At 67.9% G+C, this 112437-nt stretch carries 103 protein-coding genes and 2 pseudogenes; 60 read left to right on the top strand and 45 right to left on the bottom strand.

Annotation, left to right across the window (positions count from 1 at the left end; genetic code table 11):
* Positions 1–148: 148 nt before the first annotated feature.
* Positions 149–466 (top strand): annotated as a pseudogene (locus tag AC099J_RS28890) (c-type heme family protein); the annotation flags it as partial.
* A complete protein-coding gene (locus AC099J_RS28885; protein WP_479618768.1) occupies positions 452–2800 on the top strand; it encodes a putative bifunctional diguanylate cyclase/phosphodiesterase in 2349 nt (782 codons plus the stop codon). The pseudogene AC099J_RS28890 and the gene AC099J_RS28885, both read left to right, overlap by 15 nt.
* A 62-nt stretch (positions 2801–2862) precedes the next feature.
* Here AC099J_RS28885 and AC099J_RS28880 read toward each other — a convergent pair whose 3' ends face one another.
* Positions 2863–3156, bottom strand: coding sequence for a YkgJ family cysteine cluster protein (locus AC099J_RS28880; protein ID WP_479618765.1), 294 nt, complete (start codon positions 3154–3156; stop codon positions 2863–2865).
* Between the two features lie 74 nt (positions 3157–3230).
* Between AC099J_RS28880 and AC099J_RS28875 the strand changes: the two genes are divergently transcribed.
* From AC099J_RS28875 to AC099J_RS28835, 9 genes are read left to right on the top strand one after another with little or no spacing between them, the layout of a single operon-like run.
* The gene (locus tag AC099J_RS28875; protein WP_479618764.1) at positions 3231–3476 is read left to right on the top strand and encodes a type II toxin-antitoxin system Phd/YefM family antitoxin; all 246 of its coding nucleotides are present in this window, start codon (positions 3231–3233) and stop codon (positions 3474–3476) included.
* Complete coding sequence (locus tag AC099J_RS28870; protein WP_479618763.1) at positions 3476–3898, top strand: type II toxin-antitoxin system VapC family toxin; 423 nt, start codon at positions 3476–3478, stop codon at positions 3896–3898. The genes AC099J_RS28875 and AC099J_RS28870 overlap by 1 nt, the downstream gene beginning before the upstream one ends.
* Positions 3898–5823: a tRNA uridine-5-carboxymethylaminomethyl(34) synthesis enzyme MnmG gene (gene mnmG, locus AC099J_RS28865; RefSeq protein WP_479618762.1), complete on the top strand. Its 1926-nt coding sequence runs from the start codon at positions 3898–3900 to the stop codon at positions 5821–5823. The genes AC099J_RS28870 and mnmG overlap by 1 nt, the downstream gene beginning before the upstream one ends.
* Positions 5820–6464 carry a 16S rRNA (guanine(527)-N(7))-methyltransferase RsmG gene (gene rsmG / locus AC099J_RS28860; protein WP_479618761.1) on the top strand — a complete coding sequence of 215 codons (645 nt, stop codon included), beginning with the start codon at positions 5820–5822 and terminating at the stop codon, positions 6462–6464. The genes mnmG and rsmG overlap by 4 nt, the downstream gene beginning before the upstream one ends.
* A gap of 28 nt (positions 6465–6492) precedes the next feature.
* Complete coding sequence (locus tag AC099J_RS28855; RefSeq protein WP_479618760.1) at positions 6493–7104, top strand: LysE family transporter; 612 nt, start codon at positions 6493–6495, stop codon at positions 7102–7104.
* A gap of 13 nt (positions 7105–7117) precedes the next feature.
* A complete protein-coding gene (locus tag AC099J_RS28850) occupies positions 7118–7879 on the top strand; it encodes a ParA family protein (RefSeq protein WP_479618759.1) in 762 nt (253 codons plus the stop codon).
* Between the two features lie 2 nt (positions 7880–7881).
* A complete protein-coding gene (locus AC099J_RS28845) occupies positions 7882–8436 on the top strand; it encodes an RBBP9/YdeN family alpha/beta hydrolase (RefSeq protein WP_479618758.1) in 555 nt (184 codons plus the stop codon).
* A gap of 14 nt (positions 8437–8450) precedes the next feature.
* A complete protein-coding gene (locus AC099J_RS28840) occupies positions 8451–9377 on the top strand; it encodes a ParB/RepB/Spo0J family partition protein (RefSeq protein ID WP_479618757.1) in 927 nt (308 codons plus the stop codon).
* Between the two features lie 17 nt (positions 9378–9394).
* Positions 9395–10135, top strand: a complete 741-nt coding sequence (locus AC099J_RS28835) for a class I SAM-dependent methyltransferase (protein ID WP_479618756.1) — start codon at positions 9395–9397, stop codon at positions 10133–10135.
* A 46-nt stretch (positions 10136–10181) separates the two neighbouring features.
* On the opposite strand, the gene AC099J_RS28830 is transcribed toward AC099J_RS28835, so the two are convergent.
* The 3 genes from AC099J_RS28830 to AC099J_RS28820 all read right to left on the bottom strand — a co-directional run bounded on the left by AC099J_RS28830 (position 10182) and on the right by AC099J_RS28820 (position 13215).
* Positions 10182–11012: a hypothetical protein gene (locus tag AC099J_RS28830; RefSeq protein ID WP_479618755.1), complete on the bottom strand. Its 831-nt coding sequence runs from the start codon at positions 11010–11012 to the stop codon at positions 10182–10184.
* Between the two features lie 51 nt (positions 11013–11063).
* Positions 11064–11669: a tetratricopeptide repeat protein gene (locus tag AC099J_RS28825; protein WP_479618754.1), complete on the bottom strand. Its 606-nt coding sequence runs from the start codon at positions 11667–11669 to the stop codon at positions 11064–11066.
* Positions 11670–11790: 121 nt separating this feature from the next.
* A complete protein-coding gene (locus AC099J_RS28820; protein WP_479618753.1) occupies positions 11791–13215 on the bottom strand; it encodes an FAD-binding oxidoreductase in 1425 nt (474 codons plus the stop codon).
* 130 nt (positions 13216–13345) lie between these two features.
* Between AC099J_RS28820 and AC099J_RS28815 the strand changes: the two genes are divergently transcribed.
* The 4 genes from AC099J_RS28815 to AC099J_RS28800 are packed head-to-tail and all read left to right on the top strand — an operon-like array spanning position 13346 to position 17295.
* Positions 13346–13756, top strand: coding sequence for a Zn-ribbon domain-containing OB-fold protein (locus tag AC099J_RS28815; RefSeq protein ID WP_479618752.1), 411 nt, complete (start codon positions 13346–13348; stop codon positions 13754–13756).
* Entirely contained in the window at positions 13753–14928 is a 1176-nt protein-coding gene (locus AC099J_RS28810) for a thiolase (RefSeq protein ID WP_479618751.1), read from the top strand. Before AC099J_RS28815 ends, AC099J_RS28810 begins: the two co-directional genes overlap by 4 nt.
* Complete coding sequence (locus AC099J_RS28805; RefSeq protein ID WP_479618750.1) at positions 14925–16343, top strand: MmgE/PrpD family protein; 1419 nt, start codon at positions 14925–14927, stop codon at positions 16341–16343. Before AC099J_RS28810 ends, AC099J_RS28805 begins: the two co-directional genes overlap by 4 nt.
* Before the next feature lie 31 nt (positions 16344–16374).
* Positions 16375–17295: an SDR family NAD(P)-dependent oxidoreductase gene (locus AC099J_RS28800; RefSeq protein WP_479618749.1), complete on the top strand. Its 921-nt coding sequence runs from the start codon at positions 16375–16377 to the stop codon at positions 17293–17295.
* Positions 17296–17323: 28 nt separating this feature from the next.
* Here the strand turns inward: AC099J_RS28800 and AC099J_RS28795 are convergent, their stop codons facing one another.
* Together AC099J_RS28795 and AC099J_RS28790 are read right to left on the bottom strand one after the other, a co-directional pair.
* Positions 17324–18544: a GGDEF domain-containing protein gene (locus AC099J_RS28795; RefSeq protein ID WP_479618748.1), complete on the bottom strand. Its 1221-nt coding sequence runs from the start codon at positions 18542–18544 to the stop codon at positions 17324–17326.
* 308 nt (positions 18545–18852) lie between these two features.
* A complete protein-coding gene (locus tag AC099J_RS28790; protein WP_479618747.1) occupies positions 18853–19758 on the bottom strand; it encodes a LysR substrate-binding domain-containing protein in 906 nt (301 codons plus the stop codon).
* A 165-nt stretch (positions 19759–19923) separates the two neighbouring features.
* On the opposite strand from AC099J_RS28790, the gene AC099J_RS28785 reads away from it, so the two are divergent.
* From AC099J_RS28785 to AC099J_RS28715, 15 genes and pseudogenes are all read left to right on the top strand, one after another.
* Positions 19924–20901: a Bug family tripartite tricarboxylate transporter substrate binding protein gene (locus AC099J_RS28785; RefSeq protein WP_479618746.1), complete on the top strand. Its 978-nt coding sequence runs from the start codon at positions 19924–19926 to the stop codon at positions 20899–20901.
* Between the two features lie 8 nt (positions 20902–20909).
* The gene (locus AC099J_RS28780) at positions 20910–21086 is read left to right on the top strand and encodes a hypothetical protein (RefSeq protein ID WP_479618745.1); all 177 of its coding nucleotides are present in this window, start codon (positions 20910–20912) and stop codon (positions 21084–21086) included.
* A 28-nt stretch (positions 21087–21114) separates the two neighbouring features.
* Positions 21115–22278, top strand: coding sequence for an acyl-CoA dehydrogenase family protein (locus tag AC099J_RS28775; RefSeq protein ID WP_479618744.1), 1164 nt, complete (start codon positions 21115–21117; stop codon positions 22276–22278).
* Positions 22279–22539: 261 nt separating this feature from the next.
* Positions 22540–23679: an ABC transporter substrate-binding protein gene (locus tag AC099J_RS28770; RefSeq protein WP_479618743.1), complete on the top strand. Its 1140-nt coding sequence runs from the start codon at positions 22540–22542 to the stop codon at positions 23677–23679.
* A gap of 18 nt (positions 23680–23697) precedes the next feature.
* Positions 23698–24570, top strand: a complete 873-nt coding sequence (locus tag AC099J_RS28765; protein WP_479618742.1) for a branched-chain amino acid ABC transporter permease — start codon at positions 23698–23700, stop codon at positions 24568–24570.
* Between the two features lie 7 nt (positions 24571–24577).
* Positions 24578–25456, top strand: coding sequence for a branched-chain amino acid ABC transporter permease (locus AC099J_RS28760; RefSeq protein ID WP_479618741.1), 879 nt, complete (start codon positions 24578–24580; stop codon positions 25454–25456).
* Positions 25453–26229: an ABC transporter ATP-binding protein gene (locus AC099J_RS28755; protein ID WP_479618740.1), complete on the top strand. Its 777-nt coding sequence runs from the start codon at positions 25453–25455 to the stop codon at positions 26227–26229. The genes AC099J_RS28760 and AC099J_RS28755 overlap by 4 nt, the downstream gene beginning before the upstream one ends.
* Positions 26226–26954 carry an ABC transporter ATP-binding protein gene (locus AC099J_RS28750; protein WP_479618739.1) on the top strand — a complete coding sequence of 243 codons (729 nt, stop codon included), beginning with the start codon at positions 26226–26228 and terminating at the stop codon, positions 26952–26954. Before AC099J_RS28755 ends, AC099J_RS28750 begins: the two co-directional genes overlap by 4 nt.
* Positions 26955–26956: 2 nt before the next feature.
* Positions 26957–28582: an AMP-binding protein gene (locus tag AC099J_RS28745; protein WP_479618738.1), complete on the top strand. Its 1626-nt coding sequence runs from the start codon at positions 26957–26959 to the stop codon at positions 28580–28582.
* Complete coding sequence (locus AC099J_RS28740) at positions 28579–29043, top strand: MaoC/PaaZ C-terminal domain-containing protein (protein ID WP_479618737.1); 465 nt, start codon at positions 28579–28581, stop codon at positions 29041–29043. The genes AC099J_RS28745 and AC099J_RS28740 overlap by 4 nt, the downstream gene beginning before the upstream one ends.
* A gap of 88 nt (positions 29044–29131) precedes the next feature.
* Positions 29132–29527 carry a RidA family protein gene (locus AC099J_RS28735; RefSeq protein ID WP_479618736.1) on the top strand — a complete coding sequence of 132 codons (396 nt, stop codon included), beginning with the start codon at positions 29132–29134 and terminating at the stop codon, positions 29525–29527.
* A gap of 29 nt (positions 29528–29556) precedes the next feature.
* Positions 29557–29714 (top strand): annotated as a pseudogene (locus AC099J_RS28730) (dihydrofolate reductase family protein); the annotation flags it as partial.
* A gap of 97 nt (positions 29715–29811) precedes the next feature.
* Complete coding sequence (locus AC099J_RS28725) at positions 29812–30510, top strand: hypothetical protein (RefSeq protein ID WP_479618735.1); 699 nt, start codon at positions 29812–29814, stop codon at positions 30508–30510.
* A complete protein-coding gene (locus tag AC099J_RS28720; RefSeq protein ID WP_479618734.1) occupies positions 30507–31052 on the top strand; it encodes a DUF4256 domain-containing protein in 546 nt (181 codons plus the stop codon). The genes AC099J_RS28725 and AC099J_RS28720 overlap by 4 nt, the downstream gene beginning before the upstream one ends.
* An 85-nt stretch (positions 31053–31137) precedes the next feature.
* Positions 31138–31356 carry a DUF433 domain-containing protein gene (locus AC099J_RS28715; protein ID WP_479618733.1) on the top strand — a complete coding sequence of 73 codons (219 nt, stop codon included), beginning with the start codon at positions 31138–31140 and terminating at the stop codon, positions 31354–31356.
* 364 nt (positions 31357–31720) lie between these two features.
* Here AC099J_RS28715 and AC099J_RS28710 read toward each other — a convergent pair whose 3' ends face one another.
* The gene (locus tag AC099J_RS28710; RefSeq protein ID WP_479618732.1) at positions 31721–32071 is read right to left on the bottom strand and encodes an EF-hand domain-containing protein; all 351 of its coding nucleotides are present in this window, start codon (positions 32069–32071) and stop codon (positions 31721–31723) included.
* A 189-nt stretch (positions 32072–32260) separates the two neighbouring features.
* Between AC099J_RS28710 and AC099J_RS28705 the strand changes: the two genes are divergently transcribed.
* The gene (locus AC099J_RS28705; protein ID WP_479618731.1) at positions 32261–32830 is read left to right on the top strand and encodes a cob(I)yrinic acid a,c-diamide adenosyltransferase; all 570 of its coding nucleotides are present in this window, start codon (positions 32261–32263) and stop codon (positions 32828–32830) included.
* 66 nt (positions 32831–32896) lie between these two features.
* Here AC099J_RS28705 and AC099J_RS28700 read toward each other — a convergent pair whose 3' ends face one another.
* Positions 32897–35218, bottom strand: a complete 2322-nt coding sequence (locus tag AC099J_RS28700; RefSeq protein ID WP_479618730.1) for a putative bifunctional diguanylate cyclase/phosphodiesterase — start codon at positions 35216–35218, stop codon at positions 32897–32899.
* Between the two features lie 355 nt (positions 35219–35573).
* On the opposite strand from AC099J_RS28700, the gene AC099J_RS28695 reads away from it, so the two are divergent.
* The 14 genes from AC099J_RS28695 (at position 35574) to AC099J_RS28630 (ending at position 50831) form a co-directional block, all read left to right on the top strand.
* Positions 35574–36488: a LysR family transcriptional regulator gene (locus tag AC099J_RS28695; RefSeq protein ID WP_479618729.1), complete on the top strand. Its 915-nt coding sequence runs from the start codon at positions 35574–35576 to the stop codon at positions 36486–36488.
* Positions 36489–37556: 1068 nt separating this feature from the next.
* Positions 37557–39239: a malonate decarboxylase subunit alpha gene (mdcA, locus tag AC099J_RS28690; protein WP_479618728.1), complete on the top strand. Its 1683-nt coding sequence runs from the start codon at positions 37557–37559 to the stop codon at positions 39237–39239.
* A gap of 33 nt (positions 39240–39272) precedes the next feature.
* The gene (gene mdcC, locus AC099J_RS28685; protein ID WP_479618727.1) at positions 39273–39608 is read left to right on the top strand and encodes a malonate decarboxylase acyl carrier protein; all 336 of its coding nucleotides are present in this window, start codon (positions 39273–39275) and stop codon (positions 39606–39608) included.
* Entirely contained in the window at positions 39605–40501 is an 897-nt protein-coding gene (locus tag AC099J_RS28680; protein ID WP_479618726.1) for a biotin-independent malonate decarboxylase subunit beta, read from the top strand. The genes mdcC and AC099J_RS28680 overlap by 4 nt, the downstream gene beginning before the upstream one ends.
* A 70-nt stretch (positions 40502–40571) precedes the next feature.
* Positions 40572–42908, top strand: a complete 2337-nt coding sequence (locus tag AC099J_RS28675; RefSeq protein WP_479618725.1) for an alpha/beta hydrolase domain-containing protein — start codon at positions 40572–40574, stop codon at positions 42906–42908.
* A gap of 24 nt (positions 42909–42932) precedes the next feature.
* A complete protein-coding gene (locus AC099J_RS28670; protein WP_479618724.1) occupies positions 42933–43922 on the top strand; it encodes a Bug family tripartite tricarboxylate transporter substrate binding protein in 990 nt (329 codons plus the stop codon).
* Positions 43923–44080: 158 nt separating this feature from the next.
* On the top strand, positions 44081–44788 hold the full coding sequence (locus AC099J_RS28665) for a biotin-independent malonate decarboxylase subunit gamma (RefSeq protein WP_479618723.1): 708 nt from the start codon (positions 44081–44083) through the stop codon (positions 44786–44788).
* Between the two features lies 1 nt (position 44789).
* The gene (mdcG, locus tag AC099J_RS28660) at positions 44790–45536 is read left to right on the top strand and encodes a malonate decarboxylase holo-[acyl-carrier-protein] synthase (RefSeq protein ID WP_479618722.1); all 747 of its coding nucleotides are present in this window, start codon (positions 44790–44792) and stop codon (positions 45534–45536) included.
* Complete coding sequence (locus tag AC099J_RS28655; protein ID WP_479618721.1) at positions 45536–46393, top strand: triphosphoribosyl-dephospho-CoA synthase; 858 nt, start codon at positions 45536–45538, stop codon at positions 46391–46393. Before mdcG ends, AC099J_RS28655 begins: the two co-directional genes overlap by 1 nt.
* A gap of 69 nt (positions 46394–46462) precedes the next feature.
* Positions 46463–47395, top strand: coding sequence for an ACP S-malonyltransferase (locus AC099J_RS28650; protein WP_479618720.1), 933 nt, complete (start codon positions 46463–46465; stop codon positions 47393–47395).
* Positions 47396–47546: 151 nt separating this feature from the next.
* On the top strand, positions 47547–48239 hold the full coding sequence (locus AC099J_RS28645) for a DUF1016 N-terminal domain-containing protein (protein ID WP_479618767.1): 693 nt from the start codon (positions 47547–47549) through the stop codon (positions 48237–48239).
* Positions 48149–48577: a PDDEXK nuclease domain-containing protein gene (locus AC099J_RS28640; RefSeq protein WP_479618719.1), complete on the top strand. Its 429-nt coding sequence runs from the start codon at positions 48149–48151 to the stop codon at positions 48575–48577. Before AC099J_RS28645 ends, AC099J_RS28640 begins: the two co-directional genes overlap by 91 nt.
* A gap of 696 nt (positions 48578–49273) precedes the next feature.
* Positions 49274–50131 (top strand): alpha/beta hydrolase, encoded by an 858-nt coding sequence (locus AC099J_RS28635; protein WP_479618718.1) that lies wholly within the window; start codon positions 49274–49276, stop codon positions 50129–50131.
* A gap of 142 nt (positions 50132–50273) precedes the next feature.
* Positions 50274–50831, top strand: coding sequence for a ferritin-like domain-containing protein (locus tag AC099J_RS28630; RefSeq protein ID WP_479618717.1), 558 nt, complete (start codon positions 50274–50276; stop codon positions 50829–50831).
* A 41-nt stretch (positions 50832–50872) separates the two neighbouring features.
* On the opposite strand, the gene AC099J_RS28625 is transcribed toward AC099J_RS28630, so the two are convergent.
* From AC099J_RS28625 to AC099J_RS28615, 3 genes are all read right to left on the bottom strand, one after another.
* Complete coding sequence (locus tag AC099J_RS28625; RefSeq protein WP_479618716.1) at positions 50873–51109, bottom strand: restriction endonuclease; 237 nt, start codon at positions 51107–51109, stop codon at positions 50873–50875.
* Between the two features lie 633 nt (positions 51110–51742).
* Positions 51743–53464: an RNA-binding domain-containing protein gene (locus tag AC099J_RS28620; RefSeq protein ID WP_479618715.1), complete on the bottom strand. Its 1722-nt coding sequence runs from the start codon at positions 53462–53464 to the stop codon at positions 51743–51745.
* Between the two features lie 10 nt (positions 53465–53474).
* Complete coding sequence (locus AC099J_RS28615) at positions 53475–53690, bottom strand: hypothetical protein (protein ID WP_479618714.1); 216 nt, start codon at positions 53688–53690, stop codon at positions 53475–53477.
* 260 nt (positions 53691–53950) lie between these two features.
* Here AC099J_RS28615 and AC099J_RS28610 point away from each other — a divergent pair, with 260 nt between their 5' ends.
* A complete protein-coding gene (locus tag AC099J_RS28610; RefSeq protein WP_479618713.1) occupies positions 53951–54193 on the top strand; it encodes a hypothetical protein in 243 nt (80 codons plus the stop codon).
* A gap of 25 nt (positions 54194–54218) precedes the next feature.
* Here the strand turns inward: AC099J_RS28610 and AC099J_RS28605 are convergent, their stop codons facing one another.
* Together AC099J_RS28605 and AC099J_RS28600 are read right to left on the bottom strand one after the other, a co-directional pair.
* Positions 54219–54515 carry a DUF2007 domain-containing protein gene (locus tag AC099J_RS28605; protein WP_479618712.1) on the bottom strand — a complete coding sequence of 99 codons (297 nt, stop codon included), beginning with the start codon at positions 54513–54515 and terminating at the stop codon, positions 54219–54221.
* A gap of 97 nt (positions 54516–54612) precedes the next feature.
* Positions 54613–55035, bottom strand: coding sequence for a hotdog fold thioesterase (locus AC099J_RS28600; RefSeq protein WP_479618711.1), 423 nt, complete (start codon positions 55033–55035; stop codon positions 54613–54615).
* Positions 55036–55226: 191 nt separating this feature from the next.
* On the opposite strand from AC099J_RS28600, the gene AC099J_RS28595 reads away from it, so the two are divergent.
* The 3 genes from AC099J_RS28595 (at position 55227) to AC099J_RS28585 (ending at position 60150) form a co-directional block, all read left to right on the top strand.
* The gene (locus AC099J_RS28595; protein ID WP_479618710.1) at positions 55227–56513 is read left to right on the top strand and encodes a hypothetical protein; all 1287 of its coding nucleotides are present in this window, start codon (positions 55227–55229) and stop codon (positions 56511–56513) included.
* A gap of 62 nt (positions 56514–56575) precedes the next feature.
* Complete coding sequence (locus AC099J_RS28590) at positions 56576–58618, top strand: acetoacetate--CoA ligase (RefSeq protein ID WP_479618709.1); 2043 nt, start codon at positions 56576–56578, stop codon at positions 58616–58618.
* Positions 58615–60150 (top strand): phospholipase D family protein, encoded by a 1536-nt coding sequence (locus AC099J_RS28585; protein WP_479618708.1) that lies wholly within the window; start codon positions 58615–58617, stop codon positions 60148–60150. The genes AC099J_RS28590 and AC099J_RS28585 overlap by 4 nt, the downstream gene beginning before the upstream one ends.
* Positions 60151–60169: 19 nt before the next feature.
* Here the strand turns inward: AC099J_RS28585 and AC099J_RS28580 are convergent, their stop codons facing one another.
* A complete protein-coding gene (locus AC099J_RS28580; protein ID WP_479618707.1) occupies positions 60170–61546 on the bottom strand; it encodes an esterase/lipase family protein in 1377 nt (458 codons plus the stop codon).
* A gap of 13 nt (positions 61547–61559) precedes the next feature.
* Positions 61560–64007: a hypothetical protein gene (locus tag AC099J_RS28575; RefSeq protein WP_479618706.1), complete on the bottom strand. Its 2448-nt coding sequence runs from the start codon at positions 64005–64007 to the stop codon at positions 61560–61562.
* Positions 64008–64206: 199 nt separating this feature from the next.
* Between AC099J_RS28575 and AC099J_RS28570 the strand changes: the two genes are divergently transcribed.
* Together AC099J_RS28570 and AC099J_RS28565 are read left to right on the top strand one after the other, a co-directional pair.
* The gene (locus tag AC099J_RS28570) at positions 64207–65328 is read left to right on the top strand and encodes a DUF72 domain-containing protein (RefSeq protein WP_479618705.1); all 1122 of its coding nucleotides are present in this window, start codon (positions 64207–64209) and stop codon (positions 65326–65328) included.
* A 43-nt stretch (positions 65329–65371) separates the two neighbouring features.
* Complete coding sequence (locus AC099J_RS28565; protein ID WP_479618704.1) at positions 65372–65572, top strand: heavy-metal-associated domain-containing protein; 201 nt, start codon at positions 65372–65374, stop codon at positions 65570–65572.
* 125 nt (positions 65573–65697) lie between these two features.
* On the opposite strand, the gene AC099J_RS28560 is transcribed toward AC099J_RS28565, so the two are convergent.
* From AC099J_RS28560 to AC099J_RS28540, 5 genes are all read right to left on the bottom strand, one after another.
* Positions 65698–66342: a PEP-CTERM sorting domain-containing protein gene (locus tag AC099J_RS28560; RefSeq protein WP_479618703.1), complete on the bottom strand. Its 645-nt coding sequence runs from the start codon at positions 66340–66342 to the stop codon at positions 65698–65700.
* A 20-nt stretch (positions 66343–66362) separates the two neighbouring features.
* Entirely contained in the window at positions 66363–69197 is a 2835-nt protein-coding gene (locus tag AC099J_RS28555; RefSeq protein ID WP_479618702.1) for an ExeM/NucH family extracellular endonuclease, read from the bottom strand.
* Between the two features lie 494 nt (positions 69198–69691).
* Positions 69692–70006: a helix-turn-helix domain-containing protein gene (locus AC099J_RS28550; protein WP_479618701.1), complete on the bottom strand. Its 315-nt coding sequence runs from the start codon at positions 70004–70006 to the stop codon at positions 69692–69694.
* Positions 69990–70301: a type II toxin-antitoxin system RelE/ParE family toxin gene (locus tag AC099J_RS28545; protein WP_479618700.1), complete on the bottom strand. Its 312-nt coding sequence runs from the start codon at positions 70299–70301 to the stop codon at positions 69990–69992. The genes AC099J_RS28550 and AC099J_RS28545 overlap by 17 nt, the downstream gene beginning before the upstream one ends.
* Complete coding sequence (locus AC099J_RS28540) at positions 70295–70882, bottom strand: GNAT family N-acetyltransferase (RefSeq protein ID WP_479618699.1); 588 nt, start codon at positions 70880–70882, stop codon at positions 70295–70297. Before AC099J_RS28540 ends, AC099J_RS28545 begins: the two co-directional genes overlap by 7 nt.
* On the opposite strand from AC099J_RS28540, the gene AC099J_RS28535 reads away from it, so the two are divergent.
* On the top strand, positions 70881–71414 hold the full coding sequence (locus AC099J_RS28535) for a group II intron maturase-specific domain-containing protein (protein WP_479618698.1): 534 nt from the start codon (positions 70881–70883) through the stop codon (positions 71412–71414). The genes AC099J_RS28540 and AC099J_RS28535 overlap by 2 nt on opposite strands.
* Before the next feature lie 141 nt (positions 71415–71555).
* Here the strand turns inward: AC099J_RS28535 and AC099J_RS28530 are convergent, their stop codons facing one another.
* The 5 genes from AC099J_RS28530 to AC099J_RS28510 all read right to left on the bottom strand — a co-directional run bounded on the left by AC099J_RS28530 (position 71556) and on the right by AC099J_RS28510 (position 75060).
* Positions 71556–71987, bottom strand: coding sequence for a hypothetical protein (locus AC099J_RS28530; protein ID WP_479618697.1), 432 nt, complete (start codon positions 71985–71987; stop codon positions 71556–71558).
* 76 nt (positions 71988–72063) lie between these two features.
* Complete coding sequence (locus AC099J_RS28525) at positions 72064–72333, bottom strand: hypothetical protein (protein ID WP_479618696.1); 270 nt, start codon at positions 72331–72333, stop codon at positions 72064–72066.
* A 569-nt stretch (positions 72334–72902) separates the two neighbouring features.
* Positions 72903–73481 carry an amino acid synthesis family protein gene (locus AC099J_RS28520; RefSeq protein WP_479618695.1) on the bottom strand — a complete coding sequence of 193 codons (579 nt, stop codon included), beginning with the start codon at positions 73479–73481 and terminating at the stop codon, positions 72903–72905.
* Between the two features lie 57 nt (positions 73482–73538).
* Complete coding sequence (locus AC099J_RS28515) at positions 73539–74438, bottom strand: DMT family transporter (RefSeq protein ID WP_479618694.1); 900 nt, start codon at positions 74436–74438, stop codon at positions 73539–73541.
* Positions 74439–74541: 103 nt separating this feature from the next.
* Positions 74542–75060, bottom strand: a complete 519-nt coding sequence (locus tag AC099J_RS28510; RefSeq protein ID WP_479618693.1) for a flavin reductase family protein — start codon at positions 75058–75060, stop codon at positions 74542–74544.
* A 310-nt stretch (positions 75061–75370) separates the two neighbouring features.
* Between AC099J_RS28510 and AC099J_RS28505 the strand changes: the two genes are divergently transcribed.
* Both AC099J_RS28505 and AC099J_RS28500 read left to right on the top strand, forming a co-directional pair.
* Entirely contained in the window at positions 75371–75625 is a 255-nt protein-coding gene (locus AC099J_RS28505) for a hypothetical protein (protein ID WP_479618692.1), read from the top strand.
* 122 nt (positions 75626–75747) lie between these two features.
* Positions 75748–78075, top strand: a complete 2328-nt coding sequence (locus tag AC099J_RS28500; RefSeq protein ID WP_479618691.1) for a xanthine dehydrogenase family protein molybdopterin-binding subunit — start codon at positions 75748–75750, stop codon at positions 78073–78075.
* A 240-nt stretch (positions 78076–78315) separates the two neighbouring features.
* Here AC099J_RS28500 and AC099J_RS28495 read toward each other — a convergent pair whose 3' ends face one another.
* The 4 genes from AC099J_RS28495 to AC099J_RS28480 form a co-directional block, all read right to left on the bottom strand.
* The gene (locus AC099J_RS28495; RefSeq protein WP_479618690.1) at positions 78316–78966 is read right to left on the bottom strand and encodes a DsbA family oxidoreductase; all 651 of its coding nucleotides are present in this window, start codon (positions 78964–78966) and stop codon (positions 78316–78318) included.
* Positions 78967–78985: 19 nt separating this feature from the next.
* Entirely contained in the window at positions 78986–79564 is a 579-nt protein-coding gene (locus AC099J_RS28490; RefSeq protein ID WP_479618689.1) for a DUF2889 domain-containing protein, read from the bottom strand.
* 74 nt (positions 79565–79638) lie between these two features.
* Positions 79639–80859, bottom strand: a complete 1221-nt coding sequence (locus AC099J_RS28485) for an MFS transporter (protein ID WP_479618688.1) — start codon at positions 80857–80859, stop codon at positions 79639–79641.
* Positions 80856–81149: a M20/M25/M40 family metallo-hydrolase gene (locus AC099J_RS28480; protein WP_479618687.1), complete on the bottom strand. Its 294-nt coding sequence runs from the start codon at positions 81147–81149 to the stop codon at positions 80856–80858. Before AC099J_RS28480 ends, AC099J_RS28485 begins: the two co-directional genes overlap by 4 nt.
* 111 nt (positions 81150–81260) lie before the next feature.
* On the opposite strand from AC099J_RS28480, the gene AC099J_RS28475 reads away from it, so the two are divergent.
* Complete coding sequence (locus AC099J_RS28475; RefSeq protein ID WP_479618686.1) at positions 81261–82172, top strand: LysR family transcriptional regulator ArgP; 912 nt, start codon at positions 81261–81263, stop codon at positions 82170–82172.
* Positions 82173–82224: 52 nt separating this feature from the next.
* Here AC099J_RS28475 and AC099J_RS28470 read toward each other — a convergent pair whose 3' ends face one another.
* Positions 82225–83070 (bottom strand): metallophosphoesterase, encoded by an 846-nt coding sequence (locus AC099J_RS28470; RefSeq protein ID WP_479618685.1) that lies wholly within the window; start codon positions 83068–83070, stop codon positions 82225–82227.
* A 119-nt stretch (positions 83071–83189) separates the two neighbouring features.
* Between AC099J_RS28470 and AC099J_RS28465 the strand changes: the two genes are divergently transcribed.
* Positions 83190–83390: a hypothetical protein gene (locus AC099J_RS28465; protein WP_479618684.1), complete on the top strand. Its 201-nt coding sequence runs from the start codon at positions 83190–83192 to the stop codon at positions 83388–83390.
* Positions 83391–83433: 43 nt separating this feature from the next.
* Here AC099J_RS28465 and AC099J_RS28460 read toward each other — a convergent pair whose 3' ends face one another.
* Positions 83434–84390, bottom strand: a complete 957-nt coding sequence (locus AC099J_RS28460; protein WP_479618683.1) for a LysR family transcriptional regulator — start codon at positions 84388–84390, stop codon at positions 83434–83436.
* 151 nt (positions 84391–84541) lie between these two features.
* Between AC099J_RS28460 and AC099J_RS28455 the strand changes: the two genes are divergently transcribed.
* Positions 84542–85261, top strand: coding sequence for a hypothetical protein (locus AC099J_RS28455; protein ID WP_479618682.1), 720 nt, complete (start codon positions 84542–84544; stop codon positions 85259–85261).
* A gap of 117 nt (positions 85262–85378) precedes the next feature.
* Here the strand turns inward: AC099J_RS28455 and AC099J_RS28450 are convergent, their stop codons facing one another.
* The 3 genes from AC099J_RS28450 to AC099J_RS28440 all read right to left on the bottom strand — a co-directional run bounded on the left by AC099J_RS28450 (position 85379) and on the right by AC099J_RS28440 (position 89018).
* The gene (locus AC099J_RS28450) at positions 85379–87259 is read right to left on the bottom strand and encodes a phosphoenolpyruvate carboxykinase (GTP) (protein ID WP_479618681.1); all 1881 of its coding nucleotides are present in this window, start codon (positions 87257–87259) and stop codon (positions 85379–85381) included.
* A gap of 351 nt (positions 87260–87610) precedes the next feature.
* The gene (locus AC099J_RS28445) at positions 87611–87757 is read right to left on the bottom strand and encodes a hypothetical protein (protein ID WP_479618680.1); all 147 of its coding nucleotides are present in this window, start codon (positions 87755–87757) and stop codon (positions 87611–87613) included.
* 55 nt (positions 87758–87812) lie between these two features.
* The gene (locus tag AC099J_RS28440) at positions 87813–89018 is read right to left on the bottom strand and encodes a threonine ammonia-lyase (RefSeq protein ID WP_479618679.1); all 1206 of its coding nucleotides are present in this window, start codon (positions 89016–89018) and stop codon (positions 87813–87815) included.
* Between the two features lie 113 nt (positions 89019–89131).
* Between AC099J_RS28440 and AC099J_RS28435 the strand changes: the two genes are divergently transcribed.
* From AC099J_RS28435 to AC099J_RS28425, 3 genes are all read left to right on the top strand, one after another.
* On the top strand, positions 89132–91444 hold the full coding sequence (locus tag AC099J_RS28435; RefSeq protein WP_479618678.1) for an ATP-binding protein: 2313 nt from the start codon (positions 89132–89134) through the stop codon (positions 91442–91444).
* Positions 91445–91566: 122 nt separating this feature from the next.
* On the top strand, positions 91567–92985 hold the full coding sequence (locus AC099J_RS28430) for an 8-oxoguanine deaminase (RefSeq protein WP_479618677.1): 1419 nt from the start codon (positions 91567–91569) through the stop codon (positions 92983–92985).
* A 106-nt stretch (positions 92986–93091) separates the two neighbouring features.
* A complete protein-coding gene (locus tag AC099J_RS28425; protein ID WP_479618676.1) occupies positions 93092–94306 on the top strand; it encodes an ATP-binding protein in 1215 nt (404 codons plus the stop codon).
* 346 nt (positions 94307–94652) lie between these two features.
* On the opposite strand, the gene AC099J_RS28420 is transcribed toward AC099J_RS28425, so the two are convergent.
* The 11 genes from AC099J_RS28420 to AC099J_RS28370 form a co-directional block, all read right to left on the bottom strand.
* On the bottom strand, positions 94653–95612 hold the full coding sequence (locus AC099J_RS28420; RefSeq protein WP_479618675.1) for an IS5 family transposase: 960 nt from the start codon (positions 95610–95612) through the stop codon (positions 94653–94655).
* Positions 95613–95819: 207 nt separating this feature from the next.
* A complete protein-coding gene (locus tag AC099J_RS28415; RefSeq protein WP_479618674.1) occupies positions 95820–96266 on the bottom strand; it encodes a DUF488 domain-containing protein in 447 nt (148 codons plus the stop codon).
* Between the two features lie 3 nt (positions 96267–96269).
* Positions 96270–96953 (bottom strand): dual OB domain-containing protein, encoded by a 684-nt coding sequence (locus AC099J_RS28410; protein ID WP_479618766.1) that lies wholly within the window; start codon positions 96951–96953, stop codon positions 96270–96272.
* Positions 96954–96976: 23 nt separating this feature from the next.
* Positions 96977–97654: a DUF4326 domain-containing protein gene (locus AC099J_RS28405; protein WP_479618673.1), complete on the bottom strand. Its 678-nt coding sequence runs from the start codon at positions 97652–97654 to the stop codon at positions 96977–96979.
* An 83-nt stretch (positions 97655–97737) separates the two neighbouring features.
* The gene (locus AC099J_RS28400; RefSeq protein WP_479618672.1) at positions 97738–99864 is read right to left on the bottom strand and encodes a three-Cys-motif partner protein TcmP; all 2127 of its coding nucleotides are present in this window, start codon (positions 99862–99864) and stop codon (positions 97738–97740) included.
* Positions 99865–99899: 35 nt separating this feature from the next.
* Positions 99900–100763 carry a DUF5131 family protein gene (locus AC099J_RS28395; protein ID WP_479618671.1) on the bottom strand — a complete coding sequence of 288 codons (864 nt, stop codon included), beginning with the start codon at positions 100761–100763 and terminating at the stop codon, positions 99900–99902.
* A gap of 279 nt (positions 100764–101042) precedes the next feature.
* The gene (locus AC099J_RS28390; RefSeq protein WP_479618670.1) at positions 101043–101846 is read right to left on the bottom strand and encodes an efflux RND transporter periplasmic adaptor subunit; all 804 of its coding nucleotides are present in this window, start codon (positions 101844–101846) and stop codon (positions 101043–101045) included.
* Positions 101843–103813, bottom strand: a complete 1971-nt coding sequence (locus AC099J_RS28385) for a preprotein translocase subunit SecA (protein ID WP_479618669.1) — start codon at positions 103811–103813, stop codon at positions 101843–101845. Before AC099J_RS28385 ends, AC099J_RS28390 begins: the two co-directional genes overlap by 4 nt.
* Positions 103814–104386: 573 nt before the next feature.
* Positions 104387–106546 carry a PqqD family peptide modification chaperone gene (locus tag AC099J_RS28380; protein ID WP_479618668.1) on the bottom strand — a complete coding sequence of 720 codons (2160 nt, stop codon included), beginning with the start codon at positions 106544–106546 and terminating at the stop codon, positions 104387–104389.
* Positions 106547–106562: 16 nt separating this feature from the next.
* The gene (locus tag AC099J_RS28375; protein WP_479618667.1) at positions 106563–108386 is read right to left on the bottom strand and encodes an efflux RND transporter periplasmic adaptor subunit; all 1824 of its coding nucleotides are present in this window, start codon (positions 108384–108386) and stop codon (positions 106563–106565) included.
* 13 nt (positions 108387–108399) lie between these two features.
* Positions 108400–112437: beta strand repeat-containing protein (locus AC099J_RS28370; protein WP_479618666.1), on the bottom strand; the 4038-nt coding region annotated here is incomplete at its 5' end.

Raw genomic sequence — 112437 nt, 5'->3', positions numbered from 1 at the left:
CGTCCACGATCACGCTGAAACAGCGTCCACGATCAGTTTGAAACGGTGTCCACGATCACGCTGAAATCCCGTCCACGATCAGACTGAAATGCCGTCCACGATGGGCTGAAATACGCACTCGGCCCATGCGGACCGGCTCTATGACTACAAGCCGGTCAGCAAATGGAACCTGGAGCCGACCCAGGGCCTGACGGATGACTTCCTGCGGTGGGCCTGGCCGCAGCTGGAGCGCCAGGACCGCGTGCGCCCTGGCGCCCCGATCGACTGGAAGCCGGTGTCGCGCTTCGAGGAGCAAGGCGGGCGGCGGGTGCTGCGTTACTTGTCGGCCGATCCGGCGTCGCACGCCTCCTGCGTGGCGTGCCACAACGCGTATGAGAAGACCCAGGCTGTGCGGGCTCTGAGGGTTGCCGATGGCGCCCAGGGCGAACGGCAGTTTGCCTTACACCAGCTGATGGGCGCCTTGTCGGTCACGATTCCGCTGGACAGATCCGAGGCGATCGCGGGCAACGAGATCACCCAGGCGACGGTTTTTTTCTTTGCCATTCTGTTGTCCAGTTTCCTCGCGCTGATCTGGTTCAGCTGGCGGCTGCGCCAGCGCGACCACAGCCTGCTGCAGACCACTCAGCAGTTGGCCAGCACGGAGGTGCAGGCGCGCACCGCGCAGGCGCAGTTGTCCGCCCAGCACGGGGTGGAGCAGGAATTCTCCGAGCTGCAAAGCTACATGCGCGGCATCGACCAGCATGCCCTGGTGTCGGTTACCGACCGCGGCGGCCGCATCCTGCAGGTCAATGACAAGTTCGTGCAGATCAGCGGCCATGCGCGCGAGACCTTGCTCGGCAAGGACCACCGCATCGTCAACTCCGGCGCCCACGGGCCGGCCTTCTTTGGCCGCATGTGGGAGACGATTGCGCGCGGCGAGATCTGGCGTGACGTGATCTGCAACCGCTCCAAGGAAGATGCGCTGTACTGGGTGGATGCGGCCATCGTGCCGCTGAAGGACGCGGCTGGTCAGGTGGTGCGCTACATCGCGGTCTGCGTCGACGTGACCGAACAGCGCCGGCACGAGGACACGCTGCACTACCAGGCCACGCATGACGGTCTGACCGACCTGCCCAACCGCGTGTTGCTGCTGGACCGCGTGGGCCAGGCCATCGTGCGGGCCACGCGCGAGCGCGCCAGCGTGGTGCTGTACTTCATCGATCTGGACAAGTTCAAGCAGATCAATGACAGCCTGGGCCACAGCGCCGGCGACAAAGTGCTGTGCGAGATGGCGCGCCGGCTGGTGGCCCTGGCCCGGTCCGGCGACACCGTGGCCCGGCTGGGCGGCGACGAATTCATCATGGCCTGCGAGGGCCTGCAATCGGGCGACGTGGCGGCCATGGGCGCGCGCATCCTGGCTGCGTTGAACGCGCCGGTGCACCTGGGCGGCGACCCCCACACGCTGGGCGGCAGCGTGGGCGTGGCCATCTTCCCCGAGCACGGCGCGGACACCGAGACGCTGCTCAAGCGCGCCGACATCGCCATGTACCAGGCCAAGGCCCGCGGCGGTTCGGAGCTGAGCCTGTTCTCGCCCGAAATGCAGCTGGCCATCGACGTGCGTGTGCAGATGGAATCGCGCCTGCGCGAAGGCATCGCGCGTGAGGAGCTGGTGCTGCACTTTCAGCCGCAGGTCGATCTGCAGACGGGCGCGCTGGTCAGCCTGGAGGCGCTGTTGCGCTGGGACTCGCCACACTACGGCTTCCTGATGCCGGGGCAGTTCATCGGGCTGGCCGAAGAGTCCAAGCTGATCGACGCGCTGAACGCCTTCGTGCTGGATGCCGCCTGCCGGCAGATGCAGCGCTGGCAGCTGCAGGGCTTCGGCTGGATCCGCATGGCGGTCAACCTGGCGGCCACCAAGTTCTCGGACCCGAGCTTCAAGGCCGAGCTGCGCCAGGCGATGCAGCGCTACGGCATTCCACAGGGCTACCTGGAGCTGGAGGTAACCGAGAGCCTGTCTATGCGCGACCCAAACGCAGCGCTGGAGCTGATGCGCGAGCTCAAGAGCGAGGGCATTCTGCTGGCGATCGACGACTTTGGCACCGGCTACTCCAACCTGGGCTATCTCAAGCGCTTCCCGGCGGACCGGCTGAAGGTCGACCAGTCGTTCGTGCGCGGGCTGATGAAGAACCCGCAGGACCGGGCCATCGTCGCCGCCGTGATCCAGCTGGCGCACAACCTGGACATGCGGGCCATCGCCGAGGGGGTGGAGAGCGAGGAGGAGGCGATCTTGCTGTACTCACTGGGCGTGGACGAGATCCAGGGTTACTGGATGGCGCGGCCGCAGCCGGCCGAGCAGGTGCAACTGCTGTTCACCCAGTCGACGCTGCTCGACCCGTCCACCTTCATGCAGCACGACGCACTCCCGGTGGTGCTGCTGGTGGAAGACGACGAGGTCGCGCTGTCCATCATGGAGAACCTGCTCGTCTCCTTCGGTGTGAAGGTCGTGAGTGCCTCCAGCGCCGAGCAGGCGATCGAGCTGTTCCACAAGTTCTCGTACGCAGTGGCCATCATCGACCACTGGTTGCCGGGTGCCAACGGCATCCACCTGCTGCGCCAGATCAAGAAGCTGATGCCGCGCACGGTGCGCGTGTTGGTGACCGCCAGCAACGATCCACAAGTGATGCGCGATGCGATCAACATCGGCGGCGCGGCCCATTTCCTGGCCAAACCGATCGACCCGGACGCGGTGCGCGACGTGATCCTGAACGCCTGCTGGAGCACGCTCGCGCGGCACACGACATTCCGGCCATCGACCCATTGACCCGTGGGCGGATGGCGCCGGTGGCTTGAACGCGCTGGCCACTGGCCCGGGCGAGGGCAGGTTCAGGGCCTGGCTGGTGCAGGCCCTGGCGCCGTTTCGCGCTCCAGCTGCGTCAGCCAGGCGAGGGCGGCGCCGGCACTCGGGCCGCACATCTCGGCCGAGGGCGAAAGGCCGGCGCACACGGCTGGTCGGTCCGGGTGGTCGAAGATGCGGCAGCGTTGATCAGCATCGAGTTGCACGCAGCGCATGCCGGCCGGCTTGCCCAGCGGCATGCCGGGAATCGGCGAACTGATTGAAGGGGCGATGCAGCACGCGCCGCAGCCGCTGCGGCAAGAGGGCGGTGCGTACAGGCTCATGCGGGGATTGGAGCATGGTGCCAGCGCCGCCCACGGGGCGCCGGTAGAATGTACAGATTACGGAGATTTGTACAATGCAGACCTTGCCCCTGAGTGAATTCCGCGCAAACGCCTCGGCCATGCTCGATTTGGTCGAGAAGGGCGAGACGGTGCGCATCCTTCGCCATGGCAAGCCAGTGGCCGACCTGGTGCCGGTGCAGGCCGACCCCAAGTCCGTCCCGCACTGGAAGCAGCCGATCACGCCGCGCAAAGTGGTGCGGCCCGACGGCAAGACGATCGCCCAGCTCATCATCGACGAGCGCGAGCAGGCGAGGTATTGATGAAGGTGTTGTTCGATACCTCGGCCATCGCCAAGCGTTACCGCGACGAGCAGGGCCACGACGAGGTGCAGCACTGGCTCGCGCGTGCCGACGGTGTGGTGATGGCTGCCCATACGCGGGTGGAGGTGGCCTCCAGCCTGTGCCGCGACCTGCACGACGGCGTGACGACGCGCGCCGATTTCGATGCCGATCTGGCGATCGTGGCGCGGGACTTTGACGGCTTCGAGATCATGCGGCTGGACGAGCGCATCGAGGCGCTGTCCATTGAGGCCATGGCCGCTTCGCGTTTGCGTGCCATGGACGCGCTGCACATCGCGACGGCCCAGGCCGCGCGCGTGGACATGTTCGTCACCGCCGACAAGCGCCAGGCCCAGGCCGCACAGGCTCTGGCCATTCCTACCTTTCTCGTTCAGGCTGTCTGATGAGCCCCTATACCTATCCCCAAGAATTCGACGTCATCGTCGTCGGCGGCGGTCATGCCGGAACCGAGGCGGCGCTGGCCGCCGCCCGCATGGGCTGCACCACGCTGCTGCTGACGCACAACATCGAGACGCTGGGGCAGATGAGCTGCAACCCCTCGATCGGCGGCATCGGCAAGGGCCACCTGGTCAAAGAGGTGGACGCGCTGGGCGGTGCCATGGCGCTGGCCACGGACGAAGGTGGCATCCAGTTCCGCATCCTCAACTCGAGCAAGGGCCCGGCCGTGCGCGCCACGCGTGCCCAGGCCGACCGCGTGCTCTACAAGGCCGCGATCCGCCGCATGCTGGAGAACCAGCCCAACCTGTGGCTGTTCCAGCAGGCGGTGGACGACCTGATGGTGGAGGGGGACCGCGTGGTCGGTGCCGTCACGCAAGTCGGCATCCGCTTTCGCAGCCGCACCGTGGTGCTGACGGCCGGCACCTTCCTGGACGGCAAGATCCACGTCGGTCTCAACAACTACGCGGCCGGGCGAGCGGGCGATCCGCCGGCGGTCAGCCTGAGTGCGCGGCTTAAGGAACTGAAGCTGCCGCAGGGCCGCCTCAAGACCGGCACGCCGCCACGGTTGGACGGCCGCAGCATCGATTATTCGAAGTGTGCCGAGCAGCCCGGCGACGGCATGCCCGGCGGCGAGCGCGATGTGCTGCCGGTGTTCAGCTTCATGGGCAACCCCGGCATGCACCCACGCCAGATGTCGTGCTGGACGACGCACACGAATGCACGCACGCACGACATCATCCGCTCCGGCTTCGACCGCAGCCCCATGTTCACCGGCAAGATCGAAGGCGTGGGGCCGCGCTACTGCCCCAGCGTGGAAGACAAGATCAACCGCTTCGCCGACAAGGACAGCCACCAGATCTTCCTGGAGCCGGAGGGTTTGAGCACGCACGAGGTCTACCCGAACGGCATCTCCACCAGCCTGCCGTTCGACATTCAATACGAACTGGTGCGGTCCATGGCCGGCCTGGAGAACGCCCACATCCTGCGGCCGGGCTACGCCATCGAGTACGACTACTTCGATCCGCGCGCGCTCAAGAGCAGCTTTGAGACCCAGTCCATCGGCGGCCTGTTCTTTGCCGGCCAGATCAACGGCACGACGGGTTACGAAGAAGCTGCCGCGCAGGGCTTGTTCGCTGGCGCCAATGCGGCGCTGCAATGCCTGGGCCGCGATGCCTGGCTGCCGGGGCGCGACCAGGCCTACCTGGGCGTGCTGGTGGACGATCTCATCACGCAGGGCGTCAGTGAGCCCTACCGCATGTTCACTAGCCGGGCAGAATTTCGCCTGCAGCTGCGTGAAGACAACGCCGACATGCGGCTGACCGAAGTGGGCCGCGAAATGGGCTTGGTGGACGACGCACGGTGGGAGGCATTCAGCCGCAAGCGCGATGCTGTTTCACGTGAAACAGAGCGGCTGCGTTCGCTGTGGATCAGCCCGCGCAACCTGGCTGCAGCCGAGTCCGAGCGTGTCCTGGGCAAGACGATCGAGCATGAATACAGCCTGGCCGACTTGCTGCGCCGGCCGGGCATTCGCTATGCATCGCTGATGTCGCTGGATGGCGGGCGCTTCGCGCAGGACCAGGTGCTTGCAGACGAGGTGGTGGAGCAGATCGAAATCGCGGCGAAGTATTCCGGTTACATCGATCGGCAGAAGGATGAGGTCGAGCGCGCGGCGCACTTCGAGGACATGCGGCTGCCGCCAAACTTCGACTACATGGCCGTGCCGGCCCTGTCGATCGAAGTACGGCAAAAGCTGCAGAAGCAGCGACCGGACACGCTGGGCCAGGCCTCACGCATTTCTGGTGTGACACCGGCCGCCGTGTCGCTGTTGCTCGTGCATTTGAAGAAGCGCGGCCGCGCCATCAGCGCGTGAAGCCCCGGCTGCTGCAAGCCGCGCAGGCGCTGGGGGTCACTTTGGCCGATGCCGAGGCCGACGCGCTGATCGACTACCTCGGCCTGATCGCCAAGTGGAACAAGGTCTACAACCTCACAGCCGTGCGCGATCCGGAGCAGATGCTGACCCAACACGTGGTCGATTGCCTGGCGGCTGTGCCGACCCTGCGGCGGGCGCTGGCAGATCAGGGCGGCAGCACGCAGGCCCTGCTGGATGTCGGCGCCGGCGCTGGCTTACCCGGCGTCGTGTTTGCAATCCTCCATCCACAGTTGCGCGTGCACTGCGTCGACACGGTCGCGAAGAAGGCAGCCTTTGTGCAGCAAGTCGCGGCGGAGCTGGGGCTAGCCAATCTGCGCGGGCTGCACGCGCGCGTGGAGAACCTGACCGAGCGCTATGACATCGTCTGCAGCCGCGCGTTTGCCTCGCTGGCCGACTTCACCGGTTGGTCCAGAGGCGCATTGAAGCCGACCGGCGTCTGGCTCGCCATGAAGGGCAAGCCGCCCACCGACGAGATCGCAGCGCTGCCGCCGTCCGTGGAAGTGTTTCACGTGGAACATCTGCAGGCGCCAGGCCTGAACGCTGAGCGCTGCATTGTCTGGATGCGCGTCGCCGCCGCTTAAACTCGCCCCCTGCTTTGAGGAGTTTCCCGTGTTCGGCATTGCTGACTACGGCGCATTTGTCGCCGCCATCGTCGTCTTCCTGTTGATCCCCGGGCCGGGAAATCTCGCGCTGATTACTTCCACCAGCAAGGGTGGCATCCGCGGTGGTCTGGCGGCCACGGCCGGGGTGATCGTTGGTGATCAGGTGTTGATGTGGCTGGCCGTGGCCGGCGTGGCCGCCGTGCTGGCCGCCAACCCTCGTCTGTTCTCGGCGGTGCAGTGGCTGGGCGCGGCCTACCTGGCTTGGCTGGGTGTGCGCATGCTGTTGGCCAAGCCGGGCGCTGCGCCGGTGCTGAACATCCAGCCCCGCCACTATCTGCGCCAGAGCTTCTTCATCACCCTGCTGAACCCCAAGGCCGTCGTGTTCTACATGGCGTTCTTCCCGCTGTTTGTCGACCCGGCGCTGCACCGGGGTCTGCCCACCTTCGCGGCCATGGCAGTGACGATTGCGTTGCTGACGCTGGCCTACGGCCTGGCCGTGGTGCTGTTGACGCATTTCCTGGCCGAGCGGCTGCGCGCAGACCGGCGCATCGCCATCTGGCTGGAAAAGCTGGCCGGCGTGGTTCTCGTGGGCTTCGGCATCAAGCTGGCCACCCAGTAAACAAGAAAGATCCATGGCCAAAGTTTTCTGCATCGCCAACCAGAAGGGCGGGGTGGGCAAGACCACCACCAGCGTCAACCTGGCCGCCGGGCTGGTGAAGGCAGGGCAGCGCGTGTTGCTCGTCGATCTGGACCCTCAAGGCAATGCCACCATGGGGTCGGGCGTCGACAAGCGTCAGCTGGAGCTGTCGGTCTACGACGTGCTACTCGAATCGGCTTCCGTCGCCGAAACGCGCGTCGCCTCTGAAAAGAGCGGCTACGACGTGCTTGGCGCCAGCCGCGAGCTGGCTGGTGCCGAGGTCGAGATGGTCAGCGTCGAGCGCCGTGAGCGCCGGCTCAAACAGGCGCTCGAGCCGGTGCAGGGCGACTATGACTTCGTGTTGATCGATTGCCCGCCCTCGCTGTCGATGCTCACGTTGAACGGCCTGTGCGCTGCCCACGGCGTCATCGTGCCGATGCAGTGCGAGTATTTCGCGCTGGAAGGGCTGACCGATCTGGTCAACACCATCAAGCAGGTGCACGCCAATCTGAACAAGGATCTGAAGATCATCGGCCTCTTGCGCGTCATGTTCGACCCGCGCATCACGCTGCAGCAGCAGGTGAGCGAGCAGCTCAAGGCGCACTTCGGCGACAAGGTGTTCAACACCGTCATCCCGCGCAACGTGCGCCTGGCCGAGGCGCCCAGCTACGGCCTGCCCGGCGTGGTGTTCGACCCCTCGGCACGCGGCAGTCAGGCGTATCTGGAATTCGCGCGCGAAATGGTCGCGCGCGGCTAGCCATGCCCCCCGCCGCACCTGTGGTGCTCACACTTCCCGGCTGGCAAAACTCCGGCCCCGACCACTGGCAAAGCCTGTGGGAACAGCGCTTCGGCGACCAGCGCGTCGAGCAGCATGACTGGATGCGGCCGCTGCGCGGCGATTGGATCGCACGGCTCGACGAGGTGCTGCTGGCCCAACCGGCGGGCGTGCCCGTGCTGCTGGCTGCCCACAGCCTGGGGTGCATCGCGGTGCCGGCCTGGGCAGCGCACAGCCGCCACACGGCGCACGTGCACGGCGCCCTGCTGGTTGCGCCGCCCGATGTCGAGCGCGACGACTTGCGCGCGCAGCTGCCGACCTGGGCCCCCATTGAGCGCCAGCGCCTGCCGTTCCCCAGTCTGCTGGCCGGCAGCCGCGACGACCCCTATTGCAGCTTCGACAAGGCCCAGTCACTGGCGGCCTCCTGGGGGGCTGGCTTCCGCGACCAGGGCGCCCGCGGCCACTTGAATGCCGAATCCGGCCTGGGCGACTGGCCTGAAGGCCGCGCACTGCTGCGCGAGCTGCTGCTTCACACCTGATAGAAAGAACACGCATGGTCACGAAACGCCCCAAGGGCCTCGGCCGCGGCCTGGAAGCTTTGCTCGGCCCCAAGGTGGAAGACAGCGCGCCCGGCGATGGCACCGGTCCGAGCCTGCCCACCAGCCTGAGCCTCGCCGAACTCGTGCCCGGTCAATACCAGCCGCGCACGCGCATGGACGAGGGCGCGCTGTACGAGCTGGCCGAAAGCATCAAGGCCCAGGGCATCATGCAGCCCATCCTGGTCCGCCAGCTGACCAGCGGGCCGGACGACGGCAAGTACGAAATCATCGCAGGCGAGCGCCGGTTCCGCGCCGCCCGGCTTGCCGGCCTGAGCCAGGTGCCGGTGCTGGTGCGCGACGTGCCGGACGAATCCGCCGCCGCGATGTCGCTGATCGAGAACATCCAGCGCGAAGACCTGAACCCGCTGGAAGAGGCGCAGGGCCTGCAGCGGCTGGTCAAGGAATTCGGCATGACGCACGAGCAGGCGGCCCAGTCCGTCGGCCGTTCGCGCAGCGCCGCCAGCAACCTGCTGCGCCTGTTGCAGTTGGCCGAGCCGGTGCAAACCATGCTGATGGCCGGCGACGTGGACATGGGCCACGCGCGCGCGCTGCTGGTGCTCGACCGTGCCACGCAGATCACCGCCGCCAACCAGATCGCGGCCAAGAAGCTGTCTGTCCGCGAAGCCGAGAGCCTGGCCAAGAAGCTCAGCGCCGAGTTCAACCTGACCTCACCCAAGCCCAAGAAGGAAAAGTCGCGCGACCTCAAGCGGGTGGAGGAAGAGCTGTCCGACCTGCTGGGCGCCGAGGTGGAGATCCGCATCAAGAAGCGCGTCAAGCGCGGTGGCCGGGTGCACGAGGCCGGCGAGCTGACGATCCAGTTCGGCTCGCTGGAAGAGCTGAACGGGCTGATCGAAAAGCTCTCGCCCAGCGTGGCGCGTTAGCCGGCCTCGTTCGGCCGATGGCGCGCCTGCCCTGGCCCCTGCCGGCGTTGTTGACCTGGGCGCTCGCCTGGGGTTTGTACCGCGGCCTCGCCGCCGCAGGTGTTCCGACATGGCTGGCACTGGCGCTGGCCTGCGCGGCCGGTGTGCTGGCCAGCGTGCTGGGGCAGACCCCGTGGCGCCGAGCGCTGATCGCGCTGGGTTTCCCGCTCTCCGTTTTGGCAGCGGGCGGCGGCGGGCTCGCACCGTGGGTCTGGCTGCTGCCGCTGGCGCTGCTGCTGCTGGTCTACCCGCTGAATGCGTGGCGTGACGCGCCGTTGTTCCCCACGCCCGTGCATGCACTGGATGAATTGCCAGACCACGCCGCGTTGCCGGCCGGCGCCATGGTGCTGGACGGCGGCTGCGGGCTCGGCGACGGCCTGAAGGCGCTGCGCCGCGCCTACCCACTGGCTCGCCTGCACGGCGTGGAATGGAGCTGGCCGCTGCGCGCCCTGTGTGCGCTGCGCTGCCCCTGGGCCCGGGTGCGCCAGGGCGACCTGTGGCGCAGCGACTGGCGGCCCTGCGCCATGGTCTATCTGTTCCAGCGGCCGGAAAGCATGGGCCGGGCGGTCGCCAAGGCGCGCGCCGAACTCGCGCCCGGCGCCTGGCTCGTCAGCCTGGAATTCGAAGCCGCCGAACTGCGGCCCACGGCCCGCCTGCAGGCGCCGGACGGACGGCCGGTCTGGCTGTACCAGGCGCCATTCCAGCCGCAGCAGGCATGAAAAAACCTCCCGGAGGAGGTTTTTTTGCAACGGCAGGTCTGCCGGCTTACTGGCCGACTTTCAACACGCCGCCGCGCCCCAGTCCGCCCTTGACCTCCTGCGCCTTGTAGTTGCGCAGCGAGATCACCATGGAGTTCCAGGAATCGATGAACGCTGCCACCGTGGCCTTGCCTTCCGGCGTGCGCGAGAACCCACCCAGCCCGGCCGCTGCACCGCCGCCGAACGCGCCCAGCGCCGCGCCGAAGTTCGTGGCGGTGGCGTTGCCTTCGGAGATGCCGATCTGCACCCCGGAGCGGATGTCGAACAGCGTCATGGTCACGACCGACGCCTTGCTTTCCATGGTCCCAGCCAGCGCGCCGAAGCCGCCGGGCAGGAACGCCCCCAGTCCGGCGGCGACCTTGCCGGTGGAATCGTTGTCGATGATGATGGCCGGCTCCAGGAAGTAGTCGGCCGCCACGCGCTGGCCCTTCTGCTGCTTCGAGCCGGCGCGGAACTCACCCGAATTGCGCTGCTTGTCGGTGATGGCCGACAGCCGGCTTTCCGTGCGGTTGTTGCCGATCGAGGTGATCACGAAGCAGTTGGACTGCTGCACGGCCAGGCGCAGCAGCGGCTCGATCGTGGTGATCTTGGTTGCCGCGCCGAAGCTGGCATACCACTCCTTGCCACGGCCGTCGTCCACGGCCAGGGTGCCCATGGGTGCGTCGCAGCGCTCCAGGGAAGGGTTGGCGCCTGCGCTCGTACCACCAGCTGCGCCGCCCGTCACGGCCGTCGGGGCGGTGCCGGTCGACACCTGTCCGCCTCCTGGAGTGACGCAGCCGCCCAGGGCCAGGGCGCATGCCAGAGCAGACCAACGCAATAGGGGAGAGGTGTTGTTCATAGGAGGCTTTCAGTCAAGGGTGGAAGAACAGACCAGCGAACAGCGGTTCATTCAGTAGCGGTAGTACCAGCCGGACGGGCCCCAGGCCCAGTGGTAGGCGTAGCCGGTGCGCCAGTAGCCGTGCCAGACGTTGCGGCGGGCGTTGACCCAGTCGCGGTACTCGCTCTGGTTTTTTTTCTTGGCGGCGCTCGCTTCGGCCAATAGCGCGCGAGCTTCCTTGTCGCCTCGGCCAGCAGCCATCGCGAGCCACTTTTCTGCTTCCTGCGGGTCAGAGCCCATCTCCTCCAGGCCCATCAGGTAGAAGCGGCCCAGCGCCAACTGGGCGCCCAGGTGGCCGCGCTCGCCAGCCTCGCGCATCCACTGGATCGCCTGGTAGCTGTTCTGGCGCACACCGTCGCCCCGGAAGTAGCGCAGCGCCAGGTCATAGGCGGCGCGCGGGTCCTTCTTGCCCAGCTCTGTCAAGGCCGCGAGACGGCGCGTTTCCTCGGGGTTGTCGTCGCGCGCAGCGTCGAAAGTGGCGCTGTTGCGCGGGCGGTCCGAGCAGCCCGTGTTGTCACAGATGCGAACCGTTGCCGGCTGCTCGGGCGCGGCAGCAGGCGGCGTTTGCGCGCATGCCGCGAGGGCGAGCGCTGCGATGGGCAGGATCGGTCGGAACATGGTCTAGGCCGGAAAACGAAAGAATCGTAACTGTATGTCTTCGCCGGCCGAAACGCCATGTCTGTCAAGCTACTAGTTCCCCCTTTCTGTGGACGCCGCCAACGCCTGACCCCCTGCCCCCTCAAACCGTGAAAATCTTCCCAGGGTTCATGATGTTCAGCGGGTCCAGCGCCCGCTTGATGGCACGCATCATGTCCACCGCGCCGGCCCCGGTCTCGTCCACCAGAAAGCCCATCTTGTGCAGCCCCACGCCGTGTTCCCCGGTGCAGGTGCCCTCCAGCCGCAGCGCGCGCGCCACCAGGTCGTGGTTGAGTTGCTCGGCCTGCGTGCGCTCTTCGGGCAGGTTCGGGTCCAGCAGGTAGCCGAAATGGAAATTGCCATCGCCCACATGGCCGACCAGGAAGTAGGGGATGCCGCTGGCGTCGGCCTCAGCGATCGAATCCAGCAGGCAGTCAGCCAGGCGCGAGATCGGCACGCAGGTGTCGGTGGAGATCACCTTGCAGCCCGGGCGCGATTGCACGGCCGCAAAGTAGGCGTTGTGCCGCGCCGTCCACAGCCGCGTGCGCTCCTCGGGCGTGCTGGCCCACTCGAACGCGTTGCCGCCGAACTCGCTGGCGATGTCCTGCACTGTCTCGGCCTGCTCTTTCACGCCGGCCGGCGAGCCGTGGAATTCCATGAGCAGCATGGGTTCCTCGCGCAGGCCCAGCTTGGAATGCGCATTCACCATGCGCACGGTGTTGTGGTCGATCAGCTCCACGCGCGCGATCGGCACGCCCAGCTGCACGGTCTGGATCACGGTGCGCACCGCCGCCTCGATGCTGGGGAACGAGCAGATCGCGGCCGACACTGCCTCGGGCAGTGGGTAGATCTTGAGCGTGACTTCGGTGATCACGCCCAACGTGCCCTCGCTGCCCACCATCAGCCGCGTGAGGTCGTAACCGGCCGATGACTTCTTGGCGCGCGTGCCGGTGCGGATGACCTCGCCCGACGCTGTGACCACCTGCAGCGCCAGCACGTTCTCGCGCATGGTGCCGTAGCGCACGGCGTTCGTGCCGCTGGCGCGCGTGGCCGCCATGCCGCCGATGGACGCGTCCGCGCCCGGGTCGATCGGAAAAAACAGGCCGGTGCTTTTGATCTCGTCGTTGAGCTGCTTGCGTGTGACGCCGGGCTGCACCGTCACCGTCAGATCTTCCGCGTTCACGGCCACCACCTGGCTCATGCGCGACACGTCGATGCTGATGCCGCCCTGCACAGCCAGCAGATGGCCTTCCAGCGAGGAGCCCACGCCGAACGGGATCACCGGCACCGCATGGGCGGCGGCCATGCGCACGGCATCGGCCACATCCTCGGTGCTTTCGGCGAACACCACGGCGGCCGGTGGCGGCACGGTGAACGAGGACTCGTCGCGCCCATGCTGCTCGCGCACCACCAACGCCGTCGAACAGCGCTCGCCGAAGCGCGCCTTCAGTGCCTCCACCAGCACGGCCGGCACCTCGCGCGGGTGAAATTCGGGAACCAGATGCTGGGGCGTGGTGGGCGCGTTCATGGCGTGTCTCCGGTAGGGGAGGGCCATTCTAGAAGTCACCTGAACACCCCGTTCACCAAATACGGATAGCGCCGCCCACGCCTGGCCGGCATGCTCCACGCTTTCCGACCCGATGCGAGACCGCCCTTCGATGACCACTCCCACCCCACCCGATGCCGCAGGCGGCATCGCAGCGCGGCACCAGGCCGCGCTGAACCAGGGCAAGTTCCTGATCCAACGCTGCGGCGGCTGCCAGCAGCATGTCTACTTTCCTCGCGAGCTGTGCCCGCACTGCGGCAGCGATGCGCTGGCGCTGGTGGCGCCAGTGGGCACCGGCACCGTCTATTCCACAACCACGGTGCGCCGCAAGCCCGAGGCCGGCGGCGATGTCAACGTCTCGCTGATCGACCTTGACGAAGGTGTGCGATTGATGAGCCGCGTCGACGGCCTGCCCGCAGCGGATGTGCGCATCGGCCTGCGCGTGAGCGCACGCGTGCTGCAGCGTGAGGGCGCCGCCGCCATCGTCGTGTTCGACCCGGTCGATGCAGGAGCATCCGCATGAACGATTGGAAGCAACTGCGCGGCAGGGCCGCCATCGCCGGCGTGGCCACCTTCGGCTGCGGCGAGGCGCCGGGTTACACCGACATGGAACTGCTGGCCATCTCGGCCCGCCAGGCCGTGGCCGATGCGGGCCTTTCGATGCGCGACATCGACGGCCTGTGCACGGCCAGCGCCGGCGCCACCATGTGGGCCATGCCGGTCATCGAATACCTGGGCATCCGCCCGACCTATATCGACAGCACCATGGTCGGCGGCTCCAGCTTCATCGCGCACCTGCTGCCGGCCATGCACGCGCTGGAGTCGGGCCAGTGCAACGCCGTGCTGGTCTGCTACGGCAGCACGCAGCGCACCGCCACGTTCGGCCGCAAGGAAGTCGGCGCGAGCCGCAAGTTCACCGACCCGCAGCCCTACGAAGCGCCCTACGAGCCCATGATGCCGCTGTCTGCCTACGCGCTGGCGGCGGCACGCCACATGCACCAGTACGGCACCACGCGCCGGCAACTGGCCGAGGTCGCCGTGGCCGCCCGCCAGTGGGCGCAGAAGAACCCGGAAGCCTTCATGCGCGAGCCGCTCAGCATCGACGACGTGCTCAAGGCCCGCATGGTGAGCGACCCGCTGTCGGTGCGCGATGCCTGCCTGGTCACCGACGGTGGCGGCGCCTACGTGCTGGTGCGTGCCGACCGCGCGCGCGATCTGGCGAAGAAACCCGTCTACGTGCTCGGCAACGGCACCGCCTGCTGGAACCGGCAGATCTCGTCCATGGACGATCTGACGGTGACTGCCGCCAGAGATTCCGGCGCCGCCGCGTTCGCGATGGCCGGCCTGCAGCCCAAGGACATCGACGTGCTGGAGTTGTACGACGCGTTCACCATCAACGTGCTGCTGTTCCTGGAAGACCTGGGTTTTTGCAAGAAGGGCGAGGCTGGCGCGTTTGTGGAGAACGGCGGCATTGCGCCCGGTGGCCGCTTGCCGGTCAACACCAACGGCGGCGGGCTCTCGTGCGTGCACCCCGGCATGTACGGCATCTTTGCGTTGATCGAGGCCGTGCGGCAACTGCGCGGCGAGGGTGGCGAGCGCCAGATCATGGGTGCCAAGACCGCCCTGGCGCATGGCAACGGCGGCACGCTGTCCAGCCAGTCCACGGCCATCCTCGGCCTGGCGGAGACCTTATGAACGCCGCCCTGCCGCCCCAGGCCGTTCAGCCCAACTGTGCGCAGCACGCGGGTTCTGAGGCCAGCGATCACCCCAGCCGCGACCTGGCCGCCTTCGCCGCCGGCCTGCAGTTCGACGACATCCCCGCCGCCGTGCTGCGCCGCGCCGAAGACTTGTTTCTGGACTGGGCCGGCTCGGTGCTGGCCGGCAAGGGCGCCCGCCCGGTCGAGAGCATCGCCAGTGTGGCCCGCGCCATGGGCCCGGCCGATGGGCCGAGCGAGATCCTGATCTCGCGCACGCGCAGCAGCCCGATGTTTGCCGCCATGGTCAACGCCGCAGCCTCGCACGTGGCCGAGCAGGACGACGTGCACAACGGCTCGGTGTTCCACCCGGCGGCGGTGGTGTTCCCGCCCGCGCTGGCCGTGGCGCAGGCCATCGGCGCATCGGGCAAGGATCTGCTCGTCGCCTCGGTGGTGGGCTACGAAGTCGGCATCCGCATCGGCGAGTTCCTGGGCCGCTCGCACTACCGCATCTTCCACACCACGGCCACGGCCGGCACGGTCGCGGCTGCCGCCGCTGTGGGCCACCTGCTGAAGCTGAACGCCGCGCAGATGCTGCACGCCTTCGGCTCGGCCGGAACGCAGGCCGCGGGGCTATGGGAGTTCCTGCGAGACGCGGCCGACAGCAAGCAGCTGCACACGGCCAAGGCCGCGTCCGACGGCCTGCTGGCGGCCTATCTGGCCCAGGACGGTTTCACGGGCGCCAGCCGCATCCTCGAAGGCCCGCAGGGCATGGCGGCCGGCATGTCGACCGACGCCGACCCCGCCAAGCTGACCGACGGCCTGGGCACGCGCTGGACGCTGGCCGAAACCTCGTTCAAGTTCCACGCCTCGTGCCGCCACACGCACCCGGCCGCCGACGCCCTGCAGCAGGTCGTGCGCACACATGGCCTGAAGCTTGCCGACATCGCGCAGGTTACGGCCCACGTGCACCAGGGCGCCATCGACGTGCTGGGCCCCGTGACCGACCCGCGCACCGTGCACCAGAGCAAGTTCTCGATGGGCACCGTGCTGGGCCTGATCGCCGCATTCGACCGGGCCGGCCTGGCCGACTTCGACGCCCACTACCAAAGCGCCGACGTCGTCGCGCTGCGAAACAAGGTCACGATGGTGCTGGATGCCGAGGTCGACAGTGCCTACCCACAGCGCTGGATCGGCAAGGTCACCGTGGCCACCGCCGACGGGCGCACACTGCAGGGCCGTGTCGACGAACCCAAGGGCGACCCCGGCAACACGCTGAGCCGCCCCGAGATCGAGGCCAAGGCGCTGCAACTGGCGACCTACGCCCGCGGCGCGAGTGCAGACGAAATGCGCGCCCTGTCCGCGCGCGTCTGGCGCATGGCCGAATGGCCGCGCGTCGATGCGCTGCTGAGCTGAATGTTTTGAATCACAACGAAGGAGCACACACATGAGCGAATCCACCCTCCTGGCCGGCAAGGTCATGGTCGTCACCGGTGCCGGTGGCGGCATCGGCCGCGACATCGCGCTGGCCATGGCCCGGGCCGGTGCCCGCATCGTCGTCAACGACATCGGCGCCTCGGTGGCCGGTGAAGGCAACGACGCCGGCCCCGCGCAGAAGGTCGTCGAAGAGATCAAGGCCCTGGGCGGCGAGGCTGCGGCCAACACCGACAGCGTCTCGGACCCGCGCGCCGCTGGCCGCATCATCACCACGGCGCTGGACAGCTTCGGCCGCATCGACGGCGTGGTCAACAACGCCGGCATCCTGCGCGACCGCTTCTTCCACAAGATGAGCGAAGACGAATGGGACGCCGTGCTGAAGGTGCACCTGTACGGCAGCTTCTACGTGAGCCGCGCCGCCGCCACGCACTTCAAGGAGCAGGAGTCCGGCGTGTTCGTGCACATGACCAGCACTTCGGGGCTGATCGGCAACTTGGGCCAGGCCAACTACGCGGCGGCCAAGCTTGGCGTGGCGGCGCTGTCCAAGTCCATCGCGCTGGACATGCAGAAGTTCAACGTGCGCAGCAACTGCATCTCGCCCTTCGCCTGGAGCCGCATGATCGGCTCGATCCCGACCGAGACGGACGCCGAGAAGGCCCGCGTGGAACGCATCAAGCAGATGACCCCCGCCAAGATCGCGCCGCTGGCCGTGGCCCTGGCCAGCGATGCCGCCAAGGACACGAACGGCCAGATTTTCGCCGTGCGCAACAACGAGATCTTCCTGATGAGCCAGCCGCGCCCGATCCGCTCGGTGCACCGCTCGGAAGGCTGGACGCCCGAGACCGTGCTGAGCCATGCGCTGCCGTCGATGAAGGCCGACTACTTCGGGCTGGACCGCTCCGGGGATGTGTTCACGTGGGATCCCGTGTGAGGGGTGCGAGGGGTGTGGGAGGCTGAGGTCAGGCGTTCACGGCCAACCCCTCGACCCGGTTGCGCCCGCCACGTTTGGCCCGGTACATCGCTTGGTCCGCCTGCTCGATCACCACATCCAGGTTCTGGCCGACGCTGCACAAGGCCAGACCCAGCGATGCCGTGACGTGGAGCCGTTCCGGCAGCTGCAGCAAGGGCGTGTCCGCCAGCGCGCTGCGCAGCCGCTCGGCCATGGCGTGGAGACTGGCCTCGTCCACGTCGCACATCACGCACAGGAACTCTTCTCCGCCCCAGCGCGCCAGGTGGTCCTGTCTGCGCAACTGGCTGCGCAAGCGCTCGGCCACGGCCACCAGCACGTTGTCGCCGACGCCGTGGCCGAAGCGGTCGTTGATCTGTTTGAAGTGATCGATGTCCAGCAGGATGATGCCGAAGCGCTGGCCAAGCCGCTGGTGCCGCGCGGGTGCCAGCAGTTGGCGCATCAGAGCGCGGCGGTTCAGGCATTGGGTCAGCGGGTCGAGGTCGGCCATTTCCTCGATGGCCGTCACGGCCCGCGTCAACTCCTCGTTCTTCTGGCGCAGCTGTTCGGCGATGGCCTCCGTTTCGAGACGGGCACGCATGCCTTGCAGGAAGAGGTGGCGCGAACTGCGGCCGTAAATCTGCACCATCACCAACAGCCCGCAGGCGATCATCTGGACTGAGAAAGAAGTTTGCACGGGGCGCTCCCAGGCCGCGTAGACCATCGGCCACATCAGTCCCAGATTGAACGCGACCAGCGCCGGCCACGACAGGCACAGGTTCTGGACCGAAAAGATGCCGACCGCGACGAGAAACAGCAGGTTGAACAGGTAGGCCTGCTGGACCTCCTGCAGCCCTGGCAACAGAGCCACACAGCCCCAGGCAGTGCCGGAGCCGAACAGCGCCAGGGTCACCCACCGCAGCCCCTTGGCACGTGCCGCCGGATCTGCGACATGGCGGCCGAGATGCCATGCGGCCAAGCCGTTGACACACTCGAACAGCATCATCGCCAGCACCCAGGCCAGCACGATGCGATCGTCCACATAGCGCAGCAGCAACAGCGCCTGCAGGCCGTAGCCCAACATCGAAGAGCGTGCCGACATGAAGTCGCGCATGGCGAGTTGCGCGGCCGACTCGCGCTGGACAGGTTCCGCCTCCAGAGCCATGCGCGCCAACCACGCGCCTGGCCGTTCACCCGACGCGGCGAGCGGTTCTCGCGCTTGGGGTCGCGGCATCTCGAGCACCTCTTTATGTTGGAAGGGACGGGGCCGAGACCGATCCCAGCGCGGCGGCGTACAAACGCGCCGTCGCGAAGCAAAACCGGGGGCCACCATGTCGATGACCCGGCCCCCCGCCGGGGCCCTTCGCGCGCGCCGTCTGTGTATGTGGCACGCTACAGCGTACCGGTCGGCCGCGCTGTTAACAATCGTCACGCCGCGCGCGGGTACAAGCCGTACAGGGCTTCAGATCCAAGACCGCACCCCTGCGGCGCAAGCTACCGGCTTGGCGCGGCAGATGCATGCCGCGCATCCGCCCTCAGCCCCTACAGCAACCGATCCGCAAAGCTGAAGTTCGCCAGATGGCGCACCAGCTCCGCCGCCAGCCGGGGCAGCGGCTGCCCGGCGCGGTTGACGATCTTGGTTTCACGTTGGGCCCAGGCGTCCGTCAGGGGCACCAACGCCAGCTTCATCGTGCGGGCGTGGCGCACGGCCGAGGAGCGCGGCAGGATGCCGATGCCCACGCCCGCCTCCACCAGCAGGCAGATCGACTCGAAGCTGGACACCTGGATGCGGAACTCCAGGTTGCGTCCGATCTGGCGCGCCAGCGGCGGCAGAAAACTGGCCAGCGCGCTGCCTTCGGCCAGCGAGATGTGCGGCTCGTCCAGCGTCTGCAGAAAGTCGACCTTCGCCAGCCTGGCCATCGCGTGCCCGGACGGCACCACGACGACCAGCTGGTCGACCACGAAATCGCGCACCTCCAGCCCCTGCATGTCCACATTGCCGGCCACCAGGCCGATGTCGGCATGGGCTTCGTGGATCGCCATCACGATTTCGGCGCTCAGGCGCTCATGCAGGTCGATGCTCACGTCGGGCTGCTGCGCCAGAAAGCTGGCCAGCGCCGAGGGCAGGGCGCTGCTGATCGAGGTGGTGTTGGCCAGCACCCGCACATGGCCCTTGGCACCCTCGGCGTAGTCGCGCAGCTCGATCTTGAGATGGTCTACCTCCTGCAGCACCTTGCGCGCGTGGTGCAGCAGCGCCTCGCCGGCCGGGTTCAGCTCCACCCCCTGGGGCTTGCGGTAGAACAGCTTGGTGCCGATGTTGTCTTCCAGCTGCTTGATGCGCGTGCTGGCCGCCGCCAGCGAGATGCAGGCGCGCTCGGCCCCGCGCCGCAGGTTGGATTCCTCGGCAACGAACACGAACAGACGGAGGTCGAACAGGTCGAAATGCATGGCGTCGGGCGGCGAGGGTAACGCACCGGCCGTGGCGCCCTCGCACACCGGGTGAACACCCCCTTTGCCAAAGACTGATGGCGGGCGAAGCTCGGCGGTGCGATCCTCGCGCCTCGCATCAGGTGGGGTGCGCATTTCAACCGACTCATCAGGAGACACATCAGCATGCAGACAGCTTCCCCCATCTTCGCGCGCCGCCGCGTCCTCGCCGGCCTGCTGTGCGCCGGCGCCCTGGCCACGGGCAGTGCCTTCGCGCAGCCGCAGCCCTTGCGCCTGGTCGTCGGCTACGCGGCCGGCGGCCCGGTCGACACAGCGGCCCGCCAGTTCGCACCGGTGCTCAGCCGCGAGTTGGGCCGTACCGTCATCGTCGAGAACAAACCCGGCGTGGCCGGCGCACTGGGGGGCGATGCCGTGGCACGCTCGGCGCCCGATGCCGGCATGCTGTACTTCGGCGCCAGCCCCACGCTGACCATCAGCCCGCATGTGCTCAAGTCGATGCCGTTCGACCCAGCCAAGGACTTGACGGCCCTGTCGCCCGTGCTGACCTACGCCAACGCCCTGGTCATCAACAAGGATCTGCCGATCAAGAACCTGCAGGACTTGATCGCCTACGCCAAGGCCAACCCCGGCAAGGTCACCTACGGCTCGGCCGGCATGGGGGCCTCCAACCATCTGAGCGGCGAGCTGTTCGCCAAGCAGAGCGGCCTCGCGATGACGCACGTGCCCTACAAGGGCAATGCGCCGGCCATGACCGATGTGATCGGCGGCCAGTTGACCATGATGTTCGACATCGTCAGCACCGCGCGCAACTACGTGCAGTCGGGCCGCGTGCGCCCGCTGGTCGTCACCTCGCGTGAGCGCAATGCCTCGCTGCCCGACGTGCCCACCATGCGCGAGGCCGGCCTGCCCGGCTACGAGGTGATCGGCTGGTACGGCATCTACGGCCCCGCGAAGATGACCGCCGCACAGGTGAGCGAGATCAACGCCGCCGTCGGCCGCGCGCAGGCTGACGAGGGGCTGCGCAAGCAGTGGTCCGAGCAAGGCTACGACATGTGGGCCGGTGCGCCCGGCGTGCTGGCCGAGCAACAGCGCAAGGATCTGGAGATGTGGCGCGGCGCCACCAAGGGCATCACCTTCGAGTGAACCATGCCATGGCCCACTTCCACCCCACCGTCCTGGCCCTGGCGGCCACGGCCTGCCTCGCCACCGGTCTGGTCCACGCCCAGGATGCCTGGCCCACAAAGACCGTCACCATCGTCGTCGCGGCCGCACCCGGCGGCACCACCGACATCGTGACGCGGCTGCTCGCCGTCTCGAAGCACGCGTGAACCCTCTGACCCTTTGGATGCACCACCCATGATCCGCGACCCCGACACCACCCAAGCCTTCCTGGACAGCGTGCGCAGCTTCGTCAAGGAGCGTCTCGTGCCCGCCGAGAACGAAGTGGCCGAGACCGACCAGATCCCCGAGGACATCGTCAAGGACATGAAGGCCATGGGCCTGTTCGGCCTGACCGTGCCTGAGGAATACGGCGGCCTGGGCGTGACGATGGAGGAAGAGTCGCTGATCATGTTCGAGATGGGCCGCACCTCGCCGGCGTTTCGTTCGCTGTTCGGCACCACGGTGGGCATCGGCTCGCAGGGCATCCTGATCGACGGCACGCAGGCGCAGAAGGACTACTACCTGCCCAAACTGGCCAGCGGCGAGTTGACGGCCAGCTTTGCGCTGACGGAGCCCGAGGCCGGCTCCGATGCGGGCTCGCTGCGCACCTCCGCACGACGCGAGACGGATGCGCAGGGCGACCACTACATCGTCAACGGCAGCAAGCGCTTCATCACGAATGCGCCCACGGCCGGCATGTTCACGCTGATGGCCCGCACCGACCCCAACAACAAGGGCGCGGGCGGCGTCTCGGCCTTCATCGTGGAGGCCAACACGCCCGGCATCACGGTCGGCAAGCCCGACAAGAAGATGGGCCAGCGCGGCGCGCACACGGCCGACGTCACCTTCGACAACGTGCGCGTGCCGGCCGAGAACATCATCGGCGGCAAGGAAGGCATGGGCTTCAAGACCGCGATGAAGGTGCTGGAAAAAGGCCGCATCCACATCGCCGCCATCTGCGTGGGCGCGGCCGAGCGCATGCTGGAAGATGCGCTGCAATACGCGATGGAGCGCCGCCAGTTCGGCCAGCCGATTGCCGAGTTCCAGCTGGTCCAGGCCATGCTGGCCGACAGCAAGATGGAGGTGTATGCCGCGCGCTGCATGGTGATCGACGCCGCGCGCCGCCGCGACGATGGCGAGAACGTGTCGACCGAGGCGTCGTGCTGCAAGCTGTTCGCCTCCGAGATGTGCGGCCGCGTGGCCGACCGCGCGGTGCAGATCTTCGGTGGCTCGGGCTATGTGGCCGACCACGGCATCGAGCGCTTCTACCGCGACGTGCGGCTGTTCCGTCTGTACGAGGGCACGAGCCAGATCCAGCAGTTGGTCATCGCGCGGAACATGATCAAAGCAGCGTCGTAAAGACGACCCCCGAGTCAGAAGGTGCCCCCAGTGAGCGGCTCCCGACAGCCGCCGCGCCGCGGTCCAGGCCGCCGTGTTCGGCACGCCGGATGCGAAGTGGGTTAAAGCCAGGTCGCGCTCGGCAGGGTCGCAGGGGTTCGCCAGTTCCGAACAGTGGGTTCTTGCTTGACGAAGGGCAGGCGCTACTTGTGCGGGTGTGCAGAACTATCATGACATGACAAATTTGCCCGACCTCGCATCAAACCATCTGGAGACAACCGCATGACGATTTTGCGCGCAGCATCTGCCTTCGCTTCGGTGGCCGCGCTGGCCACCGCCCTTGCAGCCGCCACCCCGGCCATGGCCCAGAACCAGACCATCGGCGCGTTGTTTCCGCTCAGCGGACCCAACGCGTCGTATGGCGACGTGTTCAGCTCGGGCGCCAACCTCGCCGTCGAGCACATCAACGCCGACAAGATGCTGAACGGCACCTTGGCCATCCAGTACGAAGACAGCCAGGGGCTGCCGCAACAGGGCGTGGTGGCGATGAACAAGCTGGTCAACGTGACCAAGGCGCCCTACGTGCTGTCGGCCTTCACGGGCGTGTCCAAGGCCGTGTCCGCCACCTCCACCCGCAGCAAGACCGTGACCGTCAACGGCGGCGGCGTGGGGCCTGATCTGGCCGAGCTCGGTCCCTATTTCTGGAACGTCATCCCGCTGGCCAACTTCGAAGTGAAGGCCATCCTTCCGTACCTGGCCAACGAGCGCAAACTCAAGAACTTCGTGCTGGTCTATGTGGACGATCCGCTTGGCCAGTCGATTCAGAAAGAGATGGAAAAGGCGTTGCCCGGCGTCGGCGGCAAGCTGCTGGAGTCGTTGTCCGTGCCCACCACGGCGCAGCAGTTCAGCGGCATCGCGGCACGCATCCGCGCGGCCAACCCCGATGCGGTCTACATCGCCTCGTATGGCGCGCAGCAGGCGCAGCTCATCAAGCAGTTGCGCGACAACGGGCTCAAGCAGCAGTTCGTCAGCTACTCGGCATTCTCGGTGCCCGAGACCGGCGTGTTGCCCGAGGCCATGGGCGCGCTCTACACCGCGCAAAGCGTGGACTGGGCATCTGCCGACCCGGTGACCAAGCGCTTCGCCGACGACTACCAGAAGAAGTACAGCAAGCCGCCCACCGCCTACGTGGCCAACTACTACAACGCCGTGCGGCTGTACGGCCTGCTGGCGCAACAGCTGATCCAGCAGGGCAAGCCCGTCACCGGTGAGAACCTGCTGGCCCAGCGCCTGCAGAGCAAGACCTTCGACATGGTCGGCGGCAAGGTCACGTTCTCGGACAACGGCACCGTCGTCAGCCCCATGCAGGTGGTCGAGATCGACGGCAAGGGGGGCAAGATCGTCGCCAGCGGCCTGCGCTAGTCGAGAGCGGCGCCGTCCATGCTGCTGCTCCAGCTGCTCGTCAACGGTCTGCAGCTCGGCGCGCTCTACGCGCTGATCGCGGTGGGCTTCTCGCTGATCTTCGGCTCGACGAAGGTCTTCCACTTCGCCCATGGCGCGACGTTCACGATCGCCGCCTACGTCTTCTACGACCTGTACAGCGTGCGCCAGGCGCATTGGCTGCTCGGTGCATCCGCCGCAGCGCTGGCGGCCGTGGCCTTCGGTGTCTTGTTGGACCGCCTGGTGTATGAACCGATCCGGCGTCACCGCGGTTCGTTCTTCACCTTGTTCGTGGCCTCGTTCGGCGCCGGCATTGTGGTGCAGAACCTCATCGGCATGGTGTTCGGCCGCAGCTTCGTGTCGGTGTCCACGCCGCTGTCCAGGAGCGTGGAAGTCACGGGCGGCTTGTTCGTGCCGCCGCTGGCCGGCATCGCCGTGGCGTGCGCACTGGTGTTCTTCGGTGCGCTGCAGTTTCTGCTGATGCGCACCCATGTCGGCATGGGCATGCGCGCGCTTTCCGAGAACCCCGAGCTCGTGCGCGCCTACGGCATGAGCCCGCAACGTCTGTCGGTGTTCGTGTTCGCGCTGGGCTCGCTGCTGGTCGTGCCCGCCGCCATCCTGACGGCCGCCAGTTCAGGCCTGAACCCTGCGATCGGCCACCACGTGATGCTGGTCAGCCTGGCGGCCACCATCGTGGGCGGCGTGGGCAGTCTGCGCGGCGCCGCCTGCGCCGGCCTGCTGCTGGGCATGGCCGAGAACCTGGCGCTGCTGTACTTCGGCTCGCAGTGGAGTGAGGCCGTCACCTTTCTCGTGCTGTTCCTGTTCATCCTGGTGCGTCCGTCCGGTTTCTTCGGTCGCGCCACCGCGCATTGAGTCCACCATGCTTGCCTATGCCCTGAACCTGGCCACCCTGGTGTGCATCAATGCGGTGCTGGCCATCACGCTGAACTTCATCATGGGCTACGCCGGCATCTTCTCGCTGGCCCATGCCGTGTTCTTCGGCGTCGGCGCGTATGCGGCGGCCAACGTCGCGCTGCACATCGGCCCCTCACTGTTGCTGGCGGTGCCGGCGGCCATGGCGGCTGCGGCCGTGCTGTCGCTGGTGCTGGCGCTGCCGGCGCTGCGGGTGCGCGGTGAATATTTCGTTGCCGCGTCGCTCGGCCTGCAGGTGCTGGGCGTCACCGTGTTCGCCGAGTGGAAGGGTGCTACCGGCGGGCTGGGCGGCTTGATCGGCATCCCTCCTGCGCAGCTCTTCGGTCGCGAGCTGAGCGACCCGGCCGCCTTTCTGGCGCTGTCGGTGGCGTGCCTGGTGCTGGTGATCGCCATCACCAGCGTGCTGCTGCGCTCGAGCTTCGGGCGCAACCTGCAGGCCATCCGTGACAGCGAATCGGCGGCGCACGCCTTCGGCAAGAACGTGGCCGCGATCAAGACGCTGTCGGTGGTGATCTCTTCGGCGCTGACCGGTATTGCCGGCGCGCTGTACGCGTTCTACCTGGGCTTCATCAACGTGGAAAGCTTCATGCTGGACAACTCTGTGCTGGTGATGGCGATGGTCATCATCGGCGGCACCGGCACGCTGATGGGCCCCATCGTCGGCGCGGTGCTGCTGATGCTGTTGCCCACGCTGTTCAGCTACATGAGCTTTCTGCCGCCGACCGAGATCGGCTCCATCCAGCAGATCGCCTACGGCCTGGCCATGGTGGTGCTGATGATGCTGCGCCCGGGCGGGCTGGTGGGCAGCGGGCGGGGGAGCCGATGAGCGGCCGCACGACCGACTCGCAGGTGCTGCTGAGCATCCGCGGCCTGCACAAGAGCTTCGGCGGGCTGAAGGTGACAGATGACGTCTCCATGGACCTGCGCGCCGGCCTGATCACCACGCTTGTCGGCCCCAACGGTGCCGGCAAGACCACACTGTTCAACCAGATCACCGGTCACCTCACGCCGGACGCTGGCGACATCCTCTGGCAGGGCCGCTCGCTGCTGGGCCAGTCGCACTACGCCATCGCCCGCATGGGCGTGGCCCGTACCTTTCAGGACTTGCGCCTGTTCGACCAGATGTCAGTCGAGGACAACGTGTTGACCGTGATGGAGCCGAGCGCCTGGGTCTGGCAGCGCGGCGGCCGCGCGGCCGCGCGCGCACGGCGTGAGAAGACCGCGCAGATCCTCGCCAAGACCGGCTTGACTGGCGCAGCCAAGGTGCGCGCGATCGAGCTGGCGTACGCCGAGCGCAAGTTTCTGAGCCTGGCGCGCATTATGGCCGCCGACGCCAAAATCTGGCTGTTGGACGAGCCTGCCTCGGGCCTGGACCGCGGCTCCTACCAGATGTTCCTGGACCTGCTGCGCAACGAGGTGAAGAGTGGCGTGACCGTCTGCATCATCGAACACAACCTGGACATCGTGCTCAGCATTTCCGACCGCATCGCCTTTCTGGACCGCGGCAAGCTGCTGGCCGACGGCGACCCTGCCACGATCCTGAAAGACCCGCACCTGGCGGCCATCTATTTCGGCGAGCAGACGGAGGCCAGCGCGTGACCGCGCCCACCACCGCCCCGGCCGTGCTGCAGACCCGCGGCCTGGTGGTCGGCTATGGTGGCCACCCCGTGCTCGGCGGCATCGACATGGCGCTGAGGCCGGCCGAGGTGCTGTGCCTGATCGGCCACAACGGCGCCGGCAAATCCACGCTGCTCAAGTGCCTGTTCGGCTTGCTGCCGCGCCAGGGCGGTGATGTCCTGCTGGACGGCCAGCCGCTCGGCCGCGTCGAGCCGCGCGCGCTGACCGCTGCCGGCATCTCGCTGATGCCCGAGGGGCGCGGTGTGTTCCCCGGCTTGACGGTGGAGGAGACACTGAAGCTCGGCCTGTGGGCCGCCAACGTGCCCGTGGCCAAGCGGGCCGAGCGGGTGGACTGGGTGCTGGATGTGTTGCCCGCGCTGCGTGACCTGTACCAGCGCCGCGCCGGCACCTTGTCGGGCGGGCAGCAGCAGATGCTGTCCATCGGCCGCGCGCTGCTGAGCCGCCCGCGCTGCCTGCTGATGGACGAGCCCTCGATCGGCCTGGCGCCCAAGCTTTTCCAGGACCTGCTGCAACCCATCCGCGAACTGCAGCGCTCGACCGGCATGTCCATCCTGCTGGTCGAGCAGAACGTCAAGGAAGCGCTGAAGGTCGCCGACCGCGTCATCGTCATGAAGTCCGGCCAGCTGATCCGCGAGGCGCTGCCGCACGAGCTGAGCGACAACGTCGCGCTGATGGAGCTGTACTGAGCATGTTGCCCACACTGCCGCACCTGCTGGACCGGCATGCTGCCGAACGCGGGGGCGCGACGGCCTTCATCGACGAAGGGCGCAACGTCTCCTACGCTGAATTCGCAGGCCACGTGGCGCGCACCGCCGCCTGGCTGCAGGCCCAGGGCGTAGAGCCGGGCGACCGCGTGGCGGTGTGGCTGGTGAACCGGCTGGAATGGCTGGCGCTGCACTTCGCGCTGGCCCGCATCGGCGCCGCGCTGATGACCGTGAACACGCGCTATCGCGCGCATGAAGTGGCCTACATCCTGGAGCGCTCGCGCGCGCGGCTGCTGGTGATGCAGCTGCACTTTCACAGCATCGACTTCGCCGCCATCGTGGCCGACGTGCCGCACGCGGCCGCTGGCAGCCTGTTGCGCGTGGCCGTGGCGGATGCGGTCGATGCGGCGCTGCCGGCCACGCTGCTGGGCAAGCCCACCGTCCGCTTCGCTTTGGACGCGTTGCCCGCCGCGCCGGCTGGCGCGTTCGCACTCCCCGGCACCGTCGACCCCGATGCCGCCTGCATCCTCTTCACCACCTCTGGCACGACCAGCGGCCCCAAGCTCGTTGTGCATTCGCTGCGCACGGTGGCCCTGCACGCACAGCGCGTGGCCCAGGCCTTTGGACTGCAGGAGGCCTCTGCGCTACTGCTCGCCGCCTTGCCACTGTGCGGCGTCTTCGGCTTCGTCGCGGCCATGGCCGCCTTCGCCGCGGGCCGGCCCGTCGTGCTGCAGGACAGCTTTGAGGCCGGGCGCGCTGCCAGACTGATCCAGGGCCATGCCATCACCCACCTGTTCGGTAGCGACGAAATGGTGCGGCGGCTGCTCGACCAGGTGGCCGGTGACCAGCCGTTTCCCAGCCTGCGCGTCGTGGGCTATGCCGCCTTCCAGCCCGGCGCCGAGGCGCTGGCGCGCGAGGCCTGGGCACGCCAGGTGCCGATGCTGGGCTTATACGGCTCCAGCGAAGTGCAGGCGCTGTTTTCGCTGCAGCAGCCCGGCTTGCCGCTGGAGCAGCGCATCGAGGCCGGCGGCACGCCAGCGCACGCCGGCGCCGAGGTGCGCATCCGCGACATCGCCACTGGCGCGCTGCTGCCGCCAGGGCAGAGCGGCGCCATCGAGATTCGCTCGGACACCAACTTCATCGGCTATCTGGACAACCCGCAGGCCATGCAGGCGGTGATGGATGCCGAGGGCTTCTTTCGCACCGGCGACATCGGCGCCTTGCGCGCGGATGGCAGCTTTGTCTACCAGACGCGGCAGGGCGACGTGATGCGTTTGGGCGGCTACCTCGTCAGCCCGGCCGAGATCGAAGAATCGCTGAAGGCCCAGCCCGGCGTGGCCGATGTTCAGGTGGTCGCGGTGGAGATTGACGGGCGCACGCGCGCCGTGGCCTTTGCCATTGCGCAGCCCGGCGCCGCGCTGGACGTGCAGCAGCTGCGCCAGGCGGTCGCATCAAACCTGGCGGCCTTCAAAGTGCCGGCGCACATCTGGCAGGTGGAGCGCTTTCCCGTTACCGAGAGTGCCAACGGCACCAAGATCCAGCGCGCCAAGTTGCGCGACATGGCCCTGCAGCGCATGGCGCCCCCGGGCGTCGAAGGAACCTCGGCATGAACTCGCTCTACCTCGAAGACTTCCACGACGGCCAGGTGTTCAAGAGCAGTGGTCGCACCATCACCGAGGCCGATCTGACGATCTTCTCGATGGTGTCGGGAGACTGGAATCCTATCCACGCCGACGCCGAATATGCCAAGGGCACGCGCCACGGCCAGCGCCTGGTGCACGGCGTGATGATCATCGCGATCGCCATCGGCAAGCTGCACGAGCTGGGCATCTTCGAAGACTCGGCCATCGCGATGGTGGACCTGAAGGAATGGAAGTTCCTGGCGCCGGTCTTCGTCGGCGACACCTTGCATCTGACGCTGACCATCGTCTCCGTCACGCCCGGCAAGAGCGGCCGCAGCGGCAGCCTCGTGCGGCGCTTTCAGATCCTGAACCAGCATGGCGCGGTGATCCAGGACGGACTCAGCACGCTGCTGGTTAAGACGCGGGCGGGCGCGCAGCCGGCAGGCTGAGGCAGACCTGCAGCATCGCAGCACCACCACCGGGCCGGTCTGGCTCATGCGAACATGGCCCGCTGTTGACCCACTTCTGGAGCACTGCATGCCCACCCTCGACCATTTCCCACCCCAGGGCCGTGCCACCACGCCGCCGCTCTCGTCCGCCGTGCGCGTGGGCGATCTGGTGTTCGTCTCCGGCACGCCGGGCTACCGCGCCGATGGCGGCATGGACGATGACTTCGGCGCGCAGTTCGAGCTCACGATCACCGCGCTGCAGGCCGTGCTGGCCCGCGCCGGCGCCAGCCTGCGATCCCTGGTCAAGGTCAACGTGTTGCTGACCCGCCCGCAGGACGTGGCCGAGATGAACCGCCGCTATGCCGAGGCCTTCGGTCCCGCCCCGTACCCCGCGCGCACCACCTGCGTGGTGGCGGCGCTGCCTGACCCGCGCATGCTGATCGAGATCGAATGCGTGGCGCTGTGCGGCGACACCGCGCCCTGACGCCGCACCGCTCCGGCCGGCGCACGCCCATGTCAACGCAGTACTACACCGCGACCAGCCTCGATGGCTTCATTGCCACCGAAGACGATTCGCTGGACTGGCTGTTTCCGCTGGGCGACATCAACGACACGGCTACCCGGCGTTCTTCGAGCAGGTGGGCGTGCTGGCCATGGGCGCGAGTACCCACCGGCGACCCCACGTAGATCGTGGTGGGCCGCCGCAGCCCACTGGCCGGAGCGGCTGGAAGCTGCTAAGTTGATGCATCCGTCCGCAGGAGGTGCGCCATGCAATACGCCATAGACTACGCCGCACTGCAGGCCGGCATTGCCCAGCGTTTCCGCGACGTGCCCCACGACGCGCCCGCTCGACCGGTGCGCATGGTGGGCGTTGTCTTCGCGCCGCCGGGATCACCCATCGCCAAGGCGGAGATCGTGCCGAGGATCGGCGACTGGCACTACCGCTCGGGCCAGCACATCGACTTCTGGTTCGCCGGCTACTCGCCGTCGAGCGATGGTGCGCCCGGTTACGTCAAGGTGGAGATTCCGGGGTTCCGTGCCTGGGACTACAGCGCCGAGCATTTCAACGCCCTGCGCAACGAATTCAAGGCGCGCTCACTCTGGCAGCCCAGCGGCAGCGCCGAGTTGTTGCTGCTCAATGCCCGCTGCGGGCCGCCGGACCATGTGGCACAGCTGGACTACAGCGCGGTGGTGTGTTGCCAGCTCGATCTGATGAAGGTCGACCAGGCCATCCTCAGCGTGGAGCGCTTCTTTGAATCCGTGTTCCGCTTCGCCGAGACGGCGGATGGCGCGGACCCGGTATGGTCGTTCAGCGACCAGCAGGGTGTGGGCATCGCCGGCTCGGCGCTCAAGCGCGCGGTGTTGTCGCTGCTGCCCACCGGTGTGCAGGCCGAGTACCGCAAGGCCGAGCACTTTGCCGTGCGGGACCTCGCGCGAAGGCCGTCCTGCCAGAGCTCGAACCCATGACACAGCAGGAACGTGACGTGCTGCAGAGCGTGCTCCAGGCCCGCTTCGAACAGCACCCCGGTCGGCACCCAGGCGTTGCATGGGCGCACGTCCTGGCCCGGCTTGCGGCGCACCCTGGCGCCTGGCGCGCGCTGCAAGCGATGGAGGCCACGGGCGGCGAGCCGGATGTCGTGCGGCACGACGCGGCATCGGGCGAGGTGATGTTCTGCGACTGCTCTGCAGAGAGCCCCGTCGGCAGGCGCAGTGCCTGCTACGACCGCGCTGGCTTGGACTCTCGCAAGGAGCATCGGCCCGCGCACACCGCCGTCGACATGGCGAACGAGATGGGCGTGGAGCTGCTGACGCAGGACCAGTACCGGCACCTGCAGACGCTCGGCGCGTTCGATACCAAGACGTCCAGCTGGATACAGACCCCTGACGATGTGCGCCGGCTCGGTGGCGCATTGTTCTGCGACCGCCGCTATGGACATGTCTTCACGTACCACAACGGCGCGCAGTCGTACTACGCGTCTCGCGGGTTTCGCAGCTGGCTGCGGGTGTAGTCTCTACAAGGACCGTGGTCCGGTGGCGAAGACATGCAAGACGGAACACGGGCGTCCACACTAGACTGACGCACATGGAGGCTCCATGGATTCATCTCTTGTAAAAAGTGATCCCGAGATCATGAGCGGCGCGCTCTGCTTCGCTGGCACGCGTGTGCCCGTCAAGGCGCTCTTTGACTACCTGGAAGGTACGTCGTCGCTGGACGAGTTCCTGGAAGACTTTCCGAGTGTTTCCAGGGGCCGTGCTGTCGCAGTGCTTGAAGCGGCTCGCCAGCGATTGGTCGCCGATGCGGCTGCTGCTTGACGAGTGCGTCCCGGCACGCTTGAAGCGGCTTCTGCCAGGCCATGACGTCTCGACGGTCGTTGCGCAAGGCTGGTCGGGCGTCAAGAACGGAAGGCTGCTCGGGCTGGCGGGTCAGAGCTTCGACGCCTTCATTACCGTCGACAAGAACCTCCCATACAACAGAACCAGTCGAGCTTGCCGGTCGCAGTGCTTGTGCTGGACGCTCAGTCCAATGAGCTTGCGGCCCTTGTCCCGCTGGTGCCCGCACTGGAGGAGGCCCTCGTAGTTTTGACGCCTGGCAGCTACGTTCTCGTGCGATTGCAGGCTTGAACGCTCTCGGCGCTGCTGCAGCTGCTGCCGGCTCGTGCAGCGGCTCAGGGCGACTTCAGTTCGCCACCCCGCGCCGAAACTCTTCCCGCGACAGATGGCGGTCGTGGTCCGCGTCGATCTCGTCGAAGCGTTCCACTACCGCCGGAAAGCGCTGCGCCTCTTCACGGCTGAGGCGGTTGTCGCCGTTCGCGTCGGCCCGGGTGAAGGCCGTGTCCACGCTGCTGGCGGGCCGCGCCGGGGCCCGGTCGCTGGTGGTCAGGGCCTGCGCGCTGGCCGCGCTCTCGCGCAGCGTCGCGGCCTGCTGCAGATTCTGTGCGGCCACGCCGGCGCTGCCCATGGCCAACGCGGCAAACAGGGCCACACTGTGGTGTTCGAATCGGGCGAGCGGGCGGATCTTGTGGGGCATTGGAAAAGGCGTCATCGTCGTGAAAGGAGCGCGATTGCACCGCAGTGCGCCGGCACATGCCAGCACACTTGCTTCCTGTTGCGACGCTCACAAGTGCGCTTGACGCGCCATACATCCGCACACGCGGCGTAACGCACAATGCGCGGCTTGCGCGGCCCACGTCGCGACGCACTTTCGGGGGATGACAGCATGGCTAACAGGCTCACACAGATCGCCACGCGCACCGGCGACGACGGCAGCACCGGCCTGGGCGACAACAGCCGCGTCGGCAAGGACAGCCTGCGCATCGCGGCCATCGGCGATGTGGACGAACTCAACTCGCACCTGGGCCTGCTGCTGTGCGAGCCCATGCCGCAGCCCGTGCGCACGCTGCTGGTCGATGTGCAGCATCAGCTGTTCAACCTGGGTGGCGAGCTCTCCATCCCCGGCTTCGAGTTGCTCAAGGCCGAGGCTCTGCTCCAGCTCGACCAGGCCCTGGCCGACCACAACGCGCAGCTGCCGCGCCTGGCCGAGTTCATCTTGCCGGCAGGCACGCGCGCCGCGTCGCAGGCACATGTCTGCCGCACCGTGGCGCGCCGGGCCGAGCGCGCCGTCGTCGCACTGGGCCGCGGCGAGGCCGTGCGCGATGCGCCGCGCCACTACCTGAACCGGCTGTCGGACCTGCTGTTCGTGCTCGCGCGCGTGCTCAATCGCGTGGACGGCGGTGACGACGTGTACTGGAAAAGCGAGCGCATGGCGCGCGCCGGGCAGGGCGACTGACGGCTGCGTGCGCCGGCCGCCCGCCGCCGCGCATCCGCACGAAACGGCGATCCGCTGAGCTCTGTCCTAAGCGGAGGCGAGAGAGGAAGCGGAAGGCGGCTCGACGGGCCCCGCAGCGCCATGCTCCAGGATCTCGGCCGCTGCACGCAGTGATGCGCTCGCGGTAGGCGCTGCCGCCGCAGGTGGTGCGGCGGGCGTGGACCTGGCGTGTTCCCATGCCTCGAATGCGGCAGCCTTCATCGGGCGTGCAATCAGGTAGCCCTGCGCCGCATCGCAGCCGGACGCTGCAATCAGATCGAACTGGGCCTGGTCTTCCACCCCCTCGGCCACCACCGTCAGACCCAGCGCGTGCACCAGCTGCGTGATCGCATGGAAGATCGCTGCATCGCCGACGCTCTGCGTCGCGTGCACGATGAAGCTGCGGTCCAGCTTGACCGAGGTCAGCGGCAGCCGCGGTAGCTGCGACAGCGTGGAGTAGCCCACGCCGAAATCGTCCATCGCCACCTTGAAGCCATGGGCCCGGGCCTTCACCAGCTGGCTGATCGCGGAGTTCGACGCCAGCACGCTTTCCGTCACCTCGATGCACAGGCGGTGCGCGCCCAGGCCGTGGCGGCGGGCGACGCTGGCCAGGTCGGCCACCACGTCGCCGCTTGTGAACTGCACCGGCGAGATGTTGATGTTCAGTGTGGGGCACAGGCCGGGGCTGGCCGACTCCCACGCGGCTGCCTGCCGCACCGCAATCTCCATCAGCTTGAGCCCGAGCGGAATGATCAGCCCCGTGCGCTCGGCCAGGTGGATGAAGCGGTCGGGCGGCACCATGCCCAGCTTCGGATGCGTCCAGCGCGCCAGGGCCTCCACGGCCACCAGGCGCTGGTCGGTCACGCGCACGACCGGCTGGAACGCCAGGCTCAGTTCGTCGTCGCGCCGCAGCGCCACGTGCAGGTCCTGTTCGAGCTCGGCCTCCTGTCGGCGCGCGTCGTGCATGGTCCGCGCGAAGAGGACGCACTGGTTGCCGCCGCGGCTCTTGGCCACATACATGGCGTCGTCGGCCGACTGGCGCAGATCGCCCGTCCCGGCGCTGTCCGTGTGCGCCACGCCGACGCTGGCCGTCAGACGAAAGTTGCGGCCGTCGATGTCATAGGGCTGCGCCAGTGCCTTGGTGGCGGCGATGCCCATCTGCTCGGCCTGCTGCACGGTCACGTTCACCATGAACAGGGCGAACTCGTCACCGCCCAGGCGCGCCACCAGGCTGCTGCGGTCCAGCGCGCGCAGGCGCCGTGCCACCACGCGCAGAATGTGGTCGCCCTGGTCCGCACCCAGCGCCTCGTTCACGGAGCGAAAGCGGTCCAGGTCGATGAACAGGCTGGCCGACGGGCGTCCGTCGACCATGCGTTCCGCGCGCTGGCGCGCCATGCTGTTGCGTGTGAGCAGGCCGGTCAGCCCGTCGTGCGTGGACGTGCGCTCCAGCACGCGCTCGGCCACGGTGCGCAGCCGGTCAAGCCGGTCGGCGCGCACGGTGATGACCGCGACCACCAGCCAGACCAACGCCGCGATGGCTGCCGACTCATAGATGAGCAGGTACCGGTCTGCGGGCAGGTGCACGCCAGGGTTGTCGATGCTGCGCGCGACGAACCACCCGATCAGCAGCAACAGCGCTGTCGAACTGCCCAGCAGCAGCCGGGCCAGCCGGCCCGGGGCGGACGGCGCGGTCAAGGCGCGCATGAAACCGTGCCGTGCGGTCGCGAACAGCAGGGCCAGTGCAAACGCACCGATGGCCAGCCACTGGGCAGGCCCCACGCTGCCCCAGAACGGCGAGACGTTGGCCAGGTAGCCCGTGGTGCCCACGAACAACAGCACCACCGCACCGCAGGCAAACCCCTGCGCGGCGATGGGGCTGCGCTGGCGCCGCAGAAGCTCGGCGAACGCCAGCATCAGCAAGGCCGTGGCGACGTTGGCCGGCATGTCCACGGGCTTGCCAGCGGCCGCCTGTGCGTCCAGGACGGTGCGAAACGGCGTCAACGCGTCCAGCCACACCGGCCCGATGGTGGGCGCGGCGAGGCGCACGGCCAGCAGCGCGACCAGCACCGCCAGCGCGCCGTAGGTCACGCTGCGCCACCGGAGCGAGCGTGGCCGCCCGGGCCACAGCGCGACCGCCAGCACGACCAGGCACAGCGCCGTGTACGGGTGCATCGCGGGCAGGCCGTCCACCCACCGCCATCCGAGCTCCAGGCCCGTGGCGTAGGCCAACAGCACGCACAGTCCCATCAGCCCGCCCAGCAGCGCGCTGGTGAGCCGGTGCGTAAAAAAGGAACGCGGGGGGCCGCGTTTGACCGACTGGGCGACTTTCTCCAGAGCCAACCTGGGAACTACCAAACCCGCAGTGCGCATGATCCGAACTTCATGAATGAGGGCATGTGTGGCCGCCCCTGTTGGAAGCGGTCGCGCTCGCCCGTGGACGGTGGACCTCCGGAAGCTGCGGCCATTTCCGGCAAGATTGGTTCAGTATATGTGCATGTTTCGTCTTGTAATTGTTCGAATTGCGTTGCAAAAGGGGGGTGCATCTGGCGTTGCGTGTCGCCGGGTGATGCCGCGCGTGGTTGCCCCATCGCGCACAATTCGCGCCTCACACAGGGGAGAGACGGCATGACCCATCGGCTCACAGAGATCGCCACGCGTCCTGCGCCCCGTCCGTTCCGGCTGCAGCGCTGAGCGCCGCGCGAGCACACCGCCCCCTTGCTCCGCCATGGACCCGTACTTCGACGATGACATCACGTTGCGCCAGCTGCAGGTGCTGCTGGCCTTCATGGAGGCCGGCAACCTGGCGCGTGCGGCCGAGCGGCTGCAGACCAGTGCCGTCAGCGTGCACCGGGCGTTGCACGCGCTCGAAGAAGCCATGCGCTGCGTGCTGTTCCGCCAGGAGGGCCGCAACCTCGTGCCCACCGCCGCCGCACTGCGATTGGCCGAGACCGCGCGCGACATGGCGCGCCTGCTGGCAGAGGGCGTGCGCTCCACGCGAGAGATCGCCGGCTACGCGGCCGACCGTCTGCGCATGGGCTCGATGTATTCGCTGACCAGCCGCGCCGTGCCGGCCCTGGTGCTGGGCTTGAAGCAGCGCCGGCCCGAGCTGCAGACCGAGCTGATACTGGGCTCTAACGCCGACCTGCTGACCAAGCTGCGCGACGGCTCGATCGAGGCCGCGCTGATGGCTGTGCCGGCGGGGGCGGCGGATGTGGAGTTCGAACCGCTGTTCGAGGACGAGGTGCTGTTCGCCGCGCCCGCCACGTCGCGCTACGCGCAGCTGGCCGAGGTCGATCTGGGCGCCTGTGCCGATGAGCGCTTTGTGAGCCTGACCGAGGGCTTTGCCACGCAGGCGAGCTTTGCAGAGGCGTTTCGCATTGCCGGCTACGCGCCGCAGATCGCCATGCACACGGGGGACATCTACTCGCTGATGAATCTGGTGGCCGGTGGCGTGGGCTGCACGTTGCTGCCTGGCCGCATGCGCAATGTGCTGCCGCCCAATGTGCAGCTGGTGCCGCTGCAGGCGCGCTACCGCGTGCGGCAGACGATTGCGCTGAACTTCCTGCGCATGCGCGAGCGCGATCCGAATCTGCTGGCCCTGTTGGCGGTGTGCCGCAGTTTGAAGGCTTCGCTGCGCTGACGTGCGCTGACTGCGCGGTGGTCCGCGTGTGGGGTGTGTTGGGACTGCTGGGTGTGTTGGGTGTGCGGGTGTGCGGGGTTGCGGGGTTGCGGGTGTGCTGGGGGCCGCCCGGCATGGGGCACCCCCAGGGCCGGCCCGGCTCAGCGCCCCTCGCCCAGGGGCTCGGGGTCCCCTGCGGTGCTCGCGGCATGGGCGCATTGCACAACTCGCACCACTCACTGCGTTCGTTCACCTCGAACAGGTGCAATGAGTCAGTTCACGAAGCGTGCTGCGCCGCCGCCCATGCCACTGCGCTCCTCGGCGCATCTGCAGGGCCGGCCCTGGGGGCACCCCAAGCCGGGCTCGGTGCGGCTGACTCCGATGCGGGGTGCTCGCTGGTAGGCCGGCGAGAGGGGCCGCTGGTGGCCGGGAGAGAGCCCGTTGGTAGGCCGGCGAGCGAGCCCGTTCGTAGCCCAGTGGAAGAGTCCGCTAGTAGCCAGGCGAGAGAGCCCTCGTCACGCGAGCCGGTCCCCCGGGCAGCGCTTCAGCCACCCCCCACGTAGCCCGGCCTGGGGTGGCCGCCGTGGCCAACCTGTGGCCGCGCCGAGGAGCGCAGGACTGCGGGCGGCGGCGCAGCACGCCTCAATGACTGACTCATTGCACCTGTTCGAGGTGAACGAACGCAGTGAGTGGTGCGAGTTGTGCAATGCGCCCGCAGGCCGAGCACCGCAGGCTGCCCGAGCCCCTGGGCGAGGGACGCGTCCACCGGGCGGCCACGGCGGGCACCCCAGGCCGGGCGGCCCCGGCGGCCCCGGCGACCCGGCGGCCCCAACGGCCCCAACGGCCCCGGCGACCTCAACGGCCCCGACGGCCCCGACGGCCACGACGGCCACCCTAGGCCGGGCGTCCAAGGCGGACCCAACAGCGCCCGATCCCCCGACCATCCAACACGCGCCGCACATCCAACCATTCCTCTGCGCGTAACGGTTGCGGGTACGGCGTGATTGATGGTGCGACGACCTGTGCGTATCGTCGGCCCATCACCCTTGGCACCTGCCGTCGCCGCCCACCATCCGAGAGCTTCGCCCCATGAACCCCAGAGACTGGAACACCCGCGCTGACCGCCGCGCCGCCCGGCTGGCGCGCGCCGCGCAAGCGCTCGGGCCGCAACTGGTCGGCAAGCTGGCGGCGGCCCAGGCCATCGGGGCGCTGCTCGAAGCGGTGATCGAACCCTTCGACCGCGTCTGCCTGGAAGGCAACAACCAGAAGCAGGCCGACTTCCTGGCCAAGGCGCTGGTGCAGGTGGACCCGGCCCGCGTGCACGACCTGCACATGGTGCAGTCGGTCCTGGCACTGCCCGAGCACCTGGACATCTTCGAGAACGGCGTGGCGTCCAAGCTGGACTTCAGCTTCTCCGGCCCGCAGGGCGCGCGGCTGGCCAAGCTGGCCTCCAGCGGGCGCATCGCCATCGGCGCCATCCACACGTACCTAGAGCTGTTCGCACGCTACTTCGTCGACCTCACGCCGCAGGTGGCGCTGGTGGCGGCGCACGCGGCCGATGCGCAGGGCAACCTCTACACCGGCCCCAACACCGAAGACACGCCGGCCATTGCCGAGGCCACGGCGTTCTCGGGCGGCATCCTGATCGCGCAGGTCAACGAGCTGGTGGACGGCACGACGACCAAGCTGCCGCGCATCGACATTCCGGCCGACTGGGTGAGCTTCGTCGTCAAGGCGCCCACGCCCAATTTCATCGAACCGCTGTTCACGCGCGACCCGGCGCAGATCAGCGAGATCCAGGTGCTGATGGCGATGATGGCCATCAAGGGCATCTATGCCGAGTACGGCGTGCAGCGGCTGAACCACGGCATCGGCTTCGACACGGCGGCCATCGAGCTGCTGCTGCCGACCTATGGCGAGCAGCTCGGCCTCAAAGGCAAGATCTGCCAGCACTGGGCGCTGAATCCGCACCCGGCGCTGATCCCGGCCATCGAGGCGGGGTGGGTGCAGTCGGTGCACTCCTTCGGCTCCGAGCTGGGCATGGAGGACTACATCCGCGCGCGCTCCGACGTGTTCTTCACCGGGCCCGACGGCAGCCTGCGCAGCAACCGCGCGTTCTGCCAGGCGGCGGGGCATTACGCCTGCGATCTGTTCATCGGCTCGACCTTGCAGATGGACCTGGACGGCAACAGCTCCACCGCCACGCTGGGCCGCATCGCCGGCTTCGGCGGCGCGCCCAACATGGGGGCCGATGCGCGTGGGAGGCGGCATGCCAGCCCGGCGTGGCTCAAGGCCGGTGCGCAGGCGCGAGCGGGCCGCAGCGGCGCGGCCGGCACGCCTCGCGGGCAGAAGCTCGTGGTGCAGATGGTGGAGACGTTTCGCGAACACATGCAACCGGCCTTTGTCGACCGGCTCGACGCCTGGACGCTGCAGGAGCAAACCGGCATGGCGCTGCCGCCCATCATGGTCTACGGTGATGACGTGACGCATGTGCTGACGGAAGAGGGCATTGCCAACTTGCTGCTGTGCCGCACGGACGAAGAGCGCGCCCAGGCCATCCGCGGCGTGGCGGGCTATACCGCAGTGGGCCTGGCACGCGACAAGCGCGTGGTCGAGAACCTGCGCGACCGGGGCGTGATCCAACGGCCCGCAGACCTGGGCATCGACCCGCGCGAGGCCACGCGGAACCTGCTGGCCGCACGCAGCATGCGCGACCTGGTGCGTGCGTCGGGCGGGCTGTACCAGCCGCCCAAGCGGTTCCGGAACTGGTGAGGCGCGAGCTATGCGCAGAGCGAGAGGCACACGATGAGCGACATCCCCGCAGGGCTCGAAACCCTGGACTTCTCGTACACCGGCGGCCAGCCCGCCGGTGCGTTCGCACCCGTGCTGGTCGGCGTGGTCGGCTCCGGCAACCTGGAGGTGATGCTGGAGGCCACTCCCAGCGCCGACTGTGCCGTGCGCGTGGAAACCTCGGCGCGCGGCTTCGCACCGATTTGGCAGGCCGTAGTGGACGACTTCCACGCCCGCCACCCGTTGGCCGGCGTGCGCGTCTCCATCAACGACATGGGCGCCACGCCCGCTGTCGTCAGCCTGCGGCTAGACCAGGCCGTGGCCGAACTGCCGAAGGGAGCACCGACATGATCAGCTACGCCGAATGCACGGCGCGCGAGCGTGTGGCGCAGCTGCTGGATGCCGGCAGCTTCCACGAATGGCTGCCGCCCGCTGAGCGCATCACCAGCCCGCACCTGGCCCAACTGGGCGTGCCCTCGGCCTTCGACGACGGCGTGGCCATCGGCCGCGCGCTGCTCGACGGCCACACCGTCTTCGTCGCCGCGCAGGAGGGCGAGTTCATGGGCGGCGGCGTGGGCGAGGTGCATGGCGCCAAGCTGGTCGGCCTGCTGCAGCGCGCGCTGCGCGACAAGCCCGCAGCCGTACTGTTGCTGGCCGAGTCCGGCGGCGTGCGGCTGCATGAAGCGAACGCCGGCCTGATCGCCGTGTCCGAAGTGATGCGGGCCGTGCTCGACGTGCGCGCCGCCGGCATCCCCGTCATCGTGCTGATCGGTGGCGCCAACGGCTGTTTCGGCGGCATGGGCATCGTGGCGCGCTGCGCCGACCACATCGTCATGAGCGACATGGGCCGGCTCGCCATGTCCGGCCCCGAAGTCATCGAGGCATCCCACGGTGTGGACGAGTACGACGCACGCGACCGCGCGCTGGTCTGGCGCACCAGTGGCGGCAAGCACCGCTGGATCAGCGGCGACTGCGACGCGCTGGTCGAGGACGACGTGGCGGCCTTCCGCGCGGCGGCCATCGCGGCGCTGACGCAGGCCCGGCCCGTCACGCTGGCCGCGTTGGAAGCCGAACATGCACTGCTGGCCGCACGCCTGGCCGCCGTGCCCGAGGCCACATGGAACGACGGCGCCGAGGACGATGCCATGCGGCTGTGGGGCCGGCTCGGCGTGGCGGATGCGCAGCGCGTGCCGGCGCTGGACGTGGCGGCGCTGCACCAACAAATATCTCCACGCGTCGCCTGAGCGCGACGCCGAAGCACAACAGTCGAGAAGACGCAGCTTGATGGTTCCACAACGACAAGGAGACAACGAGATGACGGTGATCGCAGATTCCCTGGTCCGCCATGCCGCGCGCGGCGGTGCCGCGTTGGCGGTGGTCTTACTGGCCGCGTGCGGCGGAGATGATTCCACGCCGCAACTGCCGGTTGCGCGCAGCGCGCTGGTGCCGCCCGACAGCACGAGCCCGTGTCCGATCACACGCTCGGGCATCGAGCGCTTGGACGTGAAGGGCACCGGCCTGGCGTTCAACGGCGCCAGCTTCGGCAGCGTGGGAACCTACACCTACACCTTGGCTGAGGCCACCGCCACGGTGTCCCCCAAGGACGACTGCGCGGCCACCATCGTCGACTTGCCCAACACCGCGGCCGACGCGGCAGGCAACGTGCGCTACACCTTCGACGTGGTCTTGCTGGCGCCCACCGATGCGGCGCGTGGCAACGGCACGCTGTTGTACGAGGTCTCCAACCGCACCAACGCGCTGCTGGTGCCAGTGCTGAACGAGGGCTCGGTCAACGACCTGTTCAGCAATGTGCGGCCACAGGTCGTCACGACGGCCACCGGCCATGTGGCCGGTGTGGGCGCGGGCAACGGCTTCCTGATGAACCAGGGCGCCAGCATCGTCTGGGCCGGCTGGCAGGGTGACCGGCCGCAGACGCTGAACGTGGCCTCGGCCGCCATCAGCACCACGCAGCGCTGGTACGCACCGGGCATGACGCTGCCCATCGCCGTGGACGTGACCAACGGCAACGCGCCCATCACCGGCCGCGTGCAGGACGAGTTCATCGCCGACAACGCCACGGCCAACCTGCTCGGCACCTACTACAAACAAGCGCCCGGCACGCAGGGCGCGGCCACGCTCACGGTGCGCAAGACGCCGATGTCCGCGCCGATCACGGTGGCTTCTTCCTTGTGGACCTACACCGCCGGCAGCGGCACGGGCGTGGCCGGCGGCACGGGGGCCGACGGCTACGGCTACGTCACCATCGACCGCGCTGGGGTGCGTGCCGATGCGGCCTACGCCGCCGCGCTCGATGCCGGGCTGGACAACGGCAGCATCTACCAGTTCAACTACACGGCGGTGGAGCCCAAGGTCATGGGCCTTGGCTTCCTGGCCACGCGCGACCTGGTGAGCTTTCTGCGCCACGGCACCGCCGGCAACCCGATGGCCGGCCGCGTGCAGACCACGCTGTTCGGCGGCATCTCGCAGTCGGGCCGCTATGTGCGCGATTTCCTGTGGCAGGGCTTTAACGCCGACGCGCAAAAGCGCCGCGTGTTCGACGGCATGCTGCCGCTGGTGGGCGGCTCGCGCAAGACCTACACCAACTACCGCTGGTCCAAGCCCGGCGACTACTCGCGCCAGCACGAGACGCACTACACGCCCGGCGACCAGTTCCCGTTCGGCTACGCGACGTTGACCGACCCGGTGGGCGGCCGCACGGACGGCCTCTTGATGAAGTGCCTGAAGGACGGCACCTGCCCCAAGGTCATCCAGTACGACAGCCCCATCGAATTCGGCGGTGCGCGCGCCTCGCTGGTGGCAACCGATGGCCTCGGCAACGACGTGACGGTGCCCGACAACGTGCGCCTGGTCTATTCCAACGGCACGCAGCACAGCCCTTCGCAGCTGGCCGCCAACGCGCGCACGCAGCCCGACATGACGGTCACGCGCAGCGTGGCCGCGACCTCGCCCGGCCATGCGCCGACGGTGGTGAACGCCAGCACGGCGTTGGTGCGCGCGCTGTACCTGAACCTGGAAGGCTGGGCCAAGGGCACGGCGCAGCCGCTGCCCAATGCCTGGCCGTCGGCGCGCGCCGGCACGCTGGCCGTGCCCACGGCATCGCCTGCCAGCCTGGGCGGGCCAGACCTGTCGGGCGTGGCCTTCACCGGCGTGGCCGGCACGCCGGGCCTGGCCTTCAACGGCGTGCACAACACGCTGAGCCTGAACGACGAGAGCGTCATTCCCTCGGCGGTCTCCAGCAAGCTCTACGTGGTGCAGTTGCCCACCGTGGACGGCCAGGGCAACGAGGTGGCCGGCGTGAAGATGCCCGACTCGTCCGTGCCGCTGGCCACCTTCACCGGCTACAGCCTGCGCAAAAGCGGCTTCGTGGCGGGTGACCAGAACGGCCTGAACGGCTCGCAGCTGGCCTTCGCGCTGACCGATGCGCTGCGCCAGGCTGGCGACCCGCGCCAGAGCGTGCAGGGCCTGTATGGCTCCAAGGCCGGCTACATCACGGCCGTCGACCAGTCGGTGACCGATCTGGTGGCGCGCGGCTGGATGCTGGACGGCCTGCACGGCGCCGACGACGCCGCCGCCTACCGCAACCGTGCGCAATCGCAGACCGCACAGCCCGGCTTTGCCGCGCTGCCTTGAACCACAACCCGGAGACGAAACGACATGCATCCCATCCTGTTCCCTCGCCGCACGTTGCTGCGCGCTGGCGCCGCCGGCATCACCCTTGCGGCTCTGGGCGCACGCGCCCAATCCACCTGGCCGGCCAAGCCGGTCACCCTGGTCGTGCCGTTCCCGGCCGGCGGCGGCACGGACGCCTTCGCGCGCCCGTTGTCGGCGCAGTTTTCCAAGCTCACCGGCAAGACGCTGGTGGTGGACAACCGGGGCGGCGCCGGCGGCACGCTGGGCGCCACCATCGCCTCGCGCGCGCAGCCCGACGGCTACACGCTGTTCATGGGCGCCATCCACCATGCGATCGCCCCCTCGGTCTACCCCAAGCTCGAATACGACCTGCAGCGCGACTTCGTGCCGCTGGCGCTGCTGGCCGAGGTGCCGCAGGTGGTGGTGGTCAACCCCAAGCGCGTGACCGCGCCGGACTTCAAGGCATTCCTTGCCGAGCTCAAGCGCAGCCCCGGCAAGATGAACTACGCATCGGCCGGGGGCGGCACCTCGCACCACCTCGCGGGTGAGCTGTTCAAGCAGCAGACCGGCACCTTCATCACGCACATTCCTTACCGCGGCGCGGGCCCGGCGCTGCAGGACCTGATCGCCGGCAACGTGGACATGATGTTCGACGGCCTGGGCTCGTCGGCCGCGCACATCAAGGGCGGCCGCATCAAGGCGCTGATGGTGGCGGGCGCGCAGCGCAACCCGTCGCTGCCCGACGTGCCCTGCGCGGCCGAGCTGGGTCTGCCCGACTACAAGGTCGTGACCTGGTACGGGCTGTGGGCGCCCAAGGGCCTGCCTGCCGATTTGCAGGCGCGCATCGTCGAAGAGGTCAAGCGCGCGGGCGCCGCAGACGAGATCCGCGCCGTATGGGCCAGCAACGGTGCGAACTTCGGCACGCTCACGCCGGCCCAGTTCGGTGACTACGTGCAGGCCGAGATCACGCGCTGGGCGGCCGTGGTGAAAGCCGCCAACATCAAGCTGGACTAAAAAATGAGAACAACCCCCTGCGCGGCTTCGCCGCTTCCCCCTTCTGCTGCGCGACGGGGGACGCACCCAGCGGCCTGGCAGAGCCAGTTCCGCGGGTGCCCTGGCCTGGCTCGTTCCGCAGCGGTGGCTCAAGATCTTTCCTTCATCTAAGGAACACCATGACGCCCGACTGGAACACCCTCGCCACCGCCTTGTTCGGGCCCGACCACGGCGTCACCGCTGAAGGCGATTTCCTGCAGGGAACGGCGCTGCTCGACGGCGCGCCGATCACGGTGGTGGGCACGACAGGCCACGCGCCCATCGGCGTGGCGCTGGCACTGGCGCAGGCGCGTGTGGTGCTGGACACCATTGCCCAGCACCCCGGTCGGCCCATCGTGCTGCTGATCGACACGCAAGGCCAGCAACTGCGCCGGCGTGACGAGCTGCTGGGCATCAACCGCGCCATGGCGCATCTGGGCATGGCCATCGACCTGGCGCGGCGCAGCGGCCACCGCGTGTTGGGGCTGGTGTACGACCAGGCGCTGTCGGGCGGCTTCATCACCTCGGGGCTGATCGCGGACGCCTGCTATGCGCTGCCCGAGGCCGAGATCCGCGTCATGCGCATCCCCGCCATGGCGCGCGTGACCAAGCTGCCCGAGGCGATGCTGACCGAGCTTTCCAAAGCTAACCCGGTATTCGCGCCGGGCGTGGGCAACTACGTGGCCATGGGCGGCGTGCGTGCGCTGTGGCAGGGCGATCTGCAGGCGGCGCTGCGTGAGGCATTGGTGGATGCGCCAGTGGCCGATGTGCGGGCGCAGGACGGTGCTGCGCGTGGCGGCCGCAAGCTGGCGGCTGTGGTGGCGCAGCGGGTGCTGGACGCGGCGTGACATGAGGCCGCTGCACCGCCACCAGCTCGCGTGGCTGACCGACGCCGGGTGGCAGCGCGTGCAGGGCGGCGCGTGGGATGCGCAGGCGCGCGATTGCCTGGCGCATTGGGCGCATCGGCGGCTGCCGCTGGTCGTCTCGCGGCAGCGGTTGCAGGGTGAGGGCCGGGGCGGCAGTGGCAACAGCAGCAGCAGCAGCAGCAACAGCAACAGCAACAGCAACAGCAACAGCAGCACCAACCGCGAGCTTGTCGTGAGCCTTGGCCTGCCGGCGCCCGGCCGCTGGGACCGGCGCCGCCTGGCGCTGTCCGTGGGGGCGACCGAGATCGAACGCTTCGGTGCCTTTCCCCGTGCGTCCGAATTGCCATGGCTGTTGCCTGCACCAGCAAGCGACGCGTGGCGTGCGCTGTGCGAGGCGCTGTTGGCCTGCGGCGCGCCATCGCGCGTCTACGGCAGCCACGGTTGGCAACTGCTGACGGGCCTGGACCACCTGCGCCCGGGTTCCGACATCGACCTGTGCATCGATGTCAACGGACCGGCCCAGGCCGACGCTGTGGCCACGCTGTTGCGGGCCTGGTCCGACGACCCCGCGCGGCTGGACGGCGAGCTCGTGTTCGACGGTGGCAGCGCCGTCGCCTGGCGTGAGTGGGCGGCCTGGCGCGCCGGGCGCACGCCCTCCGTGCTGGTCAAGCGGCTCGATGGCGTGGCGCTGGCGCACGCGCCGTTCTGGCGCGCCGCAGAGGCGGCGTGATGCACGCGCGACTGCTGCTCCGCGCCGCGCCATGCGGCATCACGCCGCAGGCCATCGGCCGCGCTGCCACGCTGGCGCTGTACGACGAATTGGCCCTGTCACCCAAGCCCGGCCTGGTCACGCTGAGCGACACCGGCAGCCACACGGACATGGACGCCGCCACTTTCATGCGCAGCCTGTTTGCGCTGCGCAGCTACTTCCCGCGCATCGCTGCACTGGGCCGTGACGGCGCGGCGTTCGGCGCGCTGCAGCGCTGCGGCATCGACGCCGAGGCCCGCATGCTGGCCGCCACCGGCGGCATCAACACGCACCGTGGCGCCATCTTCATGCTGGGGCTGTTGTGTGCGTCAGTGGGCGCCGTCGTGCAGGCTGGCGGGCCGCTTCGGCCGTGCGCCGTGCGCGCCATGCTGCAGCAGCGCTGGGGCGGCGCGCTGGCCGCACGGGCGCAGCAGGCACCCTCGATGCCCGGCGGCCTGATCGCGCGTCGCCTGGGCTTGCGCGGTGCAGCGTACGAGGCGGCGAGCGGATTCCCTGCCTTGTTTGAAACGGCTGTGCCGGCGCTGGCCGATGCGCAGGCGCGCGGCCTGCCGCCCCGGCTGGCACGGCTCGACACGCTGTTCCACGTGATGGCTGTGCTGGACGACAGCAACCTCGCGTTGCGTGGAGGCCTGGAAGGCTTGCGGTATGCGCAGGCCGCCGCGCGCGCGTTCATCGCGGCCGGCGGCGCAGCGCAGCCTGGTGCACTGGCCGCCGCCGCCGACACCGGCCGCGCGTTCGTCGCGCGTCGCCTCTCGCCCGGCGGGGCCGCCGACACCGTAGCCGCCGCCTGCTGGCTGCAACGCGTGGCCGAGTTCTGACATGCCTGCCTCCATGGCCACCTTGCACACGGTCCGGCCACGGCCTACCAACGCGCAGCAGTCGACACCGTGGCCTACGCGCTGATGTTCTCGGGCCAGGGCCTGCAGCACCCCGGCATGCTGCCCTGGCTGGCCGAGGATGCGCTGACGCGCGGCGTGGCCGCGCGACTGGGCGTTGCCGACTGGCGCGCTGGGCCGGCCGATGCACAGCACCTTGCAGCGGATGCAGATGTGTGGCCCGATTGGGCCGCCCGCAACGCCCACGCCCAGTGCCTGCTGACCGGCCTGGCGCTGGCCGCCTGGTCGCAAATGGCGACGCAGCTGCCGCCACCCGCTGCCATTGCCGGCTACAGCGTCGGCGAGCTGGCGGCCTTCAGCGCGGCCGGCGTGTTCGACGCCGCGACGGCACTCGACCTGGCCGGCCAGCGCGCCGCCGCCATGGACGCTTGCGCCGCCCAAGCCCCCGGCGGCCTGCTGGGCCTGAGCCACATTGCCCCGTCAACGCTCGATCGCCTGCTGGCCGGCAGCGGCCTGGCCATCGCCATCCGCAACGCACCCGACAGCGTGGTGCTCGGCGGCCCGCCAGCGGCATTGGCGCACATGGCGGCGGCGGCCATGGCCGAAGGTGCCCACGCCACACCGCTGCGCGTGGCGGTCGCGTCGCACACGCCATCCATGCAGCCGGCGGCCGATGCCTTCGCCTTGGTGCTGGCCGGCCTGCCGCTGGCGCGCCCGCGCACGGTGCTGTTCAGCAACGCGGCCGACCGCATCGCCAGCGCCGAGCAGGCCCGCCACGCACTGGCTGCACAGATCGCCACGACCGTGCGCTGGGACGAGTGCATGGACAACCTGCACGCCCGCGGCGTGGGCCGTGTGCTGGAGATCGGTGCCGGCCAGGCCCTGGCGCGCCTGTGGAACGCGCGCTTCCCCGAAGTGCCGGCGCGCTCGGCCGACGAGTTCCGTAGCGCGCGGGCGGTGGTGCAGTGGCTGGGGCAGGGGTGAGAGAAGGGAGGCCAGGTATCGAATGGCGTTCTGGCGGTGACCGCTGCAGGGTCAAAGACAGCGCAGTCTTCGTGATACGAGCGGACGCCCGAAGCCCTGACGCCGTCCCGTCCTCCGGCGCTGCGCCACCCAGGCCACGCGGGCCGTCAACATCAGCCTGACCTTCCGCAACTGGCTGTTCGGTGCGCACATCCACCACTACGAACTGCAGGGCGCGGACCGGGCCACCTATGGCGACAGATTGCTGGCCGAACTGTCCGAAGCGTTGCGCGGCCACTGCGTCAGCAACAGCGACCGGCGCCAGCTCTATGGCTACCTGGCTTTCTACCGCGCCTACCCGCAGATTGTGCGGACGGTGTCCGCACCATTCGCAGCGCTGCAACCTTCGCCGCCGCGGGGCGAGAAAGTGCGGACGCTGTCCGCACAATCGCCGGCCGTGTCCGCTGCGGACCCGGCACTGCTCGTCAACCGTCTCTCGTACAGTCACTTCGAACAACTGGTGGACCTGGACGACACGCAGCAGCGTGCCTTCTACGAAGCCGAAGCCCTGCGCGGCACCTGGTCCGTGCGCGAACTCAAGCGCCAGATCGCCACGCAGTACTACCAGCGTAGCGGCTTGTCCACGAACAAGGCCGCGTTGTCGAAGCGCGCCCATGCCGGCGCCGAGCGGGCCGCGCCGCAGCATGTGATCCGCGACCCCTACGTGTTCGAATTCCTGGGTCTCAAGGCGCAGGAGGTGGTGACCGAAGCCAATTGGAAGACGCCCTGCTCGACAAGCTCCAGGCCTTCCTGCTGGAGCTGGGCCACGGCTTCTGCTTCGAGGCCCGGCAAAAACGCCTGCTGATCGGCGGCGAGCACTTCTTCGTGGACCTGGTCTTCTACCACCGCGTGCTCAAGTGCCATGTGCTCATCGAACTGAAGAACGACGCCTTCCGCCACGAGCACCTGGGCCAGCTCAACAGCTACGTGGGCTACTACCAGCAGCACGAAATGCGCGACGGCGACCAGCCGCCCATCGGCATCCTGCTGTGCACGCGCAAGAACGCCGAACTGGTGCAGTACGCACTGGCGGGCATGAGCAACCAGTTGTTCGTGTCGCGCTACCAGGTGCAGTTGCCGGGCAAGGAGGAGATGGCGGCGTTTCTGCAGAGGGCGGTGGAGGAGTTGGGGGCCAGCCAATGACAGCGGCGCAGCTCGCGAGCTCAAGCCGCGACGGTGGTCAGGACAAACACGCGACCGGTCGCACATCGACGTGGTCACCCTCAACCCTGAACGAACGGAGGTGCTCGACGCCGCGATTGCGCGCATGAATATGCAGCCATTGGCTGCTTGAGGCGACAAGTAGCTTGACGCGCACCGGATGCGCTGCCGGTCCTCAGGGTGGATGTGGGCCAGCCACCTGTCCGCACTGCTGAAGGTGAACCAGGTGGATTCGTCGTGCCCCTGGCGGCTCACCACCAGTGGCAGTTTTTCGCGGTACACCGGCGTGCCGGCCAGCGCGGTGCGCACCAGAGGGTCGACCTCGGGCCAGATCTCGGCCCAGACTTCGTGCACGGGCGCGCCCATTGCGCACGGGTGTTGGCCGCCGAGCACGCGTGCATAGGGGTCGTTGTAGACCATGCCCAGTGTGTCGCCCCAGGCCAGCCACATTGGCAGCGGCGAGTCGAGCGCCAGCGACACGGCGGCCCGCAAGGCGCGCGGCCAGGCACCGGGGTCATCGCGGCCATGTCGCCTGACGATGGGTGGGCGCCGTGTCTGAAAATCAGCATCGCTTGGGGTCGGCGCGTGTTGGCGCCACTGCGGTGAAGCCGCAAAATCGCAGGCCCATTGGCCGTTGAGGCCCTGTTTGTCTTCCCGGAATCTTCCACGATGCAAGCCATGTTCCCCCACGGTTTCGCGGGCCAGCCCGAGATCGACGAAGCCTACGACCCGTTCCGCCGCGCTGCCGATGCAGCAGCCTCGAACCGGCACTTCGCCGAGCGCAGCGAGGAGGCTCGCCGCACGCTGGCCTACCGCCCGGCCGTCCCCTATGGCCCGACCCGGGCCGAGACGCTGGACATCTTCCCCGCCGCCCGGCCTGGCGCGCCGGTGTTCTTCTTCATCCACGGCGGCTACTGGCGCGCACGCGCCGCGCGAGACTTCAGTTGCGTGGCCTTCGGGCCGCAGGCGATGGGCTTCACCACGGTGGTCATCGACTACGCGCTGTGCCCGGCCGTCACGCTGGACGAGATCGTGCGCCAGGTGCGTGCGGCAGCGGCCTGGACGCTGCGCCACATTGCCGAGCACCACGGCGACCCGCAGCGCATCGTCATCGGTGGCAGCTCGGCCGGCGGCCACCTGGGCGCCATGCTGCTGACCACGCGCTGGCGCGAGGACTACGGCCTGCCGGACGACCCGTTCGCCGGCGCCGTGCTGCTGAGTGGCCTGTACGACATCGCGCCCCTGCGCTACAGCTACCTGCAGCCGCTGATCCAGCTGGACGAAGGCCTGGTGCGCCGCAATTCGCCCACGCACCTGGTGCGGCCCAGCGCCACGCGGCTGCTGCTGGCCTGGGGCGGGGCCGAGCAGCCGGCGTTTGCGCAGCAGTCGCATGGCTTGCACGACGCATGGCAGCGGGCGGGCAACCACAGTGAGCTGCTGGAGCTGCCGGGGGCGGACCACTTTCAGGCAGTGGTGCCCCTGGAGCAGCCAGGCAGCGTGCTGTGCCGGGCGGTGAAGGCGTTCGCGGGGGGTTGATCGCGCAGGCGCGTTCAGCGCCAGACGATAGGCAAACGGGCCAGGCGCTTACAGCGCCCGTGCGCCTGGGATGACCTGGAATCCGTGGTCGGTCGGCACACTCCTTTCACCGTCTCGCAAGAGGCTTTCACAGGAACACGACATGACGACTGCCAACCAGATCCAACCGACCGCATTGAACATCGACCCGACGACCGGCATGCCATTGACCCAGGCGAACGGGAGCGAGATCGTCAGCACCGAAGTGCTGACCGACGACGACGTGGCCGACGTACTGAACGATCTGCTGGAGAACGCGCGCGACGGCGAGTACGGCTTCCGTACCTGCGCCGAGCAGGTCGAGTCGGCCGGTGCCAAGCAGCTGTTTGCCTCGCGGGCAGACGGCTGCCGCCAGGCGGGTGAAGAGCTGATCCCGCTGATCCGCCAGTACGGTGGCGAGCCCGCTTCCGGCGGCACGGCCGCAGGCGCACTGCACCGCGGCTGGGTGCAGATCAAGGGCACCGTGGGCGCGGACAGCGAGCTGTCGATCCTGGAATCGTGCGAGCGTGGTGAAGACACCGCCATCGCACGCTACCGCAAGGCGCTGAAGCAGGCACTGCCGGCTGGTGTGCGCGCCGTGGTGCAGCGCCAGGCCGATGGCGCGCAGAAGAACCACGACCAGATCCGCGACCTGCGGGACGCGGCGCGCGCACGCGGCTGATGGGGTGAGGGGCGGGTCCGCAGGTTAGCCTGGCGGGCCCGTCAGCGAACAATCTTTGTCAGCTTCTCGAAGCTGTCGAAGACGTCGTACCGAACGTTTTCGGGATTGAACCGTCGATTGATTTCCTCAAAGAACTTCCGCGCGCATGCGATCTTCGTCGCCTCGATGGGCCTGAGCGCCAGTGACGATAACGACCCCTTGGTCTCCGTCACAAAGTACATGTGCCGGACCCGGCCCTCCTGGAACGCAATGGCCCAGTTCGGGCTGTAGTTGCCCACCGGCGTGGGGCCTGTTCGTCGGACGGGCGGTAGCTCTCACTGGCACGTTGGGGTAGTCCCAGCCTTCGCGCAGGGCCGAGTGCGAAAAGATGAAACGCACCGGCTCGTCCAGCGACAGCAGCCGCTCCTTGTTCTTCAGGATCAGGTCGTAGGCGTCCACGTCGTCCGACAGCCCGGCGTTCTCACCCCGCGCCGCCACGGCAGGGTCGGCCAGTCGGCGCGTGCGCTTGTCTACGGCGAAGTAGCCCTCGTGCGTCTTGCTGGCGTCGATGGCTTTCAAGTGTCGGATGTAGTCCGTCTCCACAAGCTCCATCACCTCGTTCTGGTACAGGCGGTCCTCTTTCTCGAACACGCGTGCGTAGCCCTGGGTCTTGAACTTGAGCTTCATGCTTATTTCTGCAATGTCTTTCTGCAATGCGCCTTTGGCGCGTCTTGCAGAAAGAAATAAGTCATTGATTCAAAACAGAAAAATTTCTGGCAGGCAAGGTTAGCCCGCAATCCCTCTATTTTTCTTTCTGCATCGCATGTCTTGCAGAAAGCCGGTTCGCGCGGGCGCGCCGCTTGCACGCTTCACGATGTTTCCGTACGTCGTTCTGCAACACCGCACGGAAGGAGACTGCAAGAAGGCGCAAGTCATTGTTTTTTCAGGATTTTGCGCAAGGGCTTGACCCTGACGGCATCCATTTCGGGTGGATTCCTTTCTGCAAGTTGCCAGACCGGCTGCGCCCGGGTCCCACTGTTGCGGATCCGGCCCGCGCGTCGCAGATTGCTCAGCAGGTTGCCGATCTTGTGGTCCTTCTGCACAGGCGTCAGCGCGTCGCTGAGCTTTTGCGTCAGCAGATCGTTGACCTCCGCGCGCGTGGCCTGGCCGAATTCGGTGAGCAGGTCCACGACCTGCTGCACATAGAACGCATCGTCCAGGGCGCGCGTGCGGATGTAGTCCGCCTTGCTGGCCGTGGCCTTGGCCACGACGGCAGACACCCGGTAGCTCGGTTTGCGCCCCTCGATCAGGCCAGCCTTGCGCAAGCGCGCGGCCACGGCATCCTCGATGGGCAGCTTCTTCTGCACCCGGTCCAAGGCCAGCACATCGGCCAGGTCCATCTGCGTGTTCTGGATCAGCATGCGGCTGTACGACGGGTCCACCACGGCACCGTGGATGGTGAGCCTGACGGCGCCGCTTTCCGTGAGGTCGTAATCGGGCAGCGGAAAGTAGCGCCGGGCCTGGCGCGCATGCATGTCGTGGATGCCGAAGCCCATGGTGTCGATCATCGACAGCTCCGCCATCGCCTGCGCCAGAAACGGGTTGCGGTAGCGACGAGGCAGTCGGTTACCTGGGATGTAGTCCTCCGGCTGCCCCTCGAAAAAGCTGCCTTCGTTCTCGAACAGCAACCGGTCCGGCTGCTCGGTGACAGCCACCCGGCCCATGCGCCCATAGTCCTGGTGCGCCACGCAGTTGTGCAGTGCCTCCAGCACGATCTTCTGGTCGTACTTCGACACCTCGACCGGCAGCAGCGCGTCCTGCGGCAGGATCCGAAGCTGGATGTTGCGGATGCGCTGGTAGAGCTGCGTGGTGCTCAGCAGAAAGGGCGGGCCGAAGTGTTCGTAGGCGCGTTCGGGGCCGTCGAGCTTCCAGGTCAGTTGGGCGGGGTGCGGCGACAGGTGCCATGCGGACTCGGCCTTGCCCAGCAGCAGCAGGGCCGTGCGGGTGACGCGGCCGTCCTGCGTCACGTGGGCGCGGTCCAGGAAGGTCGCCGTCGGCCAGCCCATGACCTCGGCTGCGTCCAGGCGGTTGGCGTGCTTCTGCGCGAACAACTCCCGCGCTTTTGCCACGGCCGCGTCGTCCAGGTTGTCCAGCGTGGCGCCGGGCACGACCTGTGCCGACCAGTCCTGCGCCAGGGTTTGTTGCCGGATGGCGTCGAGCTTGTCCAGGCCCAGCGGCGCGCGGCTTTCGCCGGCCCGCGCGTAGTAGTGGCCCTGCCAGGCCATCGGCATCCCGCGCGGCGCGGGTGGAATCTCGAACAACACCACCCGCCCGTTGGCGTGGTCCAGCACGTGGATGTTGCGGAAGGTGATGCTGGGCTCCGTGCCCTGGGCCACCTGCTGCTTCAGGCTCTGCAGCCGCTCTGGCTCCGGGCGGTAGTCGCTACCCACCACGGCGCGTTGCTTGTCATCCACGCCGAACACCAGCCAGCCACACTCCGCGCCGCGCAGATTGGCCTCGTTGCCCAGCGCAGAGAAGTACTGCCCGATCCTGTCGGTGTCGTAGTCACGCCCGGCGCGCTTGAACTCCACCACCTCGTTCTCCCAGGTGGCGATCAGGCGGTCCAGCAATGCGGTCAGCGTGGCCTGGTCCATGGCGACTCCCTCACAGGCACTTGACCTCGGTGCCCGGCGAGAGCTGGCGGAAGATCTGCTCCACATTGATCTTCATCGCGCTGTCGCGAAAGCCCGCGTCGCGGAACACCGCGCGCAGCGCCTGCAGCCGGGCCAACTCCTTGACCAGAGCTTCGCCCACGCCACCCACAGCGTCGAACCAGGCGGCCAGCGTTGCCGTCCATGCTTTGCGTAGACGAGGACGCAATCGTGATCTTCCGAGAACCAACGCGCGCTGTTCTTCGGCGAAAAGACCTTCTGCCAGATGACCTGCGCGACGAAGGTCGCCATCCGCCTGCACGCAGGCAAATTGCTGCATCTGCGCCTTGCTGCGGTTGGACTTGAAACGTGCCTTGCGCTGTAGCCATTCCGCACACTCGCGTGCGATGGCGCGTTGGGTGAGCTGGTTGCGTAGCTGGACCTCGAACTCGCTGCCGTACAGGCTGCGTTCGCGGTCGATCTTGGGATGTGGAACTCCTTGCGCTCCTTGCGGATCTTGTCGCCGACTTCATCGGCCACGAAGGTGGGCGCGGTGAAGATGAACTGGAGTTCTTCGATCTGCTCCAGCTCGGACCGCAGCGCCTCGAAAGCGTACATGGAGAAGCAAGAGGCGGCGACCTTCAGACGTGCCCCGGGCCGGAGCGCCTGCTTCAGGTCCTCTCCGAAAAGGACAATTATGTTGTCAAGGAGCTCCATGGGCCGCCACTGTAAGCGCTCCAAAGCGCCCGCTACCGACTCACGTGACCACCCGCAGCGCCCCGCAGTTCCAGCACTGCTCGAACGGCCCCTCGACAACCTCCTCGCAGCCCTGGCACACCCAGCGTCGCTCGACCGGGTGCTGCAGCAAGTCCACCATGCGCACCGCGCGGACATGGTGCTCGTCTTCTTCGACCCACACTTCGGGCAGTGCCTGGTCCGGCGGAATTTCGCCGACGATGCCGCTGGCGAACGCACGCTGCACCGTGGCGGGCATGCCGGCTTGGGTCAGCATGTCGACCCACAGCGTGGCGATCATCAGGTTGGGGGCTTGCACGACACGCTTCATGGCCGGCGCACCGTGTCCTGTCGGCTCGCGCCCGCAGCGATGTGCACCGGCGCAGCGCGGCTCGGGTATGGCGCGGTCCGAGGATTCACCGCGGTGCCAGGATCGCCATCGTGATGCGCGAGACGCAGGTCAGCTCACCCGCGTCGTTGCGCAAGTCGATCTGCCACACGTGCGTGGTGCGCCCGGTGTGCACCGGCCGGGCGATGCCGGTGACCCAGCCACTGGTGGCGCCGCGCAGGTGGTTGGCGTTGATGTCCAGGCCCACGGCGCGCCAGCCTTCGGGCACTGAGTAGGCTGCGCCGCAGGAGCCCAGCGTCTCGGCCAGCACCACACTCACGCCGCCGTGCAGCAGGCCGTAGGGCTGGCGCGTGCGCGGGTCGACCGGCACGCGGCCGGTGATGAAATCGTCGCCTACTTCCAGAAACTCGATGCCCAGATGGCCCACGGCGGTGCCGACGTGGATCGAGGATAGTTCTTCGACGGAGACCGGTTTTTTCCAGATCGGCATGTGCGCTTCCTGCGGGTGTGGTGGCAACCGCCCACTATACGGAGAGCGGTGGTGCTGCGCAGGCCAGCGGCCTGCGCTCGGGCACCGGTCCTACGCCAGCGTACGCCTCGTCCGGCTTGTGGCGACACCGACCACCGCCGCACACTGGCGCCCCACCTACCTGGCCCCTTCCCGGTCATTGCTTGAGCCCCATGCGCATGCCGTCGCCGCGCTTTTGGAAGATCGCCATCGCACTGCCTGTTGCCGTGGTAGCGGTGGCCGGCGCGGCGCTGGCCTGGTGGTTGCCGACGGACGAGGAGCTGGCCACGCGCGTGGCGCGCGTGGCCAGCGACGCGATGGGCGTGGAGGTGACGGTCGGCGCCGTCGAATGGGGCTTGCTGCCGTCGCCGCACGTGGTGCTGCGCGATGCCGCAACGCGCCAGGAGAAGCCGCTCCAGCTGCAGCGCCTGGAGTTGCAGCCCCGGCTGTGGCCCCTGCTGTCCGGCCGGGTGGAACTGACGCGGGTCCTGCTCGATGGTGGGCGCATCGAGCAGCGCTCGCTCAGTGCGCTGGGCCCGGCGCCTGCGGGTGAAGAACAAGCGATGCGCCCCGGCACGCTGGAGCTGGGCCGTGTGCAGATCCGTGATCTGACGTGGGTGTCGCGCACCGGCGTCGCTGCGGTCTACGACGCCGAGGCCGATTTCGCACCCGGCCTGCGGCTGGCGCAAGCCACCGTGCGCCGCCCCGGTGCGCAACCCGCTGCCGACATCGTCATCACGCGCGACACCGCCGAGGCAGACAGCGCCATGCAGCGCTTTCGCCTGCAGGCGCGGCTGGGCGGCGGCACGGCCGATGGCGAGGCCACGGTGCAGGTGGGTGCGGACGGCCGCCTGCGCCTGCGCGGCCAGCTGTCGCCACGCGGCGTGGAGCTGCAGGCTGCGCTGAACGCCTTCCACCGCCGCTCTCCGGTGCGCGGCGCCGCCAACGGCGAGACCACGCTGGATGCCGACGGGGCCAACCCGCTCGCGCTGGTGCAGCACCTGCACACCCGCACCCGTTTCACGATGGCGCCGGCCACGCTGACACGCTTCGACCTGGACCGCGCTGTGCGCACGCTGGGGCGCGAACACCAGGGCCAGACCGCCATCACGCAGTTGACCGGCCAGGTCGACACGCAGAACACGCCGGAAGGCATGGTCATGCGCTTCACCGACCTGAAGGCAAGCTCCGGCGCGTTCACTGCCACCGGCCAGGCGCGGCTGGCCAACCGGCGGGTCGTCGGCACCGCAGCCGTCGACCTGGTCGATGGCCTGGTCGGCGTGCCGGTGCGCATCGAAGGCCCATTGGACAGCCTGAAAGTCACCGTCTCGAAGGCGCCGCTGGTGGGCGCGGCCGTTGGCACCGCCGTGCTGCCCGGCGTGGGCACGGCCATTGGCGCGGCCATCGGCCGCCTGCTGGGCGGGGCCGACGCCCCGGCCAAGCCCGCGTCCAAACCTTGAGTCTGCGCCTGGGCGAGCGGCCCCTATCATGCTCGCCAGCCGACACCAGGAGACCGCACACCATGGCCGAGCACGTGACCGCCCGCACCCCGCAGATCAACCGCTACCTGGACTGGTTGCAGGCCACGCGCGGCCTGACGTTTGCCGACTACGACGCGCTGTGGCGTTGGTCCACCACCGATCTGGAGGGCTTCTGGCAGAGCATCTGGGATTACTTCGAGATGCAATCGCCCACACCGCACTGCGCGGCGCTGGCCCATGACGCCATGCCCGGCGCCCAATGGTTCACCGGCGCGCAGACCAACTATGCGCACCAGGTGCTGCGCCACGTGGACGCCGCGCACGCAGCAGGCTGCCCGGCCATCGTCAGCGACAACGAACGTGGCCAGCGCCGCGAGATGAGCTGGCCCGAGCTGCGACGCCAGGTCGCGGCGCTGGCGTTGCACCTGCAGGCCCAGGGCGTGCAGCCGGGCGACCGCGTGGCCGCCTATTTGCCCAACATCCCCGAGACCATCGTGGCCTTGCTGGCCGTGGCCAGCATCGGCGCTGTGTGGAGTGTCTGCGCGCCCGACATGGGCGAGGCCGCCGTGCTCGACCGCTTCCGCCAGATCGAGCCCGTCGTGCTGATCGCCTGCGATGGCGTGACGTACGGCGGCCGAGACCTGGACCGGACCAACACCGTGGCCGAACTGCGCGCCGCATTGCCCAGCGTGCGCCACCTGCTGGTACACGCCAACCTGGGCGGCCTGGCCCCCGTGCCCGGCAGCACGCCGCTGGCGCCGGTGCTGGCGCGTGACGATGCCGCCACGGCCGCGTTCACGCCCCTGTGGCTGCCGTTCGATCACCCGCTGTGGATCGTCTATTCCAGCGGCACCACCGGCCTGCCCAAGCCCATCGTGCATGGCCACGGCGGCGTTGTCGTCGTGGCGCTGGCGCTGGGCACACTGCACAACGACATCGGCTGCAGCTACCGCGAAGGCTCACGCGACGAACGGTACCTCTGGTACAGCACCACCGGCTGGATCGTGTGGAACGGTCAGGTCGGCGGGTTGCTGAACGGCACCACCTGCTGCCTCTTCGACGGCAGCCCCGGCGGCCCGCGCGAGGCGCCCGACTGGGGCGTGCTGTGGCGCTTTGCCGAGTCGACCGGCGTCACCTTCCTCGGCGCCGGTGCCGCCTTCTATGGCAACTGCATGAAGGCCGGGTTGGACCTGACCGCCTGGCCCGGCCTGGCCCGTGTGCGGGCGCTCGGGACGACCGGCTCGCCGCTGTCCGAAGACGTGCAGCGCTGGGGCATTGCCGCGTTCCAGAAGCTCGGCGTCGAGGAGATCTGGTGGTGCAACGTCTCCGGCGGCACGGACTTCGCGGGCGCCTTCATCGGCGGCCTGCGCACCTTGCCGCAGACGCCGGGCAAGATGCAGTGCCGCATGCTCGGCGCGGCCGTCGAGGCCTGGAACGAGGCCGGTCAGGGCGTGATCGGCGAAGTCGGCGAGCTGGTCTGCACACGGCCCATTCCGTCGATGCCGCTGTACTTCTGGAACGACCCCGGCAACGCCCGCTACGTCAGCAGCTACTTCGACACCTATCCCGCCAACGACGCGCGGCGACCCGGCCAGGGCGCCGTGTGGCGCCATGGCGATTGGCTGAAAGTCGACGCCGACGGCACCTGCATCATCTTTGGCCGCAGCGACGCCACCATCAACCGCCACGGCCTGCGCATGGGCACCAGCGAGATCTACAGCGCCATCGAAGCCCTGCCCGAGGTGATGGACAGCATGGTCGTCGACCTCGAATACCTGGGCCGCCCCAGCTGGATGCCGCTGTTCGTCGTGCTGCGCCCCGGCCTGGTGCTGGACGATGCGCTGCGCACGCGGCTGAACGACGCCGTGCGCCGCGCGCTGTCGCCACGCTTCGTGCCCGATGCGATCCACCAGGTGGCGGAGATCCCGCGCACGCTGTCGGGCAAGAAGCAGGAGCTGCCGATCAAGAAGCTGCTGCTCGGCCAGCCGCTGGACAAGGTGCTGAACCGCGAGGCCATGGCCAACCCGGCCTGCCTGGACTGGTACGTGGCGTTCGCGCGGGACCACGCGCTGGCGCACGGGTGACGGGCGCGTCGACAGCGCTCGGCCGCGCCATCGCGCCGCTGGCCGGCACGCACCCCGGCGACTCGGGCATCTTCACGCTGTCCGATGCGCGCGAGGCCTTCGCCGCGCGCATCCTGCTGGCCCGTGCGGCCGAGCGCACGCTGGATGTGCAGTACTACATCTGGCATGCCGACACCACCGGCACGCTGCTGCTCGAGGCGCTGCACGAGGCCGCCGACCGCGGCGTGCGCGTGCGCCTGCTGCTGGACGACAACGGCACGGCCGGGCTGGATGCCACGCTCGCCGCGCTGGACACGCATCCGCAGATCGAGGTGCGGCTGTTCAACCCATTCCGCGTGCGCCGCCCCAAGTGGCTGGGCTACCTGACCGACTTCGCGCGGGCCAACCGGCGCATGCACAACAAATCGTTCACGGCCGACCACGAGGCCACCATCATCGGCGGGCGCAACGTCGGCGACGAATACTTCGGCGCCACCGAGGGCGTGCTGTTCGCCGACCTCGACGTGCTGGCTGCGGGCCCGGTGGTGCACGACGTGGCGCAGGATTTCCAGCGCTACTGGGACTGCGCTTCGTCCCATCCCGCAGCGCAGGTGCTGCCGCCGGCCGACCCGGCGCAGCTGCAGGCGCTGGCCGCGCGCGCCCGCAGCGCCGAGCGCGACCCGCGCGCCGCCGCCTATGTCAAGGCCATTGCACGGATGCCCTTCGTGCGCGAGCTGATGCAGGGCCGCCTGCCGATGCAGTGGGCGCCGACGCGCCTGGTCAGCGACGATCCGGCCAAGGGCCTGGGCCACGCGCGCGACAAGGGGCTGATGGTGCGCCAGTTGACCGACATCCTCGGCCAGCCGGAGAGCCACATCGACCTGGTGTCGCCGTACTTCGTGCCCACGCTGGCCGGCGTCAAGGCGTTCGAGGCCATGCGCCAGCGCGGCGTGCAGGTGCGCATCCTCACCAATGCGCTGGAGGCCACCGACGTGGCCGCCGTGCATGCCGGCTATGCCAGGCGCCGCCGGCGCCTGCTGCGGGCCGGTGTGGAGCTGTACGAGCTGCGGCGCCAGCCGGTGCCCGATGGCGCACCCACACGGCGGCGCGGGCTGTTCTGGCGCGCCAGGTCGCGGCGCGACGGTGGCGACCTGGGCGATCTCGGCGGCAACAGCGGCAAGGGCAAGAAGGCCGGCAAGCGCGGCGGTGCCTTCGGCAGCTCCAGCTCCAGCCTTCACGCCAAGACCTTCGCCGTGGACGGCGAGCATGTCTTCATCGGCTCGTTCAACTTCGACCCGCGCTCGATCCACCTGAACACCGAGCTCGGCTTTGTCATCGACAGCCCGGCGCTGGCGCGCGAAGTCGACGCCGCCTTCGACGGGCCGGTCACCGAGCAGGCCTACACCGTGCACCTGGACGCGCACGGCGCCGTGTACTGGACCGTGCAGATCGGCGGGCGCACTGTGCGCCACACCACCGAGCCCGGCACCCGCTGGTGGCTGCGCGCCGGCGTGAGGTTGCTGTCGTGGCTGCCGATCGAGTGGCTGCTGTAGCGCTGGACCCGGGGCGTTGTCAGGGGATGGCGAACGACGCGCGGATCGCCTGCGCCGTTTCGCGCTGCACAAAATAGTTGGTGTGGTGCACCCGCTCGCCGGTGCCGAAATCGTGGGCGATGGTGATGGGCCTGCCGTCGGCCACCTCGGCCATGGAATGGGTGTCGACCACCAGGTCGTTGTGGCCCCGGAACACGGTGTCGGCCGCCCAGTCGCCCATGCGCTGCATGGGCCTTGAGAACACGCGCAGGAAGTTCCAGCCGATCTCGCGCGGCTCGAAGTTGGCCTGCACCGCGGCGTAGCGGATCTGCCCGGCCGTGAAATCGGCGCTGCCGGTGTTGGCGCGCAGGCGCAGCAGTTCCTGGTTGTTGCCGGTGTGCGATTGCGCGTCCAGCCCGGGCACCAGAGCCAGCGCGGCGTCGAGCAGCGGCGTCTTCGCCGTCAAAGTGGTCACGGCACTGACCACCCGCAGCAACCCGCTGGCCGCCAGGAACAGCGGGTTGGCGCTGGCCAGGTCGCCGGCCGTGCGCAGCATGTCGGCCACGTTGGTCAAGAGGTCCAGCGTGTGGCGCAGGTTGGGCGCTGCCGCCAGGCTGGTGCCGGCCAGCGGCGCGCCGACGAACAGCACCCGGCGCTTGAGCGCGGGCTCGGCATAGCCCTCGCAGAACCAGCGCGCCACCAGCCCACCGCGGCTGTGGCAGACCATGTCCAGACTGGCCGGGCCGGGCCGCAGCAGCGCGGCCAGGTCGAAGGCGTTGAGCATCGGGCTGACGGCCAGCGTCGGGTGGTCGTAGGCCAGCACCAGGTCGTAGCGGCGTTCGGCATCGGCCAGCAGCTTGCGGCCCACCGCCGTGCTCGAAAGGCCGCGCTCGATCAGCGACTCGGAGTTGCTGAAGGTGCCGTGGACGAACAGCAGCACGCGCTTGCCGGCGGCCTTGGCACTGTCGGGGAACGGCTCCAGCGCGCCGTTGCGCAGCCGCCGCAGGCCGTTGCGCACGCCGCCCTCGGCCGACAGCGGCGTCAGCGTGCGGTCCAGCGACACCAGCGCCCGGTACACGTCGGACGTGGGCAGCGCCTCGAACGCGTACTGCTTGACCACCTGCCCGGCCGGCAGCGCGGCCCGGCTGGCCCGTGGCGCACCGTGCGGTGCGGCCGCCGCTCCAGTGCGCCAGCGCAGCACGCCGCCTTCGCGCACCAGCGAGACGATCTGCTGCTGCGGCAGGCGCTCGCCGGGTGTGCCGGGTGGCCGCTGGCGCCGGTAGCTGGCGCGCTGGGCCGGTGCGCGCGTGATGCCCGGCGGCAGTTGGTCCAGCGGCCGCACACCGTCGATCTGCGGCACCTGCTCCAGCCACTCGCGCGTGGCGACTTTGTCGATCGGTGCGGGTGCGGCGCCCATGGCTTGCGCTCCGTCAGCTGAACTTGTCGAACAGCGGCAGCGGTGTCACGCGCGCGGCCCGGGCCGACTGGATGTCGATCATCGCGTCGAAGCTCTGCGGGTGCAGCTGCGCCGAGCCTTGTTCCAGCGACTCGAAGAAGCCGCGCCGCGCCGTCACGTAGGTGGTCTCGAACGGCACCAGCGTGCCCTGCTGCACGTAGCCCAGCAACTCGCCCAGGTTCATCGGCTCGTCGAACAGCCAGCGCTCGGTCTGGCCGGTGGTGGCCACCGGATCGCTGGTCGGCATCGCGTTGGCGGCGTCGCTGCTCTGGTCGAAATTGCTCATGCGCCACCAGGCCTTGTCGCTGCGCCAGTAGCCCGGGAAGGCGTGGCCGGTGATCAGGAACACCACCGGGTAGATGCCGATGAACTCCAGGCACGAGGCGAACAACAGCGCCAGGTCGATGCAGGTGGCGGCGTTGCCGCGAAAGATCTCGCTCGGGCTGCGCAGGCGTTGCGAGCGGCTGGTGTAGGAGGGCGGCGGGTTGATGTAGTTGATCGGAAGGTCGTGCTGGATTGCGGCCCAGATGGCCTGCACCTGCGCGTCCACGACGTCGGCGGCGTTGCTGTCGTCATCGGCCAGCCGCTGGTAGCCGTCGAAGCCGGCCGAGCAGTCGTCCAGCAGCGTGCGCAGGTAGCGCTGCGCGGCGTCGATGACCTTCAGCACGGCCGGGTCGCGCGGCAGCACGAAGCAGGGCAGCCAGCGGTGGTCTTCGCCGTCGTCGCGCCACTCGTCGGCCGGCAGGATGGTGACGCGCTCGCTGGATTCGCGCAGCACGCGGTCGCCGCAGGTCACGCGCACATACAGGTTGGTGCGCAGGCTCTCGGTGCAGTGGCGCAGCAGGCCGGCCACCAGTGGCAGGCGGATCTTGTCTTTCAGCTCCAGCGGCCCGGCCTCCTGCGGCAGCGGCTCCGAGAAGCGGCAGCGGCACCGGTCGCTGCCCACCTCCAGCACGACCTCGACCTGCACCGGCGGCAGGCTGCCGCACAGCGTCTTGTCGATGATGAAGCTGGCAAACGGCGTGCGGTCGTTGTGCAGCAGCGAGTAGTTCAGGCTGGTGCTGGTCGGGCCACGGCGGTTGCGCGCGGTGTCTGCGGTGCGGTCGGCCACCATCGTCACGTTCAGCGTCAGGCAGCTGGCATCGATCGGCTCGGGTGCCTGCTGGGGCATGGGCGTTTGCCCCGGCGCAGGCAGGGCGCCCGGTGCGGCGGCCGCGCGCCGGGCGGCGGCAGCGGGCTCGGCGTGCAACAGCGAGCGACGGCTCCATAACACCACGCCGGTGCCGTTGGCGCCGGTCTGCGTGGCCCAGTTGCGGCGCGCTTCGGCGAACGCGGTCGGCAGATCCTGCGTGCGCGCCCAGTTGCCGTAGAGGTGCCCGAAGAACAGCATGGCGTCGGCGTCGGTCAACGCGTCCTGGAAGGCAATGGCGTGTTCGGCGCCGTAGGCCACGCACAGCGCGCCGATGCGCGGGGCGCTGAAGCAAGAGCTCACGGCCACCAGCCAGGGCTTGCGCCCGGCAGCCGTCACCAGGCCCGCCACGTCGGCTGGCGACACGCTGTCGTGGCCGGGCGACGCGCTGCGCAGCACGAAGCTGTCGCCGTTCTCGCCGCTTTCGCCGCTCGGGGTCGCAATGGTCTGGGCCTTCTCGGCTTTGGTCGGTGGCGGCGGCGGGTCGCCGTTCATGTGCAGCAGCGCAGCACGGTCGATGCCGGCCAGGTGCACGATGGCCGGCTGCTCGGCCAGCACGCGGGCGCGCAAGGCGGCCCGGTCTGGCTCGGCGAGCAGCGGGTCGGCGCCGGTGGGAATGGCGCGGGCCAGCGCGCGCATCACCATCGCGCACTCGCCGGCCAGGTCGTACATCCGGTCGATGGGCGTGGGCGCGCTGCGCACCACCAGCAGCGAATCCGGGGGTGCGCGCGAGGGCGTTGCCGCCTGCGCGCATGCCAGATGGCGCAGCACGGTGAAGCGGGCATCGTCCTCACGGTACGGCAAGGTCAGCAGCGACAGCGCGCTCTCCCACGGGAACAGCCGCGCCGTCCAGCCCTTGGCCTCGTGCTCGAACGGGATCTCGACCTGCGCGGTGCCGGCAGCGGCGATGGCCCGCACCCGCATTTCGAAGTCTGCAGGGTCGAGCTTGCAGACTTCCTGCATGAAGGCGGCCAGGTCGCCGGCAAGCCGCTCGCGCGTGGTGGCGGTGATGCGCTGGCGGTTCGCCACCACGTAGCGCCAGCGCTGCACGAAGGGGTGGAACGCAGTGTCGTCCGTGGTCAGCGAGAGCTGGGCCAACTGGCCATGGGCGCGGTAGTGGATGGCCACCGTATAGGCCGCTTTCGCTGGTGGCGTGGGCACGGGCGAGGGAAGCGATGGCGCGGGCTTGCGCTCGCGGGCAGCGGCGGTGGGGGAGGCGGCGGCAGGTGGCACGGCGGCGTCTTTCGGAGCGGGTGCAGGGCCTATCACAGCGCAGGGGCGGGCAGGGCGCAAGCCCCCGCGTCCACCATCTGCAGGACGCCGCTGGCGCGCGGCGCCGCAACTGGGCTGCGGCGATCCTGTAAGGTGCGCCCAAGGCCGCTCGGCGCCTGGCCCGCGCGCCTTGCCCTATTGCCGTACTGCCGTATTGCCCATGCAGAACACGCTGTTCCCGATCGATGCCCCAGCCGCCCCGTCGGCAGAGCCGCCGACCATTGCCGGCGCTGCAGCCGCTGACACCACAGTAGCCGCTGCGCTCGCGCCCAAGACCGGCCGCAGCCTGCAGCTGCAGGGCGCCGACTGGCCGCCCGAGCTGCACGCGCTGGGTGCCAGCCTGCCGCCCTCGCTGCGGCTGGGCACCTCGTCCTGGTCGTTCCCAGGCTGGAACGGGCTGGTCTGGGGCGGCGCGTACAGCACCGCGCTGCTGGCCAAGCGCGGGCTGGCGGTTTATGCACGGCACCCGCTGCTGCGCACGGTGTCGCTGGACCGGGCCTTCTACCAGCCGCTGACGCCGGCGCAGTACGCGGCCTATGCGGAGCAGGTGCCAGCGGATTTCCGCTTCGTCGTGAAGGCCCCCAGCATGGTGGCCGATGCGCTGGTGCGTGGTCCGGGCGGGCGCGGCATGCAGGCCAACGCCGGCTTTCTCGACCCGGCCCTGGCCTGGTCCACTTTTGTCGAGCCGGCGTTGCAGGGCCTGCAGGGCAAGACCGGCGCACTGGTGTTCCAGCTGAGCCCGCTTCCCACGTCTCTGCGCGCGCGGATGCCGCAGCAGATCGAACGGCTGGGCGCCATGCTGGCCGCTCTGCCGCCGCTGGCGCGCCTGCGCGAACAGGCGCCCGATCTGGTGATTGCCGTGGAGGTGCGCGATGCGGCCTGGCTGGTGCCGGCCTTCGCTGAAGTGCTGCGCGCGGCCGGCGCCACCTACTGCCTGGGCCTGCACGCCCGCATGCCACCGATCGAGGAGCAGTTGCCGGTGCTGCGCGCGCTGTGGCCCGGCCCACTGGTGTGCCGCTGGAGCCTGCACCGCAGCCACGGCGCCCAAGGCTACGAGGAGGCCAAGTCGCTGTACGAGCCCTTCGACCAGCTGGTCGACCCCGACCCGGCCACCCGCGCAGCGCTGGCCCGCGTGGCACGCGCCACCAGCGCGGCCGGGCAACCGGTCTATATCACCATCAACAACAAGGCCGAGGGCTCGGCACCGCGCACGGTGGAGGCGATGGCGCGGCTGCTGGTGCCGGGCGATGCGTCACCGCCGGACGCAGCCGGTGCGCCGTGAGGCCGGGCGCCGGTGCACACTGGCGTCCACGACAGGAGGTTCCATGCCAAGTTTCGAAGTCCCCGACATGAGCTGCAGCCATTGCGTCAGCAGCATTACCCAGGCCGTGCAGGCCGCCGATCCACAGGCGCAGGTCCGCGCCGATCTGGACGCCAAGCGCGTCGAGGTGTCTGGCAACACGCTGGATGCCGAGCGCCTGGCCACCGCCATCCGCCAGGCCGGCTTCACGCCGCAGCCGGCCTGAACGGGGAGACGTCGGAGGCAGGCCGCGCACCGGCCCCCTTGACGGGCGGTTGCGCACCAAGACCCGCGGCAGCATCGCTGCGGCGGTAGTCGCTCCGCGCAGCGAACTGGTTCAGCGCGCCCGGTTCAGCCGCGAGGGCGACGGCGGCGGGCGACGCCGGCAATGCCAGCGATCCCGGCCAGCATCAGCGCCCAGGTGCCAGGCTCGGGAACCTCGGCGACGGTGCTGACGCCGAAGCCCGAGATGTCGAGGGTGGAGACGAGGTCGGTGGAGTTCACGTCCATGATGCCGAAGGCCAGCGAATGATCGCCCGCGCCGAACGTGTAGCTGTACAGCCCGTTGACGGTTGCGGTGTCCACGTCGGCAAGGGGTTCGAACAGGCTGCCGTCGATGACGACGAACGCGCGGTCGATGAAGCCCGCATCGAACAGCGCGGTGCTCAGCGACCATGCGAAGCTGATGGTCGTGTCGACCAGGACGCTGAAGCTGAACTGCATGCCCGAACCTTCGATGGTGTCTGCCGGCAAGGTGCCGGGCGCCATGTTCAAGGCAGGTTCCAGGTCGAAGAAGAGCAGGGCGCCGGAAGCGCTCACAGGCTGCTCGCCGGACTCGACCGCGGCGGTCGTGATGCGCGCCGACGTGCTCGAGTTGACGACCACGTCACCGGCGCGGGCCCATTGCGCCAGGTCGGTGGATGCAATTGGCGCTGCTGTTGCGGTGTGGGCCCAGAGGCTGGCGACCAGCGCGCCGAGGATGAGTGGCTTGTTCATGGTGGGATTCGTTGTCGATTTCATTGCACACCGAGATCGCGGCTGGGCGAGATGCTGTTGGGGCTCACGTTGCGCAGCGTGACGAGCGTGCGGGCGGCGACCGGGCCGGCGCTGCCGTCGGTGTCGATCTGCAGCAGCGTGTCGGCGCCGGACGCCACCAGCTTGACCACGCCGAAGCCGTAGGCGTTGCCGCCGGCGCCGATCGACGCCAGCAGTGCGCTCAGGTCGATCCGGTCCTTGCCCGGCACGAAGTCGGTGACGACGTCGCCGAGGTCGCGCAGCGATTGGTACACGAACACGTTGCGGCCAGCGCCGCCGGTCAGTTGGTCAGGCCCTGCTCCGCCGACGATCACGTCGTCGCTCGCACTGCCGACGATCACATCGCGACCGGTCGTGCCCTGGAAGGTCTGCGCGTAGCTCAATCCGATGACCACCGGGTCGTGGTCGGACGAGCGGTACGGCGAGACCGCATACGGATCGGCCGGGCAGCTGACGCCGCTGCAGGTCTGCGGTGCCTTGAACTCCAGGTTATAGTCCGCCAGCGAGATCTCGTCGGCATTGATGTGCCACACCGCCGCGCGGGTGACGCGGGCAGAGAGGGAGCCGCTCGTGATGGCATGGTCCAGACGACCCGCCGCACCGTCGAACACATACGTGTAGCCCGGGCCATTGGAGCGGGCGATCTGGTCGACGAAGCCGAGGCCCGTCAGGCTGATGATCGGATCTTCCTGGGCGTAGGCATTGAAGTCGCCGACCAGCAATGCGTCGTTGCTGCCCGAAGCGACCTGGCGCTGCGCCACGAACATGCCCAGGCGCTGGGCCTGTTGGACACGCTGCGCGTTCCAGCAGCCCTGGCCGTCGCCGCTGTCGAGGTTGCCGGCCGCATCGGCATCGCCCGCAGCCGGGCAGCTGCCCTTGGACTTCAGATGGTTGACGAACAGCGTGAAGCGCTCGCCGCTGGCCAGGCTGAAGGTCTGGGCGAGCGTCGGCCGGTTGTTGACCGGGTCGGGATCGCTCACGGCCGCGCCGACGGCCGTGAGCTTCGCGGGCTTGTAGATCATCGCGACGCGGATGGCATCGGTGCCCGTGCCTTCGGCCGGCACGGAGGTGGTGCGGTACGTGTTGGCACCCACCTTGGCGTTGAGCGCATCGACCAGGTTCTGGGCGGCGACGTTGCCGTTGTTCTGGATCTCCATCAGGCCGAGCGCGTCGGCGTTGAGCGCCGCCATCGCTTCGACGATCTTGGCGCGCTGGCGCAGGAACTCGTCGATGTTGCTCGCACCACGGCAGTTGGCTGCGCTGACGACGCTGCCGAGCGAGCAGCCCTGGCCGGTCTGGCCGGTCGCGGTCGCGCCGTTGGTGAACGTGGTGAAGTAGTTCAGCACGTTGAAGCTGGCGACCTTGAGATTGCCGCCCACGTCGTCGGGCGTGGCCGTGCGCGGGTTCGCGATGGCGAACGTCGGCATGACCGTCGGGTGGATCTTGTCGTCGCCGAACCCGGTGTTGCTGTTGGTGGCCAGGCCATAGTCGATCACCCCGGTGATCGCGCCGGCGATGTCCCCTGCGCGCGGCAGGGCGTCGGCGCCGAGATAGGGCGTGGGGTTCGGGTTCTGCAGGCTGCTGCCGTCATCGAGGATGACGCGGCGGCGCGCGTTCTCATCCGCCAACGCGTTGGCTTGTGGACCCGGACGGAAGCGGTTGGTCGGCGTCTCGAGCCGGCCGCCGACGGCGAGCGTCAGTTGACCGTAGCGGCCCTGGAAGAAGTTCTGCTGGACCGTGAACGGGCCGGTCAGGGTGACGAGCATGCCCTCGTAGCGCTCCAGCTCACCCTCGACGCTCTCGGGCAGGTTGACAGCGGCCGGCGTGATGCTGAATCCGCTGTTGAGAAAGGCCACGGCGCTCACGCCGCTCAGCTGGGTCACGGTGCGGGCCAGCGTGTCTGCGTTGGTGGCGGCGCCCGTGTTGAACTCGGCGACGGTGGCCGCCACCCGGACGAGGTTGCCGACAGCGACCGCCGGGAAGGCCGCCTGCCCCGTGAACACGAAGATGCCGTCGGAGGTCAGCGGGTTGTTGTCGCCCGCCTGGTCCTGCATGAAGAAGCCGTTGTTCACGAGCTTGGTGACGACACCCTGCGTGCTCACCAGCCTGCCCACCAGCGGGCTCTTCGCGCCGTTGCCCTGGATCTCGTAGATGGCCGCCGCGGCAGGTGGCGTCGGGCCGGGGTCGCCGCTGCACACGATGGCGGCCGCCGCGCTGCTGCGTGGCGAAGGCGCGGCGATGGAGAAGTCGGTGCCGTTGTTGCCAGTGTCAGTGCAGCCGCCTGCGTTGCGAGCGGCCGCAGTCGTGTTCGTCAGTGCCTGCGTCGGGCTGCCTTCGGTCGGCGTCGCACTGCCAAAGCTCACGATGTCCACCAGCGCGCCGCCCGCCGGCGTGGCGCCGGACAGCGCGCTTGCGTTGCTGACGAGCGCGACCTTGCCATTGCTCGACGACATCATGATCGTGCCGCTCACGTCGGCAGCCGCTTCGACCGTGCCGCCACTGCCGGCGGCCTGGTTGACGAGTAGGTAGCGGCCGGGCTGCAGCACCGTGCCGGCCGGGATCGGGGTGACTTGCCAGGCACTGCCGGCTGCCGATGTGTACTGGACCGACCAGCCGCCGATGTCGGCCGGCGCGCTGCCGTTGTTGAACACTTCGATGAAGTCGTTGCGCAGCGTCGCGCCGGCATTGCCGCCACCGCCGTAGATCTGGCTGATCACAACCGCAGCGTGGGCCGGCGCTGCAAGCGCCAGCAGACCGAGCGGAAGTGCAATACAGAGCGCAGCCGGCAGCCGGCGCAGGGGCAAAGCCTTGAACATGTCGATGGTTCCCGTGATACCGCGTTGGAGGTGCGGCCGGACATGGCCACACCGGCGCATGCTAGGAACGGCGCGTGAATGCGCGATGACATCGAGCGGGCGAGGTCGTTCGACACCGTCGGCCATGGCGTGCCGATGGACCGGGCTGGGCCGCACCGTCGGCGCCGAGCGGCTGCCGGCACTTGGACCGGGCGCTGCCTGCGCGTCGACGAGCCAGGTCCTCGCCGCAGGCGGTTTGGAGCCTGCGAGCTCTTCTTCAGCCTACGCCGCAGAAGCCTGCGCGTTTCTCATTCCTTGCCTGCGCGAGAGCGGCTCGCGGGAAACTTTGACCCCGCGCCCCACGTCACGCTGGGGCCGCGCTGAGCGTCGGGCGTGGGTTTCGGAACCTGCCGCTGTGCCAGGTCCGCACTGGCCAACGTGCAAGCTCAGCGGGCGGTGTCAGCCGTCTGCTGGAGCGACCTGTTCGCCATCGCTACGGCCGCCGTGCAGAGGTTTCATCGAACTGAAACCCCGAGAACAGCTTTTGGATTTTCACGAGCAATGGCCAGCAATGTGCGCGCTGCACCACTCGGTTGCTTGCGACCTTGCTCCCAGCCCTGCAGAGTGCGGACAGAAACGCCAAGCAGACTGGCGAACTGAGATTGGGACAACCCCGTTGCCTCGCGGGCCTCGGTCGCGGACGACACGACCACCTTGCCTTTACCGGCCTTCATATCCCTGAGGGACTGGAGTATTTCTGCCCCGATATCGCGCTTCGCTTCGAACGCGGCTACTTCATCAGGACTGAGCTTTCTAGACTTCGAGGGCACGGCGGATCTCCTTGAGAGTGTCGACGGAGATGTTCTCTGATGTCGACTTAGCATACATGGTGAGAAGGTAGACCTCGCCGGCTTCGTTCCTGGTGAGATAGACGATCCGCACCCCACCCGACTTGCCAGTACCTTCTCTTGACCATCGGACTTTGCGAACACCCCCGGACCCACGTATTACCGAGCCGGCATCCGGGTTGGTCGCGATGAACGAAGCGAAGTCTGCACGTTCATCTTCGTCCCAATATCGAGGCCACAGACGCTGGAAGATCGGGCTCTCGACAACCGTCAACATCGCCGAAATGTACGCCTTGGGCGCATAGCGGTCAACTGGCTGCTCTTGAGCGAGGGGTAGGCGCCGCCCGCAGCCCAGCGCTCACGAGCAAGCCTGTACAGACAGTGGGCCCTTAACGGACAGCCCTGCGGCAGCGCTGGGTGATTGAAGTCTTCGTTGGCGTTACGCATGCCTAGTCGCTGCATGACTGCCTGCGACGGAAGATTCAGCTTGGCCGTGAAGGAAACAATCTCCTGCAGTTTCAGGTGATCGAACCCGAATCGAAGAGCTTCGCGTGCGGCGTCCGTGGCGTACCCCATGCCCCAGTGTCGCTTACCAAGCCGGTAGCCGATCTCAACGCAGGGCATGAACGGGAGTGCGCGCTTGGGTATGGTGAGACCGAGGAAGCCGACAAAGGCACCGTCGAACAGTTGCTCGACTGCCCAGTTGCTCCAGCCGCGCTCGTCCAGCTCGGCAGCCCAGACATCGATGCTCCTGTCGCGCTGCTCCCGATTCTGAGTACTCGGGAAGAGGCACATCACCTCCGAGTCGGCGTTCAATTGGGCGAAGTCTGCCTTGTCAGCTTCCTGCCACTGCCGCATGCGAAGTCGCGGCGTCAACCGCGCCAAAGGCAAGGTGGCACCGATGAGCGCATGCGCCTTCCTCGGCTTCACGATCGTGGGCAAGAAGATACGCTGGACCGACAAGGCCCTGGCCGACTTCAAGCACCGCATCCGTGAGCTCACGGGAAGAAGCTGGGGCGTGTCCATGGAGTACCGGCTGCACAAACTGGGGCAGTATCTTCGGGGCTGGGTGGGGTACTTCGGCATCAGCCAGTACTACCGGCCGGTGCCCGAACCGGACGAGTGGATCAGACTGCGATCGCGCATGTGTTACTGGAAGCAGTGGCGCTGGGCGCGCACGAAGATCAGGAATCTGCTGGCGCTGGGCGTGAGCCTGAAGTCGGCGATTCAACACGGTGTCAGTAGCAACAGCTATCGGCAGATGTCCAGAACCCCGGTGATCCAACAGGCGGTATCCAACGCGTGGCTGAAGGAGCAAGGTCTGCTCAGCGTCAAAGACCTGTGGTGCAAAGCGCAGGGCTATACGGCAAAACGAGAGGGAAGAAACTGAACTTCGTCGGGCGAGCCGACTTGTTGAACCGCCCACTGCGGACCCGCACGGTGGGTGGTGTGGGGGCTGGGAGTTAGAAACTCCTGGCTACCCGATTAGGCATCGTCGGTGACTATCGAGTTTGGACGGCGGGTTTGACACTTAGGAAGTGTCATAGTCGTTCCAAGCGAGCAACGAATCGCATTGCCGCGCAATTTCTGGAAGGTAGGTTTGGTCCAAGTCCAATGCTCCATGCAGCAGCGCGTTGGTATGCTTCTCGGAGCTGCAAACAAGAAAATTGCCGTAGATTTGGCCGAGCGTAGCCATTCGTAGGTTGAGAACTGCCCTTCCGTCGCATGCCCAGAGCGCAAGATTGCCATTTGTTCTTGGGTTTGCGTGCAGTTCCTCAAGCGACCTTGCGAATTTCTCAAGTTCGTCCCGGCTGAAGGCAGTCATCGTCGATAGTTCAGTGCCGTCGAATGACGCAGTGCAAATAACCGGGCAAAAGACGGAAGGCATAAAGCGGAAGGCGTGAATCGCACTTGGCTTCACAGAGAAGAAGGAGGGACGAATCTTTGAGGTGACGTTGATCACGATGCCTAACGTGCAAGCTAAGCGGACCAGCCAGCGTAGCTAGCGCAGGTCCGCTTGAGCGAAGGGTTGAACCGCATCACGGCACACCCCTTAAACCTTGAAAATCCAAAGCAGCCAAAAAATTCTTGAGCAACCTGGATTCCTCCTCAGCAGAATTAACTACTGAATCATTCGCCCATCGCTTAAAGGCTCGCGGACTGAAGTGAATCATCCCACCTTCAGCGCCTTCGACATCGACAACGAGATAACGCAGTCCTTCTCGGTACTCTGCTGTCGAGCGACCAGTGAATTGGACTTCGAAGCCAGCGCTGCTTCGAACACCCTGCTTGTTGATCCAACTGAACATGGCTCTGTGCTGTTCAACGTGTTGTCTGTCGATCGTTAAAGATTTCCGCTCATCATTTGAGCACGCGCCCCTACTGCACGGCAACCGGCGGTGAGTGCGACGTTCGCGCTCAGCACCGCCAGTCGAGCCATCTGGACCGGAGGATCCGCCGCAAGTAAATCAAGGCAGCCGTCCGCCGTTCGACCGGACCTTTCCGTGCGGCAGCACCCATGTGGCTGTTGCACTTCGAGCCGACCCCGACGGACGTGCGGCAATCGCGGGTGTTCAGAGATCGCCAGCCCTCGACGTGCGCCGGACTCCATCGCGTCCTGCCCAGCCATGCAGCGCGAGATGGACCCACGCGCTGCGTACGGCCCTCGGCATCGACGTGCAGGCGCAGCACGACGGTGCTGCGGCCACCGCGCTCGGTGCCCCGGGGCAGCAGGGCGCTGGTGCGCATGGTGCCCAGCGGGGGCATGTCCTCGGCCCGCACCACGTCGGCGGGCCAAGGCTCGGTGTGGCTGGCGCAGCCGGCCAATGCACAGGCCAGGAGCAGTGGCGCCCAGCGCCGCGCCGCCGATGACTTCAGGTCACCGCTGTCCGTCGTGGACGGAGACGTTCTCTTTCAGCAAACCGCCCAGGCGCGAATGCACGCGCCCGCCGGTGCCCATCAGCAGCGCGAACAAGATCTCCTTGGGGCGCGGTGCGTCCTGGATGCCGATCTCCATGCTGTTGAAGTGGCTGCGCACGTAGCTGGCGTGGATGTACTGCAGCGGCACCATCAGCCGGTAGCCGGCGGCGGCCACGGCCTTGGCCGCCGGCACCATGGCCTTGGGCTCGCCGAGCACCGAGCGCATGGCCCAGCCGCCGGCCTCATGCCAGACGGCGCCATGCTCCATCTCGCCGTCCAGCCCCACGATGGCGGCCTTGCTGTAAACCTCGACCTTGTCGCGGCCCAGCGTGTCCACCAGCTCCTGCGCGAGCAGGGTGCCCAGCGTGCGCAGCTCGGCCATGAAGGGCATCAGGTCAGGCTCGTAGCGGCCGGCGTAGGGGTTGCGAATGACCGCGCACGAGGCCGCCAGCTTGAGCGGCGTTGCCACCGGTGGGCCGCCCTCGTGGTAGACGGTCTCGATGGTCAGGCTGCGTTTGCGGATTTCGATCAGGGACATGGATAACTCCTCGGCAAATGGGGTCAGGGCGTGATCTTCTCAGGTTCACGGCATGCGTCAGGCGGGCCGGGGCCGGTGGTTCACCAGCGCGATGCCCACGGCCACCAGCGCCAGCGCGCCGGCCAGGCTGGGCGTGATGGCCTCGTCCAGCCACAGCGCGCCGAACAGCACCGCGAAGATCGGCGTCAGAAACACGAAGGCCGAGATCCGCGTGGCCGGGTAGCGGCCCAGCATCCACATCCAGGCCAGGTAGCTGGCGAAGGCGCCGACGACGATCTGTAGCAACAGCGAGGTCACCACGAACGGGCTGAACTGCCAGCTCCAGGTTTCGCCCAGCGCCAGCGACAGCACCGGAAAGCACAGCGCGCTGATGCCCAGTTGGTAGAAAAGAAGCTTCTCCGGCGCAATGCGCGACAGCCCGGTGGCGCGGATGGTCACCGTCGTCAGCCCCCACAGCGCCGCGCCCACCAAGGCCAGCAGGTCGCCCTTCCAGGTCGCCAGCCCGGCGCCGAAGCCCTCGCGCAACGCGAAGGCCACGGCCACGAAGGCGCACGCCAGGCCCAGCCACTGCAGCGGCCGCAACCGCTCCACCGGCACCCACCAGGGCAGCAGCAGCGCCACCCAGAACGGTGAGGTGTAGAGGAACACGGTGGCACGCGAGCCGGTGGTGTGCTGCAGGCCGAGAAAGAGGGCCACGAACTCGCCGGCGAACAGCCCACCGGCCAGCAACCCAGCCTTCAGCGAGCCATCGCGGTCGAAAAGCGCAATCCCGCGCCAGCGGCAATACAGCATCAGTAGCACCGTGGCCGCCACGAAGCGCAGCGCGCCCTGGAACACCGGCGGCAGGTACGCCAGCGTGGCCTTCACCAGCAGCTGCTGGCCGCCCCAGATCAGGCAGCAGGTCACCAGCAGGCCCACGGCCGTGGAGTCGAGATGGTCTTTGCGGTGCACGTGCAATTGCAGACTGCCTACCGCGTCATTGGCGCGGCGCCGCAAAGCAGCCACTGCCGAGGGCACCCGCCGCACTGGCCAGGCCAGCGCCGCCGGGGGGCGTGCACGCTCACAGCGGGTGCTCGGTGTAGAAACGACCGCCGTGGAACAGCAGCGGCGAGGCGTCTGCGCGGTGCTGGCAGTGCTCCACTTCGCCCACGAAGATCACGTGGTCGCCCTCTTCATAGCGGCTGCGGTTGAAGCACTCGAACACGGCGGCGGCGCCCTCCAGCACCGGCGCGCCGGCCATGCCTTCGCGCCAGGCCACATCGGCCCAGCGGTCGACGCTGCGAGAGGCAAAGCGTTCGGCCAGGTCCTTCTGGTCGGACGCCAGGATGTTGATCGCGTAATGCGAGCCGGCGCTGAATGCATGCATCGACGAGGCCGACTGCGCCAGGCTCCACAACACCAGCGGGGGCGACAGCGAGACCGAGTTGAATGAGTTGGCGGTGAGGCCCACCAGCCGGCCATCGGCATGGCGCGCCGTGACGATGGTGACCCCGGTCGCGAACATCGACAAGCTGCTGCGGAACTCGGAGGCGGAGAAGCTCGGAGCCAGCGCTTTGGTGGTCGCGGCAGGGGGAAGCATAGGGGCGGTAATCTACCCCAATCTTCAGGTCCGGACGCGGCAGGCGCGTGGACCGCGTCCCCTGCGGTCACCACGGGCGAGCGCGCCCCCACCTGTGTTGGCGCCGCAGCGCATCGAGGGGCCGCCGCACGGGCGCAACAGGTCTGACAGGCACACGTGACACAACACGGCGTCTGGTCCTACAGGCGACGCCATGGCTGGCCGACAGCCCAAACCGGCGGCCGGCTCCAGAGTCAACCTCCGCTGTTCTCTATCGTCGTTGACGAGCGGGCGTCGACAAAGCCCCTCCACCCCACAGGATGCCCCCGCCATGTCTTCCCCCGACAAGCCTGGATCGGCCCACAAGCCGCGCGTGAACTACCTGCGCCGGCGCCCTCGCCCAGGCGCGCTGGTGCGCGCACCCGATGACCTGGCGATGCCGCACGAGCGCGACCAGGCCGATGGTGCGATGACCGGCGGTATCGCGAGCCCCGAGGGGCAGCAGGGACACCGCGATCTGCAGCGCGGTCTGCAAGACACGAGCAAGTCCAACGAGATGGACAACACCTACCAGCGGCAGAAGTAAGTTCGCCAAGGCGACGCGCGAGGGCGTGGATTTCTGGTAGGTTCCGGCCTGCTTCCAACCGCACGGAGATCTGCGGTGACGAGGTGCCCGACCGACCCCTAGAAACCACGCGAGGCGCAGCTTTGGAATCTCTGAACACTCCCCCCCGTTTCGGCAGCGGCCAGGCCGTGCGCCGGCTGGAAGACGACCTGCTGTTGGCCGGTGCCGGTGCCTATACCGATGACGTCGTGCCCGACGGCCAGTTGCGCGCTGTCTTCGTGCGCTCACCCTATCCGCATGCCCGCATCGCCTCAGTCGATGCGCAGGTCGCGCGCGACATGCCGGGCGTGGCCGCTGTCTACACCGGCGCCGACCTGGTAGCTGCCGGCGTCAAGCCCCTGCCCACCACCGCTGGCTTCAAGCGCGCCGATGGGTCGCCCGGGGTCAGCCCCGTGCTGCATGCGCTGGCGCCCGAGCGCGTGCGCTTCGTCGGCGAGGCGCTGGCGTTGGTCGTCGCCGACACGCTGCAGCAGGCGCGTGACGCCGCAGAAGCCGTGGCCGTCGAGTACGACGAGCTGCCGGCGCTGGTCGACGTGCACCAAGCCACCTTCCCCGGCGCTTACGCCATCACCGACGAAGCCCCCGACAACATCGCCGCCGAGATGCGCCACGGCAATGCCGCAGCCACGGCGGACGCATTCGCCAAGGCCGCGCACGTGGTGAAGCTGCAGATCGACAACCAGCGCGTGGCCGCGCTGACGCTGGAGCCGCGGACCGTGCTGGCCGGCGTCGACCCGGCGGATGGGCGCCTGAGCATGCGCATGTCCACGCAGATGCCCTCTGGCGTGCGCAACACCGTGGCCGACGCGCTGGGCGTCCCGCGCGAGAAGGCCCGCGTGCAGGTGGGCGATGTGGGCGGCGGCTTCGGCATGAAGACCGGCGCCTACGCCGAAGACGTGGCGGTGGCCTATGCCGCCAACACATTGCGCCGCAGCGTGAAGTGGGTGTCCGAGCGCAGCGAAGAATTCCTCTCCACCTACCACGGCCGCGACCTGTCGTGCCAGGCCGAGCTGGCGCTGGACGCCGAGGGCAAGATCCTCGCACTGCGCATCGCCTCGCTGTGCAACGTGGGCGGTTACGCCACCGGCACCGGCGTGGCCATCCAGCTCTTGATCGGCCCCTGGGTGCAGACCAGCGTCTACGACATCCCCACCATCGATTTCCACTTCAAGGCGGTGATGACCAACACCGCCCCCACCGGCGCCTACCGTGGCGCCGGCCGGCCCGAGGCGATCTTCAACATCGAGCGGCTGATGGACGAGGCCGCGCGCCAGACCGGCATCGACCGCGTGGCGCTGCGCAGACGCAACTTCATCCAGCCGGCGCAGATGCCCTACAAGAACCCGATGGGCCAGACGTACGACACCGGCGCCTTCGAGCAGATGATGGACCAGGCCCTGGTGCTGGCCGACTGGCAAGGCTTCGATGCGCGTGCGGCTGAATCCAAGACACGGGGCAAGCTGCGCGGCTTGGGCATCGCGACGTTTCTGGAGTGGACTGGCGGCAACGTGTTCGAAGAGCGCGTCACGCTGAGCGTGCAGGCCGATGGCGTGATCGAGGTGTTCTCGGCCGTCAACGCCATGGGCCAGGGCATCGCCACCTCGCTGGCGCAACTGGTGGTCGATGCGTTCGGCGTTTCCATCGACAAAGTGCGTGTGGTGCTGGGCGACACCGACCGTGGCGATGGTTTCGGCAGCGCTGGATCGCGATCGATCTTCACCGGCGGCTCGGCCGTGCGCATCGGCAGCGAGCGCACGCTGGACAAGGCGCGCGAGCTGGCCGCCAAAGAGCTGGAAGCGGCGGCCGCGGACCTGCAGTACGAGAACGGCGCTTTCACCGTGGCCGGCACCGATGTGTCGATCGGCCTCTTTGACCTGGCCGGCCGCCAGCCCGACAAGCGCATCTTCATGGACTCGACCAGCACCGTGGCCGGCCCGACCTGGCCCAACGGCTGCCACATCAGCGAGATCGAGCTGGACCCGGACACCGGCGAGATCACGGTGCAGGCCTACGCCTCGATGAACGACGTGGGCCGCGTCATCAACCCGATGATCGTCGTCGGCCAACTCGACGGTGGCGCGGTGCAGGGAATCGGCCAGGCGCTGTGCGAGCACGTGGTCTACGACAAGGAAACCGGCCAGCCCGTGGCCGGCAGTTTGATGGACTACGCCGTGCCGCGTGCCGACATCGTGCAAGGCAACTTCATCACGCAGATGGACCAGTCCGTGCCGTGCAAGAACAACCCGCTGGGCGTCAAGGGCGTGGGCGAGCTGGGCACCATCGGCGCCACGCCGAGTGTCGTGAACGCGGTGGCCGATGCGTTGGCGCGAAATGGCATGGCCAACAAGGCGCCGCTGCTGCAGATGCCGCTGTCACCGGGGCGGGTGTGGGGGTTGATGCAAGGGGAGTGAGCGGGCGGCCGGCCTGTCCACGGTCACGTGGTTCAGCGCTGAACTGGCAAATGCTGGCGCGCACGCGCTGAACGTGCAGCGTGCTTGCGCGCAATAACCGCGCGCACCTTCAGCTTGGCAGGACGTTGCTCGGGCCGCCGCACGTCCTGTGGTGCATCCCGGGCTGCTTGCATCACCTGGTCGTAGAGTTTCACAAGCGGCAGTGGCTGACTCGTTCTCCGCACGGCAACGCCCTGATCTTCAACCTTGCGCCACCGCCTGCCGCATCGCCTGCACCAACGCTGCCGGGTCTTGCGCGCCCGACACCGCCACCTTCTGGTTGAAGATGAAGAACGGCACGCCGGTGATGCCCATCCCGCGGGCCTGCGCGTCGGCTTGGGCCACGGCGTCTGTCTGTGCCGGGTCGGCGAGGAAGGCGCGGGCGGCCTCGGCGTCCAGGCCGGCTTCGGCGGCGATGGCGACCAGCTCTTCCGTGTCGCCGATGAAGCGGTTCTCGATGAAGTAGGCCTTCAGCAGGCGTTCCTTCACGGCGCCGCCATCGGCACCGTTCTGCTGCGCGAACGCGATCAGCGCATGCGCGCCCAGCGTGTTGGGCTGGCGCGTGATGCCGTCGATGTTCAGCTCCAGCCCAGCGCTGCGGCCGGCGGCGCGCACACGCTCGTAGATGGCGGCGGCGCGTTCGGGGCCGCCGAACTTGTCTTCGAGATAGGTCTTGCGGTCGATGCCTTCGGCCGGCAGATCGGGGTTCAGTTGAAACGGGTGCCAGGTGATGCGTATCGGCGGCAAGTCAGCGGCCTCGGGGCTGGCCAGTGCGGCTTCGAGCTTGCGCTTGCCGATGTAGCACCAGGGGCAGACGACGTCCGAAACGACGTCGATGGTGAGCAGGTCCATGTGCAGTCTCCTGAAGCGGTCAGCCGGGCTTGCGGGGCTGCCAATTGATGAACTGCGGCGCGACGCGGGCGATGACCGGGCCATCGAAATCCCAGGCCATGCACTGGCCCATGAAGAAGGCGGGCTCGGTCATTGGCTTCTCGGGCTCGCCGCGCTGCTGACGCAGGTGTTCACGGTAGGCGCCCATGGTCTGGAACGCGGCCGTGGCGGCACCGAACAGCAGCTCGCGCACATGCGTGCAGCCGCGTGTGCCGCCGATGGCTTCGTCCAGCGCGCGGCGCCAGCCCTTGCCCAGCTTTGCGCCGATCAGCTGGCGCACCGGGGGCTCGGCCTGCGGGCATTCTTCGAAGGGCGTGCTGTCCATCGCGACGACGATGTCGACGATGGTCATGGCGTTGTCGATGGTGATGCGCACATGCATGTCGTGGATCGGCTCGCCGGCCGGCCGGGTGCGGCCCAGGCGGGTGATCTGGTCGTAGGCGCGGGTGTCGCGCAAATGGCCTTCGATGTCCCAGCGGCCGTCCTCACGGTGGTAGCCGCGGTATTCGATGCGGCGGGTGTGCGCTTGGGCGCGTGGGGCAGGGGGCGGCAGGGGCATGGGGATCTTCTTCGCAAGGAAGCGGGGAATTTTAGGAGTCGCGGGTCGATCGCGCTGCCGCGCCCCCGGTGGCCTTACGCGGGCTTGCGCGCGAAGATGAACAGCAGCGAGCCGCTGGCCGCCGTCAACGCCAGCACCGTGAAGCCGGCGCGGTAGCTGCCGGTGAGGTCGGCCAGCGCACCGGCCACCAGCGGCCCGGCGATCTGGCCGAGGGCGATGATCAGCGTCGACAGGCCCAGGATCATGCCGATCGCGTTGCGTCCGAAATAGTCCGCACGGATGGCCTGCATCAGCGGCCCGCGCAGGCCCCAGGCCACCCCATGCACCACGGCAAATGCCACCACCATCCACGTGTGCTGGCCGTAGGTCAGCAGCAGCAACGCCACGCCGTGCGCCAGCATGCAACCGGCCGACAAATAGCGCTTGTCGTAGCGGTCGCCGATCAGCCAGCCCAGCAGCACGCCGCCGAGCTGCGCGCCCGTCAGCAGCGTGATCACCAGCGCGGCCTGCGCCACGGTATAGCCCAGGCCTTCCTTCATGTGGCTGATGGCGTGCACGTTGACGGCGGTGACCACCAGCAGCGCGAAGCCATGGCCCAGCCCCAGCAGCCAGAAGGCGCGCGTGCGCAGCGCCTCGCGAGCGGTGAACTCACGGTCCAGCGGCACCACTGGCGCGTCGCCGGGCACAGGTGGCGGTGCGGGCGGCAGGTCGTCTACCGTTGCGCCGTGGTCTTCGGGCCGGCTGCGGAACACGCCGGCCAGCGGCCAGCCGATGACGATGGCCGCCACGCCCGAGGCAAAGGCCGTGGTGCGCCAGCCGTAGGTCAGCATCGACCAGGCGACGATGGGCACGAACAGCCCGCCCATGGCCATGCCCAGGTTCAGGGCCGACAGCGCCCGCGCCCGCTTGCGCGCGAACCAGCGGATCACCGCCACGTTGATCGGAAAGTAGCCCGACAGACTGGTGCCCAGCGCGATGACGGCGACCGCCGCATAGAAGCCGCCGATGCTGTCGATGCGGCTCAGCAGCATGAAGCCGACGCCGAACGCGATCACGCCGGCGCGGATCATTGCGCGCGGGCCGAAGCGGTCGACCATCCACCCCAGCACCGGGCCGAGCAGGGCCGATTCAGCCGACTGCATGGCGGCCGCGCCGGACAGCGCGGTCTTGCTCCAGCCACGTTCTTCCGACAGCACAGCCACATAGGCGCCGAAGGCCTGCTGCAGCAGCATGGCCTGCAGGAATTGCAAACCGGCGCCGGCGCCGACCATGCGCCAACCGCGAAAGATCTTCATGCGGTGGCGGCCGGCAGCCACGCCTCGACCAGGCGCGTCCAGCAGGCGGCGCCCACCGTCAGGTTGGCGTCGTCGAAGTCGTAGCGCGGGTTGTGCAGCATGGCACTGTCGCCATTGCCCAAACGCAGGAAGCAGCCGGGCCGGTGCTGCAGATAGCAGGCGAAGTCTTCGCTGCCGGTGACCGGGCCGGACGGGAAGACGGTGTGCTCGGCGCCCACCAGCTCACGCGCCACGCCCAGCCTGGCGCTGTCCGGGATCACATTGGTGGCGATGCCGTGGGTGGTGGTCATGGTGACGTGCATTGGACCGCAGCGCAGCCATGGCGTGGGTCTTGCAGAGTCGCCCATTAGACTCGCGCCCTGGCGATTTCGCCCACCACCTGCGGCCTTGTCCCCCTTGTCATGAGCATGTTCGACCCCGATGCGCTGGAATGCCTCGCCGCCATCGTCGAGGAAGGCGGCTTCGAGCGCGCCGCTCAACGCCTGCACATCACGCAGTCGGCCGTTTCGCAGCGGCTGCGGGCGCTGGAGGCCCAGGTCGGCACGGCGCTGATCGTGCGCCGCCGGCCCCTGAAGACCACGCCGACCGGACAGCTGCTGCTCAAGCACACGCGCCAGCTGCGGCTGCTGCGGGCCGATCTGGACCGCGACATGCGCGAGTTGGCGCCCAGCGCCATCGGCAAGGCACGTGAAGAGGAGCGCATCTCGATTGCCGTCAACGCCGACAGCATCGCCACCTGGGCGCTGGGCGCGCTGCAGGGCCTGGTGGCGCAGGGTGTGCCGCTGGAAATCATCGCGGACGACCAGGACTTCACGCAGGAATGGCTGCGCGAGGGCCAGGTCATCGGCTGCGTCACCACGCATGCGCAGGCGCTGCGCGGGTGCCGCGTGGTGCCGTTGGGCGCCATGCGCTACGTGGCCGTCGCCGCGCCGCAGTTCGCCGCGGACCGGCTGGGCGGGCGGCTCACGCCCTACAACTTTCAGGGCGTGCCGTTTGTCGCCTTCAACCGCAAGGACGACATGCAGTCCGAGTTCGTCGCGGCCCAGCTCGGCCTGCCGCGTTTGTCGCTGCAGCAGCTGTTCGTGCCGAGCTCCGAAGGCCAGGTGCGCGCGGTGCTGGCCGGCTGGGGCGTCAGCGTGGTGCCCGAGCTGCTGGTCCGTGGCCTGCTGGAACAAGGCCAGCTGGTCGATGTCGCTCCGGGCCATGCGCTGCCGATCTCGCTGTACTGGCATTGCTGGAACCTCGAGTCCGAGGTGCTGGACGGCCTGACCCAGGCCCTGGTCGACACGGCGCGGCGCGTGCTGGGCGGCTGAGCCAGGCTGATCCGCCGGGTCACGCCTCGGTCACGGCTGGATCGCGCCTCGCTCACACCTCGATCAACAGGCTGGGCCGCCAGCCCAGCTGCTCGTTCTTGTCGGCATAGCCCAGCGGGTTGGCCACCACGCGGCAGCCGTGGTGCACATAGTCGCTCGGCGCATGCAAGTGGCCGTGCAGCCAGAACCGGGCCAGCGGCAGCAGGTCGTCCAGCGTATTGCAGAAGCCGGCCGTGCCGGGCGTGCGGCCGTAGCGCGGGTCTGCGCTGTGCAGGCTGGGGGCGAAATGCGTGACCACCACCGTCGTGCCCTCGAACGGCCGGGCCAGCGCGGCGCGCAGCCAGCGCTGGCAGCCCAGCGCCTCTTCGCGGATGCCGGGTGCCAGCCAGGGTGCACCTTGGCGCGTGACGCCAGTGCGCTGCAGGTAGAAGTCGGCCGCGCGAAACGCTTTGTGCCGCGCCTTCAACAGGTCGGCCAGCGAGAAATTCGGCGCCTGCGGCGAGGGCCCCAACGCGTCGAAGTCGGTCCACAGCGTCGTGCCCACGAGCCGCACGTCGCCGCCATCGGCCGCGGCGCCGGGAAGGTGCAGCACCTTGCGGTCCAGCCAGATGATGCCCAGCCGGTCGCAGCTGGCCCGTAGCCGGCGGTGGGCGTCGTCGTAGTCCAGCGCGTCGTACTCATGGTTACCCGGCACGTAGTACACCGGGACCGGCCAGCCGGCGCCAGCCGGCAAGGGCGAGAACCGCGCCAGGCCGAAATCGTCGTCGCGCAGCTTCGAGCCCGGCTGATAGGAGCCAATGTCGCCCGCCAGGATCAACGCATTTGCCGCCGGCAGTGGCTCAGGGCAGAAGTCAGCGTGCACTTCCAGATGAAGATCGGAACAAAGTTGCAGTTGCATGGCTGGGCGTAGCGGACCGGTGACCTTATGCGCGATATGCATGGGCCAGCACTTGAAGATATAGGGAAAACCCTTAATCTTCGTTCTCTGTCTGTATGGACCGCTTGTCGGTTATTTGTATGTTGATCGTTTCCTGGTTCACCAATCTTTTCCCCGGTCGGGCCGCTGGTGTTGTTTCTGCGGCCTCCACGCACACCGAAGCTGGCGGCAACGTGGCCACCGGCCTGCTGCAGAGCGCGCACCGCCTGGCGGGCCAAGACCCGCACGAAGCCCAGCACCTGCGCGGCGCAGCGCAGGCCTGGCTCAGCGTCGTTCGCTGACCAGCCGTCTCGCCAGCGCGCCCGCTTTGGGCTGAGCACGCGCTCACTTCGCGAACGCCTTTTCGGCCGATCGGGCCAGCGCCGCGCGCAGCCACTGGTGGTCGCTCTGCAGTTCCATGCGGCGGTGCCACAGCGCCTCCACATGCACGGCGGCCACTTCGAACGGCAGCTCGCGGCACACCAGTTGTTCCACGATGCCGGTGCTGGCGATGAAGTGTTTCGGCAGCACGGTGAGCAGATTTGAGTTCGCCACCACCCGGCCGGCCGTGAAGAACTGGTTCACCGTCAGCACCACGCGGCGCTCGCGCTTGAGCAGTGCCAATGACTCGTCGATGAAACCATAGGGCCGGCCCGAAAAGCTGACCAGCAGATGGCGTGCGTTGCAGAACTTCTCCAGCGTGAGCGCGCCGCTGGCCAGCGGGTGCCCCTGGCGCATCACGCTCACGTATTCACCGTCGTACAACCGTTGGTGCTCGAATGGAATGGCCTTGCCCACCTGGGCACGCGCCGTCAGGTCGGCCAGCACCGCCGGGAAGAAACCGACGGCCAGGTCGGCCGCTTCGTCGTCCAGGAGCCGGCGCGGGTCACGTGTGCTGAGCGGAACAACACGCAGGGACACGCCCGGCGCTTCGCGTTCGAGGATGTCCACCAAGCCCGGCACCAGCGCCGCAGCAGTCGCGTCGGCCATGGCTAACACAAAAGTGTTGTCTGCCGACAACGGATCGAAGTTGCTGGGCGCCAAAGAAGCTTGCAATTGCCGAAGAGCTTCGCGTACAGCCGGCCACAGAACCATTGCGCGCGGCGTGGGCTCGATCCCCTGGCCGCTGCGCTGCACCAACTCGTCGCCCAACGCATCGCGCAAGCGCTGCATGGCATTGCTCACCGCAGGCTGGGTCAGAGACAGATTGCGCGCCGCTCGGGTCAGGCTGCGTTCCGCGAGCACCTCGTCGAAGACGCGCAGCAGGTTCAGGTCCAGGGTGCGGAAATTGGGCGACGACATGGTGCGTAGGGCTCCGGCGTTGTGCAAGCGGGCACTCTATTCATCACGATGGTGAATGTCCAGCATCATCAATATAAATTTGAACATACCTAGGGCTAACCCTAATATTCACCCCATGCCGCACATCTACCGCGGCCTTTGAAGGACCCACATGACCACTTTTGTCAACGCTCACTTTCCCCAAACGCACGGCGGTGTCGACCGTGTCGAAGCAGCCGTGGCCGCCGTCGGCCGCCTGCGCCAGGGTTTCGACGGTACCCGCAGCATTGCGGCCCTGCTGCTTGCAGCGGTGGTGTCCGGCCTGTTGGTCGTCGCCGACCGCGTGGTCGACAGCTGGGCCGGCAACCAGCTGATGGCGGCCTGGGTCGTCCTGTGGCTGGTGGCCTTTGCCGCCATGGCGCTGTTTGCCGCACCGGCACGTCGTCTGGCCACTGGCCTGGTGCAGGGCCTGGACGCCTGGTCCTTGCGTGTGGCGCAGTCCCGCTCCGACGACCGCCTGTGGGCCACCGCCCAGAGCGACCCGCGCGTGATGTCCGACCTGATGGCCGCCGTCACCCGCAGCGAAGCGCCCGCACCGCGCATGGTTGCTGCCCTGCGTGCCGCCCAGGCCCCGGCCGTGCACCGTGTCAGCCTGCGTGAACTGATGCAAGGTTGGTACCGCGATGTCGAGACCGCCCGCAGCGAAGTTGCCGTGTTGATGGCCGAAGGCCAACACTCCGGCGCCAAGGCGGATCTCGTCGCCCCCGCCATCCGCGACACGGTCGCTGTGCCGCGCGAGACACAGACGCTGATGCGCGCTGAAGAGGCTACTGCCGCTCTGCGCGAGGCCGCCCGCGTCCTGAAGGCACGCCGCATCGCTTACTACTCTTAAGCTGACGGCGCCCAGGCGTCGAAGTCAAAAAGCCACCGCAGGGCAGCCTGCGGTGGCTTTTTTCGTGGCCCGGACGCGACGCGCCGGGCGTGAAGAATCACACGGATCAGGCAGCCATCAGGCGGCCAGACGGCGCTCGATCTGGTCCTTCACGGCCACCAGAGCCGGCGGCAGGTGGTGCGCCAATTGTTGGAACAGCGCTTCGTGCAGCTTCAGCTCGGCCAGCCAGGCGGCCTTGTCGATGCTCGTCACCGTCTCGAATTGCTCGGCGCTGAAATCCAGGCCGGTCCAGTTCAGCTCCTCGTAGGTCGGGCTGACGCCGAACACGTGCTCGGTGCCCTGGGCCTTGCCTTCCAGGCGGTCGATCATCCACTTCAGCACGCGCATGTTCTCGCCATAGCCGGGCCAGACGAACTTGCCGTTCGCGCCCTTGCGGAACCAGTTCGTGGTGTAGATGCCCGGCAGCGCGGCGCCGGACTTTTCCAGCTTCTCGCCCAGATTCAGCCAGTGCTGGAAGTAGTCGCTCATGTTGTAGCCCATGAACGGCAGCATGGCGAACGGGTCGCGGCGCACCACGCCTTGCTGGCCGGCGGCGGCAGCGGTCGTTTCGCTGCCCATGGTGGCGGCCATGTAGACGCCTTCGGTCCAGTTGCGCGCCTCGGTCACCAGCGGCACCGTGGTGGAACGGCGGCCGCCGAAGATGAACGCGTCGATCTTCACGCCCTTCGGGTCGTCCCAGGCTTCGTCGAGCGCCGGGTTGTTGGTGGCGGCCACGGTGAAGCGGGCGTTCGGGTGGGCGGCCTTGGCGCCAGTGTCCTTGGCGATCTGCGGCGTCCAGTCCTGGCCCTGCCAGTCGACGAGGTGCGCGGGCAGCGCCTTGCCGGCCACGTCGTCTTCCATGCCTTCCCACCAGACGTCGCCGTCGTCCGTCAGCGCCACGTTCGTGAAGATGACGTTCTTGTCCAGGCTGCGCATGCAGTTGGGGTTGGTCTTGAAATTGGTGCCGGGGGCCACGCCGAAATAGCCGGCCTCTGGGTTGATGGCGCGCAGCGAGCCGTCGGCCTGCGGCTTGATCCAGGCGATGTCGTCGCCGATCGTGGTGACCTTCCAGCCTTCGAAACCGGCGGGTGGCACCAGCATCGAGAAGTTGGTTTTGCCGCATGCGCTCGGGAAGGCGGCGGCCACGTGGTACTTCTTGCCGTCGGGCTTGGTCACGCCCAGGATCAGCATGTGCTCTGCCAGCCAACCCTGGTCGCGGCCCATGGTGGAGGCGATGCGCAGCGCGAAGCACTTCTTGCCCAGCAGCGCGTTGCCGCCGTAGCCCGAGCCGTACGACCAGATCTCGCGCGTCTCGGGGTAGTGCACGATGTACTTGGTCGGGTTGCAAGGCCACTTCACATCGGCCTGGCCGGCTGCAAGCGGCGCGCCGACGGTGTGCACGCAGGGCACGAAATCGCCGTCCACGCCCAGCACGTCATACACCGCACGGCCCATGCGCGTCATGGTCTTCATGTTCACGGCGACATAGGGGCTGTCGGACAGCTCGATGCCGATGTGCGCGATCGGCGAGCCCAGCGGGCCCATGCTGAACGGCACCACATACATGGTGCGGCCCTTCATGCTGCCCTTGAACAGCGCGCTCTCACCCGTCTGCAGCAGTGCCCGCATCTCGGCCGGCTCTGTCCAGTTGTTGGTCGGGCCAGCGTCTTCCTTGTTCTGCGAGCAGATGTATGTGCGGTCTTCCACGCGCGCGACGTCCGACGGGTCGGAAAGCGCCAGGAAGGAGTTGGGCCGCTTGGCCGGGTTCAGCTTGGTGAAGGTGCCGGCGTCGACCAGTTGCTGGCACAGGCGGGCGTATTCCTCGTCGCTGCCGTCGCACCAGTAGATGTCGTCCGGTTGTGTCAACGCGGCGATGTCGGCGATCCAGGCGATCAGCCGGGCGTTTTTGACGTGGGAGGGCGGATTGAGGGTCAGGCCCTGCATCACGGGTGCGTTCATCGGGGAGCTCCTAGGTTGAAAAATCGTCTTTCTCAAGCAGGACAGCGCCGTCACGAACGGGCACATCCTTGGGAAAAACGACTGGTCACAGGGCGTCGGCCATCACGCGGGGCCGTTCTGGGGTTGGTCATTCTAGGGATGCACATGTGCGCAGATGACAAACAAATGCCAAAAGTCATGCAAACCGCGCATAGGGTTATGCCGTGTCGAATCAGCGCGGCCACGCCGCAACGCACCGAAAACGCGCGATGCGACAACGAAAAAAGGGAAATGGAATGCGGGGACGGTGCGGCGCGGTGTGCCCGCGTGCACGCTGGCAGGCCGCATTGCACGGCCTGCGGGGGCGGCAGGTCAGGCCATGAAGACGGCGATGAATGCCAACAGGAACATCAGCACGCCGCCGACGACGGGCAGCACGATGGGCATCATCGGCACGATGGCTTCCACCGGGTCGACGTCATGGGCGGCAGGTTCGTGCGGGGCGTGGGGGTTGGACATCGTGGTTCCTGGTCTCGGTCTCTGGAGAAGAGCGCGGATTTTAGCCGCGCATCATTCAGCTCAGTTCCTGCGCCTCGTAGCCGGCCGCGCGCAGCGCCTGCAGCAGGTCGCTCAGGTGGGCGCGGCCGCGCGTCTGCACCACCAGCTCCACGTCGACGTTCTGCGCCGCCAGTGCTGTGAACGCCCGCTGGTGCCGCACTTCGTCGATGTTGGCGCCGGCCTCGGCCACCGTGGCGGTGATGCGTGCCAGCTGGCCTGGCAGGTCGGAGGCGCCCACGCGGATGCGGCCCAGCCGCCCCGAGCGCACCATGCCGCGCTCGATGATCGCCGCCAGCAGCAGCGGGTCGATGTTGCCGCCGCACAGCACCAGCCCGACCCTCTTGCCCTGAAAGCGCCCCGGCGCATGCAGCAGGGCCGCCAGCCCCGCGGCGCCAGCGCCCTCGACCACCGTCTTCTCGATCTCCAGCAACATCAGGATGGCCTGCTCGATGTCGGCCTCCTGCACCAGCAGCATGTCGTCGACCAGCCGGCCGATGATGTCCTGTGTGATGCGCCCCGGCGTTCCCACGGCGATGCCCTCGGCAATCGTGCCGCTGCCCTGCGGATGCTGCGTGCCCTTCATGATGTTGAACATCGCCGGGAAGCGCGCCGTCTGCACGCCCACGATCTCGATGCCCGGCTTGATCGCCCGCGCCGCCGTGGCGATGCCGGCGATCAGCCCGCCGCCGCCCACCGCGATCACCAGGGTGTCCAGGTCGGGCACCTGCGCCAGCATCTCCAGCCCCACGGTGCCCTGGCCGGCCACGATGTCGGCATCGTCGTACGGGTGCACGAAGGTCAGCCCCTCGCGCTCGCCCATCGCAAACGCATGGGCGCGGGCCTCGTCCAGCGTGTCGCCATGCAGCAGCACCTCGGCGCCAAAGCCGCGCGTGCGCTCCACCTTCACGCCGGGCGTGAAGCGCGGCATGACGATCACGGCGCGCAGGCCCAGGCGCTGCGCGTGGTAGGCCACGCCCTGGGCATGGTTGCCCGCGCTCATGGCGATCACGCCGCGGGCGGCGCCGCCGCATTCGACCAGCCGCACCAGCTTGTTGCAGGCGCCGCGTTCCTTGAACGAGGCGGTGAACTGCAGGTTCTCGAACTTCAGGAACACCTGGGCGCCGGTGATGTCCGAGAGCGTGCGTGATGCCACGCAGGGCGTGTCCAGCAGCTGACCTTGCAGGCGGGCCGCCGCCTGGCGGATGTCGTCGATGGTGACCATTTGCGCATTGTGTGCCCCAAAAGCAGCGGGGGCGGGGGTTTTGGGGGCATCGGCTTCCAAAGCGTCACGCCCTGCGTTATCGTGGTTCAGTCCGTCCTTGATGGAGATCGTCCATGGTGAAGCGTTTGGCCCAGGATCCGTCCGCCGCCCAGGTGATCGCCTCGCCCGGGCTGCACACCGCGCCGGTTCTGGACATGATGTGCTCGCACTTCGTGCTGACACTCGTCGCGCGCCAGGGCCCCAAGTTCAATGTGCGCCGCGACCTGAACAGCCTGTTGGCCATGACCGGCCGCCACCTGGTCTGGCCGCAGCCGGTGCTGGCCCGGTTGCGCGAATTCCTCTCGCGCCGCTGCAAGGACAACGAGTTCTGGCGCGGCCACACCACCCTCAGCACGGCCGAATTCCTGGAGCGCCATGGCGTCTGGCGCGGCCCCTATGAAGAAGGCACGCTCTTCTTCTATTTGGACGAATACGCCAAGGACCAGCCCAAGGACCTGCTCGCCGCGCTGACCGTCACCGGCGACTGGCTGACACGCGCACTCAAGAAGCAATCCACGCTGGTCGAGAAGAACATCGACGCGCTGTCACGCCTGCTGCAGCTCAACCGCGCCGAGCGCGCGCTGCTGCTGTACGGCACGCTGGCCCGCTACCAGCGCGACCTGCGCACCATCCTCGTCGAGGTCAAGGTCAACAACGCGCCCGAGGCCTACGCCGCTATCGCCGAAGTCGCCGGTGTCAGCGCCACCGAGGTCGGCGAGGCCCTGCGCGCCGGCTCGCGGCTCGAGCGCATCGGCCTGGTCGAGAACCTGATCTCCGAGCACAACATCACCGACCTGGCCGACCTGATGAAGGTCAGCGAAAAGCTGCCGCCCGTGCTGATGCGCGAATACCGCGACCAGAGCGAGTTGATGGCCGTGTTCACGCGGCCGGCCGTCAAGAGCGCGCTGTCGCTCACCGATTTCAGCTTCGTCGAAGACGACGCCCAGGTGCTGGTTTCCCTGCTGCGCAATGCGGTGGCGCGCAAGGAGCCGGGCGTCAACATCCTGCTCTATGGCCCGCCCGGCACCGGCAAGACCGAGCTGGCGCGCGTGGTCGCCCAGGTCGCGGGGCTGGACCTGTTCGAAGTCGAATACGCCGACCGCGACGGCAATTCGCTCTCGGGCCGCGACCGCTACCGCTCGCTGCAAATCGCCCAGGTGTTCCTGAAGGGCAGCGTGCAGGCCGCGCTGCTGTTCGACGAAGTCGAAGACGTGTTCCCGCCCATCAGCACCGAGGCCGCGCAATTGATGGCGCGCGCCGACCAGATCGCCGCGCCCTCCAGCGGATCGGTCAGCGGCAAGGCATGGGTCAACCAGATCCTGGAGAGCAACACCGTGCCCACGCTGTGGGTCACCAACCGCATCGAGCAGATCGACCCGGCGTTTCGCCGCCGCTTCGCCTACCACCTGGAACTGAAATCGCCGCCGCCCGGCGCACGCGAAGGCCTGGTGCGCAAGACGCTGGAGGGCGTGCCCGTGTCCGACGCCTTCGTCGGCAAGCTGACCGAGCGCAAGGGCCTCACGCCGGCGCAGATCCGCACCGCCGTGCGCTTCGCCGGCCTTGCGTCCGACAGCGCCGCCGGCATGGAGCCGCTGATCGAGCGCCAGCTGCGCAACGCCGACAAGGCCCTGGGCCGCCACAGTGACGAGCGCGCCGGCCCGCCCAGCGTCACCACCTACGACCTGGAGATGCTCAACGTCGAGAGCCGCTTCGAGATCGAGCGCATCGTGCAGGCGCTGAAGACGCGCGGCCATGGCAGCCTGTGCTTTTATGGCGCGCCCGGTACCGGCAAGACCGCTTTGGCCGAGCACATCGCCCGCACGCTCGACAAGCCGTTGATGGTCAAGCGCGCCAGCGACCTGATGAGCAAGTTCGTCGGCGAGACCGAGCAGCAGATGGCCGCCATGTTCCGCGAGGCCGAAGCCGAAAAAGCCGTGCTGCTGCTCGACGAGGCCGACAGTTTTTTGCAGGACCGCCGCGGCGCGCAGCGCACGTATGAAGTGACCGAGGTGAACGAGATGCTGCAGGGCATGGAGCGCCACCACGGCGTGTTCATCTGCACCACCAATTTGATGGACCGCATCGACCAGGCGGCGCTGCGGCGCTTCTCGTTCAAGCTCAAGTTCATGCCCTTGCGGCCGGCGCAGCGCGAACGCATGTTCATCGTCGAAGCGTTGGCCGGTGATGACGCTGCGCTGAGCGAGGATTTGCGCACGCGCCTGCATCGGCTGGAGCATCTGTGCCCCGGCGACTTCGCCGCTGTGCGTCGCCAGGTCGACATCCTGGCCGCCACGTTCACGCCGGCCGAGTTCATGGAGCAGCTCGAGGCCGAGCACCGCATCAAGCCCGAAGTGCGCGAGTCGCGCGGCATCGGGTTCGTGCAGTAGGCTGCTGCAACCGGGCGCGTGCCCGGCGCTGCACAGGCCTGCGCGGCGGCCTGCTTCTTGCACGGGGTCTGAGAAGACCAAGGCAGCGAAGCCGATGACGCGTCGCGCCCACCATCACTGACATGACCTCACCCACCTCCGGCCACCGGCCACTGATCCTGCGCCATGCCGACGTGCTCGTCACCATGGACGCGCAACGCCGCGAGATCGCCGACGGCGCGGTGGTGGTGGACGGCCCCGCCATCGCCTGGGTCGGCGCCACGTCCGAGCTGCCCGCTGTGTGGGCCGCAGCCGCCACCAGCGGCGTCGCCGAGGTCATCGACCTGCACGGCCACGTGCTGCTGCCCGGCCTGGTGAACACGCACCACCACATGTACCAAAGCCTGACGCGCGTGGTGCCCGCCGCGCAGGACGCCGAGCTGTTCGGCTGGCTGCAGAACCTGTACCTGCTGTGGGCCGGCCTCACGCCCGAGATGGTGCGCGTCTCCACCCAGACGGCCATGGCCGAGCTGATGCTGTCGGGCTGCACCACCACCAGCGACCACCTGTACCTCTACCCCAACGGCGCGCGGCTGGACGATTCGATCGAAGCCGCCGACGCCATGGGCATGCGCTTTCACGCCGCGCGCGGCAGCATGAGCGTGGGCCGCAGCCAGGGCGGCCTGCCGCCCGACAGCGTGGTCGAGTGTGAGGCGCACATCCTGGCCGACAGCGACCGCTTGATCACCCGCTGGCACGACGCCTCACGCCACAGCATGCGCCGCATCGTGCTGGCGCCGTGTTCGCCGTTCTCCGTCTCGCGCGACCTGATGCGCGAGTCCGCCGCGCTGGCCCGCGCACGCGGCGTCTCGCTTCACACCCATCTGGCCGAGAACGACAACGACATCGCCTACTCGCGCGAGCAGTTCGGCATGACGCCGGCCGAATACGCGGAGGACCTCGGCTGGGTCGGCCGCGACGTGTGGCATGCGCACTGCGTCAAGCTCGACGCGGCCGGCATCGCCCTGTTCGCGCGCACGGGCACCGGCGTGGCGCACTGCCCGTGCTCGAACATGCGGCTGGGTTCGGGCATCGCGCCCATCCGCGCCATGCGCCTGGCCGGCGTGGCGGTGGGCCTGGGCGTGGACGGCAGTGCGTCCAATGATGGCGCCCACATACTGGGCGAAGCGCGCCAGGCCATGCTGCTGCAGCGCGTGGGCCATGGCCCGGCGGCGATGACGGCGCGCGAAGCGCTGGAGATCGCTACGCTGGGCGGCGCCCAGGTGCTAGGCAGAGATGACATCGGCGCGCTGGCGCCCGGCATGTCGGCCGACCTGGTGGCGTTCGACATGCGCGGCGTGACGCATGCCGGGGCCGGGCACGACCTGGCGGCGGCGCTGGTGTTCTGCCACGCCGTCAACGCCGCACTGAGCGTGATCGATGGCCGCGTGCGGGTGCGTGAGGGGCGGTTGGTCGATGTGGAACTAGCACCGCTGCTGGAGCGGCACCGTGGCCTGGCGCGTGATCTGTACGAGGCTGCGCGGCACCCGCACACGGCGTGAGCCACGGCGCCACCAGCAGAGCGGGGCAGGCGCCTTCCCAGGGCAAGATTTACTTCTTTTTATCGCCACGGGATAAATATCCTTGAATGGATAAAAAAGCATAGAAATGACCTTCTACCGGCCCGCGATCGCTGCAGACATGGCCCAGCAGCTCCTGCATCCGAAGGGACTCACCAAGAACAACATCCGATCGGGGCTGTTCCTGGGCGGACTGCGTCGAATCGGCAAGACGACCTTTCTGCGGGGTGACCTGATTCCTGCGCTGGAAGCGCAAGGCGCCATCGTGGTGTACGTCGATTTGTGGAGCAACACCGCGGCCAAGCCGACGGACCTTCTACTGCCGGCAGTGCGCAAGACGCTGCAGGAATTGGAACGCCCCGACTCGAAGACGCTGGGTGTGCTGAAACGGTTGAAGGGGCTGGACGTCGGCGCAGCTGGCTTCAAATTCGGCTTCAGCCTCGCCGAACTGGGCAAGACCGAAGGCAACACGCTGGCGGGCGCCTTTGCGGAACTGGTGAGCAAGGCGAAGACGGATGTCGTCGTCATCGTCGACGAAGTCCAGCACGCTCTGAACACCGACGATGGCGACAACATGCTCCTGGCGTTAAAGGCCGCGCGCGACGAGATCAACACCAGGCCGGATACGCCAGGGCATTTCCTCTTCATCGGCACTGGATCGCATCGCGCTCGGGTGCGCGAACTCACGATCAAGGGCAAGCAAGCGTTCAACGGCGCCATGTCGGAAGACTTCCCCGTTCTCGAAAAAGACTTCGTCGAGTGGCTGCTGAAGGAAGCGGATCTGGGCGCGAGAGCGCCGTCGCTCGACGTCGCGTTCGAGTGCTTCACGCGCCTGGGGCGGCGGCCGGAAGAGCTGACCAAAGCCTTGGTCGCGCTGCAGAACATGCCGGTCTTCTCGAACGCGGACCAGGACCTGCGGGCGATCACGGAAGGTGTCAGGCAGTCGGCCGCGGCGGTCGAGCTGGCTCGCGTGGAAGATCTCGGTGCCCTTGCGCAGGCCGTCTTCAACTACGTGTGCGACGAGGGAGGGCAGGGCGTCAAGAAGCTGTTTTCGGGCGCAACGCTGGAGGCGTACGGCCGCGTCCTTGGCCGGCCGGTCGCCCCTGAAGAGGTGCAGAAGGTCGCGGTTCTATTGCTCGACGAGAACATCCTCGCCCGCGACGGCCACGGCATCTACGGTGTCAGCGACCCCTTCGTGATCGAGACCTACCGTGGCAGGGCCAGCATCCGCGAGACGCTGGAGGGTTCTGACTCAGCCAGACCCGGCACGATGGCGATCAAGGGTTCCAAGTCCATGGAATAGGTCTTGGATCAGCCTCCTGGCGATCTACGCGGCGAACCTCTGCGCCCTTACCGAAAGACTAGTTTGTGGCGTTTGCCTCAGCTGACGGAATGTCGTTGATGGGCGCGAAACAGCCTGCCGAAACGACTGGAGGCGGCCAGGAACGGGTGCTCGCCAACGTCCGGTTGCTGGTTCGCTGTTAGCGTGTACGCCCAGGAATGCGACGGTGAAGGAAGCTCTGCGCAATGCGCTTTGAGATGTGCTGATGCAGCCCCACCCAGCCAATTGGCCGATTCGGCCCGTTGCACAGCGGCTTGTCGGCTCCTTCGGGCCTGCTTGCCGGCCTCTTGGCCGTTTGCAGGCGCACTCATGCCTGCGCCCCCATCAAAGTGCGCCGCACCATCCACAGGTTGGACAGCGCGAACAGCGTGTGCAGCTGCGCGGTGTTCTTCGCCAGCCCGCGGTAGCGCACCTTGACGTGGCCGAACTGGCGCTTGAGCACCCGGAACGGATGTTCGACCTTGGCCCGGACGCTGGCCTTGATGCGCTCAATCTGGTCGGTCAGCGCGTCGACCCGTTTGGTTTTGTCCAGCAGCTTGCGCTTGCCGGGGCGCATGGCGATGTTCCAGCGCACGCCTTCCTTGGCGTCAGGCCGCTTGCCAGCACCCTGGTAGCCGGCGTCGCCCCAGGCTTCGGTTTCTTCGCCGTGCAGCAGCGTGTTGGCTTCGACCACGTCGTTGACGCTGCCGGCGGTTCCCCGCACCGTGTGCACCAGGCCCGAGTCGGCATCCACGCCGATGTGGGCCTTCATGCCGAAGAACCATTGCTGACCCTTTTGGCTTTGCTTCATCTGCGGGTCGCGCTCGCCCGAGGCGTTCTTGGTCGAACTGGGCGCGGCGATCAGTGTGGCGTCGACCACAGTGCCGGCGCGCAGCAGCAGGCCTTTGGCGCCCAGCAGTTCGTTGACCAGCGCCAGGATCTTCGGGGCCAACTTGTGTTCTTCCAGCAGCCGACGAAAGCGCAGGATCGTGGTCTCGTCGGGCAGCGGCGTGTTCCAGTTCAAGCCCGCGAATTCGCGGAACAGCGGCACGTCGTGCAGCGCCTCTTCCATCGCCGGATCGCTCAGCGTGAACCACTGCTGCATGAAGTGGATGCGCAGCATCGTCTCCACGGCAAAGGGCGGGCGACCGCGTCTGCCTTCCGGCGCGTACGGGGTGATCAAGGCAACGAGCGCTGCCCACGGCACCACACGCTCCATCTCCGCCAGGAACTCACGCTTGCGCGTGCGCTTGGTCGTCAGGTTCAGGCCCAGGTCGGCTTGTTTCATGGCTCGGATTTTCTCAGCGCCAGGGCTTGCCAACGACATCGGCAGCGGATTTGTGCAGACCTTCCTGAACACATGGCACGCTAAAGATTTCAAGCCGGCACCCCTTCACATTCATGCGACTTCGGGCCATTGTTGGGCGCCCACCTGCAGGTGGCTTTGAATGCTGCCAAGGCAATAATCTAGCCATCTTTTAGCCCAGTCGATCGCCTAGGTGAGGTGCGAAATATCCACTTCGCCCCAATGCTGCTTGAAGTATTCAGCCACGACTCTCCTGTGGCAGTGATGGGGCTTATCTTCACTACAAAGCAAGCAACCATCACTTATGAGATCGGGCGGGACTTCTGATTCAATTCTCCTCTTTTGCATTAGATCGAGAAAACGCGCTTCGTAGGTACTCCAATCTCCACCGTTTTTCTTATACTCGTCGAGCATCGGTTGCGTGGGCGCCAGCAATGGAGCGTGAACATATTCAACATTCAGAAGTCGCTTCAAGAAGAAGGCGAGATCATCCTTCTTGGCGAATCCCGCAAGTTGCGATATGTTATTTAACCGCACATCAACAACTCTCTTTGTCTTAGATTTTTCAATCAAATCAAAGAACTGTCGCGCGCCCTTTTTTGTAAAACCGATTGTATATATTTTCAAAGTACCCACCGATTAGTTTAATGGCTTTTCAATGATGGCTGCAACAAGCTTGTAATGATAGCTACCCGATTTCGTCTCAAAGAGTTCTGCGAGACTTATCGTTAGAAGGCACGGACCAAGTTGCTGAAAGCGGCTAGCTGCCGGCAAATATTTCGACTCAACTACCGGGTCGGTCACCCAAAGCCGGTAGTCGACACCGCGATAATCGAACCTTGCTTGCACGCGCTTTTTTGGGTTTCCGAACTTTTCTCCTGGCGCCAAAACATGAATCTCAACAGATTCCACGGAAATCATTGTGATTGATGTCCTGAACCCTCCAGCAGCCGATCTCTCAATTTGATCATTAAGTCCGTTATAAGTTGAGTCGCCAACATTCCACAACTTTAACGGCTTTTCGGCAGCGGCACTCGCACGACTCCAGTCACACCGCCCCTGTTTGATCCAATAGTGATTAGGCGACAAAAGCCAATTCTCAGAGTGGCAACCTATAGGCTTTTCGCCAAGTAGTGGCACATCGACAATATCAAGAACTTTAGGATACGTACCATCTTGATATCGACGCTCATCTTCTGAAACCTCAGCCCCCTGGCGATCACTGACCGGGCGGATCCAATTTGGGCCGTACACGTCCCCGATTATTTCTCTTCCGGCAAGGCACCTTCCAGAATGTTTGCGGGAGTTAGCAAGAATTATCATTCGTTTATAGATCATAAGTAACTCTATTGTTTTCCTTGTTGTTTGCTAACATTACACTCTTCAACTTTTGGAAGTCGATCCAAGTACGCCGCGATGATGTCACCATGGCATGCTTGTGGTTTGCAAAAGCAGGCTAATCGTAGCCCTCTTAGCCCGAGAATCCCACGCTTAAAAGACGCATCTTCGGATATTTTTTTCTCAAAGTATTCTTCATACTTTTTTAGAACTTCGTCGCGATCGGGCCCATCTCCGTGGCCGATTGCAAATGGATTACCCCATGGTGTTCCGCGACCGATGTAGATGTCGAATTCGCTCGTCGTATTTTTGTTGACCACCCTCGTTACTTGAACAGGTATGACTTTGGTCGGAATTGATAAAACCCGTGCCTCAAAAATAAGGTTTGTAAGACCCACGCCATCCCAAAAAATCAGTAGGTGCGCAGTGCTCTCGAGTGCTCGTCGAATTTCCGATCTTGATTTAGCTTTTACTTGGTCTGCCGAAGGCCACTTCGCCAATGCTTCCTGCAAGAGACAAGGGTTTCCTTCCAATATCCCTATGTTCTCAAGCTCCGCGTCAGGGATATTAGCTAGGTGATATCTTATGGCTTGTGCCGAAATAAACGGCGAAGCTGCGACGAGTATATTATTCACAAAATCTTTTGGTTGCTTAAGGGGATCATACGCCGGCGAATACTGCTGCATGGTGCTGCTCCGTGTGATCGAAATGTGTTCACACGACCAAAAACATGTACTGCCGAAGGTGCACCAAAATTTCGAGCGACTAGCTAGAAATCAAACTCTCGATTTGGCCCTTGCGCGACATCCCCCCAGATCCGATTGGGCAGCTCGTGGCGACTGAAGAACACCAGATGGTAGAGAGGCCGATTGCCATCGTCCCGAACCAGAGGCATTCGGCGGCTAATTGAGAACCCTAAGCCCTCGACCAGTCCGCACCAGTACTCGAAAAACGCATCGTCCGCGTCGCCGCGCACAAATGCCCAGGGATCAATATGTTTGCGCCATCCGGGTGCCGCCGCATCGAAACGTGCGCGTTCCGGGTTGAACTCCATTAGTACGTTGCGACGAAGGTCCATCGTGCTGAAGTGAACCGCGAAGTCCACGTAATTCAATCTGGCGAGCCTCTCGATCACACTGAAGGACAGGTACTGGAGGTTGTAGGGATCCAGATAAGCAAGGCAAAGCGCGCCCCGGGGGATGTGCTCGAGTGCTCGGTCCACGGTGGACTCCGCGGCTCCTGGCAACGCAACTGCCGGCGCACCGACTGCCCGCAGTCGCGCCGCGCAAGCAGATGCCCGTGCCTCATCCAGGTCGCCCAGCAAACAGGATGTGAATGCCGCGTTGTCACGCAGCGAGTGGTGCCACGCAATCTGCGCGCCACCTGGGCGCGTCATCGGCTCGCCTTTCACCTGAATGCGCCCAGGTCCGCAGAACAGATCGACGTACACGCGGTGGTTGAACTTCTCGCGCGCCCGGCGCGTCCCCTCGACGTACTTGGCTAGGAAGGTGTGCTTCATGTCGGGCACCCAGCTCCCTACACCCTCGCCCATTCGTCCATGCTCGACGGGCAGCAGGGGCAGCGTATCTGGTTCGCAACCAAGCTTGAAGCTCAAAGCGCGCTCCCGAATGAACCTCCAAACAATCCCTTCTGCGGACTGCGCTCTACCCAGTCGGTGTCCTTCATGTATTGGGCCTTCCACCGATTCTTGCCATCCTCGGCGCGAATGAAGATTTCCTGCTCGTCCAACAGCCTCACAAGCGCCAGCTTGTACATGAAATGATGTACCAGGGGAGGTGTTGCAGGTGCTGGCATAGATCTCGCCGATCTGGATGGGCTGGCGCCGCGCAAACACGAAGTTGGCGAGTTGCTCGGGCAATGCATCCGACGACAGACGTCGAGCCGCTTCATCGAACACGAAGCCCCCGTCGAACTCCTGCCGAAATCCCATGACGGGAGCCTCTAGCATGTTCAAGCCCGGCCCGCCGTAGTGAATGAAATGGTTTTGGTGCTGCCAGTGCACCTGCTTCATCACATCCTGCGCGCGAGGATGCTGGGACAGATGCACAAGCCAATACTCGCCCTGCCCGCTGCCCTCCCCCCGGATGAAGAACGGCGTGAAGTACTGGGCACCGCACTCACGCACCAGCGCCTGGTACAGCGCGGCCTGGATGACGCGCCGCCAGTCCGCGGAGTTCTCCTCCTTGATCCTCTCAATCGAATGCCCGCCCAGTTCCGATCGAATATCAATGGCCAGCTTCCGCGACACGTGGTCGGCGAACTGGTCATTGGTGTAGGTGGCAAAGGCGGAGACGTGAAACGTGAGCACTACCTCGCTTTTTGGCGAATCCCGAAAGATCTCCTGGATGAGCGGTGCAGGAACATCGCTGTATCCATACTGATCTAGAAAGAACAGTGCGGTGCGTGCCAGAGGCGTGTGGCTGCTGATAAGTTGAAAGACCTTGGGCGATGCCGCCACGAAGTCTTCATTGATCAAGTGGATCGTGGAGCCGATCAGCGGACCATAACCTCGATCTAGCAACACCTGCTTCAGATGAGCGAGCGCCTTGGCATCCTTGTCAACGAAGACGTATAGAACGTCGAGCGCAACTGGTTTCGTCCTCTTCGCATTGACCCGAACACACGCCTCCTCAACTGCCTGGAGCATGCGTAGTGGGGAACCAAGCACCTCCGCTCCCCTGCCCTTCAGCGAGTAGAGACCACCACCGCAGAAGCCATCGACCAGCGTGATGCGAAGCTTTTCGCGCCCGCGCGCGTTTAGAGTGCGCTGTTCAAAATACCGGATCAGATAGCCGACCAGCACCTCATGCTTGGTAACGCTGTGCGGGTCGATTTGCGCCGGCCCGTTCGACCAATCGTAGTGACTCTGTGCCAAGCGCCTTACCCTTTCGTGGTGCGGTACGAACGATGCTAAACGCGTGTACTCGGGCTCGGAAATTGATCCCAGTGGCGACCGCTGAGCGACCGGCCGGCCTTCCCTTTGCCGACGCCCGCGAGCTTGACCTCGGATCCGTCCCGCCGGACAACGTGGATCGGCGTGCGGCCTGTCACCGCATCGCCAGCCAACTCAACCGGGGCCCAGTGTCCCCATTGCTTGAAGTGGAAGGCCACGCCTTCGGCGTTGCATTGCTTCCGCAGATTCTCTGGCCATTGCGGATCCATGGGCCGCGACCCCGGCCCCGATTCCCCGCCGGCGATGACCCAGTCCACACGGGTACCCTTCTGTCCGGTCTTCAACCACGGACGCAGTTCCAAGGGGCCCAAAAGCGGCTCGCAGGACAGGAAGCGCACAGCAGGCGTCTCAAACTCCAACAGGTACTTGATACGCTTGTCCGCCGACTCCTGGTGCTCCACAGTAGCGCCAAGCCAAACGTTGCGTGGCAACTCGTAGCCCTTGGGCAACTGCTTACGCACGAGATGAATACGTTTGGTCAGCAGTAGCCAGTCGAGATGCGGCGTGGCCTCGATAAGTTCGAAGAGCCGCAGGCGATGGGGGACTAGATCTTTACGGTTCTCGAAGACGTCCGCCATCGACGCGCAGAACACGCGTTGCCGCGCTCCGCTTGCCATTGCCTCCCGGTTCCACTTCAGCGGCTCTTTCCAATGCGCATCACTGAAGAAGCGCCGCTCGGCCGCAGCCCCCCAGACATCAACGCCCAAGCGCTTGGCCCAAACCTCGGCGTAGCAGTGGTCGCACGCGTCCGAAACGCGAACACACCCCCACCAAGGATTGAAGGTGTGATGCGTCCATTCAATGCGTGTGTCTTTGCCCATGGTCGTTGTCTTGAGGCAAATTCTAGCCTGGAGATCTGTATTTTTATACAGATCTGATCTGTGCCGACTTCAATAGCCTATGGCGCACATGGTCTCCCCGACCAATACGCACCTCAATCGCTCCAACGTGTGCCAGCCAACATGCGCACTCGTACTCGGGCCCTACAATTGAGCCTGTGCGCAGCTCCGACAGGCAGCTCTACGGCAGCGAGACCAAGACGGCACATGTCCGTTCAGAGCGCAAAGCGGGTACTGGCCGTGCTTGCCAATCCCTCGCCTTCAGAACGTCGCACTGCACCGCACCCCCAGCGGCACCTTGCCGGCAGGGTTCGGCAACTCCAGCCGCACACCAAACGTGCCGCTCGCCGAATCAATCACCGTGTCGACCACCCGCACCTTGGCGGGGTACTCCCCACCGAACGGCGCCTCGGGTTTGACCGCCAGCGTGTCGCCCACCTTCACGCGTCCGTGCAGCGCCACCGGCAGCACCATCTCTACGCGCGCGGGGTCGGTCTGCGCCAGCTTCAGGATGGGGCTGGCGCTGTCGCCTGACTGGGCCAACTCGCCGGGGTTCTGCAGCCGCTCCATCACCACGCCGCCGACCGGGCTCACGATGGTGCGCCGGCCCAGCTCTGCGGCCAGGCGATGCGCCTCCAGCTTGGCCAGCTCGCGGCTGTCGCGCGCCTCCAGCAGGTCGGCCTCGGCCACGCGCGATTCGGCCAGCGCGTCGTCGCGGTCCTGGCTGGAGACAAACTTTTCCTTCACCAGTTCCTCGCGCCGGCGCAGCTTGTCCTTGGCGTGCGAGAGGCGCGCCTCGGCCGCGGCCACGTTGCCCTGCATCACGGCGCGGTAGCGGGCCGAGTCCAGCGCGGCCTTCTCTGCGCCCGCATCCAGCAGCACCAGCGGCTGGCCCTTGCGCACGGTGGCGCCACGGTCAACGGGGATGTCGGTGATCAGCGCGGTGACGGTGCTGCGGATCGACAGCTTTTGCGCCGGCTCGATCAGGCAAGGCGCGACCTCGGCCCGCAGGGGGGCGGTTGCCAGCAGGCCAGTGGCCAGCAGGGCGATGGCGGCGTGCCTCATAGCCGCCCCGACATCGACATCAGATCGGCCAGCTGGTTGTCCAGCCGCAGAGCCTCACGTCGCCCATCGCGGTGCTGGCGCTCGGCCGCGCGCTGGGCCAGGCCGCGCAGCACACGCAATGCCAGCCGCCCCGCACCCGCGCCCTGCAGGCCGCGCGCCACAGCCGCCAGGGCCGGCGTGAATTCGCGGAACAGCGCATCGTCGAACGCCACGATGCACTGCGCACTGCCGGCGTCACCCTGCCGCCCGGCGCGGCCGAACAGCTGGCGGTCGACGCGGCTCGACCCATGGTGCTCGCTGAGGATCACATGCAGCCCGCCCGCGCGCAGCACGTCGGCCGGCAGCTTGATGTCGGTGCCGCGCCCGGCCATGTTGGTGGCCACCGTCACCGTGCCGGGCAGGCCGGCGGTGCGCACCAGCTCGGCCTCGGCCGCGTCCTGCTGCGCGTTGAGCACGCGATGCACGATGCCGCGCGTGTGCAGCACGGCCGACAGTTCCTCCGACACGTCGACCGACCCCGTGCCCACCAGAACCGCGCGGCCGGCCGCAAGCAGCGCCTGCACTTCCTGTGCGATGCGCTGCCATTTGGCCTCGGTGTCGGGCAGCACGATGTCGGGCCAGCGGCGGCGTGCCGACGGCCGGTGCGTCGGCACGACCAGCGTGCGCAGGCCATAGCAGCCGCGGATCTCGCCACGCACCTCGCGCGCCGTGCCAGTCATGCCCGACAGCCGCAGATAGCGCGCGAAGAAGCGCTGGTAGGTGATGCGCGACACGGTGCGCGCGCGGTCAGAGAGGGCGCAGCCCTCCTTGGTCTCGATCATCTGGTGCAAGCCTTGTTCCCAGGTGCGGCCGGCCAGCACGCGGCCGGTGTTTTCGTCGACGATTTCGACCTTGCCCTCGCGCACCACGTAATGGTGGTCGCGCGCGAACAGGTGCAACGCCCGCAGCGCCTGCACCACCCAATGCTCGCGCGTGGCGCGCAGCTGCCATTCCGGGCCCATCTCGGCCCCCAGCGCCAGGCTGGCGCGCAGCACCTGCTGGCGGCCCAGCGCGGTCAGCGCCAGTGCGCGGCGCCGCGCGTCCACGCGGTAGTGCTGCACGTCCAGCAGGCCGCGCGCGATCTGCAGCGCCTGCGCGAAGTGCGGCGGCGCGCCCTCGGCGCCAGACTTCACGGCCAGGATCAGCGGCGTGCGCGCCTCGTCGATGAAGATGCTGTCGGCCTCGTCGACGATGGCGAAGTGCAGGCCGCGCAGCAGGCTGTGTTCCACCACCTCGCTGTGCACCCACTCGCGCAGCTGCTGGCGCGTCGCGCTGATGTCGGCGCCGAAGCGGGCGCGGTCCTTCAGGTAGTCGAACACCAGCTCCTTGCCGGTGCAGTAGGTGATGGCCTTGTCGTACGCCGCACGCCGTGCGTCCAGCGACATGCCGGTCAGCACCGAGCCCACATCGAGCCGAGCCCGGGCATACAGCGGCGCCATTTCCTCGGCGTCGCGCTCGGCCAGGTAGTCGTTGACGGTGACCACATGCACCGGCACGCCGGCGCAGGCGGCCAGCGTAGCGGCCAGCGCGGCCGTCAGCGATTTGCCCTCGCCGGTCGCCATCTCCACCAGGCGCCCTCTGAGCAGGCCGGCGGCGCCCAGCAGCTGGGCCGGGTAGGGCTCCATCTGCAGGCTGCGCCGGCACATCTCGCGCACGGAAGCCAGCGCGTCCGGCAGCTCGGCCGGCTCGGCCCAGCAACGACGGGCGCTGCGGCGCAGCAGCTGCAGCAGCGCGGCGTCGTCGAGGGCGCGCATGGCGTCTGCCCGCTGCACCGCCAGTTGCACGCGGCGGCGCAGCGTCTGGTCCTCGCGGTCGAGCGGCTCCAGCACACGCCAGCAGGCGCGCGCCCAGCGGTCGGCCGTGTTCTCGCGCGCGTCGGCCCGCTCGGGGTAGGCGCTGCCGCTGCGGGCCAGGTCGAGGGATGTCATCCGAGCTGTCCCTTTCGCTGCGTGCCACCTGCAACGAGTGCAACGTGGGCGTGTCGTGCGCCCAGTCCCGTCGCGGGCGAGAGAGCAGCGACCGTTGAATCAGTGGACGTGATGCTCCCACTGCCGTCGCGGGTTGGCGCGCGGGCCGAGGCCACCGGGTGGCCCCTTCCGCGAATGTCCCCCGGTCCGCGCAGGGCGCGTCCCTCCTCCTTGATTTCGCTGCAGGGGCCACCCGATACCCTCGGCCCTGACCATGGCGCGTCGTACCGAGCGACTGAACGGTTCAGCGCTTGTCCAGTCACCCGCGGCGCTGACGGAACACGACGATGGTGTGCTTCGCGCAGTGAAATAAAGGAGGAGCCCTGGGCCGCCTGCGGCCCTGGGCGGGGGACATTCACGGAGCGGAGTACACCGTCGGCGTGGGCCCGCCCCGAGGCGTGGTTCCACCCCCAAGCTCGCTCCCATTCCGGGGTGTGTGCCCGCCCCGACACCTGGTCGAGGCCTGCAGCCTTCTCCGACCCCGGACCAACTTGGCCACTCGTCCTGCGTCCATCCCAACGAGGTCGTCGCATTTCAAACACTCAAGTGAGACAAAAACAACCGCCGCGTATGCCGCCACCAGCGCTGGCCGATCGGCTCGGCCGGCTGCTCCAGCGCCACATACACGCGCGTGCCGATGGCGCCCAGGCTGGTCACCTGCGGCGCCTCGATGTCGAACTGGAACACCGTCTCCATCGCCGTGGCACCGCTCTCGTCGCGCGGGTCGACGACGAAGCGGCCGCCACCGGTGGCGCCCAGTGCGGGGCTGGGCAATGCGTGCCCGGCCTGCGGTGTGCTGCGTGTCAGGCGGCCCACATGCGCGTCCTGCACTTGGCCGGCCACACGGATCTCGATCGACTGCAGCGCGGCCAGGTCCAGCTCGGCCTCGCCCTGCGTCAGCGCCACGCGCACGCGCGGCACGCTGCCACTGCCGGCCTCGGCCAGCACATGACCCACCACATCGCCACGCTTGACGAAGCGGCCCGGCAGGTCCTGCGCCTGCTCCAGCCGCACCGTGCCGGCCAGCCCGGCGCGCAGTTGCAGGTCGGCCACGTCGGCCTGGGCGCGGCGCAGCGTGGCCTGCTCGGCCTGCAATTCCTCCTGCAGGCGCGCAGCCAGTGCCGGCTGGTGCACCAGGGCTGCGTCCAACCGCGCCTGGGCCAGCGCCACACGGCTGGCCTGCTCGGGCACGCGGGCCTGCAGGTCGGCATTGGTAGTCGCCAGCACCGTGTCGCCCGGCCGCACGGCCGTGCCCTCGGGGGCCGTGATGGCCTGCACGAAGCCATCGGCCCGGGCGCGCAGCAGCGCTTCCTCGGGCAACCAGACGACACCCTGCACGCGAATGTGGCGCGGCAGCGGTACCACCAGCAACAGCACCAGCGCCAGGCCCAGCAGGCCGGCCACGGCACTCCACGCGCGCCAGGGCCGGGCCGCGAACTGGGGTGAGCTGCACAGCGCGTGCAAGCCCTTGGCCAGCGGCCAGACGATGCTGGCCGCCAGCGTCCACGCGGCCAGCAGCACGCCTGCAAAGAAGTACTGCTGCGCCACGAACCAGGCGATGCCGAAGCTCAGCAGCAGCCGGTACACCAGCGCCAGCGGCGCATAGGCGAGGAACCAGCCCATCTCATAGCGGCTGGCCGGTGGCAGCGTGGCGCCGCGCGCGCCCAGCACCAGGCGGCGGATCAAAAACATCCAGAAGCCGTTGGCGCGCTGCCCCAGGTTCGGCACGCCGATGGTGTCGGCCAGCATGAAATAGCCGTCAAAGCGCAGCAGCGGGTTGCCGTTGAACAGCACGGTCGACAGGCCGCCCAGCACCATCACGTTGTAGAGAACGGAGCGCCAGAAGCCCGGTTCGATCGCCAGCCAGGCGAAGAAGGCCAGCGCCGCGATGAAGATCTCGGCCGCCATGCCGGCGCCGGCCACCGCCACACGCGCCCAGCGGCTGGGGAAGGCGCTGGAGGCAGAGGCTTCCACATACGGCGTGGGGTAGAACACCAGCAGCATGAGCCCCATCTCGTGCACCTCGCCGCCGCGCCGCACCACCGCTGCGCCGTGCGCCAGCTCGTGCGCCACCTTGAGCAGCGGAAACACCAGCGCGGCCAGCAGCAGGTTGTCGGCCGCCAACATCTGCTCGCCGAAATTGCGGCTGAGGTCGGGCCAGTGGGCCGGCACCAGCGCCAGCGCGCTGCCCACCACGGCCAGCCACGCGCACCAGACCAGCGCAGCGGGGACGGCCGGCGTCACGGCCAGCAGGCGGCGCAGGAAGCGGTCCGGGTCCCACAGTGGCAGCTTGATCGACATGGGGTTGCCCATGCTCTGCTTGCGCTTTTGCTTCTTCTGGCGCTGCTGGCGCACCAGCAGCTCGGCGGCGTCGGGCGAGGCATCGACGACCAGCAAGTCCTGCGCATTGAGCTGGCCGACGAGTTGCAGGATGTCGTCCTGGCTGGGCGTGTCCTCGCGCGGCTCGGCCGACAGGCGCTGCCAGATGTGCTCCAGCGTCGTGCGCCCGTCCAGCATGCGCAGCAGCCGGTAGGCCGGCGCGTTCAGCCGGTGTTGGCGCGCGCCGCCCAGGTCCTCCAGCACATGCCACACCTCGCCGTGCTGCACCTGCCGGTGCACGCGCGCATGCGGCACAACGCGCGGGCGCAGGCCGGCCACGCGGTGCCATTGCTCGGAGAGGAGGGCGACGCTCACTTCAACACCCCGGCGCTCACGGCAAATACTCCCAAACGGTCACCCGTAGCCACTGCCGGAAGTGCCGGGTCCACGCCTGCAGCGCTGGGCTTTCGCCGGTGTCGACCTTGGCCACGCCCTCCAGGCCGGGGCGCAGGCGCGCATCGGGTTGGGCCAGCTTGGCCTCGACGCGGAAGAAGTTGCGCCCGTCCTTGGCGGTGGCCACGGCCGTCACGCGGCGCACCGTGAAATCGAAGGCCTGGCCCGGCAGCGTGGTCAGCACGATGCGGCCGGTCTGGCCCAGCTGCACCAGCGGCGTGTCGCGCTCGTCCACCTCCAGCACCACGCGCCAGTCGTCCAGCGGTGCTACCTCGAACAGCACCTTGCCCTGTTCCACCGGCGCGCCGATCTGCTGCGACAGGTCGCCCTTGATGACGATGCCGGCCGACGGCGCCACGATCTGCACGCGCTGCAGCTTCTCCAGCACCAGGTCGAGCTGCGCGCGCACGCTGCCGCCCTGCGCGGCGGCCAGCCGGCTCTCCACGCGGTTGCCGGCGGCAATCGCTTCGCGTTCCTTGCGCAGCGTGACTTCCAGATCGGATTCCAGCCGCATCCGCTCCAGCCGCAGGTCCTTGTCGTCCAGCGTGGCCAGCAGCTGGCCGGCGGCCACGGTGTCGCCGGCACGCACCGGCGCCTCGCGCACGTAGCCGGCGAACGGGGCCACGGCGGCGCGCTGCACCTCGCCCTCGATGGCGGCCTGCGCACGCACGCGCTCGGGCACCGGCACCAGCGCGGCGGCCGCCAGCAGCAGCGCGCCGGCCAGCACGCCGAGCTTGATGGCCGGGTGCGAGGCATCGGTCGCCGTGCGCACGCCGCTGCGCGTCTGCGCGCCCAGCCGCTGCCAGGCACCCTGCGCGGCCTGCTCGTGCAGCGCGAACACCGGCGCCAGGGTGACTGCCGCCACGCGCAGCGCTTCAGCCTCGGCCGGGCTGAAGGGCGCGTCGCGCTCCAGCAGCAGCACGCCCGTCACCTCGCCACGGTGCAGCAGGGGCAGCAGCGCCAGCGCGCCGGCCTTCTGCGCATGGGCGTAGTCGGCCAGCGGCGCGCACGGCAGGCTCTCCTCGTCCTGCGGTGGCCACAGCATTAGCGCGCGCTCGTCCACGGCCTCGTTCATGGCGGCCTCGGCCATGCCGGTCAGCCGCGTGCGGGCGTCGAAGGTGGCGGTGTTGCTGCGCACGAACAGCCGCGTCTGCAGCCCCTCGACCCGGCCCAGCTGCACCAGCGTGGCGTCGAAATGCTGCGCCAGCCGGTTCACCAGTGCCAGTGCAGCGGCGCGCGGCTCGGGTTGATCGAGCATCAGCGCGTTGGCGTCGATGACGAAACGGGCGCGCTCCAGCCGCGTCGTCAGTGCCTGCGTGGCCTGCAGGTCGCCCAGTCGCAGCAGCCAGGCCACGCCCCAGTGCAGCTGGCGCATCAGGCGCTGTGTGTCCAGCGAAGGCAGGTCGGCCAGTGCCAGGCTGACCAGCAGCACGCCAGCCTCGCCGCCCAGCGGCACCGGGAAGTCGATGCGCGCCACGCCGTCGTGCCGCGCGATCACCGGCCCGCGCGCGGGTGCCTGGCCGGCCGGCGCTGCGATCGGGTGCAGCTGCGCCGCATCGGCCAGTGTGGGCAAGCCGGCCAGCGCGGTCGCCACCGGCTTGCCCTGTGCATCGAGCTGCCAGATGGCGGCGCGCTGCAGCTCGGGCATCCACTGCGGCAGCTGCTTGAGCCAGGCATCGGCGGTGCCAGCGCGTTCCAGTGCGGCATCGGCCACCGGCACCGTGGCCGGCGGCGCGTCGTGGGGCAGGGCGTCACGCTGCATGGTCGGCTCCGGTTCAGGCCAGGGTCACGCGGTACACCGTGCCCTGCGTTGACGACACGCGCAGCGCGCCGTCGGCCCCGAACGCCAGGCCCGAGATCTCGCCGTTGGTGATGCCCTGGCTGGCCAGGTCCACGCGGCGCTGCTCCACACCCTGGCGGTTCACCAACACCACGCTGGTGACGCTGCCCGAGGAGCCGATCCACAGGTTGCCGGTCGCCGGGTCGATCGCCATGCCGGTGTGGCCGGTCACGCCGATCGGCAGGTCGAACGTCTGCACCACAGCGCCGGTGGTGGCGTTGAAGGTGGTCAGCTTGTCGTCACTCGTGGTGGCGAAGATCAGGCCGCTGGCCGCGTCGAACACGCCCGAGGTCAGGTAGCTGCCCGGCAGATCCAGTTGCGCGACGATGGCCCCGGTGGCTGGGTTCAGCGCCGTGGCGTGGTTGTTGCCGTAGCCGTTGATCAGCAGCAGGCTGCCGGCCGGCACGTTGACTCCGCCCAGGCTGAAGGCGCTCGGTACCACCTGCAGGCCACCATAGCCATACGCCGAGTCGTAGGGCCCCATGGCCGTCGTCATCGTGATGGTCTGGGCGATGGCCCCGGTGGACGGGTCGATGCGCAGCAGGTGCCCGGGGCCGCCATAGTCCAGCACCCAGGTCGTGCCGGTGGTGCGGTCCACCGCCACGTCGGTCAAATAGCCGACCGGCGCGCTGTCGGTGCCCGGGCGCAGCACGTTCAGCGCCAGCGCGGCAGAGGTGCCACCCGCCGTGCTCACCGTCACATTGCCCTGGCCGTAGCGCGGCGTGCTGGCCAGCGGGATGTTGACCAGGTTGTTCTCGGTGTAGACGCCGCCCTGGCTGTTGCCGTAGGTGATGTCCGGCCCGGTGTTGATGACCGTGTCGGCCAGCGTCGCGCCGGGCAGGTTGAAGGTGCTGGCGCCTTCGACGAAGCCGCTGCCCGCCAGGCTGAGCGTGCCGTTCTCCGACACCGCGTACAGCGTCGGCACGATCTGCAGCAGTGGCTGGCTGCTCGATCCGAACACCTGCAGCCCGAACGCCCCGTTCACCTGGCCCGGCAGCACCAGCGTGGCGCTGGTGCCGTCGCTCGCGGCGCTGGTGGGGCTCACGCGCACCATGGCCGGGTTGCCCTGGTAGTCCGTGTAGCGGATCAGCACGTCGGTCGCAGTACTCAGCCCGTTGCCGTTCAGCCCGATGGTCTGCCCGGCGTTGGCCGAGGCCTGGGCCGCACTGGCCGGCGTGCCGCTGGCGGCCACACTGGTGATGCTGGCCAGGTTGGTGCTGAACAGCGCACTCGTGCCACCCGCTGTCTGCACGCTGATGCCGCCGAACGCGCCGTTGGACAGCGGCACCGTCAGCGTCACCTGGCCGTTGGCGATGAAGCGGTTCAGCACTGTGTCGCTGCGGCCCTGCACGTCCGGCGTCGCGCCGGTGCTGGCGTCGCGCACCGTCTCGCTGCCGAAGCGGTACAGGCTGTCACCACCATCGAGGAAGCCGAAGCCCGACAGCACCACCACCGCCGTGCTGCCGTCACCGGCCACCGACTGCACCTGCACGTCCGTCACGCGCGGCACGATCTGCAGCAACAGGCCGTTGGTGTCGCGCTCCAGCCGCACGCGGCCGATCATGGCGGTGTCCGGCACGGCGACCGTGATGGTCTGCGCCGCCACGTCCACGCTGGTGGGCACCACCAGCAGCTGGTCGATGGCGCCTGCCGCGTCGACCACCGTGAACAACACACGGTCGCCGCTGACCAGGCCGACGCCGCGCAGGGTGATGGCCTGGCCCGGGTTGGCCGAGGCCACCGCCGTCTGGCCCGGCGTGCCGCTGCCGGCCGTCGCCTGGATCGACGACAGCCGGATGCTGCCCAGGCTCTGCGCCTCCAGGCTCAGGCTGTAGGCCCCGGTGTAGGGCGAGGCCGTGCCGCTGCCGGCGGTGGCCGGGTCGTAGGTCGTGTTGCCCCAGCCGCTCACGCCGATGGTGTAGGTACCAGCGCTCGGCGCGGTGAACTCCAGCAGGCCCGCATCGTTCGGGCTGAAGGCCCGCGTCGCCACCTGCGTGCCGGCCGCGTCGAAGATGCGCACATGGCCGTAGGTCTGCGTCGCCATGTTCAGGCGCAGCATCACGCGGGCGCCCAGGTTCACCTGGTACATGTCCACGTCGCGCTGCCCTTGCGCGCCGTCGCCCACGCTGGCGTTGACCACCAGCCGCGCATCGCGCGCCAGGCCCAGGTTGGCCGCGCCGGCCTGCGTGTCGCCCGGCTCGCTGGTCGGCGTCTGCGTGCCCTGGTTGGCGATGGCGATGCCGGTGCGCACGGCCGCATTGCCACCCGAGGTGCGCACGGTGATCTCATTGCCCACCACGCCCGCAGGCACGGTCAGCGTGATCAGCTGCTGGTCGCGCGTGGCGCCGGTGCTGTCGATCACGGTGCGCAGGCTGTAGCTGCCGACGGTCTGACCGCCCACCGTGATCACCAGGTCGGCGGCCGACAAGCCAATGCCCTCCAGCACCATCACGTTGCCCGCGCCCACGGTGCCGCCCACCGAGCGGATCAGCGGCACCACCTGCAGCGCGATGCTGGCGCCACTGCCCAGCACCGTCACGTTGCCGGTGGTGGCCAGCGCCGGAACCATCACGCTGAGCGTGCGGCCGTCGCTGCTGGCCGTGCCGGTGCGCGTCAGCGTGCCGACCACGCCGTTGTCGTCGCGACCCTGGAACTGCACCAGCGTGTTGCTGGTGAAGCCCTGGCCCTGCAGCACGATGGCCTCTGCCGTGTTGGCCGAGGGCAGCGCGTTGTTGACGGGCGCTGCCGAGCCGGCGCTGGCATTGATGCCCGTGAACAGCGTCAGCGGCTGGTTGGCGAAGGTTGGCGTGAACTGCGCCGTGCCACCCTCGGTGGTGATGCGGATCGGCCCGTCCAGCGTGCGCGGCGCCACCGCTGTCAGCGTGCCGTTGCGCACGCCGCTCACGTCCAACGGCCCGGTGTGGCCCGAGCTGTCGACAAAGGCCACGCCGCCCACCGTCAAGGTGGTGCCGCCATCCATGAAGCCCGAGCCGCTCAGCGTGAACTGGCTGTTCTCGCCGGTGCGTCCGGTGATGCCCGTCAGCAGCGGCACGATCTGCAGCCGCACGCCGGCGCTGGGGTTGCCCGAACTCTGGACCACGCGCACGTTCCCGGTGGTTGCCAGATCGGGCACCAGCACCTGCAGCCGGGTGCCGGCATCGTTGATGGCCAGCGGATCGACGGCCACCTGGCCGGTCGATCCATCGGCGTTGCGCACCTCGAACAGCACGCGCGTGCCGGCGTTGAAGTTGGTGCCGTTCAGCACCACCAGCTGGCCCACATTGGCCGAGGCCACGGCCGCCTGCGCCGGCGTGCCATCGGTGGCCAGCGCGGTGATGCTTGCCAGGGTCGCGGGCTGCACCGCCACTGCGGGCGCCAGCGTCACCTGGTGCACCGTGCCCTGGTTGGACGCCACGCGCAGCGTGCCGTCGGCCATGAACGCCAGGCCGGAGATCTCGCCATTGGTGATGCCCTGGCTGGCCAGATCGACGCGTCGAATCTCCACGCCCTGGCGGTTCACCAGCACCACGTTGGTGGTGCTGCCTTGCGAGCCGATCCACAGCCCGGCGCCGGCCGGGTCGATCGCCATGCCGGTGTGGGCGCTCACGGTGAAGGGCAGATCGAAGCCCTGCACCAGCGCGCCGGTGGCCGCGTTGAACTCGGACAGCTTGTTGTCCTGCGTGGTGGCAAAGATGCGCCCGCTGGCCGCATCGAACACGCCCGAGGTCAGGTAGCTGCCCGCCAGGTCCAGCTGCGCAATGATGGCGCCGGTCGCCGGGTTCAGCGCCGTGGCGTGGTTGTTGCCGTAGCCGTTGAGCAGCAACAGGCTGCCGGCCGGCACGTTGACCCCGCCCATGCTGAAGGCGGCAGGCGCGACCTGCAGGCCACCATAGCCATACGCCGAGTCGAAGGGCCCCATGGCCGTCGTCATCGTGATGGTCTGGGCGATGGCGCCGGTGGACGGGTCGATGCG

The organism is Rhodoferax sp. RT4P68, from assembly GCF_056521305.1.
The sequence above is the reverse complement of the archived record's forward strand: the minus strand, read 5'-3'. Positions and strand labels throughout refer to the sequence as shown.

What these genes read in the sequence shown, in the direction of transcription:
- AC099J_RS28420 (WP_479618675.1), bottom strand. Translation starts at nt 95,612, where the DNA reads ATGAAACAAGCCGACCTGGGCCTGAACCTGACGACCAAGCGCACGCGC.
- AC099J_RS28665 (WP_479618723.1), top strand. Translation starts at nt 44,081, where the DNA reads ATGACGCCCGACTGGAACACCCTCGCCACCGCCTTGTTCGGGCCCGAC.
- AC099J_RS28755 (WP_479618740.1), top strand. Translation starts at nt 25,453, where the DNA reads ATGAGCGGCCGCACGACCGACTCGCAGGTGCTGCTGAGCATCCGCGGC.
- AC099J_RS28680 (WP_479618726.1), top strand. Translation starts at nt 39,605, where the DNA reads ATGATCAGCTACGCCGAATGCACGGCGCGCGAGCGTGTGGCGCAGCTG.
- AC099J_RS28815 (WP_479618752.1), top strand. Translation starts at nt 13,346, where the DNA reads ATGACCACTCCCACCCCACCCGATGCCGCAGGCGGCATCGCAGCGCGG.
- AC099J_RS28620 (WP_479618715.1), bottom strand. Translation starts at nt 53,464, where the DNA reads ATGGACCAGGCCACGCTGACCGCATTGCTGGACCGCCTGATCGCCACC.
- AC099J_RS28880 (WP_479618765.1), bottom strand. Translation starts at nt 3,156, where the DNA reads ATGAGCCTGTACGCACCGCCCTCTTGCCGCAGCGGCTGCGGCGCGTGC.
- AC099J_RS28635 (WP_479618718.1), top strand. Translation starts at nt 49,274, where the DNA reads ATGTTCCCCCACGGTTTCGCGGGCCAGCCCGAGATCGACGAAGCCTAC.
- AC099J_RS28710 (WP_479618732.1), bottom strand. Translation starts at nt 32,071, where the DNA reads ATGCCCCACAAGATCCGCCCGCTCGCCCGATTCGAACACCACAGTGTG.
- AC099J_RS28885 (WP_479618768.1), top strand. Translation starts at nt 452, where the DNA reads ATGGGCGCCTTGTCGGTCACGATTCCGCTGGACAGATCCGAGGCGATC.
- AC099J_RS28425 (WP_479618676.1), top strand. Translation starts at nt 93,092, where the DNA reads ATGACCTTCTACCGGCCCGCGATCGCTGCAGACATGGCCCAGCAGCTC.
- mdcG (WP_479618722.1), top strand. Translation starts at nt 44,790, where the DNA reads ATGAGGCCGCTGCACCGCCACCAGCTCGCGTGGCTGACCGACGCCGGG.
- AC099J_RS28745 (WP_479618738.1), top strand. Translation starts at nt 26,957, where the DNA reads ATGTTGCCCACACTGCCGCACCTGCTGGACCGGCATGCTGCCGAACGC.
- AC099J_RS28780 (WP_479618745.1), top strand. Translation starts at nt 20,910, where the DNA reads ATGGCCCACTTCCACCCCACCGTCCTGGCCCTGGCGGCCACGGCCTGC.
- AC099J_RS28445 (WP_479618680.1), bottom strand. Translation starts at nt 87,757, where the DNA reads ATGTCCAACCCCCACGCCCCGCACGAACCTGCCGCCCATGACGTCGAC.
- AC099J_RS28395 (WP_479618671.1), bottom strand. Translation starts at nt 100,763, where the DNA reads ATGGGCAAAGACACACGCATTGAATGGACGCATCACACCTTCAATCCT.
- AC099J_RS28560 (WP_479618703.1), bottom strand. Translation starts at nt 66,342, where the DNA reads ATGAACAAGCCACTCATCCTCGGCGCGCTGGTCGCCAGCCTCTGGGCC.
- AC099J_RS28760 (WP_479618741.1), top strand. Translation starts at nt 24,578, where the DNA reads ATGCTTGCCTATGCCCTGAACCTGGCCACCCTGGTGTGCATCAATGCG.
- AC099J_RS28715 (WP_479618733.1), top strand. Translation starts at nt 31,138, where the DNA reads ATGGATTCATCTCTTGTAAAAAGTGATCCCGAGATCATGAGCGGCGCG.
- AC099J_RS28495 (WP_479618690.1), bottom strand. Translation starts at nt 78,966, where the DNA reads ATGGACCTGCTCACCATCGACGTCGTTTCGGACGTCGTCTGCCCCTGG.
- AC099J_RS28655 (WP_479618721.1), top strand. Translation starts at nt 45,536, where the DNA reads ATGCACGCGCGACTGCTGCTCCGCGCCGCGCCATGCGGCATCACGCCG.
- AC099J_RS28385 (WP_479618669.1), bottom strand. Translation starts at nt 103,813, where the DNA reads ATGACATCCCTCGACCTGGCCCGCAGCGGCAGCGCCTACCCCGAGCGG.
- AC099J_RS28740 (WP_479618737.1), top strand. Translation starts at nt 28,579, where the DNA reads ATGAACTCGCTCTACCTCGAAGACTTCCACGACGGCCAGGTGTTCAAG.
- AC099J_RS28475 (WP_479618686.1), top strand. Translation starts at nt 81,261, where the DNA reads ATGAGCATGTTCGACCCCGATGCGCTGGAATGCCTCGCCGCCATCGTC.
- AC099J_RS28800 (WP_479618749.1), top strand. Translation starts at nt 16,375, where the DNA reads ATGAGCGAATCCACCCTCCTGGCCGGCAAGGTCATGGTCGTCACCGGT.
- AC099J_RS28875 (WP_479618764.1), top strand. Translation starts at nt 3,231, where the DNA reads ATGCAGACCTTGCCCCTGAGTGAATTCCGCGCAAACGCCTCGGCCATG.
- AC099J_RS28795 (WP_479618748.1), bottom strand. Translation starts at nt 18,544, where the DNA reads ATGCCGCGACCCCAAGCGCGAGAACCGCTCGCCGCGTCGGGTGAACGG.
- AC099J_RS28765 (WP_479618742.1), top strand. Translation starts at nt 23,698, where the DNA reads ATGCTGCTGCTCCAGCTGCTCGTCAACGGTCTGCAGCTCGGCGCGCTC.
- mdcC (WP_479618727.1), top strand. Translation starts at nt 39,273, where the DNA reads ATGAGCGACATCCCCGCAGGGCTCGAAACCCTGGACTTCTCGTACACC.
- AC099J_RS28545 (WP_479618700.1), bottom strand. Translation starts at nt 70,301, where the DNA reads ATGTTGACGGTTGTCGAGAGCCCGATCTTCCAGCGTCTGTGGCCTCGA.
- AC099J_RS28460 (WP_479618683.1), bottom strand. Translation starts at nt 84,390, where the DNA reads ATGTCGTCGCCCAATTTCCGCACCCTGGACCTGAACCTGCTGCGCGTC.
- AC099J_RS28835 (WP_479618756.1), top strand. Translation starts at nt 9,395, where the DNA reads ATGGCGCGCCTGCCCTGGCCCCTGCCGGCGTTGTTGACCTGGGCGCTC.
- AC099J_RS28570 (WP_479618705.1), top strand. Translation starts at nt 64,207, where the DNA reads ATGCAGAACACGCTGTTCCCGATCGATGCCCCAGCCGCCCCGTCGGCA.
- AC099J_RS28805 (WP_479618750.1), top strand. Translation starts at nt 14,925, where the DNA reads ATGAACGCCGCCCTGCCGCCCCAGGCCGTTCAGCCCAACTGTGCGCAG.
- AC099J_RS28775 (WP_479618744.1), top strand. Translation starts at nt 21,115, where the DNA reads ATGATCCGCGACCCCGACACCACCCAAGCCTTCCTGGACAGCGTGCGC.
- AC099J_RS28845 (WP_479618758.1), top strand. Translation starts at nt 7,882, where the DNA reads ATGCCCCCCGCCGCACCTGTGGTGCTCACACTTCCCGGCTGGCAAAAC.
- AC099J_RS28390 (WP_479618670.1), bottom strand. Translation starts at nt 101,846, where the DNA reads ATGAGGCACGCCGCCATCGCCCTGCTGGCCACTGGCCTGCTGGCAACC.
- AC099J_RS28480 (WP_479618687.1), bottom strand. Translation starts at nt 81,149, where the DNA reads ATGACCACCACCCACGGCATCGCCACCAATGTGATCCCGGACAGCGCC.
- AC099J_RS28485 (WP_479618688.1), bottom strand. Translation starts at nt 80,859, where the DNA reads ATGAAGATCTTTCGCGGTTGGCGCATGGTCGGCGCCGGCGCCGGTTTG.
- AC099J_RS28600 (WP_479618711.1), bottom strand. Translation starts at nt 55,035, where the DNA reads ATGCCGATCTGGAAAAAACCGGTCTCCGTCGAAGAACTATCCTCGATC.
- AC099J_RS28700 (WP_479618730.1), bottom strand. Translation starts at nt 35,218, where the DNA reads ATGCGCACTGCGGGTTTGGTAGTTCCCAGGTTGGCTCTGGAGAAAGTC.
- AC099J_RS28580 (WP_479618707.1), bottom strand. Translation starts at nt 61,546, where the DNA reads ATGGGCGCCGCACCCGCACCGATCGACAAAGTCGCCACGCGCGAGTGG.
- AC099J_RS28785 (WP_479618746.1), top strand. Translation starts at nt 19,924, where the DNA reads ATGCAGACAGCTTCCCCCATCTTCGCGCGCCGCCGCGTCCTCGCCGGC.
- AC099J_RS28830 (WP_479618755.1), bottom strand. Translation starts at nt 11,012, where the DNA reads ATGAACAACACCTCTCCCCTATTGCGTTGGTCTGCTCTGGCATGCGCC.
- AC099J_RS28470 (WP_479618685.1), bottom strand. Translation starts at nt 83,070, where the DNA reads ATGCAACTGCAACTTTGTTCCGATCTTCATCTGGAAGTGCACGCTGAC.
- AC099J_RS28440 (WP_479618679.1), bottom strand. Translation starts at nt 89,018, where the DNA reads ATGGTCACCATCGACGACATCCGCCAGGCGGCGGCCCGCCTGCAAGGT.
- AC099J_RS28540 (WP_479618699.1), bottom strand. Translation starts at nt 70,882, where the DNA reads ATGCGGCAGTGGCAGGAAGCTGACAAGGCAGACTTCGCCCAATTGAAC.
- AC099J_RS28555 (WP_479618702.1), bottom strand. Translation starts at nt 69,197, where the DNA reads ATGTTCAAGGCTTTGCCCCTGCGCCGGCTGCCGGCTGCGCTCTGTATT.
- AC099J_RS28840 (WP_479618757.1), top strand. Translation starts at nt 8,451, where the DNA reads ATGGTCACGAAACGCCCCAAGGGCCTCGGCCGCGGCCTGGAAGCTTTG.
- AC099J_RS28465 (WP_479618684.1), top strand. Translation starts at nt 83,190, where the DNA reads ATGTTGATCGTTTCCTGGTTCACCAATCTTTTCCCCGGTCGGGCCGCT.
- AC099J_RS28705 (WP_479618731.1), top strand. Translation starts at nt 32,261, where the DNA reads ATGGCTAACAGGCTCACACAGATCGCCACGCGCACCGGCGACGACGGC.
- AC099J_RS28825 (WP_479618754.1), bottom strand. Translation starts at nt 11,669, where the DNA reads ATGTTCCGACCGATCCTGCCCATCGCAGCGCTCGCCCTCGCGGCATGC.
- AC099J_RS28430 (WP_479618677.1), top strand. Translation starts at nt 91,567, where the DNA reads ATGACCTCACCCACCTCCGGCCACCGGCCACTGATCCTGCGCCATGCC.
- AC099J_RS28520 (WP_479618695.1), bottom strand. Translation starts at nt 73,481, where the DNA reads ATGTCCCTGATCGAAATCCGCAAACGCAGCCTGACCATCGAGACCGTC.
- AC099J_RS28630 (WP_479618717.1), top strand. Translation starts at nt 50,274, where the DNA reads ATGACGACTGCCAACCAGATCCAACCGACCGCATTGAACATCGACCCG.
- AC099J_RS28590 (WP_479618709.1), top strand. Translation starts at nt 56,576, where the DNA reads ATGGCCGAGCACGTGACCGCCCGCACCCCGCAGATCAACCGCTACCTG.
- AC099J_RS28720 (WP_479618734.1), top strand. Translation starts at nt 30,507, where the DNA reads ATGACACAGCAGGAACGTGACGTGCTGCAGAGCGTGCTCCAGGCCCGC.
- AC099J_RS28435 (WP_479618678.1), top strand. Translation starts at nt 89,132, where the DNA reads ATGGTGAAGCGTTTGGCCCAGGATCCGTCCGCCGCCCAGGTGATCGCC.
- AC099J_RS28535 (WP_479618698.1), top strand. Translation starts at nt 70,881, where the DNA reads ATGCGAAGTCGCGGCGTCAACCGCGCCAAAGGCAAGGTGGCACCGATG.
- AC099J_RS28505 (WP_479618692.1), top strand. Translation starts at nt 75,371, where the DNA reads ATGTCTTCCCCCGACAAGCCTGGATCGGCCCACAAGCCGCGCGTGAAC.
- AC099J_RS28790 (WP_479618747.1), bottom strand. Translation starts at nt 19,758, where the DNA reads ATGCATTTCGACCTGTTCGACCTCCGTCTGTTCGTGTTCGTTGCCGAG.
- AC099J_RS28810 (WP_479618751.1), top strand. Translation starts at nt 13,753, where the DNA reads ATGAACGATTGGAAGCAACTGCGCGGCAGGGCCGCCATCGCCGGCGTG.
- AC099J_RS28695 (WP_479618729.1), top strand. Translation starts at nt 35,574, where the DNA reads ATGGACCCGTACTTCGACGATGACATCACGTTGCGCCAGCTGCAGGTG.
- AC099J_RS28670 (WP_479618724.1), top strand. Translation starts at nt 42,933, where the DNA reads ATGCATCCCATCCTGTTCCCTCGCCGCACGTTGCTGCGCGCTGGCGCC.
- AC099J_RS28850 (WP_479618759.1), top strand. Translation starts at nt 7,118, where the DNA reads ATGGCCAAAGTTTTCTGCATCGCCAACCAGAAGGGCGGGGTGGGCAAG.
- AC099J_RS28595 (WP_479618710.1), top strand. Translation starts at nt 55,227, where the DNA reads ATGCGCATGCCGTCGCCGCGCTTTTGGAAGATCGCCATCGCACTGCCT.
- AC099J_RS28405 (WP_479618673.1), bottom strand. Translation starts at nt 97,654, where the DNA reads ATGCAGCAGTATTCGCCGGCGTATGATCCCCTTAAGCAACCAAAAGAT.
- mdcA (WP_479618728.1), top strand. Translation starts at nt 37,557, where the DNA reads ATGAACCCCAGAGACTGGAACACCCGCGCTGACCGCCGCGCCGCCCGG.
- AC099J_RS28820 (WP_479618753.1), bottom strand. Translation starts at nt 13,215, where the DNA reads ATGAACGCGCCCACCACGCCCCAGCATCTGGTTCCCGAATTTCACCCG.
- AC099J_RS28455 (WP_479618682.1), top strand. Translation starts at nt 84,542, where the DNA reads ATGACCACTTTTGTCAACGCTCACTTTCCCCAAACGCACGGCGGTGTC.
- AC099J_RS28525 (WP_479618696.1), bottom strand. Translation starts at nt 72,333, where the DNA reads ATGTTCAGTTGGATCAACAAGCAGGGTGTTCGAAGCAGCGCTGGCTTC.
- AC099J_RS28675 (WP_479618725.1), top strand. Translation starts at nt 40,572, where the DNA reads ATGACGGTGATCGCAGATTCCCTGGTCCGCCATGCCGCGCGCGGCGGT.
- AC099J_RS28510 (WP_479618693.1), bottom strand. Translation starts at nt 75,060, where the DNA reads ATGCTTCCCCCTGCCGCGACCACCAAAGCGCTGGCTCCGAGCTTCTCC.
- AC099J_RS28725 (WP_479618735.1), top strand. Translation starts at nt 29,812, where the DNA reads ATGCAATACGCCATAGACTACGCCGCACTGCAGGCCGGCATTGCCCAG.
- AC099J_RS28735 (WP_479618736.1), top strand. Translation starts at nt 29,132, where the DNA reads ATGCCCACCCTCGACCATTTCCCACCCCAGGGCCGTGCCACCACGCCG.
- mnmG (WP_479618762.1), top strand. Translation starts at nt 3,898, where the DNA reads ATGAGCCCCTATACCTATCCCCAAGAATTCGACGTCATCGTCGTCGGC.
- AC099J_RS28870 (WP_479618763.1), top strand. Translation starts at nt 3,476, where the DNA reads ATGAAGGTGTTGTTCGATACCTCGGCCATCGCCAAGCGTTACCGCGAC.
- AC099J_RS28410 (WP_479618766.1), bottom strand. Translation starts at nt 96,953, where the DNA reads ATGATAATTCTTGCTAACTCCCGCAAACATTCTGGAAGGTGCCTTGCC.
- AC099J_RS28770 (WP_479618743.1), top strand. Translation starts at nt 22,540, where the DNA reads ATGACGATTTTGCGCGCAGCATCTGCCTTCGCTTCGGTGGCCGCGCTG.
- AC099J_RS28375 (WP_479618667.1), bottom strand. Translation starts at nt 108,386, where the DNA reads ATGCAGCGTGACGCCCTGCCCCACGACGCGCCGCCGGCCACGGTGCCG.
- AC099J_RS28565 (WP_479618704.1), top strand. Translation starts at nt 65,372, where the DNA reads ATGCCAAGTTTCGAAGTCCCCGACATGAGCTGCAGCCATTGCGTCAGC.
- AC099J_RS28450 (WP_479618681.1), bottom strand. Translation starts at nt 87,259, where the DNA reads ATGAACGCACCCGTGATGCAGGGCCTGACCCTCAATCCGCCCTCCCAC.
- AC099J_RS28490 (WP_479618689.1), bottom strand. Translation starts at nt 79,564, where the DNA reads ATGCCCCTGCCGCCCCCTGCCCCACGCGCCCAAGCGCACACCCGCCGC.